General features: G+C 55.8%; 106 protein-coding genes, 2 tRNA genes and 2 pseudogenes (2 of these 110 running past the window's edge). 61 read left to right on the forward strand and 49 right to left on the reverse strand.

Annotated features, from left to right (window positions below):
* Window positions 1–1,096: the 3' portion of an aminotransferase family protein gene (locus tag AC2TAD_RS12895; protein ID WP_480868111.1), read on the forward strand. The gene continues 296 nt to the left of window position 1, outside the view; only the last 1,096 of its 1,392 coding nucleotides appear in the window; the start codon falls outside the window, past its left edge; it ends in the stop codon at window positions 1,094–1,096.
* Window positions 1,097–1,195: 99 nt separating this feature from the next.
* On the opposite strand, the gene AC2TAD_RS12900 is transcribed toward AC2TAD_RS12895, so the two are convergent.
* From AC2TAD_RS12900 to pyk, 6 genes are all read right to left on the reverse strand, one after another.
* Window positions 1,196–1,972 (reverse strand): methyltransferase domain-containing protein, encoded by a 777-nt coding sequence (locus tag AC2TAD_RS12900; protein WP_170754959.1) that lies wholly within the window; start codon window positions 1,970–1,972, stop codon window positions 1,196–1,198.
* A gap of 162 nt (window positions 1,973–2,134) precedes the next feature.
* A complete protein-coding gene (rplT, locus tag AC2TAD_RS12905) occupies window positions 2,135–2,500 on the reverse strand; it encodes a 50S ribosomal protein L20 (protein WP_008756009.1) in 366 nt (121 codons plus the stop codon).
* A 14-nt stretch (window positions 2,501–2,514) separates the two neighbouring features.
* Complete coding sequence (gene rpmI / locus AC2TAD_RS12910; RefSeq protein WP_010443552.1) at window positions 2,515–2,715, reverse strand: 50S ribosomal protein L35; 201 nt, start codon at window positions 2,713–2,715, stop codon at window positions 2,515–2,517.
* 180 nt (window positions 2,716–2,895) lie between these two features.
* The gene (locus tag AC2TAD_RS12915; protein ID WP_170754957.1) at window positions 2,896–4,446 is read right to left on the reverse strand and encodes an alanine/glycine:cation symporter family protein; all 1,551 of its coding nucleotides are present in this window, start codon (window positions 4,444–4,446) and stop codon (window positions 2,896–2,898) included.
* Window positions 4,447–4,460: 14 nt separating this feature from the next.
* On the reverse strand, window positions 4,461–4,898 hold the full coding sequence (locus AC2TAD_RS12920) for a universal stress protein (RefSeq protein WP_170356081.1): 438 nt from the start codon (window positions 4,896–4,898) through the stop codon (window positions 4,461–4,463).
* Between the two features lie 211 nt (window positions 4,899–5,109).
* Window positions 5,110–6,555, reverse strand: a complete 1,446-nt coding sequence (gene pyk, locus AC2TAD_RS12925; RefSeq protein WP_480868113.1) for a pyruvate kinase — start codon at window positions 6,553–6,555, stop codon at window positions 5,110–5,112.
* Between the two features lie 133 nt (window positions 6,556–6,688).
* Here pyk and AC2TAD_RS12930 point away from each other — a divergent pair, with 133 nt between their 5' ends.
* From AC2TAD_RS12930 to AC2TAD_RS12940, 3 genes are all read left to right on the forward strand, one after another.
* The gene (locus AC2TAD_RS12930) at window positions 6,689–7,426 is read left to right on the forward strand and encodes an N-formylglutamate amidohydrolase (protein ID WP_480868115.1); all 738 of its coding nucleotides are present in this window, start codon (window positions 6,689–6,691) and stop codon (window positions 7,424–7,426) included.
* A gap of 59 nt (window positions 7,427–7,485) precedes the next feature.
* The gene (locus tag AC2TAD_RS12935) at window positions 7,486–7,725 is read left to right on the forward strand and encodes a DUF6868 family protein (RefSeq protein WP_480868118.1); all 240 of its coding nucleotides are present in this window, start codon (window positions 7,486–7,488) and stop codon (window positions 7,723–7,725) included.
* A 73-nt stretch (window positions 7,726–7,798) separates the two neighbouring features.
* Window positions 7,799–8,113, forward strand: a complete 315-nt coding sequence (locus AC2TAD_RS12940; protein WP_170754950.1) for a DUF1244 domain-containing protein — start codon at window positions 7,799–7,801, stop codon at window positions 8,111–8,113.
* Window positions 8,114–8,156: 43 nt separating this feature from the next.
* Here the strand turns inward: AC2TAD_RS12940 and AC2TAD_RS12945 are convergent, their stop codons facing one another.
* From AC2TAD_RS12945 to dgcN, 3 genes are all read right to left on the reverse strand, one after another.
* Window positions 8,157–9,017, reverse strand: coding sequence for a D-amino-acid transaminase (locus AC2TAD_RS12945; RefSeq protein ID WP_480868120.1), 861 nt, complete (start codon window positions 9,015–9,017; stop codon window positions 8,157–8,159).
* A 10-nt stretch (window positions 9,018–9,027) separates the two neighbouring features.
* Window positions 9,028–9,993, reverse strand: coding sequence for an N-acetyl-D-Glu racemase DgcA (dgcA, locus tag AC2TAD_RS12950; protein ID WP_480868122.1), 966 nt, complete (start codon window positions 9,991–9,993; stop codon window positions 9,028–9,030).
* 62 nt (window positions 9,994–10,055) lie between these two features.
* A complete protein-coding gene (gene dgcN / locus AC2TAD_RS12955; protein ID WP_480868124.1) occupies window positions 10,056–11,057 on the reverse strand; it encodes an N-acetyltransferase DgcN in 1,002 nt (333 codons plus the stop codon).
* A 295-nt stretch (window positions 11,058–11,352) separates the two neighbouring features.
* Here dgcN and AC2TAD_RS12960 point away from each other — a divergent pair, with 295 nt between their 5' ends.
* Complete coding sequence (locus AC2TAD_RS12960) at window positions 11,353–12,315, forward strand: L-malyl-CoA/beta-methylmalyl-CoA lyase (RefSeq protein ID WP_480868126.1); 963 nt, start codon at window positions 11,353–11,355, stop codon at window positions 12,313–12,315.
* A gap of 33 nt (window positions 12,316–12,348) precedes the next feature.
* Here AC2TAD_RS12960 and AC2TAD_RS12965 read toward each other — a convergent pair whose 3' ends face one another.
* Together AC2TAD_RS12965 and AC2TAD_RS12970 are read right to left on the reverse strand one after the other, a co-directional pair.
* Window positions 12,349–12,927, reverse strand: coding sequence for a PA14 domain-containing protein (locus AC2TAD_RS12965; RefSeq protein ID WP_170754939.1), 579 nt, complete (start codon window positions 12,925–12,927; stop codon window positions 12,349–12,351).
* A gap of 116 nt (window positions 12,928–13,043) precedes the next feature.
* Window positions 13,044–13,496: an Lrp/AsnC family transcriptional regulator gene (locus AC2TAD_RS12970; protein ID WP_480868128.1), complete on the reverse strand. Its 453-nt coding sequence runs from the start codon at window positions 13,494–13,496 to the stop codon at window positions 13,044–13,046.
* 73 nt (window positions 13,497–13,569) lie between these two features.
* On the opposite strand from AC2TAD_RS12970, the gene AC2TAD_RS12975 reads away from it, so the two are divergent.
* Window positions 13,570–14,166 carry a LysE family translocator gene (locus AC2TAD_RS12975; protein ID WP_480868130.1) on the forward strand — a complete coding sequence of 199 codons (597 nt, stop codon included), beginning with the start codon at window positions 13,570–13,572 and terminating at the stop codon, window positions 14,164–14,166.
* Window position 14,167: 1 nt separating this feature from the next.
* On the opposite strand, the gene AC2TAD_RS12980 is transcribed toward AC2TAD_RS12975, so the two are convergent.
* The gene (locus AC2TAD_RS12980; RefSeq protein WP_170356070.1) at window positions 14,168–15,001 is read right to left on the reverse strand and encodes an AraC family transcriptional regulator; all 834 of its coding nucleotides are present in this window, start codon (window positions 14,999–15,001) and stop codon (window positions 14,168–14,170) included.
* Between the two features lie 122 nt (window positions 15,002–15,123).
* On the opposite strand from AC2TAD_RS12980, the gene AC2TAD_RS12985 reads away from it, so the two are divergent.
* Window positions 15,124–16,086, forward strand: a complete 963-nt coding sequence (locus tag AC2TAD_RS12985) for an acetyl-CoA carboxylase carboxyltransferase subunit alpha (RefSeq protein WP_480868132.1) — start codon at window positions 15,124–15,126, stop codon at window positions 16,084–16,086.
* Between the two features lie 5 nt (window positions 16,087–16,091).
* On the opposite strand, the gene AC2TAD_RS12990 is transcribed toward AC2TAD_RS12985, so the two are convergent.
* From AC2TAD_RS12990 to AC2TAD_RS13000, 3 genes are all read right to left on the reverse strand, one after another.
* The gene (locus AC2TAD_RS12990; protein WP_353391565.1) at window positions 16,092–17,219 is read right to left on the reverse strand and encodes a lytic murein transglycosylase; all 1,128 of its coding nucleotides are present in this window, start codon (window positions 17,217–17,219) and stop codon (window positions 16,092–16,094) included.
* 112 nt (window positions 17,220–17,331) lie between these two features.
* Window positions 17,332–17,979 carry a GntR family transcriptional regulator gene (locus tag AC2TAD_RS12995; RefSeq protein WP_170356067.1) on the reverse strand — a complete coding sequence of 216 codons (648 nt, stop codon included), beginning with the start codon at window positions 17,977–17,979 and terminating at the stop codon, window positions 17,332–17,334.
* A gap of 30 nt (window positions 17,980–18,009) precedes the next feature.
* On the reverse strand, window positions 18,010–18,705 hold the full coding sequence (locus AC2TAD_RS13000; protein WP_480868135.1) for a M48 family metallopeptidase: 696 nt from the start codon (window positions 18,703–18,705) through the stop codon (window positions 18,010–18,012).
* Window positions 18,706–18,805: 100 nt separating this feature from the next.
* On the opposite strand from AC2TAD_RS13000, the gene AC2TAD_RS13005 reads away from it, so the two are divergent.
* From AC2TAD_RS13005 to AC2TAD_RS13035, 7 genes are all read left to right on the forward strand, one after another.
* Complete coding sequence (locus AC2TAD_RS13005; RefSeq protein ID WP_170754928.1) at window positions 18,806–19,132, forward strand: TIGR02300 family protein; 327 nt, start codon at window positions 18,806–18,808, stop codon at window positions 19,130–19,132.
* 140 nt (window positions 19,133–19,272) lie between these two features.
* Window positions 19,273–19,348: transfer RNA gene (locus tag AC2TAD_RS13010), tRNA-Ala, on the forward strand.
* A 282-nt stretch (window positions 19,349–19,630) separates the two neighbouring features.
* Window positions 19,631–20,395, forward strand: coding sequence for a hypothetical protein (locus tag AC2TAD_RS13015; RefSeq protein ID WP_480868137.1), 765 nt, complete (start codon window positions 19,631–19,633; stop codon window positions 20,393–20,395).
* A gap of 160 nt (window positions 20,396–20,555) precedes the next feature.
* Window positions 20,556–21,269 (forward strand): DUF6629 family protein, encoded by a 714-nt coding sequence (locus tag AC2TAD_RS13020; protein WP_170356639.1) that lies wholly within the window; start codon window positions 20,556–20,558, stop codon window positions 21,267–21,269.
* Between the two features lie 131 nt (window positions 21,270–21,400).
* The gene (locus AC2TAD_RS13025; RefSeq protein ID WP_480846994.1) at window positions 21,401–21,742 is read left to right on the forward strand and encodes a copper resistance CopC family protein; all 342 of its coding nucleotides are present in this window, start codon (window positions 21,401–21,403) and stop codon (window positions 21,740–21,742) included.
* A 2-nt stretch (window positions 21,743–21,744) separates the two neighbouring features.
* On the forward strand, window positions 21,745–22,611 hold the full coding sequence (locus tag AC2TAD_RS13030; protein ID WP_480868140.1) for a copper resistance D family protein: 867 nt from the start codon (window positions 21,745–21,747) through the stop codon (window positions 22,609–22,611).
* A gap of 11 nt (window positions 22,612–22,622) precedes the next feature.
* A complete protein-coding gene (locus AC2TAD_RS13035) occupies window positions 22,623–23,057 on the forward strand; it encodes a c-type cytochrome (RefSeq protein ID WP_480868142.1) in 435 nt (144 codons plus the stop codon).
* 98 nt (window positions 23,058–23,155) lie between these two features.
* Here AC2TAD_RS13035 and AC2TAD_RS13040 read toward each other — a convergent pair whose 3' ends face one another.
* The 4 genes from AC2TAD_RS13040 to AC2TAD_RS13055 all read right to left on the reverse strand — a co-directional run bounded on the left by AC2TAD_RS13040 (window position 23,156) and on the right by AC2TAD_RS13055 (window position 26,414).
* Window positions 23,156–23,482, reverse strand: coding sequence for a potassium channel family protein (locus AC2TAD_RS13040; protein WP_170754865.1), 327 nt, complete (start codon window positions 23,480–23,482; stop codon window positions 23,156–23,158).
* 31 nt (window positions 23,483–23,513) lie between these two features.
* Window positions 23,514–24,740, reverse strand: coding sequence for an HlyD family secretion protein (locus AC2TAD_RS13045; RefSeq protein WP_480868143.1), 1,227 nt, complete (start codon window positions 24,738–24,740; stop codon window positions 23,514–23,516).
* Window positions 24,733–25,071: a hypothetical protein gene (locus AC2TAD_RS13050; protein WP_353391499.1), complete on the reverse strand. Its 339-nt coding sequence runs from the start codon at window positions 25,069–25,071 to the stop codon at window positions 24,733–24,735. Before AC2TAD_RS13050 ends, AC2TAD_RS13045 begins: the two co-directional genes overlap by 8 nt.
* Window positions 25,072–25,766: 695 nt before the next feature.
* Window positions 25,767–26,414, reverse strand: coding sequence for a glycine-rich domain-containing protein (locus AC2TAD_RS13055; RefSeq protein ID WP_480868146.1), 648 nt, complete (start codon window positions 26,412–26,414; stop codon window positions 25,767–25,769).
* Window positions 26,415–26,748: 334 nt separating this feature from the next.
* Here AC2TAD_RS13055 and AC2TAD_RS13060 point away from each other — a divergent pair.
* From AC2TAD_RS13060 to AC2TAD_RS13070, 3 genes and pseudogenes are all read left to right on the forward strand, one after another.
* A pseudogene (locus AC2TAD_RS13060) lies at window positions 26,749–27,024 on the forward strand (DDE-type integrase/transposase/recombinase); the annotation flags it as partial.
* A 221-nt stretch (window positions 27,025–27,245) separates the two neighbouring features.
* A pseudogene (locus AC2TAD_RS13065) lies at window positions 27,246–28,706 on the forward strand (catalase).
* Window positions 28,707–28,767: 61 nt separating this feature from the next.
* Complete coding sequence (locus AC2TAD_RS13070; RefSeq protein ID WP_480868148.1) at window positions 28,768–29,070, forward strand: hypothetical protein; 303 nt, start codon at window positions 28,768–28,770, stop codon at window positions 29,068–29,070.
* 498 nt (window positions 29,071–29,568) lie between these two features.
* Here the strand turns inward: AC2TAD_RS13070 and AC2TAD_RS13075 are convergent, their stop codons facing one another.
* Window positions 29,569–31,143 carry an arylsulfatase gene (locus AC2TAD_RS13075; RefSeq protein WP_480868150.1) on the reverse strand — a complete coding sequence of 525 codons (1,575 nt, stop codon included), beginning with the start codon at window positions 31,141–31,143 and terminating at the stop codon, window positions 29,569–29,571.
* Between the two features lie 157 nt (window positions 31,144–31,300).
* On the opposite strand from AC2TAD_RS13075, the gene AC2TAD_RS13080 reads away from it, so the two are divergent.
* Complete coding sequence (locus AC2TAD_RS13080; RefSeq protein ID WP_480868152.1) at window positions 31,301–32,200, forward strand: LysR family transcriptional regulator; 900 nt, start codon at window positions 31,301–31,303, stop codon at window positions 32,198–32,200.
* A 334-nt stretch (window positions 32,201–32,534) separates the two neighbouring features.
* Here the strand turns inward: AC2TAD_RS13080 and AC2TAD_RS13085 are convergent, their stop codons facing one another.
* Window positions 32,535–33,851: a SagB family peptide dehydrogenase gene (locus AC2TAD_RS13085; RefSeq protein ID WP_480868154.1), complete on the reverse strand. Its 1,317-nt coding sequence runs from the start codon at window positions 33,849–33,851 to the stop codon at window positions 32,535–32,537.
* 26 nt (window positions 33,852–33,877) lie between these two features.
* On the opposite strand from AC2TAD_RS13085, the gene AC2TAD_RS13090 reads away from it, so the two are divergent.
* The 7 genes from AC2TAD_RS13090 to AC2TAD_RS13120 all read left to right on the forward strand — a co-directional run bounded on the left by AC2TAD_RS13090 (window position 33,878) and on the right by AC2TAD_RS13120 (window position 46,538).
* On the forward strand, window positions 33,878–35,164 hold the full coding sequence (locus AC2TAD_RS13090) for a cytochrome P450 (protein ID WP_480868156.1): 1,287 nt from the start codon (window positions 33,878–33,880) through the stop codon (window positions 35,162–35,164).
* 150 nt (window positions 35,165–35,314) lie between these two features.
* Complete coding sequence (locus AC2TAD_RS13095) at window positions 35,315–35,545, forward strand: hypothetical protein (protein ID WP_170754847.1); 231 nt, start codon at window positions 35,315–35,317, stop codon at window positions 35,543–35,545.
* A 14-nt stretch (window positions 35,546–35,559) separates the two neighbouring features.
* Window positions 35,560–37,827, forward strand: coding sequence for a TOMM precursor leader peptide-binding protein (locus tag AC2TAD_RS13100; RefSeq protein ID WP_480868158.1), 2,268 nt, complete (start codon window positions 35,560–35,562; stop codon window positions 37,825–37,827).
* A gap of 24 nt (window positions 37,828–37,851) precedes the next feature.
* Window positions 37,852–38,373 carry a hypothetical protein gene (locus AC2TAD_RS13105; protein WP_170356624.1) on the forward strand — a complete coding sequence of 174 codons (522 nt, stop codon included), beginning with the start codon at window positions 37,852–37,854 and terminating at the stop codon, window positions 38,371–38,373.
* A 5-nt stretch (window positions 38,374–38,378) separates the two neighbouring features.
* The gene (locus AC2TAD_RS13110; protein WP_480868160.1) at window positions 38,379–39,701 is read left to right on the forward strand and encodes an FAD-dependent oxidoreductase; all 1,323 of its coding nucleotides are present in this window, start codon (window positions 38,379–38,381) and stop codon (window positions 39,699–39,701) included.
* Window positions 39,698–41,011: a tryptophan 7-halogenase gene (locus tag AC2TAD_RS13115; protein ID WP_480868161.1), complete on the forward strand. Its 1,314-nt coding sequence runs from the start codon at window positions 39,698–39,700 to the stop codon at window positions 41,009–41,011. Before AC2TAD_RS13110 ends, AC2TAD_RS13115 begins: the two co-directional genes overlap by 4 nt.
* Window positions 41,004–46,538, forward strand: a complete 5,535-nt coding sequence (locus AC2TAD_RS13120; protein WP_480868163.1) for a protein kinase domain-containing protein — start codon at window positions 41,004–41,006, stop codon at window positions 46,536–46,538. Before AC2TAD_RS13115 ends, AC2TAD_RS13120 begins: the two co-directional genes overlap by 8 nt.
* 619 nt (window positions 46,539–47,157) lie before the next feature.
* Here AC2TAD_RS13120 and AC2TAD_RS13125 read toward each other — a convergent pair.
* The gene (locus AC2TAD_RS13125; RefSeq protein ID WP_480868165.1) at window positions 47,158–48,009 is read right to left on the reverse strand and encodes a ComEC/Rec2 family competence protein; all 852 of its coding nucleotides are present in this window, start codon (window positions 48,007–48,009) and stop codon (window positions 47,158–47,160) included.
* Between the two features lie 618 nt (window positions 48,010–48,627).
* On the opposite strand from AC2TAD_RS13125, the gene AC2TAD_RS13130 reads away from it, so the two are divergent.
* Entirely contained in the window at window positions 48,628–49,770 is a 1,143-nt protein-coding gene (locus AC2TAD_RS13130) for a S8 family serine peptidase (protein ID WP_480868167.1), read from the forward strand.
* A 49-nt stretch (window positions 49,771–49,819) separates the two neighbouring features.
* Here the strand turns inward: AC2TAD_RS13130 and AC2TAD_RS13135 are convergent, their stop codons facing one another.
* The gene (locus AC2TAD_RS13135) at window positions 49,820–50,425 is read right to left on the reverse strand and encodes a hypothetical protein (protein ID WP_480868169.1); all 606 of its coding nucleotides are present in this window, start codon (window positions 50,423–50,425) and stop codon (window positions 49,820–49,822) included.
* A gap of 427 nt (window positions 50,426–50,852) precedes the next feature.
* Here AC2TAD_RS13135 and AC2TAD_RS13140 point away from each other — a divergent pair, with 427 nt between their 5' ends.
* Complete coding sequence (locus AC2TAD_RS13140) at window positions 50,853–52,895, forward strand: amidohydrolase (RefSeq protein WP_480868171.1); 2,043 nt, start codon at window positions 50,853–50,855, stop codon at window positions 52,893–52,895.
* A gap of 136 nt (window positions 52,896–53,031) precedes the next feature.
* Here AC2TAD_RS13140 and AC2TAD_RS13145 read toward each other — a convergent pair whose 3' ends face one another.
* The gene (locus AC2TAD_RS13145; RefSeq protein ID WP_480868173.1) at window positions 53,032–53,976 is read right to left on the reverse strand and encodes an aldo/keto reductase; all 945 of its coding nucleotides are present in this window, start codon (window positions 53,974–53,976) and stop codon (window positions 53,032–53,034) included.
* A gap of 257 nt (window positions 53,977–54,233) precedes the next feature.
* Between AC2TAD_RS13145 and AC2TAD_RS13150 the strand changes: the two genes are divergently transcribed.
* From AC2TAD_RS13150 to AC2TAD_RS13170, 5 genes are all read left to right on the forward strand, one after another.
* A complete protein-coding gene (locus tag AC2TAD_RS13150; RefSeq protein WP_170356195.1) occupies window positions 54,234–54,401 on the forward strand; it encodes a hypothetical protein in 168 nt (55 codons plus the stop codon).
* Entirely contained in the window at window positions 54,394–54,585 is a 192-nt protein-coding gene (locus AC2TAD_RS13155) for a hypothetical protein (protein WP_170644846.1), read from the forward strand. Before AC2TAD_RS13150 ends, AC2TAD_RS13155 begins: the two co-directional genes overlap by 8 nt.
* Window positions 54,586–54,621: 36 nt before the next feature.
* Window positions 54,622–54,744 carry a hypothetical protein gene (locus AC2TAD_RS13160; protein ID WP_480868175.1) on the forward strand — a complete coding sequence of 41 codons (123 nt, stop codon included), beginning with the start codon at window positions 54,622–54,624 and terminating at the stop codon, window positions 54,742–54,744.
* A gap of 158 nt (window positions 54,745–54,902) precedes the next feature.
* Window positions 54,903–55,148: a hypothetical protein gene (locus tag AC2TAD_RS13165; protein WP_170621163.1), complete on the forward strand. Its 246-nt coding sequence runs from the start codon at window positions 54,903–54,905 to the stop codon at window positions 55,146–55,148.
* Window positions 55,149–55,493: 345 nt separating this feature from the next.
* Window positions 55,494–55,697: a hypothetical protein gene (locus tag AC2TAD_RS13170; RefSeq protein ID WP_170389186.1), complete on the forward strand. Its 204-nt coding sequence runs from the start codon at window positions 55,494–55,496 to the stop codon at window positions 55,695–55,697.
* A 215-nt stretch (window positions 55,698–55,912) separates the two neighbouring features.
* On the opposite strand, the gene AC2TAD_RS13175 is transcribed toward AC2TAD_RS13170, so the two are convergent.
* The 6 genes from AC2TAD_RS13175 to AC2TAD_RS13200 all read right to left on the reverse strand — a co-directional run bounded on the left by AC2TAD_RS13175 (window position 55,913) and on the right by AC2TAD_RS13200 (window position 62,021).
* Window positions 55,913–57,046 (reverse strand): Gfo/Idh/MocA family protein, encoded by a 1,134-nt coding sequence (locus tag AC2TAD_RS13175; protein ID WP_480868177.1) that lies wholly within the window; start codon window positions 57,044–57,046, stop codon window positions 55,913–55,915.
* An 11-nt stretch (window positions 57,047–57,057) separates the two neighbouring features.
* Complete coding sequence (locus tag AC2TAD_RS13180) at window positions 57,058–57,798, reverse strand: sugar phosphate isomerase/epimerase family protein (protein WP_170387240.1); 741 nt, start codon at window positions 57,796–57,798, stop codon at window positions 57,058–57,060.
* Window positions 57,799–57,850: 52 nt separating this feature from the next.
* Window positions 57,851–58,927, reverse strand: coding sequence for an ABC transporter ATP-binding protein (locus AC2TAD_RS13185; RefSeq protein ID WP_170602464.1), 1,077 nt, complete (start codon window positions 58,925–58,927; stop codon window positions 57,851–57,853).
* Between the two features lie 6 nt (window positions 58,928–58,933).
* Entirely contained in the window at window positions 58,934–59,839 is a 906-nt protein-coding gene (locus AC2TAD_RS13190) for a carbohydrate ABC transporter permease (protein WP_170602463.1), read from the reverse strand.
* Complete coding sequence (locus AC2TAD_RS13195; protein ID WP_170498952.1) at window positions 59,832–60,725, reverse strand: carbohydrate ABC transporter permease; 894 nt, start codon at window positions 60,723–60,725, stop codon at window positions 59,832–59,834. The genes AC2TAD_RS13190 and AC2TAD_RS13195 overlap by 8 nt, the downstream gene beginning before the upstream one ends.
* Window positions 60,726–60,794: 69 nt before the next feature.
* Window positions 60,795–62,021 carry an ABC transporter substrate-binding protein gene (locus tag AC2TAD_RS13200; protein ID WP_170602462.1) on the reverse strand — a complete coding sequence of 409 codons (1,227 nt, stop codon included), beginning with the start codon at window positions 62,019–62,021 and terminating at the stop codon, window positions 60,795–60,797.
* Between the two features lie 170 nt (window positions 62,022–62,191).
* Between AC2TAD_RS13200 and AC2TAD_RS13205 the strand changes: the two genes are divergently transcribed.
* Window positions 62,192–63,253, forward strand: a complete 1,062-nt coding sequence (locus tag AC2TAD_RS13205; RefSeq protein ID WP_170602461.1) for a LacI family transcriptional regulator — start codon at window positions 62,192–62,194, stop codon at window positions 63,251–63,253.
* Between the two features lie 457 nt (window positions 63,254–63,710).
* Here AC2TAD_RS13205 and AC2TAD_RS13210 read toward each other — a convergent pair whose 3' ends face one another.
* Complete coding sequence (locus AC2TAD_RS13210; protein ID WP_170367315.1) at window positions 63,711–64,718, reverse strand: AraC family transcriptional regulator; 1,008 nt, start codon at window positions 64,716–64,718, stop codon at window positions 63,711–63,713.
* 133 nt (window positions 64,719–64,851) lie between these two features.
* Between AC2TAD_RS13210 and AC2TAD_RS13215 the strand changes: the two genes are divergently transcribed.
* From AC2TAD_RS13215 to AC2TAD_RS13230, 4 genes are read left to right on the forward strand one after another with little or no spacing between them, the layout of a single operon-like run.
* Window positions 64,852–66,249, forward strand: coding sequence for an amidohydrolase family protein (locus AC2TAD_RS13215; protein WP_170367314.1), 1,398 nt, complete (start codon window positions 64,852–64,854; stop codon window positions 66,247–66,249).
* Window positions 66,250–66,275: 26 nt separating this feature from the next.
* Entirely contained in the window at window positions 66,276–67,040 is a 765-nt protein-coding gene (locus AC2TAD_RS13220) for a DUF3299 domain-containing protein (RefSeq protein WP_480868180.1), read from the forward strand.
* Entirely contained in the window at window positions 67,037–68,215 is a 1,179-nt protein-coding gene (locus AC2TAD_RS13225) for a carbohydrate porin (RefSeq protein WP_480868182.1), read from the forward strand. Before AC2TAD_RS13220 ends, AC2TAD_RS13225 begins: the two co-directional genes overlap by 4 nt.
* A 47-nt stretch (window positions 68,216–68,262) precedes the next feature.
* Window positions 68,263–69,504 carry a membrane dipeptidase gene (locus tag AC2TAD_RS13230; RefSeq protein ID WP_480868184.1) on the forward strand — a complete coding sequence of 414 codons (1,242 nt, stop codon included), beginning with the start codon at window positions 68,263–68,265 and terminating at the stop codon, window positions 69,502–69,504.
* A 52-nt stretch (window positions 69,505–69,556) separates the two neighbouring features.
* Here AC2TAD_RS13230 and AC2TAD_RS13235 read toward each other — a convergent pair whose 3' ends face one another.
* Complete coding sequence (locus AC2TAD_RS13235) at window positions 69,557–69,706, reverse strand: HNH endonuclease (protein WP_480868185.1); 150 nt, start codon at window positions 69,704–69,706, stop codon at window positions 69,557–69,559.
* A 959-nt stretch (window positions 69,707–70,665) separates the two neighbouring features.
* Between AC2TAD_RS13235 and AC2TAD_RS13240 the strand changes: the two genes are divergently transcribed.
* A complete protein-coding gene (locus AC2TAD_RS13240; protein WP_480868187.1) occupies window positions 70,666–72,579 on the forward strand; it encodes an adenylate/guanylate cyclase domain-containing protein in 1,914 nt (637 codons plus the stop codon).
* A gap of 50 nt (window positions 72,580–72,629) precedes the next feature.
* On the opposite strand, the gene AC2TAD_RS13245 is transcribed toward AC2TAD_RS13240, so the two are convergent.
* Entirely contained in the window at window positions 72,630–74,264 is a 1,635-nt protein-coding gene (locus tag AC2TAD_RS13245) for a winged helix-turn-helix domain-containing tetratricopeptide repeat protein (protein ID WP_480868189.1), read from the reverse strand.
* A 167-nt stretch (window positions 74,265–74,431) separates the two neighbouring features.
* Here AC2TAD_RS13245 and AC2TAD_RS13250 point away from each other — a divergent pair, with 167 nt between their 5' ends.
* Window positions 74,432–74,848, forward strand: coding sequence for a hypothetical protein (locus AC2TAD_RS13250; protein ID WP_480868191.1), 417 nt, complete (start codon window positions 74,432–74,434; stop codon window positions 74,846–74,848).
* Between the two features lie 201 nt (window positions 74,849–75,049).
* On the opposite strand, the gene AC2TAD_RS13255 is transcribed toward AC2TAD_RS13250, so the two are convergent.
* Window positions 75,050–76,099, reverse strand: a complete 1,050-nt coding sequence (locus AC2TAD_RS13255; protein ID WP_480868193.1) for a LacI family DNA-binding transcriptional regulator — start codon at window positions 76,097–76,099, stop codon at window positions 75,050–75,052.
* Between the two features lie 100 nt (window positions 76,100–76,199).
* Between AC2TAD_RS13255 and AC2TAD_RS13260 the strand changes: the two genes are divergently transcribed.
* Window positions 76,200–77,732 (forward strand): sugar ABC transporter ATP-binding protein, encoded by a 1,533-nt coding sequence (locus AC2TAD_RS13260; protein ID WP_480868195.1) that lies wholly within the window; start codon window positions 76,200–76,202, stop codon window positions 77,730–77,732.
* Between the two features lie 116 nt (window positions 77,733–77,848).
* On the forward strand, window positions 77,849–78,370 hold the full coding sequence (locus tag AC2TAD_RS13265) for an ABC transporter permease (protein WP_480868197.1): 522 nt from the start codon (window positions 77,849–77,851) through the stop codon (window positions 78,368–78,370).
* 195 nt (window positions 78,371–78,565) lie between these two features.
* Here AC2TAD_RS13265 and AC2TAD_RS13270 read toward each other — a convergent pair.
* Together AC2TAD_RS13270 and AC2TAD_RS13275 are read right to left on the reverse strand one after the other, a co-directional pair.
* Window positions 78,566–78,642, reverse strand: a tRNA-Pro gene (locus AC2TAD_RS13270).
* A gap of 92 nt (window positions 78,643–78,734) precedes the next feature.
* On the reverse strand, window positions 78,735–79,850 hold the full coding sequence (locus AC2TAD_RS13275; protein WP_480868199.1) for a THUMP domain-containing class I SAM-dependent RNA methyltransferase: 1,116 nt from the start codon (window positions 79,848–79,850) through the stop codon (window positions 78,735–78,737).
* 278 nt (window positions 79,851–80,128) lie between these two features.
* Here AC2TAD_RS13275 and AC2TAD_RS13280 point away from each other — a divergent pair, with 278 nt between their 5' ends.
* The 6 genes from AC2TAD_RS13280 to nqrF are packed head-to-tail and all read left to right on the forward strand — an operon-like array spanning window position 80,129 to window position 85,989.
* The gene (locus AC2TAD_RS13280; protein ID WP_480868200.1) at window positions 80,129–81,472 is read left to right on the forward strand and encodes a Na(+)-translocating NADH-quinone reductase subunit A; all 1,344 of its coding nucleotides are present in this window, start codon (window positions 80,129–80,131) and stop codon (window positions 81,470–81,472) included.
* A gap of 5 nt (window positions 81,473–81,477) precedes the next feature.
* Complete coding sequence (locus AC2TAD_RS13285) at window positions 81,478–82,686, forward strand: NADH:ubiquinone reductase (Na(+)-transporting) subunit B (protein WP_170356560.1); 1,209 nt, start codon at window positions 81,478–81,480, stop codon at window positions 82,684–82,686.
* Window positions 82,679–83,494 (forward strand): Na(+)-translocating NADH-quinone reductase subunit C, encoded by an 816-nt coding sequence (locus AC2TAD_RS13290; RefSeq protein WP_480868202.1) that lies wholly within the window; start codon window positions 82,679–82,681, stop codon window positions 83,492–83,494. The genes AC2TAD_RS13285 and AC2TAD_RS13290 overlap by 8 nt, the downstream gene beginning before the upstream one ends.
* A complete protein-coding gene (locus AC2TAD_RS13295) occupies window positions 83,494–84,147 on the forward strand; it encodes an NADH:ubiquinone reductase (Na(+)-transporting) subunit D (RefSeq protein ID WP_117873115.1) in 654 nt (217 codons plus the stop codon). Before AC2TAD_RS13290 ends, AC2TAD_RS13295 begins: the two co-directional genes overlap by 1 nt.
* Window positions 84,147–84,755: an NADH:ubiquinone reductase (Na(+)-transporting) subunit E gene (nqrE, locus tag AC2TAD_RS13300; protein WP_480868203.1), complete on the forward strand. Its 609-nt coding sequence runs from the start codon at window positions 84,147–84,149 to the stop codon at window positions 84,753–84,755. The genes AC2TAD_RS13295 and nqrE overlap by 1 nt, the downstream gene beginning before the upstream one ends.
* A gap of 10 nt (window positions 84,756–84,765) precedes the next feature.
* The gene (nqrF, locus tag AC2TAD_RS13305) at window positions 84,766–85,989 is read left to right on the forward strand and encodes an NADH:ubiquinone reductase (Na(+)-transporting) subunit F (protein WP_170356557.1); all 1,224 of its coding nucleotides are present in this window, start codon (window positions 84,766–84,768) and stop codon (window positions 85,987–85,989) included.
* A gap of 36 nt (window positions 85,990–86,025) precedes the next feature.
* Here the strand turns inward: nqrF and tviB are convergent, their stop codons facing one another.
* The 3 genes from tviB to AC2TAD_RS13320 form a co-directional block, all read right to left on the reverse strand.
* Window positions 86,026–87,309, reverse strand: coding sequence for a Vi polysaccharide biosynthesis UDP-N-acetylglucosamine C-6 dehydrogenase TviB (gene tviB / locus AC2TAD_RS13310; RefSeq protein WP_480868272.1), 1,284 nt, complete (start codon window positions 87,307–87,309; stop codon window positions 86,026–86,028).
* Between the two features lie 5 nt (window positions 87,310–87,314).
* Window positions 87,315–88,328 (reverse strand): GDP-mannose 4,6-dehydratase, encoded by a 1,014-nt coding sequence (locus AC2TAD_RS13315; protein WP_480868206.1) that lies wholly within the window; start codon window positions 88,326–88,328, stop codon window positions 87,315–87,317.
* An 85-nt stretch (window positions 88,329–88,413) separates the two neighbouring features.
* Complete coding sequence (locus AC2TAD_RS13320) at window positions 88,414–88,938, reverse strand: CBS domain-containing protein (protein ID WP_480868207.1); 525 nt, start codon at window positions 88,936–88,938, stop codon at window positions 88,414–88,416.
* A gap of 110 nt (window positions 88,939–89,048) precedes the next feature.
* Here AC2TAD_RS13320 and AC2TAD_RS13325 point away from each other — a divergent pair, with 110 nt between their 5' ends.
* The 7 genes from AC2TAD_RS13325 (at window position 89,049) to AC2TAD_RS13355 (ending at window position 96,401) form a co-directional block, all read left to right on the forward strand.
* The gene (locus AC2TAD_RS13325) at window positions 89,049–89,234 is read left to right on the forward strand and encodes a hypothetical protein (protein WP_170755743.1); all 186 of its coding nucleotides are present in this window, start codon (window positions 89,049–89,051) and stop codon (window positions 89,232–89,234) included.
* A 66-nt stretch (window positions 89,235–89,300) separates the two neighbouring features.
* A complete protein-coding gene (locus AC2TAD_RS13330; protein WP_480868208.1) occupies window positions 89,301–90,326 on the forward strand; it encodes an FAD:protein FMN transferase in 1,026 nt (341 codons plus the stop codon).
* A gap of 12 nt (window positions 90,327–90,338) precedes the next feature.
* The gene (gene nqrM, locus AC2TAD_RS13335) at window positions 90,339–90,581 is read left to right on the forward strand and encodes a (Na+)-NQR maturation NqrM (RefSeq protein ID WP_480577330.1); all 243 of its coding nucleotides are present in this window, start codon (window positions 90,339–90,341) and stop codon (window positions 90,579–90,581) included.
* Between the two features lie 65 nt (window positions 90,582–90,646).
* Window positions 90,647–92,320 carry a sulfatase-like hydrolase/transferase gene (locus AC2TAD_RS13340; protein WP_480868210.1) on the forward strand — a complete coding sequence of 558 codons (1,674 nt, stop codon included), beginning with the start codon at window positions 90,647–90,649 and terminating at the stop codon, window positions 92,318–92,320.
* A gap of 89 nt (window positions 92,321–92,409) precedes the next feature.
* Window positions 92,410–93,927, forward strand: coding sequence for a 2,3-bisphosphoglycerate-independent phosphoglycerate mutase (gene gpmI, locus AC2TAD_RS13345; protein ID WP_480868212.1), 1,518 nt, complete (start codon window positions 92,410–92,412; stop codon window positions 93,925–93,927).
* Complete coding sequence (locus AC2TAD_RS13350; protein WP_480868214.1) at window positions 93,924–95,054, forward strand: murein hydrolase activator EnvC family protein; 1,131 nt, start codon at window positions 93,924–93,926, stop codon at window positions 95,052–95,054. The genes gpmI and AC2TAD_RS13350 overlap by 4 nt, the downstream gene beginning before the upstream one ends.
* Window positions 95,055–95,060: 6 nt before the next feature.
* Complete coding sequence (locus AC2TAD_RS13355) at window positions 95,061–96,401, forward strand: S41 family peptidase (protein WP_480868216.1); 1,341 nt, start codon at window positions 95,061–95,063, stop codon at window positions 96,399–96,401.
* 32 nt (window positions 96,402–96,433) lie between these two features.
* Here the strand turns inward: AC2TAD_RS13355 and AC2TAD_RS13360 are convergent, their stop codons facing one another.
* From AC2TAD_RS13360 to AC2TAD_RS13375, 4 genes are all read right to left on the reverse strand, one after another.
* A complete protein-coding gene (locus AC2TAD_RS13360; RefSeq protein WP_480868218.1) occupies window positions 96,434–97,960 on the reverse strand; it encodes an MFS transporter in 1,527 nt (508 codons plus the stop codon).
* 88 nt (window positions 97,961–98,048) lie between these two features.
* Window positions 98,049–98,408 carry a hypothetical protein gene (locus AC2TAD_RS13365; protein WP_170755750.1) on the reverse strand — a complete coding sequence of 120 codons (360 nt, stop codon included), beginning with the start codon at window positions 98,406–98,408 and terminating at the stop codon, window positions 98,049–98,051.
* A 10-nt stretch (window positions 98,409–98,418) separates the two neighbouring features.
* Entirely contained in the window at window positions 98,419–99,180 is a 762-nt protein-coding gene (locus AC2TAD_RS13370; RefSeq protein ID WP_480868220.1) for a DUF6478 family protein, read from the reverse strand.
* Between the two features lie 93 nt (window positions 99,181–99,273).
* Entirely contained in the window at window positions 99,274–99,423 is a 150-nt protein-coding gene (locus tag AC2TAD_RS13375) for a hypothetical protein (RefSeq protein WP_480868222.1), read from the reverse strand.
* Here AC2TAD_RS13375 and AC2TAD_RS13380 point away from each other — a divergent pair.
* The 4 genes from AC2TAD_RS13380 to AC2TAD_RS13395 are packed head-to-tail and all read left to right on the forward strand — an operon-like array spanning window position 99,422 to window position 105,661.
* Window positions 99,422–102,508, forward strand: a complete 3,087-nt coding sequence (locus tag AC2TAD_RS13380) for an ABC transporter transmembrane domain-containing protein (RefSeq protein WP_480868224.1) — start codon at window positions 99,422–99,424, stop codon at window positions 102,506–102,508. The genes AC2TAD_RS13375 and AC2TAD_RS13380 overlap by 2 nt on opposite strands.
* A 2-nt stretch (window positions 102,509–102,510) precedes the next feature.
* Window positions 102,511–103,407, forward strand: a complete 897-nt coding sequence (locus tag AC2TAD_RS13385; protein ID WP_480868225.1) for a CPBP family intramembrane glutamic endopeptidase — start codon at window positions 102,511–102,513, stop codon at window positions 103,405–103,407.
* 59 nt (window positions 103,408–103,466) lie between these two features.
* Window positions 103,467–104,390, forward strand: a complete 924-nt coding sequence (accD, locus tag AC2TAD_RS13390; RefSeq protein WP_480868227.1) for an acetyl-CoA carboxylase, carboxyltransferase subunit beta — start codon at window positions 103,467–103,469, stop codon at window positions 104,388–104,390.
* On the forward strand, window positions 104,387–105,661 hold the full coding sequence (locus tag AC2TAD_RS13395; RefSeq protein ID WP_480868229.1) for a bifunctional folylpolyglutamate synthase/dihydrofolate synthase: 1,275 nt from the start codon (window positions 104,387–104,389) through the stop codon (window positions 105,659–105,661). Before accD ends, AC2TAD_RS13395 begins: the two co-directional genes overlap by 4 nt.
* Window positions 105,662–105,735: 74 nt before the next feature.
* On the opposite strand, the gene zapE is transcribed toward AC2TAD_RS13395, so the two are convergent.
* On the reverse strand, window positions 105,736–106,794 hold the full coding sequence (zapE, locus tag AC2TAD_RS13400; protein ID WP_480868230.1) for a cell division protein ZapE: 1,059 nt from the start codon (window positions 106,792–106,794) through the stop codon (window positions 105,736–105,738).
* A gap of 148 nt (window positions 106,795–106,942) precedes the next feature.
* On the opposite strand from zapE, the gene AC2TAD_RS13405 reads away from it, so the two are divergent.
* The gene (locus AC2TAD_RS13405) at window positions 106,943–108,178 is read left to right on the forward strand and encodes an MFS transporter (protein ID WP_480868231.1); all 1,236 of its coding nucleotides are present in this window, start codon (window positions 106,943–106,945) and stop codon (window positions 108,176–108,178) included.
* Window position 108,179: 1 nt separating this feature from the next.
* Here the strand turns inward: AC2TAD_RS13405 and AC2TAD_RS13410 are convergent, their stop codons facing one another.
* The 5 genes from AC2TAD_RS13410 to AC2TAD_RS13430 form a co-directional block, all read right to left on the reverse strand.
* A complete protein-coding gene (locus tag AC2TAD_RS13410) occupies window positions 108,180–108,800 on the reverse strand; it encodes an HAD family hydrolase (protein ID WP_170755757.1) in 621 nt (206 codons plus the stop codon).
* 146 nt (window positions 108,801–108,946) lie between these two features.
* Window positions 108,947–109,402 (reverse strand): YaiI/YqxD family protein, encoded by a 456-nt coding sequence (locus tag AC2TAD_RS13415; RefSeq protein ID WP_480868233.1) that lies wholly within the window; start codon window positions 109,400–109,402, stop codon window positions 108,947–108,949.
* Window positions 109,399–110,847 carry a Si-specific NAD(P)(+) transhydrogenase gene (gene sthA, locus AC2TAD_RS13420; RefSeq protein ID WP_480868235.1) on the reverse strand — a complete coding sequence of 483 codons (1,449 nt, stop codon included), beginning with the start codon at window positions 110,845–110,847 and terminating at the stop codon, window positions 109,399–109,401. The genes AC2TAD_RS13415 and sthA overlap by 4 nt, the downstream gene beginning before the upstream one ends.
* Before the next feature lie 3 nt (window positions 110,848–110,850).
* Window positions 110,851–111,684, reverse strand: a complete 834-nt coding sequence (fghA, locus tag AC2TAD_RS13425; RefSeq protein WP_480868237.1) for an S-formylglutathione hydrolase — start codon at window positions 111,682–111,684, stop codon at window positions 110,851–110,853.
* A gap of 104 nt (window positions 111,685–111,788) precedes the next feature.
* Window positions 111,789–112,718 carry an AEC family transporter gene (locus AC2TAD_RS13430; protein WP_170755761.1) on the reverse strand — a complete coding sequence of 310 codons (930 nt, stop codon included), beginning with the start codon at window positions 112,716–112,718 and terminating at the stop codon, window positions 111,789–111,791.
* 177 nt (window positions 112,719–112,895) lie between these two features.
* Between AC2TAD_RS13430 and AC2TAD_RS13435 the strand changes: the two genes are divergently transcribed.
* Both AC2TAD_RS13435 and AC2TAD_RS13440 read left to right on the forward strand, forming a co-directional pair.
* A complete protein-coding gene (locus AC2TAD_RS13435) occupies window positions 112,896–113,531 on the forward strand; it encodes a TetR/AcrR family transcriptional regulator (protein ID WP_480868239.1) in 636 nt (211 codons plus the stop codon).
* Window positions 113,532–113,645: 114 nt separating this feature from the next.
* On the forward strand, window positions 113,646–113,817 hold the 5' portion of the coding sequence (locus AC2TAD_RS13440; RefSeq protein ID WP_480868240.1) for a sugar phosphorylase. The gene runs 1,574 nt beyond the window's last position; 172 of the gene's 1,746 nt are visible here — the first part of the coding sequence; it begins with the start codon at window positions 113,646–113,648; its stop codon lies off the right edge, out of view.

The raw sequence follows: 113,817 nt of genomic DNA on the forward strand, positions 1-113,817 counted from the left end.
GATCTTTGCGGAAAAGCTGATCAGCAAGATGCCGGGGATGAGCCGCGTTTACTATATGAACTCGGGCTCTGAGGCGAATGAGAAAGCCTTTAAGATGGTCCGCCAGATCGCCCACAAGAAATACGGCGGCAAGAAGACCAAGATTCTTTACCGCGATCGCGACTACCACGGCTCAACCCTCGCGGCGATGTCGGCGGGTGGTCAGGATGAGCGTAACGCTCAATACGGCCCCTTCGCGCCGGATTTCGTGCGCGTGCCGCACTGCATGGAATACCGCAAGCACGAGCTGGACGGCGCCCCCGAAGAGAATTTCGGCGAATGGGCTGCTGATCAGATCGAAGAGGTCATCCTCCGCGAAGGCCCCGATACTGTCGGCGCACTGTGCCTCGAACCCGTGACCGCTGGCGGTGGTGTGATTGAGGCCCCCGAAGGCTATTGGCAGCGCGTGCAGGAAATTTGCGACAAGTATGACATCCTGCTGCATATCGACGAAGTTGTCTGTGGCATTGGTCGTACCGGCACATGGTTTGGCTATCAGCAATATGGTGTGAAGCCTGACTTTGTGACCATGGCCAAGGGCGTCGCCTCGGGTTACGCCGCCATCGCTTGCGTGGTCACCACCGAGGAAATCTTTGACATGTTCAAAGACAATGCAGACGACCCGATGAACTATTTCCGCGACATCTCTACCTTCGGCGGCTGCACTGCAGGCCCGGCGGCGGCGATCGAGAACATGCGGATCATCGAAGATGAAAACCTGCTGCAAAACTGCACCGACATGGGCGCGCGCATGATGGGTAACCTGCAAGAGCTGATGGAAAAGCACAAAGTCATCGGCGACGTGCGCGGCAAGGGCCTGTTCCTTGGCGCAGAACTGGTTGCGGATCGTTCCACCCGCGAGCCGGTGAACGAAAAGATGGCACAAGCAGTTGTGGCCGACTGCATGGCGCAGGGGGTGATCATCGGTGTGACCAACCGTTCGGTGCCAGGCAAGAACAACACGCTGTGCTTCTCACCCGCGCTGATTGCCACTCCGGACGATATCGACCAGATCACCGACGCGGTGGACGGTGCGCTCGGGCGTGTGTTTGGGTAGACTACTAGTTGATTACAGCCCAGAAACCGGTGCCCATGGCGCCGGTCTTTTGGTCGTAACGAGAAACAACGAGCCAACTATAGCTCTACTGCTCCGTTGCTATAGCTTACGGCCGCTGACGACGAAATGAGTTAGAGAAAAGAAAAACTTTCCTTGCATAGCCAAGGCTCTCTGTTCATCTGCCCAGGCGGCCGCTTCCTCATCAGGTAAAAGCTGCTTGGACTTAGTGAACCTTTCCATCAGGACAATCAACATATTGGCCAGCCCATCTGGCCGGAGTTGAGTATCGCAAACGGTAACGGGAGCTACTCCCTCCACTTCAAAACCAGCATCCGTCAGGATTGGAGGCAAAAGAGCTGGCACTCCTCTCTCAACAAAATGCTCATCCCATGCCCTTACCATCCGCGCCATCCGAGCAGGATCTTCACTGAACCATATCAAACTGTCGAAATGGATATCGCCTATGACGAGCACCCCCCCTGGTTTTAAGCACCGATAGGCTTCGCCCACCGCGGCCGGAATATCGTCCAGGTACTCATACACCTGCACTGATACGGCCTTGTCAACCGAGGCGTCTTTGACGGGAAGGCGTCCGGCTTCGCCTTCAACGATCTTGACCCAATCATAAGTTTGACATCTATTTTCGGCCGAATGCCGCATAGCGTCACTAGGATCAATTCCTATGACATGGCCGGTTCCACCAACTGCCCGAGCTAGCTCTGCCGTTAATAGGCCGTTGCCGCATCCTATGTCCGCTATGGTATCACCGGGGGAAGGCTTTAGCGCATCAAAGGAACCGCGACGTCGACGCGTTACGTCGGCGCCTTCATAGACACTATCCAAAAGACGGGTTGTCTCCTCATCAAACTCAAGCATGTCGCCGACCCCGAAGAAATTAGTTTAACCAGTGGTTCGACATCTAACATTTCCTGACAAATAAGTCTGCCGGCAGAGCAAAGCCAACTTTCAGACAACCGCCGAACAAAAAAGCCGCCCCGAATGGGACGGCCTTTCATTCACTGTCTCTGTATCAGAGGATCAGGCAGCCAGAGCGGCCTGAGCTTTGGCGACGATCGCGCCGAACGCTTCCGGTTCGTGCACGGCCAGGTCGGCCAGAACTTTGCGGTCCACTTCGATACCGGCCAGGTTCAGGCCGTTGATGAAGCGGGAATAGGTCAGAGCCTCGTCATGCGAACGGACAGCAGCGTTGATACGCTGGATCCACAGCGCGCGGAAGTTGCGCTTGCGGTTCTTACGGTCGCGGGTTGCGTACTGGTTGGCCTTGTCGACGGCCTGACGGGCAACCTTGAAGGTGCTCTTGCGGCGGCCATAGTAACCTTTGGCGGCCTTGATGACCTTCTTGTGACGGGCGTGAGTTACGGTTCCACCTTTAACGCGGGACATGTTGGTATCTCCTCTTAGCGGTCGTAGGGCATGTAGCCCTTGACGATCTTGGCGTCGGGGGCGGACAGGGTGGTGTTGCCACGGGCGTCGCGGATGAACTTTTTGGTCCGCTTGATCATGCCGTGCCGTTTGCCGGCCTGGCCAGCAAGGACCTTACCGGTCGCAGTCACCTTAAAGCGCTTCTTGGCGCTCGACTTGGTCTTCATCTTAGGCATTTCCGTCTCCTTCCAGGGTTCGGTTTCAGACGCGACTCGGCATGCCATCTCGGCCGGTCACGCAACAGATGCGCCGTTTACGCAAGTTCGATCATACTGGCAAGGGGGTTTGGACCAGAATCTGCGGATTCTGCAACTGGTCAGGCACCGGGGCGACGCAAACCGCCCCGGTGAAATGATTTAGTGGCCAAATTTGCGGATTTCGCCGCTTTTCAGCCGGGCCGCATAGCTCGCCAGCTCTTCGCGCACGACCTTCATCAGGAAATACAGCGCAAAGACGTTCACAACCGCCATGGCAAAGATCGCCGCGTCCGAGAAATCGATGACCGGACCAAGGTTGGCCGCCGCACCGATCACCACGAAGACACAGAAGATGATCTTGAAGATCAGCTCTTTGGTATGACCCTCGCCAAACAGGTAGGTCCAGGCCTTGAGGCCGTAGTAGGACCAGCTGATCATGGTCGAGAAGGCGAACAGAACCACCGCGATGGCCAACACGAACGGGAACCAGCCAAAGGCGCTGCCAAAGGCCGCCGAGGTCAGACTGACGCCCGAATTGCCGTCAACGGTTGCGATACCGTTGCCCGCTTCGTTCAGCACGTACAGGCCAGTTGCCGGATCAACGATCAGCTGTTGGGTGATGATGATTACCAGCGCTGTCATGGTACAGATCACAACCGTGTCGATGAACGGCTCCAACAGGGACACGAACCCTTCGGTTATCGGCTCGCTGGTTTTCACCGCCGAGTGCGCGATCGCAGCCGAGCCCACGCCCGCTTCGTTCGAGAATGCCGCACGACGGAAGCCCTGAATCAGCGCACCGACCATACCGCCAGCAACGCCGAGGCCGGTGAAGGCGCCTGCGAAAATCTGACCAAAGGCCCACCCGATCTGATCCGCATGCATGATGATAATGACCAGAGCGGCCAGAACATACATGACACCCATAAACGGCACGACTTTTTCGGTCACACGCGCAATGGACTTCAGGCCACCCACGATCACAGCGAATACGATACCCGCAAAGACCAAACCGGTGATCCAGCCGGGATAATCTCCGACGATGCCCGCGATCTGCTGGTGCGCCTGGTTGGCCTGGAACATGTTGCCCCCGCCCAGCGCGCCAAGGATACAGAAGATCGAAAACAGAACCGCCAGGATCTTGCCACCTGGCAGGCCTAGTTCAGCAAAGCCCTTGGACATGTAATACATCGGGCCACCCGACACGGTGCCGTCGTCGTATTCATTTCGGTATTTCACGCCCAGCGTACATTCTGTGAATTTCGAGGCCATGCCCAGAAGGCCCGCCATGATCATCCAGAAAGTCGCGCCCGGCCCGCCGATCCCGATGGCCACGGCCACACCGGCAATGTTGCCCAGACCGACCGTACCTGAAAGCGCAGTCGCCAGCGCCTGAAAGTGGCTGACTTCGCCGGCGTCATTCGGGTCGGAATAATCGCCTTTGACTAGGCTGATCGCGTGCCCAAAGAAACGGAACTGCACAAAGGCGAAATACACTGAAAAGACCGTCGCGGCGACAACCAGCCACCCCACGATCCATGGGAAACCAGTGCCGGGAAACGGCGCGAAGATAAAGCTGACGAACGGGCCGGTAAAATCGGCAAAAGCCTGATTGATCCTGTCGTCCAGACCCGCGGCCTCTTGCGCCATTGCGGGGCTTGCGCCCAGCATCACGGCGGCGGCCAGCGCTGTTTTCTGATAGATACTCATTTTCATCGCTCTCCTCAGTTCACGACAGTGACCGGTACATCGGCATGCATGACCAGATTCTGGGTCGAACTGCCGAACAGCCGTTTCTTGAACCCATCTGCCGATGCTCGCCCGACGATGATCTGGGTGCCGCCATTTTCGACCGTGATCGCGTTCAGCGTTTCGGCCACGTCGCCGTGGCGCACGATGCCCTGGGCCGTGAACCCGCCCGAGGTCAAAGCATCAACCGCAGGCGTAACGATGCGCGAAGTCGCCAATGCAACTTCTTCTTCGCGCCGCTTGTGTCTCTGGGCGTTTTCTTCAGGTGTCTGAAAAGTAAAAGGGGACCATTCGATGACGTAAACCACAAGTAATTCACACGTTCCGATCCGCTCAGCCAAGTCTTTGGCAAAGGCGATCGCGCGCTCTCCGGTTTCTGTCCCGTCCAGTCCGATGACAATCTTGGTTGTCATGACGTTTCTCCAATATTGTTGATTATACCGGGGCCCGTGCCCCCGGGCGGGCAGCCGGAGTCTGGAACGAATTCAATAGACTACCCGTGAAAATCAGTATCCGAGAAAAACAGCGAAAAACAGAGGGGAAACTGCTGATTACCCTCAAATTTCATCTATATATATGTTTTTAAAGTGTATATTTTGCCTATTTATTGAGCAACACAGGGCCTCAACCCGGATCTGTGTTGTAAATCAAACGCTCATCACAGGGCGCGATACGTAGGATATTGGTGGTGCCCGGCACATTAAACGGCACACCAGCAGTCACCACGATCTGATCAGTTTCAGCGGCAAAGCCCCCAGCACGAGCTGCACGGGCTGCATTCACAACCGCGCCCTTGAAACGCTCCAGCTCGGGCGTCATCACACAATGGCACCCCCAGCTCAGGCATAGTCGCCGCGCAGTGCCGGTGGCCGGGGTCATGGCGATAATCGGCACTTCGGGCCTTTCTCGGGCAGTCAGCAAAGCAGTAGTCCCGCTTTGGGTGAAGCAGCAGATCGCCTTGATATCAGTCTTTTCTGCAATCTCGCGCGCAGCGGCAACGATCCCATCGGCGATCGTTGTCCCCTTGGCCGTACGAGACGAGGCAATAATCTGGCCATATGTCGGGTCCGCCTCGACCTCGATGGCGACCTTGTTCATTGTCTGCACGGCTTCGATCGGGTAGGAACCCGCAGCCGACTCGGCACTGAGCATGATAGCATCGGTGCCCTCATAGATCGCGGTTGCCACGTCCGAAACCTCGGCCCGCGTGGGCATTGGACTTTCAATCATGCTTTCCAGCATCTGCGTCGCGACAATCACCGGTTTGGCCGCGCCCCGGCACTTGCGCACCAGACGTTTCTGAATGGGCGGTACTGCTGAAACGGGCAGTTCAACCCCCAGATCGCCACGCGCCACCATAATCCCATCAGACGCATCCAGAATGTCGTCAAATGCCTCGACCGCGGCGGGCTTTTCAATCTTGGACAGGATCGCCGCCCGACCATCGGCCAGCGCGCGCGCCTCAAAAACGTCCTTGGCGCGCTGCACAAAGCTCAGCGCCAGCCAGTCGACACCCAATTGGCAAACAAATTCCAGATCGTCGCGGTCCTTGGCCGACAGGGCCGCCAACGGCAGCACCACATCAGGCACATTCACGCCTTTGCGGTTAGAGATCGTGCCACCCACCTCAACGGTACAATTGGCGAAATCCTGACCGCACTCCTGCACGATCAGGCGGATTTTACCGTCATTGACAAGCAGGCGTGCGCCGGGTTCCAACGCGGCGAAAATCTCGGGATGCGGCAGGCAAACGCGATTGATGTCCCCGGCCTCCGGGTCAAGGTCCAGCCGGAACGCCGCCCCCTCTTCCAAGTTCTCACAGTCGTTGGCAAAGACGCCGACACGCAGTTTCGGTCCCTGCAAATCGGCCAGAATGGCAATCGGGCTGTCCAGATCCTTTTCAACCTGACGGATAATCCGGTGCCGCTCGCGGATTTCATCATGGCTACCGTGGCTCATGTTCAAGCGGAACACATCGGCCCCGGCCTCGTGCAGGGCTCGGATCATGTCATAGTCATTCGACGCCGGACCCAGCGTCGCCACGATTTTCACATTTCTCAGGCGTCGCATTGATGGTGCTCTCCTCACGTATTCCCTGGGCGTCGCGCAAATGTTACCGCAAACATTGCTTCAAGCTGCTTATTGCGCAATTCCCTTTTATTAGCAACTGCCCTACACCTGCGACGAACCAGATGACAGGCTTATGACGTATTCTCCGTTTTTTATCCACGGCGCAGATCGCCCTTCGCGTTGGCTGATCACATGTGACCACGCCACCAACACCGTCCCGCATGACATCAACGGCGGAGACCTCGGCCTGCCGCTCGAGGATATGGAGCGTCACATCGCCTATGACGTGGGGGCGTACGAGGTCTCGAAACATCTTGGGGAAATCCTGAACGCGCCTGTAGTGGCGGCCAATTTCTCGCGTCTGGTGATCGACCCGAACCGGGGCGAGGATGACCCGACCCTGCTGATGAAGCTGTATGATGGGTCGATCATCCCCGGCAATCGTCACGCCGACGCGACCGAGCGGGAACGGCGACTGAACATGTGTTATCGCCCCTATCACAATGCTTTGGCCGAGCTGGCGGCCTTACCCCATGCGGTGATCGTGTCCATGCACTCCTTTACCCGACAGCTGCGGGGGCGCGACCCCCGCCCGTGGCATGTGGGCGTTTTGCACACCCCGGACGAGCGTTTTGCGCGCCCGCTGATCACCCGGTTGCAGGCAGAAGACGACCTGTGCGTCGGCGTAAACGAACCCTATACCGGTGTCCTGCCCGGAGATGCCATCGACAAGCACTGCACCGCCTTTGGTCGCCCCAATGCCCTGATCGAGCTGCGCAATGATCTGATCGCCGATCACGCTGGACAACGGGCTTGGGCGGAACGTTTGGCAGTTGTGCTGCAGGACGCACTGGATACCAGCGACCTTTGACCACACCTCATTGTGAGGATACCACCTGATCCCCATATATTCGTCGAAAGGGGATCGCCATGACCCAGGAATTCGCAACCTCTGTGTTTGGTTGGATGGCCGCGCTGAACATCGCAGTGCTGTTGTTCACAACATTAATGGTCCTACTGCTGCAGGAGCAGATTGCGGGCATTCACAGCAAGTTATTCCAGATGGAGCGGTCGGAAGTGAAACGAGCGTATTTCCGGTATCTGGCCAACTACAAGATCCTTACATTGATCTTTTTCATCGTACCTTGGCTGGCCTTGAAACTGGCCTGACATCCTGTTTGTTGAAACATCGCCTCCGGACCGCTAGGTCAAGGACAACGATACTGTCATCCGGAGTCAGCGCATGGACAAGCAAACCGAAATCGAACTTCAGGCCGCAGCCTTCCGCCGGTTGCAAAAGCACCTGATGGAAGACCGCACCGACGTGCAGAACATCGACATGATGAATCTGGCCGGGTTCTGCCGCAACTGCTTGTCGCGCTGGTATCAGGAAGCGGCGAATGAAAAGGGCATCGAGATGGGCAAGGACGAAGCCCGTCAAATTTTCTACGGCATGACCATGGATGAGTGGAAAGCCAATTATCAGACCGAAGCCAGCCCCGAAAAACAGGCCGCCTTCGAGGTCGCCTTTGACGAAAACGTCACCAAAAAAGGTTGAACGCTGAAATCAAAAAGGCCCGCCGGTTTGGCGAGCCTTTTGCTTAGATCGCCGCCTTGCGGCTTTCATCCAGATAAATCTCACGCAGACGCTTGGCAATCGGCCCTGGCGTGCCATCGCCTAGTGCGACGCCGTCAATCTCGACTACCGGCATGACAAAGGCGCTGGCCGAGGTGGTGAACGCTTCATCCGCCTCTTTCGCCTCATCGATCGTAAACAGGCGTTCTTCGACTTCCATCTGCGCCTCGGCAGCCATACGCAACACGGCCTTGCGGGTGATCCCATGCAAGATGTCGTTGGACAGCGGGCGGGTCACGATCTTGCCGTCCTTTACGAAATAGGCGTTGTTACTGGTGCCTTCGGTGACATAGCCATCCTCAATCATCCACGCATCATCGCATCCGGCGGCCTTGGCCATCATCTTGCCCATCGACGGGTACAGCAACTGCACTGTCTTGATATCACGGCGGCCCCAGCGAATGTCATCAATCGAGATGATCTTAGCGCCCTTCTGCGCGGCCGGGCTGTCGGCCAATCCCGGCTTGTTCTGGGAGAACAGAACCAGCGTCGGCTTGGTATCGGCCGCAGGGAACACGAAATCCCGGTCCCCGTCGCTGCCACGCGAGACCTGCAGGTAGATCAGACCTTCTTCGATCCCGTTCAGCTCGACCAGTTTGCGGTGAATAGCCAGGAGTTCATCCTTACTGCATGGCTCGGCCATCTGCAGCTCGTCCAGAGAGCGTTTCAGGCGCACGGCGTGGCCTTCGAAATCGATCAGCTTGCCGTCCAGCACGCTGGTCACCTCATAAACGGCGTCGGCCATCAGGAAACCACGGTCAAAGATCGAGACCTTGGCCTCGGTCTCGGGCAGGTACTCTCCGTTCACGTAAACGGTGCGGGTCATGTCACTCTCCTCAGCCCCAGAGCGCCGCTTTTGGCGGATGCACTCCGGCGTCATCAAAAATAAGCGGGTTGGTGCGGTCTTCGGCCAGAAGAAGCGGGCCGTCAAGGTCCGTTACCATCGCACCCTGCGCCAACAAGGTCGCAGGGGCCATCGCAAGCGAGCTGCCAACCATGCAACCGACCATGACCTTATAGCCCTCGGCCAGCGCCTGCTGCCGCAGCGCCAGAGCCTCGGTCAGACCGCCGGTTTTGTCGAGCTTAATGTTGACCACATCATATTTGCCCTTGAGGCCGGGCAAGCTGCTGCGATCATGACAGGACTCGTCGGCGCACACGGGCACCGGACGCTCCATTCCGATCAGCGCGTCATCTTCACCGGCAGGCAAGGGTTGCTCGACCAGAGCCACACCCAAACGCACCAGATGCGGGGCAAGGTCGGCATAAACAGCGGCCGACCAACCCTCATTCGCGTCGACGATGATCCGCGCGTTCGGCGCGCCCGCGCGAACGGCTTCAAGCCGGGGCATGTCATCCGGTGTGCCCAGCTTGATCTTGAGAAGCGGACGATGCGCGTTGGCGGCTGCTTGCGCCTGCATCGCCTCGGGCGTGTCCAGCGACAGAGTATATGCGGTGATCTCGGGGCCAGGCACTGGCAAACCGGCCAAGTCCCACGCCCGTTTGCCCGCACGCTTGCATTCCAGATCCCACAGCGCGCAGTCCACAGCGTTTCGAGCCGCCCCAGCGGGCAGCAGGTCCATAAGCGATTGCCGGGTGAAATCCGCAGGCAATCCCGCGATCTCGGCCTCGACCGACTCGAGCGTTTCATCATAGCGCGCATAGGGCACACATTCGCCCCAGCCCTGATGCACCCCGTCCGAGATCCGAACGGTCAGCACCTTGGCCTCGGTCCGCGACCCGCGCGAGATGGTGAACACCTGCGCCAACCGAAACACATCCCGCGAAACGTCTATCCGCATCACAAATCTTTCCCCTGCAGAGTGACCAAGATTTTTCGACGAAAAATTTTTGTCCGACCGTGTTACAGCGCCGCCAGCGCGTCAACCAGCTTACCCGCACCAAAGCGGTACGGGTCGGTTGCGGGCAAGCCCATCTCGGCCTCGACCTCGGCGATATAGGCATGCGCCTCGTCTTCGCTCAGGTTCTGGGTGTTAATCGACACACCGACAACCTGACAGGCCGGGTTGGCGATCCGCGCCAGCGGCAGCGCCGCGTCACGCAGATCCGGCAGCGACGGCAGGGAATATTCGGGCAGGCCGCGCATATGCGTCCGTGTGGGTTCGTGACACAGGATCAGCGCATCGGGCTGACCGCCGTGGATCAGCGCCATGGTCACACCGGAATAGGACACATGATACAGTGACCCCTGCCCTTCGATGTGATCCCAGTGATCGGCGTCATTTTCGGGCGTCAGGTATTCGACCGCCCCGGCCATGAAATCGGCCACGACCGCGTCGAGCGGAACCCCTTGCCCGGTGATCAGAATGCCCGTCTGCCCCGTGGCGCGGAAAGTGGATTTCATGCCCCGCTTGCGCATCTCGGCGTCCATCGACATGGCGGTATACATCTTACCCGCCGAACAATCGGTCCCCACGGCCAGACACCGCTTGCCGCTGCGCTTTTTACCATTGGCAATCGGATAGCCAACAGTCGGCACACGCACGTCGTGCAACGTGCAGCCATGGGTTTGCGCCGCGGCCACCAGATCGCCCTCATCGCGCAACAGGTTATGTAGGCCAGAGGCCAGATCAAACCCCATCTCGAGCGCCTCGATCAGCACTTTCTTCCACGCCGCACTGATCACGCCGCCCCGGTTGGCAACGCCAATGACCAGCGTTTTCGCCCCAGCAGCTTTGGCCTCGGCCAGAGTCAGGTCGGTCATGCCCAAATCGGCCTTGCAACCCTCCATCCGGTACTGGCCCACGGCGTTCTCGGGACGCCAGTCCCGGATGCCGATGGCGACTTTTGCGGCCAACTGGTCGGGCGCATCGCCCAAAAACAACAGATACGGTGTCTCGATCATTGCGGTGCACTCCTTTGATTCCGACGCAGGCTAGTGGAGCCGGCAGGCGAGAGTTTCGCGAATTCCTTGGGCAACATGAGGCCGGTTGGGAAATTTTTGCACAACTACCCAAAATTCCGCAAAAATCTTTCATGTTCTCAAACCGATTAAACTTTAACCACCGGAGACGCAGCGTATTTTGGTGAATGCTGCGAATGCAATGCCGCATCTGCACAAAGGCGCTTGCGCAGGCTTGCGCAATTTAATACCCAATGAGGCAAGAAAATCGTAATTTCCTTACTCGCACGAGGTCCAGATGAGCTTTCGCCTTCAACCCGCCGCCCCTGCCCGCCCTAACCGCTGTCAGCTGTTTGGCCCCGGATCGAAAACCAAGCTGTTCCCGAAAATGGCGGCCGCGGCGGCCGATGTGATCAATCTGGACCTTGAGGATTCCGTCGCCCCCACCGACAAGGACGTGGCCCGTGCCAATGTGATCGAGGCGCTGAACACAATCGACTGGGGCGGCAAATACATGTCCGTCCGCATCAACAGCCTCGACACGCCCTACTGGTATCGCGACGTGGTTGATCTGCTGGAACAGGCCGGCGACCGTCTGGACCAAATCATGATACCCAAGGTGGGTTGTGCGGAGGACGTCTATGCCGTTGACGCGCTGGTCACGGCGATCGAGCGCGCCAAGGGCCGCACCAAGCCGATCAGCTTTGAAGTCATCATCGAATCCGCCGCTGGTATCGCCCATGTCGAAGCCATCGCGGCCTCCTCCCCGCGTCTGCAGGCCATGAGCCTTGGGGCAGCAGACTTTGCGGCCTCGATGGGGATGCAAACCACCGGCATCGGTGGCACGCAGGAAAACTATTACATGCTGCGCGAGGGCGAAAAGCACTGGTCCGATCCGTGGCATTGGGCGCAAGCCGCCATCGTCGCCGCCTGCCGCACCCATGGCGTGCTGCCGGTTGACGGCCCGTTCGGCGATTTCTCGGATGATGAGGGGTATATCGCACAGGCCAAGCGCTCGGCCACGCTGGGTATGGTGGGCAAATGGGCGATTCACCCCAAGCAGATCGCGCTGGCCAATCAGGTCTTCACCCCGTCGGACGAAGCGGTGTCCGAGGCGCGCGAGATCCTGGCGGCAATGGAACAGGCCAAGGCCAATGGCGAAGGCGCAACCGTCTACAAAGGGCGTTTGGTCGATATCGCCTCGATCAAACAGGCCGAGGTGATCGTGGCACAGGCCGAACTGATCGCCGCCAACGGTTAACGAAGCAAGGCGCCCCCCGGGGCGCCTTTTTCTTTACCGACCGAAGACGTCGTTGGGCGTCCATGTAAAACGCTCGCCCTTTTTGCCCGATTTCATCATCAGGCAGGATGTGCCATATTTCTGAAAATATGTGATCTTCAGCGGATACCACCCGGCTTGTGGCACTTCGACCTCGGTTCTCTGATTGGCTTCGCAGCCTTGCCGCCCATTGACATAGCCGATCTGCTGCCCCCCGACCCAAGCGTCGATACCGTCATTCGACCAAGTCTCAAGCTCATAGACACCGGGTGAGTCGAACTTGATATACCCAGTGACTTCGGCTGCGACGTTGAACGCCTCGTTGAATGTCAAAACCGGATCGCCTTCGGTCGTATCACGATAATCCAAGCCACGCAGTGGTTTACCTGACTTGGCTTTCTTCAGAAGAAAACCAACTTTGGCCAAGTTTTGAATTTTGCGAGGAGGGTTCCCTTCCCATGCGTATTTCACATCCAATCCGGGTTTGGGATTGGGTTGCGGGTTTGCCGGTTGCAGTTTCAAGGGTGCAGCCAACGCACCCCCGGCGAAAATCGCCAAGGCAGCGGCAAGTGCTCCGGTTCGAACGAGGTTCATGGTCTTCTCCCTGATACGGTCCCTTTGAGGTTATTCCCCATTTCGGTGGGACATTTGTTCAACACTAGGACGTCGGAAATTACCCGGCAAGAGAGTTAACAATCACATTTTCGCAGTCATCCGCGCATATCTTTGGGAGAACCCATCACCACGTATGACGTGATCGAGGTGACATGCGGCAGTGTTCCCAAAACGTCGGTGTGGAATGTTTTGTAGGCGGGCAGATCTTGGCACTCTACGCGCAACAGGTACTCGATCGTTCCGGTGATGTTGTGGCATTCAACCACCTCGGGCGCGTTTTGCAATGCGCGTTCGAACCCTTCCTGCGCCGCTTTTGTATGCTCGCCAAGCCCCACACCGATATAGGCCACAAAGCCCACCCCTAACGCCGCAGGGTTCAATACTGCGCGGTAACCTGAAATTACGCCTGAGCGCTCCAGCTCCTGCACCCGGCGCAAACAAGCCGAGGGGGACAGACCCACACGGTCGGCCAATTCCAGGTTGCTGATACGGCCATCTCGGGTCAATTCACGCAATATATGTTGGTTTTTTTGATCTACCCTCGACATTTGTTGCTAAAAATAAAGACACACGCACAATTTTGCAATTTCATTTGCCGTTTTCTGGGCAATGCTGCGCGCCATGACCTATGACTTGCTTCTGGCCCTGATCGCCTTTGCCTTTGTCTCTTCAATTACACCGGGACCGAACAACCTGATGCTGATGGCCTCGGGCGCAAATTTCGGGTTCCGCCGGTCAATCCCTCATATGCTTGGCATCGGGCTGGGTTTCACCTTCATGGTTGTTTTAGTTGGACTGGGTCTGGCGGCTGTCTTCGACCAATACCCAACCAGTTACACGGTGCTGAAAATCGCATCCGTAATCTATCTGCTATTCCTGGCCTGGAAAATCGCCAATGCCGCACCTTCAGGTCAAGCGGCCGAGGCTGGAACGCCCATGACGTTTCTGCAAGCTGCCGCATTTCAATGGGTCAATCCAAAAGCGTGGGCCATGGCCCTGACAGCGACCACGGCCTATTCACCGGGCCGTACGCCCGAGGCCATTTTGATCGTGGCGCTGATCTTTGGCGCCGTCAATCTGCCATCGGTCAGCACATGGACGGTACTTGGGCAGCAAATGGCGCGAGTCCTCACGAACCCGCGCCGTTTGTTGGTTTTCAATTGGACCATGGCCACGCTGCTGGTTGCGTCGCTCTATCCGGTCCTTTGGCCTGCTTGATTTACTTGAGCGGCAGGCAGATTTCCGTCAGCAGTTCATCGGGCGGCGTATCGCGTGGGTCGTTGAGGTAAATCTCATAGCAGGGTTGATCCGCAGGCTCTTCGCCTGAGTCCGGCAGCCAATTGCCGAACAGGCTGTGATAGGCGGCATGAATACCGGAATACGGACCTTTGTAGCGCAAGACAGCGGTCTTACCGCCGGGGATACTGAGGTCTTCCATCCCGTCCGGGGCCGCGTCTCCACGATATTCCGCGCCTGCGTAGCTGCGCAGGTCCTGCTCGGGCACCTCGTCGGGGCTGTCAAGGTAAAGACCAATGACCGGGCCTAATTGAGGCCAAAGCTTGCGGGATTCGCACAACGCGCCGAAAGTTTCAAAACTCCTGCCGATCTCGGCATAGTTGCCGCGGTGCTTCAACGCGACAATCCGGCGGGCAGGTTCAGTACGGGTTTCAACGGGGTGCATCGGGTAGTCTCCTGTTTTGAAATGTGGATGTGCTGGCAGGAACAGACCGGCCTTGCGAAAGGCGGCAGGGCTGGTGCCATAGGCGTCAGAGAACGCCCGCGCGAAGGAGTTCAGGTTCGGATAGCCCACGTCGTTGGCCACTTGCGCAACCGGCACGTCGGTCTGCACCAACCGGCTGGCGGCACGGTGCAAACGGATCCGGCGCACTGCCTGCGCACAGGTTTCGCCCGTTATTGCCCGAAACACACGGTGCCAGTGAAATCTCGACATCGCCGCCACATCCGCAAGTGCATCCAATGACAGATCCCCTGCGGGGTTGTCGTGGATATATTCAAGCACACGCAGGATGCGGGTTTCATAGCTGTTTGCCATCCGGTTTCGTCCTTCTTCCTTGCCCCCTCACACAAACATATTGCCGATCCACAAATCTTGCTGAGTTGCATCCCAGGCGACGTCAGGTCATATAGCAGGGAACTTCCGCGTTGAGAGGCGTCATGACCCAGTATCTGGATTTCGAAAAACCGCTGGCCGAGATCGAAGGCAAGGCCGAGGAACTGCGCGCGCTGGCCCGCGCCAACGAAGAAATGGACGTGGCCGAAGAAGCCGCCGCGCTGGATGCCAAGGCCGCCAAGCTGCTGGATGAGTTGTATGGCGATCTGACCCCGTGGCGCAAATGCCAGGTGGCGCGGCACCCCATGCGCCCTCATTGTCAGGACTATGTCAAAGAGCTGTTTACCGAATTCACCCCTCTGGCCGGCGACCGCAATTTTGCCGACGATCTCGCGGTGATCGGCGGGTTGGCGCGGTTCAACGATCAGCCCGTGATGGTGATCGGCCACGAAAAAGGATCAGACACCAAATCGCGGATCGAACGCAATTTCGGCATGGCCCGCCCAGAAGGCTATCGCAAAGCCGTTCGCCTGATGGAAATGGCGGGGCGTTTTGGCCTGCCGGTGATCACCCTGATCGACACGGCCGGGGCCTATCCCGGCAAAGGGGCCGAGGAACGCGGCCAGTCCGAAGCCATCGCGCGGTCAACCGAGATGTGCCTAAAGATCGGTGTGCCGCTGGTTTCCGTGATCATCGGAGAAGGAGGTTCGGGCGGTGCGGTTGCGTTCGCGACGGCTAACCGTGTCGCGATGCTGGAACATTCGGTCTACTCGGTGATCTCGCCCGAGGGCTGTGCCTCGATCCTGTGGAAAGATGCCGAAAAGATGCGCGAGGCCGCCGAGGCGTTGCGCCTGACCGCCCAAGACCTATACAAACTTGGCGTCTGCGACCGGATCATTACCGAGCCCAAGGGCGGGGCCCATCGCGATCCCTCGGCCACTGTTGATTCGGTGCGTGCAGCGATTGCCTCGATGCTGCAAGAGCTCGACGGCAAAGACCCGGCAGCCCTGATACGCGACCGCCGCCAGAAATTCCTGGATATCGGCTCGAAAGGTCTGGCAGCCTAAAGCGCCTAGCCGCCCAACCTGCGCAACAGCGCGACCGAGGGCTCTCCGGTCACCGGAAGGCCATTGGCGCTCTGATAGCCGCTGATGGCGGATTTAGTGTTGTTACCAATCACCCCATCCGCGCCTTGCGTGTCGTAACCCGCAGCGGTCAGACGGCGCTGAAGCTCTTTGCGGTCCTCCAGCGTCAGCCCGGTCGCATCCGGCCCGAACGAGGCCTGAAACGGCGCGCCCCCCGCGATCCGGTCTGACAGGTGTCCGACGCCAATCGCGTAGCTATCCGAGTTGTTGTACCGCTTGATCACCTGAAAATTGCGGAACACGGCAATGCGCGGCCCCGGCACCTGCGGCTGCAGCACCGCGACGGGTGTACCGGAAACCGTGCCGACCTCGCCCCCCCAGGGCTGCCCACGCTTCCATCCCGAACGGGCCAGATAGGCCGCTGTCGACGCGAGCGAATCTGAGGGGTCCTCGGACCAGATGTCACGCCTGCCGTCGCCGGTATGATCCACTGCAAAGGCCAGATACGAGGTCGGGATGAACTGAGTATGCCCCATTGCACCGGCCCAACTGCCGGTCATCTTGTCCGGCGTCGTATCCCCCGCCTGAATGATCTGAAGCGCCGCGATCAGCTGTTTTTCAAAAAACGCACCGCGTCGCCCGTCATAGGCCAATGTGGATGTTGCCGAAACCACCGGCACATCCCCGCGCCGCGCGCCATATCGGCTCTCTAACCCCCAGACAGCGACGACAACCTCTTTGTCGACACCATATTGCGCCTCGATCTGCGACAGAGTTGCGGCGTGCCGAACCATCATCTGCTGGCCTGTCTCGATCCGCTCATCCGAGGCTGCGATAGCCAGATAATCCTCGAGCGAACGCTTGAACTCGACCTGATTGCGGTCACGTTCGATAACTCCGGGCAAATAGCCTGCCCCCTGGAACGCACGGTTTAGGGTTGTTTGCGAAATCCCCTGCGATGCGGCGCGTGTTTTGAAACCGGCTACCCAGGCGTCCCACCCGGCATTCGGAACCGGCCGCATCCGCGATGCAGGAGCTGTGGTTTGCGTGCCACCTGAACAGGCGGCCAAGAGGGTCGATCCAAGACCGACAGAAAATACCCGACGATTGATCATGATTGAAATCTGCTCTTGTTGTGGTTTGGGATCAGAGTAACCCAGACCACCCGTCCAAGCCAGAACTGCTGTAGCGAAACAAACGTACGCGGCAATGTCGGCAAATCGCCGCTTAAGTTACCAGCATCCGCAGACCCTGCGTCACGTCCGAACGCACCGCCAGACGCAAACCGGGTTCATCCCCGGCCTTGAGCGCGGCGATGATCAGTTTGTGATAATGCGGGGGTTCTGTACGCCGCAGCCGCCCATAAAGCGCCCGCATGGTCGGCCCAAGTTGCAGCCACACAGTCTCGGCCATCGCCAGCATCGCTGGAGCCTGCGCCCTTAGGTACAAAGTGCGGTGAAATTCGAGATTTGTGCGGATATAGCCGACGGCATCGCGCTTGGTAACCATCTCGGCAACGGTCATGTTGATGCTCTGCAATCGGTCGATCAGGGCCATGTGCGCGCGCGGCAGGGCCCGGCTGGCAAGCTCGACCTCTAGCAGCGCGCGCAGAGCAGCAAGTTCCTCGATACGGTCATTGGTCAACTCTGGTGTCGACACCCGTCCGGATGAGGACAGGAACAAGGCACCTTCGGCCGCAAGACGCCGCACAGCTTCGCGTGCGGGCGTCATGGACACCCCGAATTCTTTACCGATCCCACGCAGGGTCAACGCATGACCCGGAGCGATTTCCCCATGCATGATCCGCGCACGCAGGGTCCGATACACCCTGTCATGCGTAGCTGTCTGCGAGTCGGAAGAACGCGTGTTTAACATTTGACCATGTGATCACAAATTGATTTGGGGTCAACTCACAGGAGCGTCAAATCTGTACTGATGCAACTGCGCCCCGTTGTCGCGCAACCAACGCCGCTGTTCACGGTAGTCACCAAATATCCGCTCAACCTGATCCCAGAACGCTCGGGAATGGTTCATCTCGACCAGATGGGCCACTTCATGTGCAGCGACATAGTGCAGAATTTCAGACGGCGCGAAGATCAGCCGCCATGAAAACATCAAACCACCAGCCGAGCTGCATGACCCCCAGCGCGACCGCGTATCGCGAATAGTCAGGCCAGAGTAACTGCGCCCCAACATCGCCGCGTAGTCATCGCAGGCACCGGTCAACCGGTCGCGAGCGAGCTCTTTCAGAAACCGGGCCAAACGCTTTGCCTCGGCACCCTCGGGCACGGCGATTTCGTCGCCTCTGAGAAGCACGCGCCGACCTTCTGCTGGGACGATTCGCCGTTCGGTTCCTTCGATTGGTAACATCTGACCAAATTGCACCACCGCAGGATCCGGACGATCTTGCAGATGTTGGCGTATCCAGTCTGCCTTGAGATGCGCAAAATTCAACGCCTCAGACTCGGGCACACCATCGGGGTAAGTTAGTGTAACACGTCCATCCAATTGGGAAATCCGCAGGCTGATCCGCCTGGCACGCGCTGATTTGCGCAGTGTCAGCCGCACACGGGGTGTGCCGGGCAGTGCGTGCTCTCCCATTGGTTATGTTCTCCTGTGCAAAGGCTTTGACAGTGCCCGCTGCATGTGGCACGTGACCTGAATCGTTATTACGACTCACCTGATATCAAGGGGATTTCACATGCCCAAGGAAGAATGGGGCGTTAAGCGCGTTTGCCCAACAACCGGCAAGCGGTTTTACGACCTGAACAAGGACCCGATCGTCAGCCCCTATACCGGCGAGATCGTTGAGCTGGACACCGGCAAAAGCCGGATGATTGCGGCTGACGCGGAAGATGCGGCCTCGGCCAAAGCGCGCGAGAATGCGTCGAACGAGGATATTGTTCTGGACGATGACGACAATGTCGACGTCGATCTGGACGATGACCTGCTGGATGATGATGACGACAACAATGATGACGTCTCTCTGGACGACATCAAAGACATGTCGTCTGAAGACGAAAACTAATACCGTTCAGAGGCGGCCCAGAGCCGCCTCGAACCTTCCCAGACGATGAGCGGAAAGATTTTGCCAGAATTCATTTTTGGACTTGCACTCGCTGCCGCCGTCTCATAAACGTCCGTCCACTGCTTCGGCAGTCCCTAGATGGGGCCTTAGCTCAGTTGGGAGAGCGCTTGCATGGCATGCAAGAGGTCAGGGGTTCGACTCCCCTAGGCTCCACCAAAACCTAGCAGAACAACTAGATAGCAAGCATTAGAGTGGTGTGACACACAGGTGTGACACAAAATGAAGCTGTATGCGTATCTTTCACTGTCCAGACACGGCATCTATTACTTTCGTTGGCCCCTACCCGACACGACACCAAAACCACACACTAGTCCAAACATCGCACGCAGAACCCTACGTTTGTCGTTGCGTACGAGATGCCCTAAAGAGGCTGGTACTCTGGCACGGCGTCTTGCAGTGTGCGGCGATACAATAACAAAGCACATAGAAGCAGCGGGCATGAACCACGGCGAACTGCGTACAAAGGTACATGAGCACTTCACGGAAGTACTGAAGAAGGCAAAGGCACGTAGGGATGAACTCGGGCCCTACACCGAGTTGGAAAAGGAACGCATCGCTGACACCATCCGTCTTCATCAGGCGGACAACGAAGACTTCTGGGACATTATGAAGAAGGACTATGCCACCCAGCAGTACCAGTCCTTTTGTGACGCATCCGGCATTCCTCAGAAGCAACCAGTCAATACCCAATGGGCAATTCTTGATGAAATTCGGAAGGCTTGGATTGGTTTTCACGAAGCAATGCTGGAACACGATAAGGCCTTCGAGACATACGATTTCAGCAGGCCGCCCAACGCGCCTGTGAGCGTCACAGAAAGCCCAAAGCCTACTTTCGGCAGTAGCGCCACCAAAGTCTCAAAGAAGCCCTCAGAGAAGCCTTCTAGCCCACTCCTGTCCGCCCTATTTTCCGAAAGAAAAGCTGAGGCGGAACAGACAGGTCAATGGTCGGCCAAGCTGCTGAACGACTATCAGGCTTGGACAGACCTCTTCATAGAATTGCAAGGCGACCGTCCGGTTCTAGACTACAAAAAACCGGACGCACGCGACTTCAAAAATGCCCTGATTGAGCTTCCAAGCAACAGGAATAAACTACCGCAAACACCAAGACCCAGAGAGTTCAGGAACTGGAGAGTGCAATCCCTTTCCTGCCGAGTATCCGACAGGTTTGTGCCCGCATTTCGCAACCCGGATTGCAGGGTTTGAACCGACATTCCCAATGCTGCCGCTGTTTCCGGAATACCAAATTCGTAATCTGCAAAGTCAAAAGGCCGCTAAAAGCCGACCTTGTGTCCCTATAGTGAGATGAAAAGCTTGGCTGCTACAATCACCGACATATGATGCTGGCTAAAGATATATGTACTGAATGGAGTTAAAGATGTGCTTTTCAGCTACGGCAAGTTTTGTCGCGGGGGGAATATTGTCCGTTGCCGGTGCAGCTACCATGATTTCTGCGTGCAGACAGAAGTTGGGGTGTGGCCTAATATTCCTGTCATCTTTTCCGTTAGTTTTCGGTTTACAACAAAGTCTTGAGGGTTTGGTCTGGCTCGGGATATCCGACCAATTGTCTTTGAGACTTTTAACGATAGTAAACTATGGCTTCATTTTTTTCGCGTTTTTCTATTGGCCTGTTGCTGGCCCAACTGCAGGTTTTCTGATCGAAAAGCGAAAGTGGCGTAAACACTTATTCGGTGGACTTATCATTGGTGGTTTGGCTGTGGGAACTTACCTTATGTTGAACGCAATCAATCACCCCGTACTTCCCACCTCTAGCGATGAATGGGGAGGGCATATTTTGTACCTACAAGGTATGACCCTTATCCCAAACATCCAATACATTTACTTCTTTACTGCATGTACTGCGCTAGCAGCCTCATCGAACCCCACCGCTTTCAAGTTTGGCCTAGCGCTTACAGCGTCGTTTTTGGTCACGCTCTTCGGTTATGAATTGTTTGTTCTACCTTCGGTGTGGTGTTTCTTCGCTGCGCTTTGCAGCATCGTCATTTCCTATGACGTTCTTCGAGGTAAGACTGTACAATACTTAGAGGAGCAGAGTGATGATCTCCGGGCCATTGTCTGACGGACGTATTGCGGGTGCTGTCAGACCAATTCGAACCAGTCTCAGTTTGCTGCGGAAACTACGAACCTATCCGGTGATCGCGTATATTCGTGAAATTCAACGTGCCAACGGGATAAATTGAGGACTGGACCGTGAAAAAGATCATAACGCTCGCACTCATGGTTGCTCTTCCCAGCGGCGTGCTGGCGCATTCCAAGGTCGAAGAAACAACCCCTGCCGACGGAGCCACAATAACCACTGTGCCCGCTGAAATTGGCCTCAACTTCTCTAAGGACATCCGGCTGACACGGATAGAGCTGGCCCATGAAGAACACTCGACCGTAAGCCTAGATTTGGGCGAGCAGACAAGTTTTGGTCAGGAGTTCACGATCCCACTGCCGAGCAATGGAACGGGCACCTATGTCATTGAATGGCGAGGCTTAGGTGAAGACGGCCATGCGATGCAGGGCGAGTTTTCCTTTACCGTGGAATGAGCATGCCAGATATTTGGGGTATTGCCGCAGTCTTCGCAAAGCTGGGGCTCTACATCGGCTTTGCGGGGTCCACCGGGCTTGTAATTGTTAGTTGCCTCTATTCCGGCGTTGTCGCACCGATAAACCTCGGGATAAAGCGCCAAGCTAGGGCCTTAGGGTGGCTCGCTCTCGCCGCAACGGTTGTTGGTTTCATGCTTCGTGGAGCCGCCTTAACAGGCGGAGTTGACGGCATGGTCGATCCAGAGATGCTTGGTCTGCTTTGGCAGACATCCGTGGGCGACGCCCTTGTCTACCGCCTTATCGGCGCAGTGATCATCCTTGTGGGGCTGTCTGTTCCTCGCTTTGGTCAATGGATCGCACTGTTGGGTGGCACAGCGGCTTTGTGGTCCTTTGCACAGATAGGGCACGTACCCGAACTCGAGAGTGTTGGCGTCCAAATCTTACTCCTGTTGCACCTGCTTTGTGTAGCCTTCTGGGCGGGCATCTTTAGCCCGCTACGGAGTATGGCTCTCATGCCTGAACACCTCACGGATGCTGCTGAACTAGGTCATAGGTTTGGGCAAACTGCCGCATTGGTTGTACCGGCCTTGATTGGTGTTGGCCTATGGATGGCTTGGCTACTTGTGGGCAATCTCCAAGGGCTCTTGTTCACTGGCTACGGGCAGGCACTGTTGTTCAAAGTGTTCCTTGCAGGGCTGTTGTTGATCCTCGCCGCTGCCAACAAGCTTCGATTTGTTCCCGCCATGCAAAGTGGAGAAGCAAAGGCAGCGCGTCACCTCGCCCGATCTATCGAGGTTGAGACAATAGTCGTATTAGCGGTTCTGGCGACAACGGCAACACTCACGAGCGTACTAACGCTTCCGAGTTAAGGTAGGTAGAGATGAACAAACACCTTTGCGCACTCGCAATATGCAGTATTGGAACTAGCGTCGCTGCAGATCATGAGTTGTTAGATAGAGACCAAGCTAGTGGGCAGGAACTCTACGCGGAGCACTGTGCCTCATGCCATGGAGCTAATCTGGAAGGCCAACCCAACTGGCAGACACCCGACGATGACGGAGTGTTACCTGCTCCACCACATGACGTGACAGGGCACACATGGCACCATGATAACCAGCTACTGTTCGAGTATACTAAACTAGGTGGGGCAGACGCATTGGCAGCACGCGGTATCAAAGACTTTAACAGTGGCATGCCCAGCTTTGAAAGCACCATGACTGACGAAGACATATGGGACGTGCTGGCCTACATACGCTCCACTTGGCCCGACGATGTTCAGCAAATTCAGGCCAGCCGTAACCTTCCGCACCAGTAGAAGACTGTAGGCCCAGTTTACCGACAGTACACTCGCTACCTTACGCCAGCGGCAATGTGCGGATGCGCAATCTCAACCGACTAGTTCAGCCTGCAAAATTAGAACTCAGCTGTCATCGCGGTCTCGACGGCATGGACGCCTATACCGACAATAATTCCGACAAAGATCAGCCCAACAAATGCGTTGATAACGGCCAAAGCCCGGCTCGCAGGTTTCTCAGGTTTAATGTCGCCGTAACCTACCGTGGTAGCGTTTATAAACGCGTGGTAGAGGCTCGATCCAGTTGACCAGCCTTCGATCTTGCCAATCGATATCCCCAGTGTGCTAACCAGAACCAATAAAAACACAATTATGGGTGACAGGTAGATTAGGTCGTAAAAGAAAACCGATAGAAACGTGCAAATGTAGCTGGCGTCGCAACCCATAGCGAAACTCTACCTCTCTGCCGGTTGGGGCCTAGTTGAATACCAATGTCTTCACCGGAAGCAGGATGGCTTGCGCACGCAAGACAATTGCATTTGCTATACCCATGCCATCCACAATTCTTGCAATGAAGGCGGACAGGCCTGTGATCTCACCAGCGTCGATTTCCTTTGCTCGGCTCGTATAAGCAACGCCAACGCACGCACTACCGGGCGGGATGCTATCAAGATGCTCTGGAAAAATAGGTGCTAGGAACGCTGTAACTGTACCGGGTCGCGCTCGATCCTGCTGATCCAGCAGCGCATCACCCGGTCGGAACTGCCCCGCAGCAATCGCCCCTTGCACGTCATCCACAACCATCGGGACGATGGTCAACGGTTTAGACGCGCAGGTAATTTCCACCAGCATACCCGGCTTTAGTACACTGGCAGAAATCTGACCAAAAGCCGCGATAAAACGCCCCTGCCCCGTCACCTCAGGCACTAAAATCCCGGCAGGGCGTAGAATTGGGTTAACGATATCGCCCGGCTTAAGGAGGAACTGAGTTACGGTCCCATCCACCTCGGCAAACACAGTGGATTTTGATATCTCGTTCTCCGACTCGCTCAAAACCGCACGTGCAGTTTCAAGCTGGGCAGGTAGAAGAGTGGTTTGGCGCAATTTGGCACCATCCAGCGTGGCCGTAGCGGCAGCACGCTGACTTTCCGCGCCGGACACTGCTGTTTGCAAGCGTTCCAGTTCCTGCTCACTAACAACGGAGTTGTTTCGCTCCGCCAGCTCCAGACGTCGCTCCAAATCGCTCGTAGCCTGTGCAAGGTCAGCTTCCGTCGCCTCCACCCGAGCGGTGGCGCTCGCGACTTCCGTTGCGGTCAGGCCCAAGGCCGCCTCAATCTCTTCGATACGACGCTGAGCAGTTTGCGCTGCTGCCTCCTGCCGTGTGGTGTCCAGTCGGAAAATGGCCTCGCCAGCTAAAACGTCTTCATTATTGGCAACATAGACTTCCGCAACCCGCCCCGCGCGATCCGACAGAATAGTAATTGTGCGAAACGCCGCAGAGACATTCCGCGTTGAGGGGTGGAAATAGAAGATCACCGTGATCAGCGTCACAGCCAATATTGCACAGGCGGTCAAACCCCACCGCAATTCATACCAGACATTGAACAGGGTTATTTCGTGCCCCCAACGCTTGCCTTGCTTATAGCGGCGATACAGATAGTCCGGGACGATTGTGATCAGTGCAGAGAAGACCAACTCAAGCATCGTCGCTCTCCGAGACGTCTACTTCGGTCTTGAGTGGAAAGATTTCATGCAACGGCACGGCGGCGATCAAAATAGCCGCGATCCAGAAAGCGTTGTTCAGGGTGAAGAGAGAGATCAACCCAAGCACACCGACCAACTGCATTTGGACCTTATGAGCACCTGCTGCCATGCGGTCTGGAATGGCCTGTACGGTGAAGTAGAGTGCACCAAAACCCAGCAGCACTATGACTAGAACCAATCCGACAACGATCAGAAACCCGTCTGTCTCCCCCGGAGGTGTGACCCAGAATGGGAGCCTCGCCATCGCCTCATCAGAAATAGAACCGTTCACCTGTACCCCCAAAAATCCAAGTGATCACATTCGAATATAACTGATTGAAATCAAAAAGACCAATCTCGCTGCAGATAGCGAAGTGGCTTTGATACGACTTAGTACGCCGTGAGTAAGGTAGTTGCCGAGCAGACCTGCACACAACCGCTCCACATCGTTCGCAACACTTCAAAATGGAAAAAGCAGTAGGTCTGAACAGTAGACCAAGCAGGGCAGTAAAGAGGTTTGCACGCTTTGATGTGCACAGTTTGCCGGAAGAGGTTGTGCATATTGGAGTGTGACAATAAGGTGAGACACACTGCAAACCAACACACTGCAATAGTGTTTACTATCAGCGCATTAGGCGTTTGGCGGCGTTTCCCCTAGACTCCACCAAAACCTAACTGGAAAATCCTCCTTAGTTCTTCCATAAATCTGCGTGTTTCTTCCATTTTCAGGCTGACGCGGCGTGTCGCACCTGGCACACGATTTTCATCACCCGCTATCGGCCCGGCTGTATCAATTGGCTGGGATCGCATCGTTGCAGGTTTGCTATTTGAGATTTTTTGTCAATCTTGCGCTGGTCGTTCTGCGCATGATTTGCGGCCTCGCGGATCGGATTGGGATTTTAGGTTAAACCGATCAAGGGCGAGTTTGTCATTCTTTGAGCGTGCTACGACCCTGAGCAACCGTAACCAGCATGCACGACTTACGGCTCAATCGCCGCAACCACCCCCATCGCCCGAACCACAATCACCTGCATCGTCGTCGGCAAACGGGTCGCCGCTTTCAAATATCAGCGTGAGTTCACTTGTCGACGTCAGGCTGTTGAGGGCGATCACAAAACAAACGACCGGTACAGTCAGCCAAAGAACTCCAAATAGTAGATTGTCACTTTGCACGATGGAGCTACCGCCGATGCCAATGAACACCGCCAAGAAGATCAACATCAGAAAAGTTCCAAGCCTGCCTTTTTGTCTCCAGATCCCTTTTGGGGGCGCTCCGAACAGGGCCGAATAGGCTTTGACGGTGGCCTTGTAGTCATCCAGATGTTGCGCGCCCAGGCTACCAGGATTGTGGTGCACGGGCTTGCCCAGCTTCTTGCAAAAGACATCCCAATAGTCGCGACTGTGCTGCATATGCAAATGCCACACCAAATCCACCGCCTTCGAGGGCACATTACGCTCGTGCCGTGTAGCACAAAGATACATGAATTTTTGATATTCGGCGATTGCTACTTTGGCGGTATCGAGAGAGATGCGGTATTCGTCCATCAGTTGTTCAATGAACGGTTTGCCTGCAGCATCATCAGGCATCTTGTGCGTCTTAATCAGCTCCCATAGCTGAATATTGAGAGAGGTCATCGGAGCCTCCTGTGTTTTCTCTTTTTCAGTTTTTGGCTATCGCACAAATATGACAAGTATGTGACACGCTGGTTCTCTCGGGCTGCGCGGACATTGCCGCTACCAGAAGCCCGGAAGACCCCGCCGTGTAAACTCCAGTTGCCCTTGAGGGAACGGTGTCCTTCTCAGGGTTTTTTACTAGCATCGCAACCCGTCAGTTCAGCTCCGATCGTAGGTGTGTGAGCGGCAGACGAAACAGATGACTCGCTTAACATGGGAACGTTTGTCCCGCTGAAATCATAACCATCCAAAGCGTCAGGACAGCCTCACGCGGCTTTGTCCACACCAAGGTGGAAAGTATCGGCGTGTCGTTCGCGAAATCAATCATCGTTATGATCCGCATTTTGACGGCATTCGGCACATCGACCGAAAGTGGCGAAACAATCTGATCGAGAGTTATCATGCCGCCATGAAAAGACTGTTTGGATACCGCCAAAGCTTTCGCTCATTGCGAACGGCCAAAGCGACCCTAAGCGGCCTGGAGACCCTCAAACAAGGCCACATTCGTCACAAACGATCAGGCATTCTTGGAGAGCTCCAGTTCATCGCAAAGCTATTCGAAGCCGCGTAGTTCATCGACGCTCGCCCGCGCAAATCCAGACCAAATAGATTAATGCAACAGTCCCCTTCGTCAGCTTGTAAGTAAGCTACATTTTGGACTTTTATTCAAAAATATTTTTACACAATTTGATCCCTAACACGTGTTCAAAATGCGACCATAAGTTGAATTTAGCCCGGTTCACAAAATTTCCCCTGACGATAGCTTCGACTCACAAATAGAGGAGAAAGTGAATGGCTAAGAAACCTAAGTTAACCACCGCATTCGGGGCCCCGGTCCCTGACAACCAAAACATCATCACAGCAGGTCGTCGCGGCCCCGCGTTGCTGCAGGATGTATGGTTCCTTGAAAAAATGGCGCATTTTGACCGCGAAGTGATTCCGGAACGCCGCATGCACGCCAAAGGTTCCGGAGCGTACGGAACGTTCAAGGTAACCCATGACATCACTAAATTCACTCGCGCCAACATCTTTTCCAAAATCGGAAAGGAGACAGAGATGTTCGTTCGATTTTCAACCTTAGCGGGTTAGCGCGGAGCGGCAGATGCTGAACGAGACATTCGTGGCTTTGCCATGAAATTCTATACTGACGAAGGCAATTGGGATCTCGTCGGCAACAACACCCCGGTCTTCTTTTTGCGCGATCCGCTGAAATTTCCCGACCTTAACCACGCGGTCAAACGAGACCCGCGCACAAACATGCGTAGTGCAGACAACAACTGGGATTTTTGGACTAACCTACCTGAAGCCCTGCATCAGGTCACCATTGTGATGTCGGATCGTGGCCTACCCGCAACCTATCGGCACATGGACGGTTTTGGTAGCCACACATTCAGCCTGATCAATGCAGACAACGAACGCTTCTGGGTCAAGTTCCACTTCAAAAGCGCGCAAGGGATTAAGAACCTGACCGATGCCGATGCAGCTGAAATCGTCGCTGCAGACCGTGAAAGCCATCAGCGTGACTTGTATGACAACATCGAGCAGGGCAATTTTCCGAAGTGGACAATGTTTGTGCAAATCATGCCCGAGAAAGAAGCGGGCAGCTATCACATCAACCCGTTCGATCTGACCAAAATCTGGCCCAAGGCGGACTATCCTCTGATCGAAGTTGGTGAGTTCGAGCTGAACCGGAACCCCGAAAACTATTATGCGGAGGTTGAGCAGGCCTCATTCGCGCCCTCCAGCGTAGTACCAGGCATCGGTTTCTCACCGGATAAAATGTTGCAGGGGAGGCTGTTTTCCTATGGTGACGCAGCTCGCTACCGGCTGGGCGTGAACCATTCGCAAATTCCGGTCAACGCGCCGCGTTGTCCTTTCCATTCTTATCACCGCGATGGCGCGATGCGGGTCGACGGCAACTATGGGTCTACTCTGGGTTATGAACCGAACATGTTCGGAGAGTGGCAAGAACAGCCCGATTTTTCCGAACCGCCCTTGTCGCTTGAGGGTCAGGCCGATCACTGGAACCATCGCGAGGATGAAGACTACTACTCGCAACCCCGTGCCTTGTTTCAATTGATGACTGCAGATCAGAAACAACAGCTGTTTGACAACACAGCGCGAGCCATCGCTCCGGCTCGTATCGAGATCAAGCACCGTCACATCCGTAACTGTCATAGGGCCGATCCGGCCTATGCGCAGGGCATCGCGGACGCGTTGGGGATCAATCTCGGCGATGTTGCAGACCTGTAACGACACCCGGCCCGGCGTGCGCTACGCGGTCGGGCTTTTTCACAATTTCAGGACTTTCTCTATGACAAACTCTCACGACCGTCTTTCAATAAACCGCCGCACCCTTTTGGCAGCGGGGTCCGGAATGACCGTAACCGCAGCTGTCCCGGCAGCCGCGCTAGCGTTTGATACGCCGCAGGATGACTTGTACCATCAAGTTGCAACTCTGATTGAGGAGCTTGAAAGCGATCATGGCTCGGGACTTGCTGCCGTCAACTGGTCGCGACGCCATATTGCCAACAAATTGCGCGCGGCTTTGAATCTACCAGTTGAGAAACCCGTGTTCGATGCTGACTACACTGAATTCTATAAGAAAACCTTGTAGGCGTGACTGGAGGGCAGAGCTAATTGTGTCCGTCAGCTAGTCTTTCTAGTTGCTGCGGACCGCTCTGCTGACATGCTCCTCGGGCTTTCGTCCGAGACTTGACACACATTGTGCACACAAATTCTTGCTTACCGCATCGCAGAACTGTGAGCTTCCCCCCAATTACTGGACAGTCTGCGGCGTAGATTAAGCTACTTTTTTGCTCCTGCTGATCGGTTTGTTTTTTCTTTTCGCAGCCAATAGACCACGGCTGGTGGCTTACCGCCAAGAGCGGGATGAGGACGCTTTCGCTTGTGGAACACGATCCATTTCTTAACGCCCGCTTTTGCATCTGATCCGGTCTCTCAGACGTGCAGGTAGACGCATTCGCATTTCAACGACCACCAGAGCCGCTCGACAAAGATGTTATCGAGGAAGCGGACCTCCGTCAGCAGGTGTTTCCCGCGAGTTCTATTAAGGATCGGGAGACAACGACTGGTGCCTCCCGAGAATTGATTTCTACTGTGACATCCCGCCTTCGGTCGAAATCTGTTCTTCAACGTGAGACTGATTGGTTATGTCCGAACCCCGCGGAGGATAGTCCTTGAACGTAGATAGGTGGTTTTGGACGATTTTGGCAGCAGGACCAAAGGCCCACATTTTGTTGCCCATCCACCGTGTATACATCCCCGACTCTTCGGCCGCTTTTTCGTAGGGATCGCGACGCAGGTTGAACAGCAAAGGAGCGTTCAGCTCTTCTTTTGGCCCTGCCCAACCTTCGGTCTGGATCGTAAAATGTGCTTTCCAATCGCCATGGCGCACGGCTTGCAGATCGGGGCCCTCATAGTAGATGATCTCTTCCCGGTTACTCTCCCCCTCACCAGTTAGGAACGACAGTTGGTTGTACCCATCCAGGTGCACCTGATAGCCCTCGTAACCCTCCAGCAATGAACCGGTCAGATCATCGGGCCCGCCAGCAGCGGCAACAAGGGTGGGCATCCAGTCAAGACCGGCAAAAATACCGTTGCTCACAGTTCCGGCAGGAACTTTACCGGGCCAGCGAATGATGGCGGGGACGCGGAAGCCGCCTTCCCAGGTAGTGCCCTTTTCGCCATGGAACGGCGTTGTTCCACCGTCCGGCCAGGTCATGGTTTCCGGTCCGTTGTCAGACGTAAAGACAACAATAGTGTTGTCCGAGACCCCCAATTCTTCCAGTCGCGCCATGACTTTGCCCACGTTGTCGTCCAGCTCTTTCATCACGACGTCCTGCAGGCCGCGCCCGTCACCCAGCATGGCCTCGTATTCGGGGCTCAGATGCGTCCAGACGTGCGCGCGCGCCGGGGCCATCCAGACAAAGAACGGCGTTTCGCTGTCGACTGCGCGGTTGATGAAGTCCAGCGTGTGGGCTGTCACTTCGTCGTCCAGCGTCTTTTGCCGCTCGGGCGGGGCTGGGCCATCGTCGATGATGCGTTGTTTGCCAACCAAACCCCAACGCGGATCTACCGTTTCATCGACTGTATCCGTGGCATAGGCATGAATGATGTTCCGAGGGCCAAATGTATCGTTGAAGTTCTGGTCCTTAGGCCAGTCTGGATCGGATGTGTATTCCATCGCGTTCAGATGATAGAGCCAGCCCCAATATTCATCGAAACCTTTCACCGTCGGCAGGAATTTGTTCATATCCCCCAGATGGTTCTTGCCGAACTGCCCGGTCGTGTAACCCAGAGATTTCAGCATATTGGCCAGGGTTGGATCATCCTCGCTCAGACCTTTTTCAGGGTCTCCGGGCAGGCCGACCGTGTGCATTCCGGTACGTACCGGCAACTGTCCGGTGATGAAGGCGGATCGACCGGCAGTGCAGCTTGGTTGCGCATAATAGTCCGTCAGCCGCATACCGTCGGCGGCCAGTTGATCAAGATTGGGGGTTTGGATGCTTTTCACACCCTGATGATAGCTGCCAAGACTGGCCCAGCCGACATCGTCGGCCATGATGACAAGAATATTGGGCTGGTCGGTTTCGGCCAATACCGGCAGGGCACAAACCGTCGCCGTGGCCAGCGTGGCGGATACCGCAATAGATCGAAGAGCGAACATTGTTACCTCTGTGGACTTAGAAAAAGATCTCGATGGTGGAAATATCGAAGGGTCCATCAGGGATAGCGATTGAGACTTTCTTGTCGCAACAGAGCTTTACCATGATTTCATATTGTGAAATCTAAAACACGAAACTTGAAATGAAATTGGCCGCACGATGAACGAAAACGCATTGACCGCCTTTCTGGTATTGGCGGAAACCGGCAGCTTTCAAAATGCGGCTCGTGTGATGGGTGTCTCGAACGCGTCCTTGTCCCGCTATGTCGGGCAGGCTGAGGATCAAACGGGCCTTGTCTTGTTCCATCGCAGCCGCAACAGCAGCACATTGACACGCGCGGGGCAAGAATTTCTGCCAATTGCGCAGGCGCTTCGTGAAGATTTGAACCGCTATGCAACTCGCGTGGCTGGATTGCGTGAATCCGGGCCGGGCACTTTGCTAATTGGGTGCGGGCCGCTCACCACAAAAACTTTGATCCTGCCTGTCTTACGCGTCGTGCGACGGGCGATACCTGACCTGCGTTTCCGAATTCTGGTAAGTGCCTACGCGCGTCCACTAAACTTATTGCAGGCGGGCGAATTCGACGTGTTCCTCGGCGATCTGACTTACACACCCGAAGCCGAAGACGTCGAGATCATGGTGATGGAGAAGCAAACTATCCAATTCGTCGCTCATCGAGATCATGAGATTCACCAGCGCGGTCCGCAAACCATGGCAGGTATTTTCGACTTTCCCTTTGCGTCACCGCATCTGCATAAACACTGGAAAGCTGCCTTGACGAAGGCACTTGGTGGCGGTGTTGAGGCCGTCGAAAAGGTCAATTCACAGCCGCATATCGAATGCGACGACTACAACCTCCTGACCGGGCTGTTGGCGGAGCCTGACTTCGTGGTGGGAGGGATGCCGGACACGTTCGCGGAACTGATCCGCACAAAGACTGTCAGACCCGTGTCGATGAAACAGAATTTGACTTGGAACATCTGTGCGGCGCGCAAGTCGCAGAACACATCTGCCGCAGTTGAATTGTTTTGGAATGAGCTTGTTAGTTATAGGGCATGATCGGAGCGCCTGCCGTGCTCTCACCGCAACGCCCAGACCGTAAATCTCTTCAGCTAACGGAAGTGGTACAGCGCCTCGAGTGTTCTCAATCAGCCGGAACATGTAACGCAACTGCATGTGCTCTTCTGGCAGCGCCAGTGGCCCCTAAGGGTCAAATTTTCTGACACGCAGCAGTGCCGGTGTTTCACTGGATAATTTCATTGCGCAAACCGTTTTTTCAAAGGGGCGGGCCACATCGATTGCATCGGCTCATCAGTATTGTTTCGGTTAAAGGAACTGATAGGTGGTTTGAAACAGACGTGGCCAGCCAAATTCTGCGGGGGTCGTCGGCCGCTTAGTCGATCGATCCAATCATCATTTCCCCAACCAAAGGCATATTGTGTAGGTCACGGCCGCTAACAGCCGCGAACGCAACCGAGTTTGCCGTTCCCAGAGGACAGGTCGCCAGTTTCATCGCCGTACCCACAAGTTGGATGTTCTGATAAACCGCGCCAACCTCTTTCAACACCAACGCGTAGGCCAAATCGCCATAGGCCGCTCGGACGGCAGTCATATCCGCAGAGAGCAGTAGCAGAACTTGCGTATATTCAGAGCGGTTTGCCGACGCGGCGGCGTCCTTCAGCATGCTACACAACAGGGCGTTAACTTCTGCGATCATGTTAAGGCCATGCTCAGCACTGTCATAGACGTACAGACCGGCTTCTAGACCTTCGCAACGATTGACCAAAAGATACGCGGTCAACGCGTAAAGGCCGCCTCCGCTCGGATAAGAATGGTGTTGACCCAACGGATGGAAACACCGGAACAACAACTCGCTCAATTGATCCTTCGCAATTGGTGTGCGCCCTTGTTCACGGCGGCTCTGGCGATTGCGGGACACCACGGCGAACGGAGGATCACCTGCGGCAAGGGCGTCTACATCATGTTTCGGCAGGACTATTTCCGGGTCATTGCCCGGGGCTTGGGTTGGGCGCTGTGCTGCTCCGGTTTTGCCAATATGCGCGCGGGTGAACCCTAGGCGGGTGCGCTCGACAAATAGGGTTTCGTGAACCGGCGCAGCGGGTTTTTCGTCGCACTCCAGCAAACCGCACCAAGCAAACAGGCAGATAACAGCCTCGAAAACTTCCTGCTCAATCTCGGGCACACTGTTTGCTGCATTTGCGGAATCTGATCCGGCAGAGAGCTCGAAAATCAGCGGTGACAGTTTGGCGTCCAAAAGTTGCATCGAAGCCCAGCTTCCTGGTACCCGCGCCTGCAACCCTTGCTTTTGCGGAGACAACAGTGTTTCACGAGACAGCCTAAGACCGTTTTTAGGCGTGAAATTCGGAAGGCCCGAGACAGGGGAGCGTTGCGGAACACAAACCGCGATAGGCTTGTCATCCTGCATAACGAACCGACAGAGAAACCCGCGTTGATCCAGACGAAACAAAAACGATGCACAGACATCCTCTGCCTCCGGGTTTCCGGATACGAAATTCGTGAGGTCTGTTTCACTCATAAAGCCCAGCGCAAGCTTCTGGGCAAGCGTCACATGGGCATCGTCTGTCAGGTTGATCGACCCCATCGGACTATTGAGCCTCGTTTCCCCCGCTATCGTTTCCAGCAGAACATCAGGCGCCAGCCCATAGGCCCAGATAGTCGGTCGCTCCATCATATTCCTCCTGCCAGGCTATCGCCGTGACTTTGCCGCCCGGCCCGGTTGGGGCTCAACACGCGCGTCTGAACGCACAGTTCTTCCAACGCAGCCCGCTGACGTTTCTGGAATACCTGTTCGACACCTTCGGTAGCGTGTCGCAATTTGACCTGGGTGCTGGCCCGATCGTCTTTGTGCACGACGCCAATATGGTGCGAGCGTTGCTTCGATTTCACGAGGCCGACCTGCGTAAGCCCGACTTTTTGCGAGATTCGAATACAGGCTATTGGGGCGACGGCCTGACAACACTGAATGACCCCGAGACTTGGCGGGCTCGACGACAGGTTTTGCTGCCGTTGTTTCGCAGCAGTCTGCGCGCACCTCGACTGGCTTTGGTAGCTGAGCTTGCACATGAAACCATAGCGCGCTGGAAAGGCGGTGAACAGATTGACCTGCCCCACGAGGTTCGGTTGTTGATCAGTCGCCTCGCAATGCGCAGCGTGTTGGATGCCGACGTTCAGGGCTTTGGTTCGGACCACAGGCGCAGTGGACTTGTGACCATACAAGAAGCCTATGGCGAGGATTTCACCGCAACCCTGAGACATGTCACTGGAGCACTGCAGATGACGCGTCCTCGTGCGCCCGCGCGCATGGACAATGTGGTTGCCCTTATCCATGCGCGGTTTGACGAGTTTGTCGATCGCGGTGACATTCTGTCGGCATTGGTTGCGGCCCAGCGCAACGCGCCTGAAACTCTGTCTAGGCAAGATGTTATTGGCGAGATTGTTCAGATGCTGTTTGCCGGGCATCTCACGATTCCATTTGCCTTGACCCAGTTTTGGCGCGATGTCGCCAGCCACAAGTTGCATGAAGGGCTGCATGCCGAGGCGACGGCTTTTGATGAAGAGAAACGCCTGAACGTTGCGACCCTTGGCGCAAGCGATACGGTGGCAATCCTTCGCGAGTCGATGCGCCTGTCGCCCCCTGCGCCTATTCTCTACCGAGAAATCGCCAAAAGCCTTACGCTGCATGACTATCAACTGCCTGAAGGTCTTGGGGTTTGGATCAGCCCGGAATTGCTGCATCGGGATCCTCGTTACTTTGCTCAGCCATCCCAGTTTCAACCCGACCGCTTTGCCGCGGGCCGCGTAAAGCCCAACTCAGCCAAAGCTTATATTCCTTTCGGGGCAGGTCCAAGAGTTTGCGTCGCGGCCGCTCAGTCACTTTTGCAGATGGCCGTTATAATTCAAGTAATTGCGCAACAATACAGCCTTCGCCCGATAGCGGGGACAGAAGGTCAGTTTGAAGTTCTAAGCAGAAACCAAACCTGAATTTAGACATGTAGATGAACCGGTTGTGAACAAGACAACAGAAACCCAACTCGCACCTTGATCGACTCCTTAGCCTGTGAAAAGGTTAACAAAACGCTAAGGCCTAATGCAGTTTAGCAGGAGGCGACCTAAAATAGGGAGGGATGTTCCATGACAGCACCAACAAATGAAGACTGGGGCAAAATGCACGCCAAGGCTTGGAAAGACCCAGAGTTCCGGACGCTGCTAGAGCAGGACCCGACCTCAGCGGTCAAGGCGTATGGCGAAGAGATCGGCAAAACCTTCACTCAGATCGTAAACGTCGGCGACCGGCCAGACGGTGTGCATGACGATGATTTGCATGAGCATAACACCGCAGTCGCTCCGCCAGCGTGCTGCTAAGGGCATGGGCCCCAATGTATGCCAGTGCCATTGCGGCACCGCGGTTTAAATCAAGCCTAGAGGCGATCGTTGTCCCGGAAGAGGGCTTGTACCTTTTCAGCCACAAGGGCCATGTTTGCCTGACCAGCCCAATTTTCTCGGATCTGGCACCATTGCTGGACGGGTCTTTTCTGGTTGACGACATATTTGACCAACTGTGCCGGCGCTATCTCAGTGCCGACATATTCTCAGCGTTGGACATTCTGAAACAGCGCGGCTTTCTAGCTGAAGATACGGCCTCCATCCCCCGCGAGCAGCAAGCCTTCTGGGAATGCGCTGGGGCATTGCCGTCGCAAGCGGCGGAACGTCTAGCAAACGCGACGGTCGATGTAATCTGCGACGATGGAACTGCCGAAGATCTGCGCATGTTGCTTGAAAGGAACGGGCTTTGTGTCGCGGATCGCGGTGAGCTGAGTGTCGTTGTTGCAGACGATTACCTAAACCGGGACTTGGCCGAGTGGAACAAAAAGGCCGTCGCAGAACAAAGACCATGGATATTGGTTAGCCCTGGCGGAATGGAAAGTTGGCTGGGCCCGGCGTTTGTTCCCGGCGAAACCGCATGTCTTGAATGTTTGACGCAGCGCCTTCGGTGGCACCGCAGGGTCGATACCCACATTGGTCGCTTAAATGGCTTGGACAAAGCGCTGCTGGCCCCGCAAGGTAGTCTCGCCGCGTCAAAATTTGCGGCCTTGGCCGAAATCGCGACGGAAGTAGCGCGCTGGATCGGAACGGGCCGACCAGAGATGTTGGCCGACCGAGTGATCAGTACAGATCATCTGTCAATGCAACGAAAGGCCCATGTTCTGACGCGTCGCCCTCAATGCCCAGTATGTGGCGATCCCGCACAGACGCAAACGACACCCGATAGACCAGTTCTGCGATCCCGCCCCAAGCTGCAAGGAACAGATGGCGGGCACAGATCGCGCCGCCCCGCCGATATTCAGGCTGCTCTGGACAGGCATGTCAGTCCGATCACCGGGATTGTCGGCGCGCTGGAACCAGGTATCCGCAGCGGGCCAGACGGCAGCCCCGAGTGGATCACACCGACTTATTCCGCCGATCACAACTTCTCGGATTTGCACGACAGCAAGTTCTTCCTGCGCGAGGGTCTGCGGCGACGGTCTGGCGGCAAGGGGCGCAACCCCGAACAGGCTCGCATCAGCGCGATAGCTGAGTCATTGGAACGGTACTGCGGAGTGTTCGACGGCTCGGAACCTCGGCATCTTGCCCGGTACCGGGACCTAGACACGGCGATCCTGCCAAACGCGTGTCAGGGCTATAGCGCCCAGCAGTTTGCGGATCGGGCCGAGCTTAATCGCAAGACGCACAAGGCCTATTGGGTGCCTGAACCTTTCGACCCTGAGGCACAAATCGAATGGACACCGCTCTGGTCATTGGGAGAAGCGCGCATACGCCATCTGCCGACCTCCATGTGCTATTTTGGCTATCGAGGACCCGGCCCAAGTTTCGGCCGCGCCGACTCTAACGGCTGTGCCGCCGGCGGAACACTGGAAGAAGCTATTCTGCAGGGGCTATTGGAGCTGATCGAACGCGACGCTGTCGCGATCTGGTGGTACAACCGGCTGAACCGGCCAGGCGTCGACCTGGCCGCTGCGCGCGACTCTTACGGTCGTGACCTGTCTGCGCACTATGCCCAACTGCATCGAACCCTCACGGTGATAGACGTTACAAGCGATATCGGCATCCCAACATTCGCAGCGATCTCGGCCCGAACAGACAAACAAGAAGAAGACATCATCTACGGCTTTGGTTGTCACCTCGACCCAGAGGTTGCCCTGTCGCGAGCTTTGACGGAAATAAACCAATCCCTTGAAGCCGTTCCTAAAACGTGTGGCACAACCATGCAGCAAAGCTATCTTGGCAATTCGGATGCAGTAGATTGGTGGCGCACAACGCGGCTGCAAGAGGCGCGCTACCTTGTGCCCGACGAAACGCAGCCCATGCTTGCGCTGGACAGAACGCGCAGCCTCGCAGCTGACGACGTGCTTGTGGATATCCAGACCTGCCTCTCACGTCTGAAAGCAAAGAACATCGACGTTCTGGTACTGGATCAGACCCGACCGGACGTGAATTTCCCGGTTGTGCGGGTCGTTGCACCGGGCTTGCGCCACTTCTGGGCCCGGTTCGGCCCCGGACGGCTTTATGACGTTCCCGTAGAGAAGGGTTGGCTTGCTGAGCGGACGCAAGAGAATGACCTGAACCCGCATGTGATACAGTTTTGACCGCAACCAAATAGGATTTCAGATATGATCAGCCCTACCCCTTTTGACTATGCCCGCCCTTTCGACATTATGATCGGGATGTGGACCGGTCATTCGATCGTCTACGATAACAAGGGTGAATACCTGTACACTGGCCCAAGCATCCTGACCATCGACTGGAAAGAGCCCGGGAAGGTCATGCACTACCGGCAGGAAGACCTTGGGAGCCTTGACCAACTGATCCAGGAACACGAACACGGAAAAGCCCTAGAAGACCTTTTTGTGCTGCGAGAATTTGAACTGCAGGTTGATGGCAAATCGTGCCAATCGATTACTGGCGCGGTCAAGGTCCACGGTGTCGAAAGCTCACCGGGGACGTATCTGTTCCACCTCAATTTTCCGACCGGGGACTACTACAACAACCAGTATTTCCTGAATCCCAACCAACGGCGCATTATTGGACCTTTTGTCCCGCGGGATGAGGAAGGCAAAACCAATGGTTTTCAGTTTGTCGTGTCGCAGACGTTCGAACGCATCTCTTATGATGTCCCCAAGGACGCATTCTGACAGGCATGGTCACGCCAGCAGCCTCTCAGCCCTTTACGCCAGCCAAGGAAAGCGCACATGCGCTGGTCATTGGTGGCGGCATAGCAGGGCTGCTGTGCGCCCATATGCTGAAAGACCGGTTTACGCGCGTCACGGTGCTTGAACGGTCTGAATATGCCCAACCAAACAGCAGCGCCCCAGCGGCCCGCTCAGCCGTGCCGCAAAGCCATTGCCTGCACATGCTTATGGGTGCCGGGGCCCGCGCGTTTGACGATCTGGTGCCCGGTTGGCGCGCGGAATTGATCGCGCTGGGTGCAGTACCATACGATGCGGGCGCGGATGTCGCGATGCGGGTATCTTCGGGATGGCTCCCGCGGGTTGAAACCGGCATAACCCTGTACGGCGCTTCGCGGTGCCTGATTGAAACGGCGCTGACCCGATTACTGAGCCGCGCCGGAAATATACGCATCCGCCAAGGCGATCGCGTCATGGGTCTGACGCTCACGCCAGACGCATCGCGCGTCTCTGGTGTCCGGGTTCAGACGACCACGGGCGTTGTTCAGGTCTTGGACAATGCCGACCTTGTCATCGATGCCAGCGGCGCGGCCTCGCGTCTGCCGCGGTGGCTAGCCCAGCACTTCGGAGACACGTATCGCATCACCCGAACCGAGATCGCGCCCGGTCGGCAATACGTTTCACTTTGGGTTCGCCTGCCTGCGGATAAAGCCCCTGACTGGCACGGGCTTGCGCTGGCCCCTACCCGCCAATCGAGCGGACGTGCGGGAATGATAATGCGTGCTGAAAATGACCTTTGGGGCGTGGTATTGCAAACGCCCGAAACTGAACCTCTGCCCACTGATGGGCCGGGTGTACTGAAGCTGGCGGCTGGTTTGTCCGACCCCACCTTGAGTGACATATTGGAACACGCCGAAACAGTCGCGCCGCCGCATTTGTTTGGACGCACGGCAAACCGTCGACGTCGGTATGAGGACTATCCCTCGTGGCCCAAAAACCTGTTTGCTCTTGGCGATAGTGTTTGCGCGCTGGATCCCTATGCCGGGCTAGGAATGACTGCGGCCGCGCGGGGGGTCCAACTGCTTTCGCGATGGTTGGATCAGCCAGAACCACACGCGCGGTCTTTCCAGTCTCAATTGGCCCGGCACAATGAATGGCCGTGGCGCATTGCCACCGGAACATGGACAGACCCTGAAGCAAATACCAACCTGACACCTCAGGTCGAAAGTCTTGTTCAAGCCGCGCCATTTGACCCAGCGTTGGCCATAGTTTTGCTGGAGATTCAGCATATGCTACGCGCACCCGAATCCTTTTTGAACGAGGCCGTAGCATGAAAGTTGCTGTATTGGGCGGAGGCACCGCCGGATTCATCGCTGCGGCCCATATGACCCGCTATTTCCCAAAGGCGCAACTTTGGCATATCTACGATTCCCGCATTCCGACGATCGGCGTTGGTGAGGGAACCACACCGCGGTTCCCGTTGTGGCTAAACGAAGTCACCGGCATCGGCCCGGATGAGATCGCGGAACGGTGCGGCGCGACAGTCAAATCGGGGTCCTATTATGAAGGCTGGGGATCGCGGGACATGGATTTCGTGAACCGATTCCAGCCACCGCGCCTGTTCGGATACCACTTTGACGCCGGTCGCGTGACTGGCATTATCCGAGACCATGTGCGCGCGACCCAGATGGATGCGAGGGTGGTTTCGTTGGACAGCTTGCCCGGCGGCGTGAACATTGGTTTTGAGGATGGCAGCCATCTGCACTGCGACTATGTTCTGGACGCGCGCGGTTTTCCTCCGGGGGCGTGGGATCAAGCACCGGCAGACCCTGACATCATCCGAATGGATTGGATCCCGACAGGCCGCGCGATGGTGCGCCGCCTTCCGCCCAGCCAGGACACCAGCATGTCCCGCATCGTTGCCCGGCCACACGGGTGGATCTTCCAGATACCGCTCAGGGAATGGACATCGTGCGGATATGTTTTCAATCCCTCGCTAAACAGCGATGAGGACGTATTGGCGGATTTCGACAGCTTCCTCAAAGAAGAAGGTGCGGAACTGGCCGAGATTCGCGTTCGGGTCAGTTTTCCGAATTTCATGCGGCGCACGTGGTTTGATGGGCGCGTCTTTACTATCGGCAACGCGGCCTCGTTCGTTGAACCGCTTGAGGCCACCGCCATTGGCGCAACGATCATGCAGGTCCGTATTGCGCAGCGCTGGATGACGGACCATCACCCCCAAAGCACAACAGATATCCAAGCCGTCGATCATGCCAACAGAACAATGCGGGCTTATGTCTTGCGCAACTCGTTGTTTATCGCCTGGCACTATGTGCGTGGTTCACGCTGGAACAGCCCGTTCTGGGATTTGGCTGCGCGCAGTCTTGAGTACGCTGGAAAACACGCGTACCTGAGGGGGCATATCGGTGCCATGAGTGATTTTCTGGATGTCGGACGCGACTTACCGGGCACGGAAATCGGCGCTTGCACGAAACAGGATATTTGGGAGCAGGACATCTTGCCCAAGCTGACTAAATTCATCCCGTTCGGAAACTTCTCGGAACTAAATTTTGCACAAGTTGGCCATGGTATAGGCTATTATAACGCAAACAATACGTCGGCGGGTAACGGCACACATGTCTAATATCAATATGTCCTTCGTCCCGGGCTTCCAATTGTCCGAACGTCTCTATGAAGGCACCAACTCCTTTGTGTTTCGCGCAACACGGGACTCGGACGGGGAACATGTGGTCATCAAGATCCTCAAGAACGACTTCCCCAGCGCCAGCCGACTTGCGCGATACCGCAGCGAGTTTGAGATTACCAACAGCCTGAACCTGCCGGGCGTGATCCGTGCTCTTCAACTCAATCGTCACGACAAATCGCTGATGATGGTGCTGGAAGACTTCGATGGCATTTCAGTCGGTGAACTGCTCTCCAGCCGGGCGCTGTCACATGATGAATTCCTTGAGACCGCCCTGCAGATCACCCGCGCCATAGAGGGCATCCACCAAGCCAACGTCATTCACAAGGATATCTCGCCTCAGAACGTATTGATCAATCCCGGCACGGGAGAGGTCAAACTGATCGACTTTGGGATTGCGACGCAGTTTTCGACCGAACATCCTGTTCTGAAAAGCCCCGAAGTTCTGGAGGGTACGCTTCCCTATATCTCGCCGGAACAGACCGGACGCATGAACCGGACCCTTGATCATCGCACCGACTTTTATTCCATGGGTGCGACTTTCTACGAAATGCTGACCGGCGTGCCCCCGTTTGAGGCCGAAGACAAGCTGGAACTGGTGCATTGCCACGTAGCGCGTGAACCGGTTCCGGCGCATCGCCGCAATCCAGATGTATCGCTGCCCCTGTCGAAGATTGTCGGGCGTATGATGGCCAAAAAGGCTGAAGACCGATACCAGAGCGCCGCAGGAATTATTGCCGATCTCGAAGCCGTTCGCCTTGGCGTGAATCTGGACCGGTTTGAACCGGGACGTCGGGACCAGACAGAACGCTTCACTGTGCCCCAGCGGCTATACGGTCGCGACCGCGAAGTGCGCACCTTGCTAGAGGCCTTTGAACGCGTTCGGCAGGGCCCGGCTGAAATGATGCTGGTTTCAGGGTATTCAGGCGTTGGTAAAACCGCGCTGGTCAACGAAGTCCACAAACCGATCACCCGTGAACGCGGCTATTTCATCAAAGGCAAATTTGAACAGTTCAAGAAGAACGACCCGTATTCGGGGCTGACAGTCGCGCTGAAAGACCTCGTGCGGCAGCTCTTGACCGAAAGCCAGACACGCCACGCGACCTGGAACAAAGAACTGAACGAAGCCCTGGCGCCCAACGCCTCGGTTCTGTTGGACGTTGTACCCGAACTTGAACTGATCATCGGCCCGCAGCCGGAAGCTCCGGAACTGGACGCCGCCGAGTCGATGAACCGTTTCAATCAAACAGTTCGGCGGTTCTTGCGTGCTTTGTGTGCACATGACCGGGTTGTGGTGCTTTTCCTGGACGACCTGCAATGGGCCGACAGCGCAACGCTTGGCCTGTTGTCCGTGATTTTGACCGATGAAGAAATCGGGCGCCTTCTGCTGATCGGAGCGTACCGCAGCAACGAAGTGGACGCGATGCATCCGATGACCCGTGCTCTGGATGCTGTAAAAGAAGCCGGGGGACGTCTGTCCAGCCTGTCCCTTGCCCCATTGGGTATGTCGGATATCGCCAGCCTGATTGCAGATACGCTACACGCCGACGCATCACGACTGATCGACCTAGCGCAACTTGTGGTACAAAAAACGCAGGGTAATCCTCTATTCGTGCGTCAGTTCCTTACGGATCTGCACCATGAAAAACTGATCACCCAGCAATCCGAGTCAAACGGTGAACCCGCGAAATGGGTTTGGGACATCCAGGCGATCCGCGCTGCCAAAATAACCGACAACGTGGTTGATCTGTTGCTTGAAAAACTGCGGCGCCTTCAACAGGATACGCAGAACGTACTGCAAATTGCGGCCTGTATTGGCAACCGTTTCGATATTGAAACACTGGCACTGATCCTCAAGATCGAACCTCAACAAGCATTTGAATGTCTGTTGCCCGCAATTAGGGAAGAGATGATTCAGCCATTGTCCGATCTTGTGGTGACGGAAATGGACAACGCGCTGTCGCCGCTTGTCGTGCGGGATTTCGCATTTCAGCACGACAGAGTTCAACAGGCGGCGTACGGCCTAATCGAAACAGACGGCCACAGCAGCGTGCACCTTGCAATCGGACGCCAACTGAGAGCCCGGCTTGCGGAAGATGAAATAAACGACCGTATCTTCGAGGTGGTCGATCAGTTGAATATCGGCCGGGACGATATGGAGGACCGAGCAGAACAGCTTGATCTTGCCCATCTTGACCTGATAGCCGCCCGCAAGGCCTTTGACTCGGCCGCGTACGGTGCCGCGCTGTCTTTCGTGAACACCGCCTCAGAGCTTTTGGGGTCGGACGGCTGGAACCAGAATTACGAGCTGATGTTCGAGGCCCAAAACCTGTCAGCATCTCTGGAATATCTAACTGGTAATTTCGAACGTTGCACCGAAATCGTTAACGCAACCCTTGAACATGCGCGCACCGACCTAGAGAAAGCCGAGATCTACTTTACACGGATCGCCCAGCACACCCTTTTGATGGAGTTCGACGAAGCCATCAACGCAGGGATAAAAGCGCTGGAGCTTGTCGGGGTTCAGATGAGCCTCGAGAACCTCGAAGAGGCTGGGCAAAACGCTATCGGTCAGGCAGCCGGTATGCTGGGTGAGGGCAACCCTGCGGATCTTTTCGGAAACCCGGACGTGGACAGCCCAGAAATCGCGCTGGCCCAACGTTGTTTGCGGCATTTGACCATTGCGGCCTTCCTGAACAGGCAGGAACTTTTCCCACAGATCGTCGGCACCTCTGTTCAACTGTCGCTCAAGCATGGCAACGCACCGGAATCCGCGTTGTTCTTTGCCAATTTTGGCCTGATCATCGGTGCATTCATGGGCAAGTACCGCGAAGGTCTGGCCTTTGGGGAATTGGCCCTGCGGTTGTGTGACAAGTTCGGAGCGCGCGCGCCGACTGCAACCGTTTGCCTGGTCACAGGTGTCGAGTTGATCCCGTGGGTCCAACATGTTCGCAATGCGATTCCGGTGATCGAACGAGGCTATCGCGAGGGAATGAACTCGGGCGATATCTTGTGGGCTGGATATCTGGTCATGTATCGGGTCGTGATAGACAGTTTTGCCGGCAAACCGCTGGACCAGGTTCTGGATGCGATGCCGGCGCAACTGGACGCTCTGCACAAAGCCCAGAACCATGGGGCAGCCGCAGGTATCAACGCCTATCGTCTGGGGCTTTCGACCCTGGCCGGGCGAACGCAATCCAGTGCCGATTTCTCCACTGACGACCTGGACGAAGCCGCGTTTCTGTCAGCGTGCGAGCAGAACCAGATGTCCATGGCCATCTGTTTCTATCGGATTTTGAAAGCGCAGGCTCTGTATGTCTTTGGACGCCCACATGACGCATTGCTCGAGACAAAACTCGTTGAGCCCCTTCTGAGCTTTGTGATCAACCATCCTTGTCTTGCCGATCACCTGCTTTATCAGTCCCTGTCCATTGCGGCTATTCTGCAGCACGGTGACCCCGACCCGGATCTCAGAGCCCAGCTTGATGCAAATCTTGAAAGGCTGGGCCAATGGGCGGAGTCCGGCCCAGATAACTTTGAAGCCAAACGCCTAATGGTCGCTGCTGAAGTCGCACGTCTGGATGGCAAAGATGTCGAAGTCCTCGATCTGTTTGACGGGGCTATTGAGGCGGCTCAAAAAGGTCGGTTCCTTCAGGACGAAGCGTTGGCCTGCGAACTGGCCGCGCGGTACATCATGACCCCACGACCGAATGCCCGGATCGGGATGATGTATCTGCGGGATGCACGACATGCCTACCGCCTTTGGGGGGCTCAACGCAAAGTCGAAGAGCTTGAGCTGGAGTTCCCGCAACTGCTTGCCGAACATCGCGAGCGTCGCGCCACCAGCCAGCCTGTGACAGAAAGCATTTCTGCGAGTACGCAAGTCGCGACCAATCACTTGCTTGGGCAAGATCTTGACCTGAACACCTTACTTAAGGCCGCGCAAACCATTTCAGCCGAAGTGGTTGTGGGGCGCCTATTGGATCGGCTGCTTGGAATTTTGATCGAGAACGCCGGTGCGCAGCGCGGCGTTCTATTACTGGCGCGCGGGGACGATCTGGTGATCGAAACCGAGGTTAGCGTCATATCCGACGGAACTGGCGTTCAGGAACCCGTTCGGCTCGACTCGGCTGAAGGCGCACGTTTGGTCCCGGCCAGCGTGATCAACTATACGGCGCGTACGCATGATGTTGTCCTTGTGGACGACGCTCAGATTGATGAGCGGTTCATGGTGGACGCCTATGTCCAGGAAAACGAAACACGTTCGGTTCTGTGTCAGCCGATCCTGCACCAGAACGAACTGATCGGCCTTGTATTTCTGGAAAACAATCTGGTCAGTGCAGCGTTTAAACCTGAACGCGCTCATTTGCTTTCACTGCTTTCGGGTCAGATTGCGGTATCTATGCGCAATGCCGAGATCGTTGAACATCTCGAAGACAAAGTCCGCGAGCGCACCGAACAACTTGAGGTTCACGCCAAGTTCCTAGAACAGACCTTTGGCCAGTTTCTGGCCAGCGAAGTCGTCGATCAACTGTTGAAATCTGCGGACGGGATCGACTTTAGCGGTAAGAAGACGACGGTCACGGTGTTGATGTCAGACCTGCGGGGTTTCTCGACCTTGTCCGACACACTGCCGCCAGAAAACATCGTGGCTATGCTGAACAGCTATCTCAGTGAGATGACAAACGTCATTCAGAAATACAACGGCACGATTGATGCCTTTATCGGTGATGCAATCCTTGTGGTGTTTGGCGCCCCCCTGCAAAGACCCGACGACACTGAACGCGCCCTGGCCTGTGCTTTGGAAATGCAGCAGCGGATGGTGCGGGTGAACGAGTGGAACACCGCGAATGGTTTCCCTGAAATCGAGATGGGAATCGGGGTGAACACAGGTGAAGTTGTGGTCGGAAACATCGGCTCGGACAAGCGCGCAAAATACAGTGTTGTCGGTAGCACGACCAATCTGGCGGCGCGGATCGAAAGCTATACTGTCGGTGGGCAAATTCTGATTGCAGATGAGACACTCAAGTCGTCAAGAGCGCCCCTGGAACTTGGCAGCAAGCGCACAGTCGAACCCAAGGGTGCTGGCAAGCCGCTGGTGCTGCACGAACTTTTTGGCGTGGGTGGAACTTATGACATCAGCCTGTCCGCTCAACCGGTCGAATTGGTCGAGATAAATCCACCTCTACCCGTTCACTTTAGGACCGTCGTTGGCAAGCAAGTCGTTGGCGACGCCCAAGAGGGCAAGCTTTTTAAACTTTCCCCGTCGGAAGCCTGTATTATGACGACAGAGGCACCCAGCCCCCTTACGGATCTGCAAATTCAAATCACGCAAGCAAACGGTTCTACCGAACCCCTGACGGTGTTTGCGAAAGTACTGGATCAAAACGATCAGGACGGATGCTTTACCGTTCGCTTTACAGCCGTACCCCCTGACGTTCGAGCGTCGCTTCAGAAGTTCGCTTAGGAGATCTAAACCACAACGCTTCGCTTTCAATTGTGTTGGCGCGACAAAACAAGTCGTCACTGGCAAAGGACTCGTTGAGTTTCCACCCAGACGAATGCGAGGCATTGTTTTGTGTGTGATCCAGCCCCCGTTTCACCGGACAACTAAGCGGTATTGGTTTTGGCTCTTGTGAACTTGCGCGGCGGTTTCCATTGCAGGTCGCTGTGCGGGTGGTTTCCGCTTTGATCTTGGGATCCAATTTCCCATCAATTAGAGTACTTTTGAAGCACCGGGGCCTACTCATCACTAAGGGGGTCAAAATTGGATGCCGATACGGGGTCAGTTTTGAATGCCGATTGACAGGAAGCCATCGACAAGCCGTTCGAGACCATATCCAACATCCAGTGAGGTAAAACTGCGCCCAACTATTCCACGCTCCAAGATATCACCAAAGCGCTAGGACTGCCCGTGCGGAAGTTCTTCGAGCTCGAAGATGTGGATGTATCAGTTGCTCGCCATAAACTGCTTGTGAAGTTGAACATCGTGATCTCACAGATGGATGATCGACAGCTCAATTTGCTGCTGAAGTTGGGGAAGGTTCAGCACGAAGACAAGAATTGATCGCTTTGGACGTAGGCCGTTAAGCTTCGGATGCCTCGATCTCTCCAGCAAACTTTCCTGGATACGGCACTGTGAATGAATCCCAGATATCAGCTTTTTTGCGTTGCTCTTTCATTTGAGCCATCACAAGCGTGGAGCCATTGCTTCTGAGATTTATCAAACCGTAGTGGGTACCAGAACTTGAAACTGCTCGTGCCAATTCGGTTGAGAACAGCAGAGGATGCGAGCCCCTTGTATGTCTTGCCACAGCCCCCACAGCATCGGCCATCGGATGGTCAAACGACTTATTGTCCCCCGATGAGAAAACGTTGGCTCGCGGCTTCACCTTTTTCAGGAATTCGACGTGGAAATCTGATGAACCGTGATGGCAGGCTTTGGCAACATCGACGCGAAACGGATTTTCGTTTCCATAGTGCTCCATGAGGTGTTGCTGCGCTGGTATGTTGAGGTCTCCACCCAGCAGGATTGTGTGATCTCCAAATTTCAACTTCAAAACAATCGAGTGGCCATTTCTAGTATGAGAAGAACTCATCGTTGGATTAGGCTTCGCGATGTCATGTGCATCTGGGAAAGCCACATATTCAACTTTGCCCGATGTTTTCGTTGGTACTGGCCCTAGGACCGAAACCGAGAGCCTGTCTTCACCTTCGTCAGAATACCCTGGAAGGGTCTCGTCGCGAACAGTGATGCGATTGGCTCTTCCCAGTCTTCCATCTTCCTTTGCGTCTAACGCAGCTTTCCAGAAGCTTCGAAAAGCAGGAGCGAGATGACCTTGAGAAATGAGGTTTTCGGCCTGTGTCAAACTGTCAAAGGTCTCGGTCAACACCTTCCTTGTCTTGCCACCAACAGATTTGGCGACGAGTTTACCCAAATCGAATTCTGTTCCGGAGGGCAAATTGTCGTCGTCATAGCGGATTATGCCATTGTGGTAGATGTTCTCGACTTCAAAACGACGATCTTTGAGAAGTGATTTGAAGCCGTTGTAGTGATCATAATCTGAGTGGCTAACGACCGATTTCAGGTCCGTTTGCGCCTAGTTTACGTGTTTTCATTTTCTTCCTTCGACAAGCCACAACGGCAGCTGACCATGAACCAAACGGCGATCCAAATAGCAACGCGCTGGCATTCTAGTTTTTTAGTTAATAGCCTAACACCGAAGTTCGTTAATATGCTACGTAGGCGTCCGGCTGCTCTGTCCGCATAGCGGTCCCTTAGTCAGATCGTAGCGAAAGACCGCACCGAGCCCTGAGCAGCCGTTGCCACGAGAACCGGATGCTGCAAGGGCATTCGACAGCTCCGAGACCAATCCGCTCACAAACGTATCGCTGCGACTGTTATCAAATCGTTATTAGAACCAGTATTGTGAGGGCCCACAAACTGTTTCTAAAAAGCTAGTTAATTCGCCGCATTTACGCCCGAATATTTACCCAATTTTTGCCCGAATTCACGACTATGTTAGGCTCCCATCCCTCTTTTAGGAGGAACGAATATGACGATCTTTAAAACGTTTATCGTTTCAACGTTCGCGCTTTCACTGCTTACGTTGACCCCCAGCGTAGCGGACGCGTGTAACCCCAAAAGTCCGCGGTGCAACCCGACACCAGATCCTGAGCCGGAACCCGAACCAGAAATCGGTCTACAATATTATCGGTGGATGCATCCTGAGGTGGATTGGGCATTCTCGAACAATATTACCGGCGTTGGTTCGCACTTGGTAATTTTGGACAACTTTTCAAGCAATGCTTTCTCAGGAAATCTAGTCGGACAGACACAGACATTGACCCATGGAGAGTGGACTTCCCTTCAGTCACGCTTGGTCGCTCCCGGCGCGTCGTACAGGAACGTCGACCAACCGACATCGGTCAGAGGTCGAGACAGGACCGGCGTAATCAGCAATCATTATGCTTCCGGCGCGGCTGTTCAGGTTGTCAACATGAGTTTTGGCCTATTTGATCCGGAAGGAACCGTTGTCGACGCAGACTACTCCTTTGGCAATACTCTTTGGGACTCTTTGGCTGACGAGGCCTGGAATGGAGGGAATGATATATTTGTCAAAGCCGCCGGGAACACGAACGGCCAGCACGTCGACACGGGCACGATTGAATTGGGTTTAATTCCAGCTAACTATGTGGATACTCTAAATATCTCGCTTATCGGGGCGCCGAATGCGCTGTTCGTTGGGGCTCTAGATTGGGCTCCTACGAACTACGAAGCCGGCGACGCTTATAACGAAAATGGTAATCTCGTCGAAGCGAACCTAGAGTTGGCTCCTACAACCATTGCCGACTACTCTACAATCGCCGGTAGCAATACGATGGTTCAGGACATGTTCCTGGTCGCTCGCGTAAACAGCGCAGAGATGGGCTTCGCAGGTACTTCTTTTGCGGCGCCTTATGTTTCCGGTATCGCCGCAATGGTTGGTGGTAAGCACCAGAACTATCTGTCTAATCAAAGCAATGCCGGTGAACTTGTCGTCGACCGCCTGTTGCAAACGGCAAGGACGGATACAATCAGCAATTTTAGTGACTCGTGCACTCTGTCAGTAGATAATGCGTGCAAGCGCAGCTCCGTGTACGGCGTTGGAGAAGTCTCCTTGCGCAGGGCGGTCTCACCGGATTTCGTCCCGGATTGAAGAGTATTCTTCAGTTTATGGCGGCTGGGGTAATACCCAGCCGTTTTATTTAGAATCTGAGCTGATAGCGCAGGGATAAAGTAAACTGATCTTCCGGGGCACGATCCTCAAGGTATTCAAGTGTTTCAGAAGGCGCCATGAGGCTGTCTGCCATCCGACAATTGACAGTTTGTATGCCGCCAACGGCGCCGTAATTTGCCGTACAGGACTTCTCACTAAAGTAACCCCAAAGGCGTGTGGTGACCGAAAGCGACAACCATTCATTGTCGCGTAGTGGCTCTATGTACAAGAATCCAACTTGGAGGCTTGGGTCAATTCGGTACTTGTCGCCACTTTCGCCTGTGCCAAAACCCCAAATAATTCCAAAGTCGGAAGTGATCGGCGAGAGCATTGTGAAACGCAGATCTGGTATAGGTATGTCGCTTCTGTAGTAGCGATCAAACGAATACCTCGATCCGTTCGACAGCCCACCGGATCCATTCTGCATGCTTCGAGCGATAGATGAAAGACCACCTACTTCAATATTGACCAGCTGCATTTCCTCAAAAAACGTCTGCGCCGCCAATTGCTCAGCGGACCACGAAAGTCCGCTTAAGCACGTCAGCCAAAGGCCGGCGCACTTACCAAGGTGAGTACGGCGCAGCCTGTTTGCCATTTCCAAGTAACCTTAAGTCGGTGCAAAAACCTTTTTAAAAGTAGAATCGAACAAAATTTTGTCGATTTCTGGGAGAATCAGGAAACCACAAGGTTAAAATGGAAGAAACATCCGAAACTCGAGCGCCGTCTTCATTCGTCATTTTGGAAGTGCTCGATCAATAATAAGAGTTCTTCTCGGTTTCGTTGCGCATGTTGTAAGTCAACTTTCAACGACGGCTGCTTTGTCCGCAGAGCAGACGTTGAATGAATTCTGCTGAACGGCCGCATCGAGCCCAAAGCGGTCAAGTGTGGTAGCAAATTGCGAGCACCATTTTGATTGGGAAACTTGGCGCGCGATCCAAGGCTGGTAGAAATTTTCCTTTCTGCCTTAGATCATCTCGATGCTAGGCTCGGGCAAAATTCGACTTGCTGAGAATTGAAAAACTATGACCAAACTTAATGTCACCCGTCGTACAGCAATAACCGGTCTTGGTTGCGCATCGATGATCGCGATTGCCAATGCCACATCCACCTATGCGGCCTCGTCATTGCAGGATTTTGGAAGCCAGCTCCAAACACTGCCCGAGATCACTGTCTACACAGCGCGGCGCGTCATCACCATGGAGGACAACGACCCGGCTATTAACGCAGTTGCCGTGGTCGGAGACCGTATTCTGGCCGCCGGTCCGCGCGACACACTCGTTGACCGGATTGGTTCGCAGCCGTTTCGGCTGGACGATCAGTTCTCCGAAAAAGTTATTATCACGGGTTTGATCGACCAGCACGTGCATCCTTTCCTCGCGGGATTAACCCTGACCTCGGAGATAATATCGATCGAGGATTGGAACATTCCGACTGGCATTTCGAAGGCCGCCGTCGATGAAGCGGATTATAAGTCTCGTTTGCAAGCCGCCGAAGCGGCTATGGATGATCCCGACGCCTTGCTGCTGACATGGGGGTACCATCACTTCTTTCATGGCGAGATAAGGCGTGTGCAACTCGACGAGATCAGTAGCACGCGTCCAATCATCATAATCCACCGATCTGCGCACGAGTTTGTCCTTAACACTCCAGCATTGAAATTTCTGGGCATCACCGAGGATTTAGTTAATGGCTTTGAGGGGCTCGCTCTTGAGCAATCGAGTTTCGAGGACGGGTATTTCTTCGAGGCAGGCATGTTCGCCGTTCTTCCCGCAGTCGCTCCGGTGCTTGCTACACCAGAGCGCCTGGGCGCGGGTTTGAGGCTGGCGCGCGAGTATATGCACCGTGCAGGCGTCACAGTTGCTGCGGAACCGGGTGGCGTGCTGTCCCGGCCTCTTCAAGAAGCAACCAACGCGGTCTTTTCAGGACCCGATACCCAACTTAGGACCTATTTCATACCTGACGGGAAATCCCTGGCTGCCTTGCACTTTCAAAATGGTTCGATGATTGAGGAGACCGAAAAACTGCTGGACTGGGGTGAAGGTAAGACGGCGTTCATGCCGAAGCAGGTGAAACTCTTCGCCGATGGCGCTGTTTACAGTTTGGCCATGCAGGTATCGGAGCCTTATGTGGGCGGCGATTTCCACGGCGAGTGGATCATGCAGCCGGACGAGTTTAATCCCGTATTCGATGCATATTGGGATGCAGGTTACCAAATACATGTTCATCAGACCGGCGACCTTGCCGTGGACTTGATCTTGGACGCTGTTGAGCGAAACATGCGCCGGAAGCCGCGGGCAGGTCACCGTACGACATTGGTTCACTTCGGTTATGCGAGAGAAGATCAAGCAAAGCGGATCGCTGAGCTGGACTGCATCGTCAGCGGCAATCCATACTACGTAACTGCGCTGTCAGATCGATACAGCGAGCTTGGACTGGGCCCGGAACGTGCGGATGACATCGTTCCCCTTGGGCCAATTAAGGCCAACGGCATTCCGATTTCATTCCATTCCGACGTACCGATGGCTCCCGGTGAACCGCTGTTCCTAGTATGGGCTGGCGTAAACCGAACGACCTTCTCCGGCCGTGTCGCAGGCCCAGAACACCGCCTGTCGGTCGAAGACGCTTTGCGGGCTGTGACTATCGATGCGGCCCAATCCTTGCGATTGGAGGATGAGGTTGGCTCTATCGCTCCCGGCAAGTTGGCGAACTTCACCATCCTTGAAGAGGACCCATTCGAGGTGGAAGCCGACAAGATTAAAGACATCGGTATCTGGGGGACCGTACTTGAGGGTGACATTTTTCCAGTGTCAGACGACTTCGATATCGACCGCGCGTCATTATCGCCAAACCGGGATACAATAAATCCGCCAACAAAGCCGCTGTATGCGCTTGCTGATGTATCGGGCATAGCCCAGAAAGGCATGCTTGCCGGATGTTCGTGTTGCGCTTCACCCGTATCTCAGTCGTGCACGACATCTGCGGCGGGGCAAATCTCTGCAGTTAGCTGTTGCGGGACCAATGCTTTGGGATGGGCCGTCGTGTCCGAATGGGCCTCCAAAGTTTAGATTGGAGCCAAGCCAACGAAAGGTTTCGGTCGTCGGCATTGTCCGCGTAGTAGTCGTTCACGCCGGGTGCAGCGAACGTCCGCTGCGATCCCAAAGCAGTCAGTTGGCAATACAGTATCCTATCCGAAAATCGACTCTAAGCTTCTGGGTCGCTCGAAGTCTTTTCGAGCTCAGCGAGATCCTCCCAAACGCCATCAGGGATGGACCACTCTGCCCATTCCATCGCCTGTTGAACATGCTGAGGCCATGTCACTCCGCAAATCGTCGAAGTGATGTCGTCATTTTTCAAAGAGTGTTGCAACGCGACCGCCCCGACTGGGACATCGTAGTGCCCGCATACCTCTTCAACAGCACGTATTGGCGCAATTACTTCATCATCTGCCGGTCGATAGACATAAAAGCGATGGATCGCGCTTCCTCGGGCAAGTGCACCTCCGGAATAAGGTGCTGCGTTCAATATCGAAACGCCTCGTGATTTCGCGAGTTCTATCAGAGGTGCCGCGTTGTCGTTTACCAGCGTATGCCTGTTGTGTGTCAGGACCACGTCAAAATCCCAACTCTCTAAAATTGGCATCATCAAGTCGATACGTCCCGCCGCGATTCCGACCGCCTTGGCCAGGCCTTCCTCCTTGATACGGAACAACTCTTCAATCGCGCCACCTCGCCCTTTGACCTCTGATAGGTCATTTGCGTATTCGATATCATGGACGTGGAGTATATCAACGCTGTCGACGCTAAGGGCCGCAAGACTTTCCTCGAATGATCTACGTGCCTGAGAAGCATCAAAAGCACCAGTTTCCATATCCCGGTCGATTTTGGTGGAAAGCACCCGCCCGTCCGGCCACCCACCAAGCTCATGAATGACTTTTCCTATGCGCTCTTCACTTCGACCCATGGCATAGCAACGGGATGTGTCCAGGAACGCATATGGCTGCGAAAGAATTGCCCGAATTGTATCAATCGCGCGGTCCTCCTCAACTTCATACCCATAGATTTCCGGAATACTCCCCAACCCCGTCGATCCAAACCCGATACGAGGGACTTGTATCCCGGTCTTACCAATTTCGCGTAGCTCCGCCATGCCAACCTCCCAATTGGTTCCGGACTTTCACAGATGTTGCGCGAGTAATTTATTGAAAACAAGTCAGGCTTGTCGCTGGGGTTGCTCTCTGGCCTCAACGCAATCGTTCAAGCCGAAAATTCACCAGGCGTTTTAGCGAATGGCAGAAATGTCCGCAAACCCGCCATCCGCGGAGAAAACCTGAACGTCCGCTACCCCCGTCCAAACCGAGGACCTTCCTGCATCTAAATAAAGAAGCAACTGCAGGAGTTTGATCCATGAAGTACCTGTCTGCCCTCGGCGTTCTCGTCGGGGGTTTTCTTTTGCACCCACCGCCCAAGGCCGTCCTGACGACGATGCTCTGGGTGGTCTCTCGGTCTCATCCCGCTGTCTCGGCGCTGGTTCTGCTGGCGGTTCTCTGGACGTGGAGGTCCGACGATGGCTGAGCTGGAGCTAAACCCCGGTGACGTCGTGGTTGTCCGCGCCTTCGATGACGTCCCTGAACATCTGTTCCGCGTGGAAGAGGTGTTTGAAGACTGCGTGACCGGCTTTGCTGTCACCGGCCCTCTGGCTGGGTCCTACGGCGAACCGGCCCTCGAGATGATCCTGCGGGTTGTCTCAACCAACTGACCCCATCCCAATCCAAAACCTGAAAGGAGGAGATTGATGTCTGCTCACATTCGCTATGCCTATCTGAAGGGCCATACGTGGCTCTATAGACGTAACTATCCCGTTGACGTGGCTCTCGCGCTGGGCGCTCAGGGGAAGCGGTTGGTGGCATCTTATTGAATCTATTCGCTTTATGATCTGAGTGCCCGGAAATCTGCATCGCGGTTGCGTTCGTTGTTGATATTTGGAAACAGTTTGTGTCATTCATATTTTTTTCAAATTTGATCCAGTCAAGTACGGCCAGCGTAAACCCTGTATCGAAACACAAGGGGGCTAAAATGAAAAAGCTTGTCGTACTTTCCACCACCGCGCTAATCGCGCTCGCTGCACCTGTCATGGCTAACGGTAATTCCGGCGCCGCGAAAAATATGGCGGACACTCTTTCCGGTACGCCGGGAATTGGAGCAGCCGCGCCGACGGTCAGCGGTAAAAACGCAATCGATGGTAACAAGAGTGATAGCGGTTGGGGCAATGCTGGCAGTCGCGTAGTCGCTGGCCAGCAAGTCTCTCGCGGAAAAAAATAGTCAAGACAATCTTCTGTTCGGGACTAACATGAACATAGGTTGTCATTTTGGAGGGCGCCCGTCTAACGATCGGCGCCCCTACTTTGTTTTTGTGTCGCTTCTCAATTGAAATAATCCACAAAGCAGTGCCGAAATATTGCACGTCCGCTTTGGGCTCGAAGCAGCCATTCGCTGCAACTTGCTTGAACGTCCGAGTTACGGACAGAACCGACGTTGGTGTTTCGGTTTGTTTCAAGTTTTAGTGTTAGTAAGTTTGCTTAGTCTAGGGTGCACTCACAACTTCCACTGAGGCGTCACCAATAAGATCCCTAAGTTCAGCTGTTGATCGTCTGCCGGATCGCCTACTTGCCCGTATTGCTTCACCGGAAATACGAACGATTTCTGCACGAATGGGTGTTGGACAATCCGAACTTCAAGAACTTCGATGATAGCCTGTCCCATGAGCAACAACTTATATTGCTTAAAATGGGTGCCACCCTCAATCACTACCATCCCGGGCAGTTTACGGCATTTCTGGGCATCGAAGATTCTGACGAAGACGTCGGCTAAACGGACAAAAGCGGCTGTTAAGGCGCAGAGCAGCGAATGGCGGTAAAGAGCCCGAAGCAGCCCGTTCAAAGTGTCGCGAGAAGCGCACTACGGACAAAGGGCCAAACAAGTAAATCAACACTCAGCAGAAAGCTTCCACAATCGTAGGGACTAGCACCTGATGGTCGGCGCGCGAGAAGCTGCTGACTTTGCGTCTATCGCGCAAATTGTGGTTTTCACCGCATTAGTTTGACTGCTTGTTCGGGGCCAAGCCAAGATGGTTGGTCGCAGGTCGTCGTCATGGATGCCCAGCCGCGATCCTGCGCTGAGGCCAAAATGCTGGTCATGACTTCAACAACATGGGTCGCCATCTCAAGGCTGCACCGGTGTGGACGGTTATCCTGAATAGCCTGAGCCATTTCCGCGAGGCCTGCGCAACGATAGTTGGCACGGTGCACCCCGGATCCATCCGAACCATTTGCTACAGATAATGGATGATTGTTGTCTGGTACCTGTGTGATTTCGCCCTGCGCCTTTGACATCAACACCTCGCCACCAAAAAAATTTGGGTCCGGCATGAACAAAGAGCCGCTGGTGCCGTATAACTCCATATTGTCGTGGCGATGCGCCCAGACGTCCCAACTTGCCCCAAATGTGATCAAAGCGCCGTTTTCGAACTCCAGGAGCGCGTGAACGTTTGTTGGGATCTCGACCGGAACCATTTCACCCAATCGTGGTCCATTGCCGATCTCGCGTTCAGCAAAGCTTGCCGAAGCCATGGCCGTCACGGCTTTAACCGGGCCAATCAACTGCACAAGATTGGAGATGTAGTAAGGGCCGAGGTCGAGGATTGGGCCGCCGCCTGGTTGAAAAAAGAAGTCTGGGTTCGGGTGCCAGGACTCCATTCCATGCGACATGACATGGCATGTGCCGCCGATGATCTCGCCCACCTCGCCGCTGTCGATTGCCGCACGGGCCGCCTGATGGGCACCGCCCAGGAAAGTGTCCGGCGCTGATCCGATCCGCAGATTTCGTTCTTGCGCCATTTTCCGCAGTGTTTCAGCTTCCTCAAGGGTCAACACAAACGGTTTTTCCGAATAGGCGTGCTTGCCATTTTCGAGGATCGACGTTGTGACACTGAAATGCGCGGCTGGGATCGTGAGATTGAGGATGATGTCGATATCGTCGGCTGCCAGCAGACCTTCGACCGTATCCGCGCGGACGCCGAACTCTTGAGCCCGGTCCTGCGCGGTTTCCATGTTCAGGTCCGCGACTGCCCGGATTTCAATATAGTTGAACAAAGGCGCAAGATTCAGATAGGCGGTCGAGATATTGCCGCACCCGATTATTCCGACACCATATACCTGCATCGCGTTCTTCCTCAGAATGATTGAACAGTTGCGAGTGACCGTTGAGCCATCCGCTTGTGATCATTGGGATTATCGTGCTCGATCACGTAACGTCGCACGAGAGCTGCATCCATCGCCCGCTTGATCGCAGGCCAGTCCATCGTGCCATAGCCGACATCTGCCCAGCCGTCTTCGTCCGCGTTTTCTCCTACTGGAGCAATGTCCTTCACGTGCACTGCGACCAGTCGTCCGGAGTATTTTTCAATCCATTGGACCGGGTCCTCGCCGCTGAATTTTACCCAAGCGAGATCAAGTTCGATCTGGATATCCTCGGAGGCCGCGGCAATCAGATCTAGAGGTGTCTGACCGTCGACGGGCACCATTTCGAAGTCGTGGTTGTGCCAGGCAAAGCCAAGACCTGCGTTCAAGACAGGTTTGCTAGCAGAAACAAGACGCTCGCCAAATTCCTTCCATCCCTGCGCCGAGGACGGACGATTTTCGGGTGCCACAAACGGGATGACAATTGTTTGAATGCCGATTTTTTTTGCAACGTCGATCACCCGATCAGGGTCGGTTTCGACCAAATCCAACGCAAAATGTGCCGTCGGCATGGTTAGGCCATAGGCGTCGAGCAGGGATTTTGTCTTTTCAACATCATCAAAGTATGGACCGAAACCTTCGACCTCATTGATCCCCAGATCCGCGAGCATGGCAAAGGTTTCCTCCACGTCCCAGTTGCGCGAAGAATAAAGCTGATAGGAGATGGCAGGCATAACTCAATCCTTTGATTGTCTGACTGTTTCAATGATGGCAGACGCTTTTGGCTCACAGCCGCAGTTCGGATTTGGTGTCGAAGAGCGAGGCCTTTGATAGATCGAGCCCGAGCTGCAGTTTTTCGCCCACCGCGATCTTGGCCTGCCCATCCATACGGACGCGGAACGGGCTACCGGCAATTTCGCAGTCGACGAGTGTATCTGATCCTGTAGGCTCGATAAGGCTGACCGAAACATCTGTCTGGAAAGGGGCTTTGCCGACCAGTTCGCCGGTGATGACGTGTTCGGGACGGACCCCCAAAGTCGCAGGACCTGTCGCCGGGCCAGCGGAGAATTCGTACCCCGATAGTGGGATCGAAAGGTCGCCCGTTTCAAAAGCGCCGTTTTTGATGTGGCCTTCCAGAAAGTTCATTGACGGTGATCCAATGAAGTCAGCCACGTATTTGTTTACAGGGCGACTATAGATTTCTTCCGGCGATGCCAGTTGCATGATCTGACCGCCGCGCATAATCGCAATACGATCCGCAAGCGTCATGGCTTCGATTTGGTCGTGGGTTACGTAGATCATCGTATTTCCGAGGTTCTGGTGCAAACGCTTGATCTCGACACGCAGGTCCGCGCGCAGTTTGGCATCCAGATTCGACAGCGGCTCATCGAACAAAAAAACGTCGACGTCCCGCACCAATGCGCGTCCTATGGCAACTCTTTGACGCTGGCCTCCCGACAGAGCGGCCGGTTTGCGTTTAAGCAAGGATTCGATTTGCAGGATCTCTGCGGCACGTTTGATGCGGGCTGCTATTTCGGCTTTAGGCAGTTTGGCGTTTTTCAGACCAAATGACAGGTTTCCCTCGACAGTCATTTGAGGATAGAGCGCGTAGGATTGAAAAACCATGCCGATACCGCGCTCGGAAGGCTCCGCCCACGTCACGTTCTCGTCGTTGATAAACAGCTGACCTGCGGTTACGTCAAGCAGGCCGGCGATACAGTTTAACAGCGTGGATTTTCCGCAACCGGACGAGCCGAGAAGTACTAGAAACTCGCCTTTGCCGATTTCCAGATTGAGGTTTTGCAGCACTTTGACCGAGCCGAACGCCAGATCAAGATTTTTGATTTCAACTGAGTTGCTCATGAGGGTTTACCCTTTGACAGCGCCGGCCGCGATTCCGCGGACGAAGAGTTTGCCGGAGACAAAATAGATGGTCAGCGGAACAAGACCTGTAATTATGGTCGCTGCCATATTGACGTTGTATTCCTTCACGCCTTGCGTGGAATTGACGATGTTATTGAGTTGTACCGTCATCGGGTAAGTATCCGGGCCGGTGTAGACTACGCCAAACAGGAAGTCATTCCAGATGCCTGTGACCTGCAGGATCACGGCGACGGTGAAAATGGGCACGGACATCGGCAGCATGATGCGGAAGTAGATGCGCCAGAACCCAGCGCCATCGACGCGAGCGGCTTTGAACAACTCTTCCGGCAACGAGGTAAAGTAGTTGCGGAACAGCAGGGTCAGAATGGGCATGCCAAAGATCGTGTGGACAATGACCAACCCGGTGAGTGATCCATAAAGACCGACTTCTCGCAACATGATGACGATCGGATAGAGCATCACCTGATAGGGAATGAAGGCGCCAAATATCAGGATGGTGAAGAATGCGTTTGCACCTTTGAAACGCCAGTTCGCCAAGGCATACCCGTTCACCGATGCAACGACGATCGAAATTAGGACTGAAGGGATTGTTATTCTGACTGAATTCCAGAAGCCGACCTTCAAGCCTTCACAGTTCAAGCCCGTACAGGCTTCGGACCAAGCCTTGACCCAGGGCTCGAATGTGACTTCGAGCGGCGGGGCAAAAATGTTCCCGACGCGTATTTCCGGCATTCCCTTCAGTGACGTGACGACCATGATGTAGAGGGGCAGCGCGTAGTAGACTGCAGCGACGAGCAAGGTGCCATAGAGTAAGATGTTTCTCCGCGAAAGCATCTTGGTGGGTTTGGGCCCCTGCGGCCCCTCGAGCGTCGTAGACATGACATCAACCATGTTTCTTCCCTCCTCCGAACTCGAGGATGGCCCAAGGGATGACGACAAGGGCCACTGTGAGCAGCATCATGGTCGAGGCGGCGAAGCCCTGACCAAGGTTGCTTGCGCCAAACATCATGTCGTAGACGTATTTGGCGGGAACTTCGGTGGCGATACCGGGGCCGCCGCTGGTTTGCGCGACGATCAAGTCATATAGCTTGACGATGCCGGTTACTGTCAGAACCAATGTCGTTATAAACACCGGGCGCATCATGGGAATGACGATGAACAGATAAGTTTTCCATGCGGGAATGCCGTCCACGCGTGCGGCTTTCCAGACATCCTGATCTATCCCGCGCAATCCGGCGAGCATGAGGACCATAACCAGCCCGCTGCCTTGCCAGAGCCCGGCAATCAGGACACCGAATATGGCGATTTCCGGGTTGTAAAGCGGGTCGAATTCGAAGCTTTGCCACCCCATTCCCCTGACGATGGCTTCGATGCCGAATTCAGGGTTCAGTATCCATTGCCAAACCAACCCTGTGACGACAAAACTCAGGGCATAGGGGTAAAGGATGACGGTGCGGATGGTGTTTTCAAAACGTATTTTCTGATCGATCAGCGCCGCGAGGATGAACCCGATCACGAACACCAGAGCGAGCATACAAAAGCCATAAATTGCAAGATTCTCGATCGCAACCAGCCACTTTTTCGTACCCCAGAGGCGGTCGTATTGATCAAGGCCAACCCACTTCAGCCGCGGCAGCAATCCCGAACTGGTGAAGCTGTAAACCACTGTCCAGGCTGTCCCACCAACGAACACAAACAGAGCAGTAACGATCATGGGGATCGAGGCTATTTTTGCGTTCAGGTTGCGGAACAGTTGGTTTGGGCGTTGCGAAGCCATCTGCTCCCCCTCCCTTCAACTGTTGGTGTCGGATTGCGGGCAAGTGAGCCCGCAATCCACTGTCAGTATTTATTCAGCCCGACCGATGATCTTGACGAATTCTTTCTGCGCATCTTCGGGTGTCATCGACGCATCCGCAAAGAACTCTGTGAACAACGTTTTCAGCTGATCGTTGGTGTCTGGCGTGATCAACTGGTTCACGTCGGGCAGCAGCGCGCCCGCCTTGAGCAAATCGAGGCCTTTCGCCATGCAGTCATTGGCTGCGTCTAGGTTTACGTCACCGCGCACAGGGAGCGACCCCTTCTTGAGGTTGAAGGCCACTTGCGTTTCGGGATCGAGCATCAGTTTGGCTAGCTCGGTTTGCGCGGCGATCTGGGCTTCATCCGAGAGAACAGGGAAATAGAACGCATCTCCGCCTGTTGAAAGACGCGGATTCATGCCCAGCCCAGGAAGGCAACTGTAATCTTCGCCAGCGGTAACGTTTGCGACTGCCATTTCACCCTGCGCCCAGTCCCCCATGATCTGGCCACCGGCTTCGCCTTTGATGACCAGCGCGGTCGCGTCGTTCCAATTCTGAACCGTTGAGTTGGCGGCCATTGAACGCGCATCGGCAGCAGCTTTGAAGACGCTGGCGACTTCGGCACCACCAGCAACATCCGTATTCTTGTCACCGTATACGCTGTTATAAACTTCACTTGGCAAGAGGCTTGCGATCAGAACACTGAACGCACCAGCCTGCTGCCAGCCCTGCTGACCCATGGCCATGGGGATCTTGCCCGCGGCTTCGAGCGCGGAGGCCGAGCTTACGAATTCAGTCCAATTTGTCGGGATGGGAACACCTGCATCTTCGTATGCCTTGTGGCTGACCCAGAGCCACTGCCAGGAGTGAATGTTGACAGGCGCGCAGTAGATGCGGCCATCAACAGTGCAGGAAGCCAGTAGAGAAGGTGGGTTTACCAGATCGGTCCAGCCTTCTGCTTCGGCAATGTCGGTGATGTCACGGAGCAGGCCCGCTTCGATCAGCTCTTCAGCCTGCCTGCCATGATTGAACTGAAACGCGCCCATCGGATCTCCGCCAACAATACGGCTTATCATGACCGGCCTTGCGTTGTCGCCGCCCGCGATGGCTGCATCGACCCAGGTGTTGCCTGTTGCGTTGAACGCGTTCGCGATTTCCTTGACCGCCTCGGCCTCACCGCCCGACGTCCACCAGTGCATCACTTCCAATTCAGTTGCCGACGCGCTTGTCGCCACAACAAGCGCTGTTGCCGAGAGCAGATATTTTATCCGTTTCATGCCATCCTCCCTTACTATAACGTTATAGTAAAAATCTATATCGTTACAGAAATGCCTTGCAAGCAATTTTTTTGACTCGCTATAAATCCATCTGAGTACTGCCGAAGCCGGTCGCGATGGAAGTACACATCTTGCGCAAGTTGCCAACTATTGGTGAACGGAGAGGGTCGATGAAGAAAACGGTGGCCGAAGTCAGTCAATTAAGTACTGAAGAGTTGGTCTCTCAAGTTCTGCCGGGAGAGCGACCGACGCAGAAAACCATTTCGCGCATCAGTGGCTTAGCGGTGGCCACAGTTTCGCGCGCGTTGGGCGATGCACCGGACATAGGACAAGAGACAAAACAGCTTGTTCGCCACGTTGCGGATGCCATCGGCTACGTTCCGAACCGCGCTGGAGTGCGTCTAAGAACCGGACGTACAAATGTTATTTCACTTGTTGTTCCCGCCGAGGGCGACGTCATCAACAACACATCAAGATTGACCAGTTCGATTGCGCAGGAACTGCGTGGCACAAGGTTTCATCTCAACGTGCTGCCTTGGTTCCCCGACGAAGATTCGCTGCGGCCCATCGAGTATATCGTCAAGACACGCTCTGCTGATGCCGTCATCTTCAACATGACCGAACCCGAAGACCGGCGCGTCGAATACCTGCTTAAGCACAACTTCCCTTTTGCAACGCATGGACGGACAAAATGGTGCGAGCGGCACGCCTACTACGACTATGACAACAGCGCTTTCATGCGTGTGGCGATCAATCGTTTGGCTGCAAGAGGTCGGGAAAATATCCATGCGATCCTGCCACCGCTAAATCAGAACTATTCGCAAGATATGAAGCGCGGGCTGGAAGAAGCTTGCAGCAGGTTGGGCTTGAGCTACCGCATCGCTCAAAACGTTGACAGCGATCAGTCCTCGGACCAGCTCCGGCACTGGATAAAACACAGGCTACAGAACTCGCCGGAAGTTGATGCAATCGTCAGTTCGTCGTCTAAAACAGCGATTGCGGCAATCGTTGCGATTGAACAGATGGGGCGCAAGCTCGGCGAGGATATCGACGTGTATTCAAAAGAAGTAATCCCCGTCCTGAAAATGTTCCGTGAGAATATTGTTGTCGAGTTCGAGGATGTCAGTGACGCTGGCCGGTTTCTGGCCAAAGCCGTTTTGCAGTTGTTACTGGAACCCGAGAAAAAGCCCATGCAGCACCTCGAAATTCCCGTTGACCGAATGCGACATTGAGTGAAACCCTCTGTTGCCGCGACGCAGAGCTCCAGAGAAGCACCGCAGTCGCCAAGCGACTGCTTTGTCCGCAACTCGGACCTAGAGCCTATTTTTCTGAACGTCCGGTCTCGCTGAAAGCAGACAACACGTAGCGTCGCCCCAATTTCAGCGGCTTGAATGTCTGCTTCTTCCGAAAGCGGGCATTTTTGAAAACTAACTGGAGTTCCGCTCTGCGGACAATACTGTCACTCGCCTGTTGAGGGTGGATGACCACAGGCAGCCCAAACCGGACCTTCGCAACCAAGCTTTGCTAACTCCGAAATACACAACGAAACGGCCAGTTGCAGAGGTTGTATCGGCGGTGGCAACCAACCATTCGTGTCGTCGACTAACCTGTTCAACGTCGCACTACAACTTCTCCGAACTGATCCCACGAGGACCTAATCTTCGAAGCGTTCATTTGGCTCGACCACATTTACTTGCTTCGGAACTTGGTCGGTGTCATTCCGGTCTGACTTCGGAAAAAGCGAGTGAAATGGGACTTGTCAGAATAGCCGAGCATCAGACCAATCTCCGCAATTGTCATCTGGTCATCTTTGAGGTGCTCCTTGGCGACATCGATACGCAGCCGTTTGATTTCGCGCGGTAACGTTGTGCCTTGTTGTTGAAGCGCTTTCAGGAACCGTTCCGGCTGTATTCCCAGCAACTCGGCCACCATCTCCGGCCCCAAATCGGTTTCATCCAGTTTGCCGCGCAAGACAGAGCGCAAAGCAGCCACCACAGTTACTTCCTCATCTTGTCGCGGTGAGACCATCGGCTTGGCAGAGCCGTCAGAGACATGGTGCAAAAACAACCATTCCACAGGAAAACTAATTTGCATACCGGGATCGGTTCCAAGGCCAACCTCGATCCCTTTGTAGTTGACAGGCAAACCATTGATGTATCTGCTTTCCCATCGCACACGCGAAGAGTCCCAGGAATCGCCGACGACGGTCTGCAACAGGCGTACATAGATTGCAGCACCAAAACCGGTTACCTGAATGGGCGGGACTGTTGGTTCCTGTTGCCTATCGATACGATAAGTCGCTTTGTCCGCTTCAATGATAAGGCTGTGCCGCACAGAATTGGACTCCTGCGGTACAAGCCCAACAAAGCGGGTAAAAAACTCGAACAGCGTTTTTGTAGTTTGCAGGGCTTGAGCGAATGGAGGCCACTCTTGCAGGTCAAACGTCTCCCCTACATTCAGTCCAAGGTATCGATCCCCTGACACTTCTGAGAAAGCATTTACCAAGCCGTAAACCAACTCTGAGTGAACGAACACGGATGGGTTAGTCAACAGTTCGGCTTTCAAGCCGACCTGATCCAATGCTGGTTGCGGATTGATCTTACGTTCGGTGAGATATTGCAGAAACGGAGCAGCTAAAGATAGGCGAATAAAGCCCTCGCTATGCTCTCGGGAGGTGGAGTTGAAAGGCAAGCTCATAACCCTTGTCTGGATTAGCTTTAAGAAGTGGCCATTTTTGCAGTCACATTCGCACATCCTAATTCAAAAGGGGCAACCGAGCCAATGAATTCCAGACTATAGTTGGCAAAACATGAATATGAAGGGAGTACTTATGTCCGGCTTACGAATGTCTCTTTGCTCGACGGCAATTGTCGCGGCAGTTCTTTCTTTTTCGACGACCGCGCAGGCTCAGGATCAAGAAGAACCCCAAACGCTGTTTACCAACGTGCATGTCTTCGACGGTGTGAATGAGCAACGCATTGAGAATGCCAGTGTTCTGGTCGAGGGCAATCTGATCAAGTCCGTCTCAACCGATGCCATTGATGCGCCGAGTGCGAAGGTTATCGACGGTGGCGGACGCACTCTGACACCGGGCTTTATCGAGAATCACGCGCACCTGATGCTCATGGGGCCATCGATTGCCGAGATGGAAACCAACTCGACCTGGGAGGATTTCGCCATCCACGGGACACGGATGGCCGAAATGTACCTGATGCAGGGCTTCACGACCGTTCGCGATGCCGGGGGCGCTGGTGGCGGGCTGCGGCGTGCCATAGACGCAGGCCAGATCGTCGGCCCCCGCTTTTATCCTTCCGGCGCATTTCTCGGGACGCGCGGCGGCCATGCCGACTTCGCATCTTTCACATCTCCGCCGGGCGGGGTGACCAACTTTGGCACTCTGAATATGGCCCAACAGGTCAACGGTGTTGACGAAATTTACATGTATGGCCGCAACAACTTGCGCATGGGTGCCACGCAACTGAAGTTCATGCAATCAGGTGGGGTGATTTCGGCATTCGATCCATGGCAGTTGCTCGCCGGTTCGAAGGAAGAGATCGAGGCTGCTGTTCAGGTTGCCAACGAGTACGGCACCTATGTCATGGCACATTCCTACCGCAAAGAAGCGATCATCAATGCCCTGAATGCAGGGGTTAGAACCATTGAACACGGATTTCACTTTGACTGCGAAATTTCTGCTTTGATGAAAGAAAAAGGAGCGTACATCACGACGAACATCACGGCATTTGATCCGGGCCTTCTTGACGTTCCGTCCGTGAAAAACAACCCTAACAGTTTGAGGAAAGCCAAATCGGCCTCGGCGACCTTCGAAGCCTATATTCCCAGCATGAAGGAATGCCCGGCGCCGCGCGGGTTCCAAACCGATTGCGTGGGCTCAGTCGAGGCGTGCAACATTCAGATCGCCTACGAGAAGCATCTGAACAACCATTTCTTCGGCCCCTATGCGTCGATGGTAACCTTGACTTCGGTAGGCGGCGAGATCGCGGCACTTAGCGGTGATTTCATGAACCCCTATCCAGAAGGCAAACTGGGTGTGATCGAAGAAGGCGCCTATGCCGACATCCTACTGATAGACGGCAACCCCCTCGAAGACTTCTCGGTCGTTGGAACAGGTGATCAGTGGTTTGGTGCGGACCCGAGGCCGGACAGCCCGGAAACAATCCGCCTGATCATGAAGGACGGTGTGATCTACAAAAACACACTGGATTGACCAGATAAAGCAGCCGGAGAGCATTCATGCGAAATTGGTTTTGCTCCGCAGTATTCGCAGGGTTGGTTTTGTGCGGTTATGATGCTGCGGCGACGCCTGGAACCGCGTTGGACTGGGCGGACCTGCCAGATCCGTCTGCGCAGGTCTTTGAAGACCCCTATCGCGAACTTAGCGCCGAACAATTCGACGATGTCCTTTACGTCGTACGGCTGCGCGGCAGGTTACAGCAGGATAGTGGCAGCGAAGAAGAGAGGCAGAAATGGCAAGAGCTTCTGACCGAGACTGAGGATGCCTTGGCGGCTGATGGGATTGATGTCGACTGGCTACTCGATCAGCGAGAGGTCGTGACGGAGCGTCGGAGAAAGGCTGGGACCAACGGAAATCCACAGTTCGACGGTCAAAAAATCACGCTTGCGGGCTTTGCCATTCCTGCTCCGAGTGATCCGGACGGGCGGCCTGTCGCGTATTTGGTGCCCGAACGAGGGATGTGCAGTCATATGCCTCCGCCTCCGCCGAACCAGATGATCCGCGTGCGGCTGAACGGGGACTGGACGCCCAGCTATGTCCACGAACCCGTTCGGCTGACCGGTAAGCTGACTATCGATCCTTCCGTACATAATATGATGGTTGTGGATGGCCTCATGCCGATGAACGCGACTTTCCAGTTGGAAACGGAACGTGTCGAAACTCTGGAAACCGAGGCAGACAGGCTGGAATGGAAGCAGCGTGCAGCTGATCGCATCCGCGCGGCAGGCAACCGCAAGACCGGCGGGGCAAGGGCGTCTGAATGATAAGACTTTTGGTTGCCGCATTGAGCATTGCCTTTGCTGGCGCAGCGTCGGCTCAGGGATTATCCGGTCCATCTTCGGTCGAAGCTGATCTAGAGACCGGAGATGGGCTGACCGACCCACAATACCGTTCCGATTTTCCGCGCAACATCGCACCGGGTTGGTTTCAGTGGAAAGACCGGCTGGCTGAGGGTGGGTTTCGGTTCAACATAGACTACTTGGCATTGGGCCAATCCACGAACGCTGATCTGGGAACCGGCGAAGCGGCCAGCGGCATCGCTCGTTTCTACGGGAGTTGGCAGGCAACTGAACGGGGTTCCCTGACATTCAAGATCGAAGACCGGCACAGTTATTCGGACATTGCTCCGCAGTTTCTCGGGCTGGATGGCGGAGCCCTTTCAATCACGGGAACAGCCTTCAACGACAATGGTCTGCTATTGACTAACCTGTTCTGGACCCAAAGGGCCGAGAACGGTTCGTGGACGCTGCAAGTCGGGCAGATTGATGTAACAGACTTTGTGGATATCTACGGGTTGGTAAGCCCCTATAGCGGTTTTCAAAACCTGTCTTTCAATACCAATCCGACAATTAACACGCCCAACCAAGGCCTTGGTATTGCCGGTGGGGTAAAGCTGAGCGAGAACCTCTACGCCGTTGCCAGCGTATCAGACGCAAACGCCGACCCGTCCGATCCAAACTTTGATGTGTTTAGCGATGGCAACCTCTTCAAATCACTCGAACTTGGGTACACCTCCGGCTTTGATCGCATCTACTTCGACAACATCCATTTGACCCTTTGGCATGCGGATGCGGCTGACGATGGCAGTCGAGCGGAAGATTACGGCGCAGCGTTCTCTGCCGCATGGTTCGTTGACAATAAGTGGATGCCGTTCTTTCGGGCTGGGGCCTCAAAGGGGACCGCAGCGCTTTATGACCGGTCTATCTCTGCAGGTCTGGGCTACTATGGTCGCAATACCGATTTGGCCGGCCTGGGCCTGAATTGGGCCGAGGCAAGAGGCATAGACGGTGACCAATTCACGGTCGAAGCATTCTACCGGTTTTCAATCTCGCCCGGGCTGCAGATCACGCCATCACTGCAGTTCATTTCCAACCCGCTGCTGAACCCCACTCAGGACAACATCACACTGTTCGGCCTCAGAACCCGGATCGTTTTCTGAGGGGGTCTCATGCGGTGGCAAAACAAAACAGCTGAGGAGGCTCTGTTATGAGGACCCTGTTGGCCGTGAGCGCCATAGCGATCACTTTTGCTTGCGCATTACACGCGAGCGAGGAAAGCAAGACGTGGGAGGCGTCAGAAGAGGCGAAGCAGTTTGTGCAGGACACAATTGTCCTCGGCATGTTGGCCAGCCCGTATGGCACCGGTTGGACCGAAGACGAGCAGCTTCACACTTACTTCGCACGTGCCCGGGACAACGGCATTACGGGACACGAGATGACGCTGGCCGCTGCGGATATGTCTTTCGATACCTTTCTTGATCAGCATTACCACTTTCGCGCTGCCATGGCCCAGCAACCGGAAAACTACCTCATCGTGAATGAAACCCGCGATATTGAGGCTGCCCATATACAGGGAAAAACGGCGGTCATTTGGAACAGCCAAACTGCCACGATTCTGGACGGCGATCTAAGGAAAATGGCAGTGCTCAAGGATATGGGGATCAAAAGCATGATCCTTGCTTACAATGACATTTTCCGCACTGGTTCTGGGCAGTTGGCGGCCTATAACGGCCGCGACATTGGTCTGACGCCTTGGGGGAAGTCAGTCATCGATGAAATGGTACGGTTCTGCATCCTGCTCGACCTAAGCCACACGGGTTCAAAAACGGCCAACGACGCCATGGACTACATGGATGAAAACTATCCCGGCGTGCCATATGTCTATACGCACACTGTCCCAGCTGGGCTTTATGCGAATGAACCTAACGCCACGCCACGCGGTTGTTATCGGGCCATTCCCGACGACGAAGCATTACGTGCGGCCAAATCAGGTGGTTACATTTCTCCGACCTTCACCGAATGGATGATGGACGGTGTTTGGCCTGAGGATATCTCGCCCGAGCAAGCTGCTGATATGATCGACTACTATGTCCAGCTTGTCGGGGTCGACCATGTTGGGATCGCAACCGATGATATGTTCTCGCTCGAACTGGTCGTACAGTTCGCAACTGCAAACGCGAGCATGTACGATGATGGCGGCTACATGATCGATGCGTTCAACAAAGGGGCCACTGGCAACGGTGAACTTGCCAAAATTCTTGCGGCGATTACCGATGACCTTTGGGCCAGGGGTTATTCCAATGAGGACCTTGCGAAGATTTATGGCGGTAACAAGATGCGAGTTTATGCGCAAGTTTGGGAGGGCAAACCACCCGAACTATTCCTGAAAGAATACCCCGAGCGTCTGCGCTTAAGGCAAGAACTACGTGACGGGTTTTATTCGCGTTAGATTATTGCGAGCTTACCGAAAGAAAACAGATGACATCCCGCACGGGCGAGGTTTACATCCCGCCCTTTGCTAGGTTGTCCCGCATCCAATGTGGTTGAAGATTGCAGTCGTGGCAGAGTTCGATGAGGTGTTCCAAAGACCGGGCAGACGAAAGAGGTATAATGTGGTCCACCTCCCATTGACCATACCGATACCATGACATGCCGTCCGAGTACTGGACCTCAAGGTGTTGTTTTAAGGTTTCCAGAGATCAACCGACCACCTCGGATGGGCAGGCCGCCGCTTTAGTGCTTGGCGAGACCGGTTCTGCACAGACCGAAACATACGACATGATGGATCGGCTGCTCGTCTTTTCCGATCTCGCTCCGCCGCTTTCTCTGCATCACACACATTGGCGGTTGCTGACGTACCGCTCAGCCATGTGCCCAAACTTACAAGGACGCCCTGTCCAGAAATGCGAAAGGCCGCGCAGGGCGGCCTCTCTACGAGTTGGGAACGTCTGTTCCGAAGTCATGCCAAGGACAGCCCGGTCCTACGGCTGGCGACAGACACTCGTTAAGGGAAACCGTTGAAATACGGTGCTTATTGCAACAGCCGTGTGGTGCCGGACTGGAGTCTTGAGATCGATGAGATACTGGATGCGGACCAGGAACGAAAAAATTTTCAGAAGTTTAAGTATGGCTACGCGTTGACAGTTCATAAAGCCCAAGGCAGCCTGTGAGGCCACGTGATTACAAAGGACGAAAGTCACATCTTCGACAAGTATGCTAGGAATTGGCTCCATACCGCTGTTACACGGGCTTCTGAATGCGTGACCTTGGTTACACGCCTCTAGAAGCATTTCCACATTGAAGGAAACATTGGGCAAACACTTTCTGCCCAAAGAAGATGTTCCCTGACGCTATATCCATAGGAGCATTGAACCTCAAAATCTCGTTGGAGCTAGAACGCATCCCCTTCGCATCCAAAGGCCGTTTCCAGGACTTCGCTTATACCAGAGAGGCGGAAAGCTGACTTTCTTTGCGGGCGCAAATAGTAGGAGCCGTCGAGGTGAAGCTGACATTTAGTCTATGCCGTGACAACCAAATTAGTTGGATTACCTGAAGGGCGTGCATTGTCGAGATTTCGTGACATCCGTTAGAATGCGATCAGGAGGGTCCTATGCAGCGCCGACTCGCCGCGATCATGGTTGCCGATGTCGTTGGGTATTCGTCGTTGATGGGAAGCGACGAGGCAGGGGTATTGTCCGCCCTCAAAACTCTGCGTTCAGAGATTTTTGATCCCGCAATTACAAAAAGCCACGGGCGCCTCGTCAAGTTAATGGGGGATGGTGCTCTTGTGGAATTCACTTCGGTGGTCGATGCCGTAGCTTGTGGCGTCGAGATACAGCGGGCAATGACTGAGGCTGCTCCGACACTTGCCAACGGGTCGCGGTTGCAGCTTCGGATCGGGATAAACCTCGGTGATGTCATGATCGCTGATGGGGACCTCTATGGTGACGGGGTGAATGTTGCCTCCCGCATTGAAAGTCTGGCTGACCCAGGCGGTGTCGCAGTTTCTGAGAGTGTCGCACAGCAGGCAGCCGGCAAGGTAGATGCCGGATTTGAGGATCTGGGTCTGAAAAACCTGAAAAACATCGCCAAACCGGTTCGGGTTTTCCGTGTCATAACCGACAGTGCGCCCATACCCAAATGGCGATCAAACAAACTTCCATTGATGGCCGGTGCATCGGTTTTAGTAGGTCTGGGCGTTATGAGCTTGTTAACGTGGTGGATCGGCTTTGATCACGAGCCGCTTGATGCCATGACCTTTGATGAAGCTGCTTTGTTGACAGAGCCTACAGGTCCGACCGTTGCGGTTCTGCCGTTTCAAAACCTCAGCAATACGGACGCCCGCGATTTATTGGCTATTGGCATTGGCGAAGACATCATTGTTGAGCTGGGGAGCTACCAGGACCTCAACGTACTGTCCCGCCAATCCACCCATTCCGTCGGACCGGACGAAAGTGATCTGCGCAGTATCCGACAGAAGTTCGGCGCGGACTATGTGCTGGAAGGTTCTGTACGGCAGGTTGCAGATCGTCTGCGCGTAACAGCGCGACTGATAGACACAAGCTCGGGGCTTCAGGTCTGGTCCGGGGCGTATGACGAAAGTCTCACGGCTTCAAATATTCTGGACGTTCAACTGAGCATTACAGAAAAAGTAGCCTCGGCTGTGGGTGACGCGGGCGGGGCGATCAAGCGCATTCACGCAGGTCATGCGCGTGCGAAACCTCCGGAATATCTCTCGTCTTATGAATGCTCCCTGCTGCGCGTTGGTTTTCTGAACCGACGAGATATGCACGAGCGCGTCCGCGGCTGTATCCTGCGGGTTGTCGAAGACGAACCTGAGTATTGGCGCGGGTGGGCGCAATTGGCCGAGGCACTGCTGACAGATGTGAAGCTGTTTACCGGGCTGTATCCAGGAACACAGGATGAGAAAATCCAACGCGCGGAAGAGGCAGCGCGGAACGCGGTGTCGCTCAACCCGTATTCTGCGCGCGCTCATTTTCTTCTGGCGCTTGTGTTACAGATACAGCGCGATCTTGACGGGTTCTTTTCGTCCGCCGAAACAGCGCTGGCATTGGGGACAGATCGGTATCTTCAAGGGCAGATCGGCTATGAATTCATTTGGTCCGGGCGTCTGGAATTGGGCGCCGCTCTTGTTGAGAATGCAATTGCGCTTGATCCAAATGCAGCAGACCCGAACTGGTATCAGGCGCTGGCCGAGTATCATTTCCTGAACGGAAATTATGAAACAGCGCTGAGAACCTATCGCAAGGGAGCTCAGCCGGATATTTGGTGGTCGGTGTCCATCGAGGTTGCGATTCTGGCTGAACTGGGTCCGCGCGACGCCGCCATTTCCGCGCGGGACAGGCTAAACAAAATTCGTCCGGGTATAAAAATTGCTGACATTGTCTGGATGTATCGGCGCTTTGCGCGCCCCGACGAACACATCCAGCCTTTCGTGGAAGCCTACAGAGCTGTTGACATGCCCGAAGGTCAGTTTGCCCCGCTTCAAGATAGTGCAGGCTAACCGATAGGGCGCGGTAAGGCATAGGGTAGCGCCAAGTCTGGCACCGATTCTTATTCGGGCACGCCCGCCTTTTGCAAACTAGCCAACCAGATCCGTCGGTTTTCGGGGTGGTTTTTTGATCCAGCGAATTGCCTGCGCATCGCTGAGATGGACAGTTTTGGGTTGATCTCAAGCGCATCGTTAACGGCCTCTTGGGCATCGTCTTGTTTGTCCATCTCGGCAAGAGTTGCCGCGCTTAACAGGTGAGGAAACAGTCGCCAAGTATTGCTTGTTGCCACCTCGCCCAACTGCCGGGCTGCGTCCAGCGCTTCTTCGTAGCGTCCCAGATGAAACAAGATGTGACCCTGGTAAAAGTACATGTTTTGCAACATCGGATCGCGCGGGCTTAACCGGATTGCCATCTCTATCTCGGGCAGGGCGCGGTCCTGCATGCGGAACCAGTCATAGGTATGCGCCAATTCCAGCCGTATACGCGCATCATTGGGGTTGAGCGCGACAGCGCGTTCGAGATTTGCGATGGCTGGATCGGCCTCTCCTGTAAAGCGGTAGATATAGCCAAGAGCCGCATGTGCCTGTGCGTCCTGATCGTCCAGTTCAATTGCTCTCTTGGCCGCCTCAGTAGCGGCAATCAACGTGTCCTGAGGAGTATCTGACCACTGAAAGAAGAATATCGTTCCCAGCGCGCGGGCCAACAGGCTGTGTGCTGCCGCGAATTCCGGATCCGCTGCGATGGAAGACTGTGCAAACGTCACTGCGTCGTGCTGAGCCTCTTGCGAAAACACTGCCTGCCGCGCCCGACCGCGCAAATACAGATCCCATGCACCCATGTCTTCGGTCGGTTTTTCCTGCGACCGTGCTTCGCCGGACTGATATATCTCAGGCAACAACTGGCCCACGATGGCCCGGCTGATCTCGTCTTGAACCTCAAAGACATCCGTTACCTGACGATCAAAAACCTCGGCCCAGATGGTTTGGGCACTGTCGACATCAATAAGTTCTCCGCTGACGCGCATCTGACCATCGGCGCGGCGGACGCTGCCGCGGACCACATAGCTAACCCCGAGGTCGCGCGCGATTTCGATCGGGGTTGCGTGATCCTTCGCGTAAGAGAACATCGTTGCGCTGGACACAACGAACAACTCCCGGTTGCGCGACAGATGCGCGATCAGGTCGTCGGTGAGACCATCGACGAAATACTGACCCGTTCTTTCGTCCCCGATATTGTCAAACTGCACAATGGCCAAAGAGGGTTTTCCGGTGTCCGGCAATCGCTGCCGGTCGGCAAATATGGAGAGCGACAGCATAGCGACTGCCAAAGCGAACAGCACACCCGCAACAAAAACGCCACGTTTGGGCGCCTGGGCAATACGCTCAGGCGGGTCGTCCGATGCAACCGGAGCCACAAATTGGAACCCGCGCTTTGGAAAGGTCTTGATGTAGTCTGAGCTTGCCGCAGAATCGCCCAAGGCTTTGCGCACGGACCGAATGCGCGTGTTCAGCGCCGCGTCCGTGATCGCTGCGCCAGCCCAAATCTCGTCAATGATCTCTTGCTTGCTAACAATCCTGTCTCGGTTCCTGACGAGAAATTCCAGCAATTGAAGGGCCTGAGGTTCCAGAGCAACCGGTTCGCCACCGCGTTTCAATCCCTGTGTCGGATCAAGTTGGAACTCTAAAAAACGGTACATACTGAAACCTACACTCCGCCATGTCTTTGGCTCAACGAAGTTTGCGGATTGTCAGATGAATGTCAGAAAAAATCAGCATCCGATCAAGCCCGGCGTGTTCGCCGGGGCGTAGCGTTTTCGGGGGTTAGCGCTCCGTAACGTTATCTGAAGCAAAAAGGAGACACGATATGGCACAACTAAAAACACTTTGCATGGCTGCCGCCTTCGCTCTGGCGGGAAGCATGGCATTCGCTGAAACGGATCTTGATGCTGCATTGAACAACGGTGCCGAGCGCCTCAATGCCGATCAGATCGCAGAGCTACTGATCGGAAATACTGTGACAGCCACGTCGGGAGAGAAGCGATTTCGCTTTTTCTATTACCCGAACAATGTCGTGAGCGGAGAGCTTGTGAACGGTGGATGGAGCGGTGCCGGCGCATTTGCCATCACCGATACAGACAAGGTTTGCGTTTCCATGGCCGCCGACAAGGGGCGTTATCGCTGCATGACAGTGCTGCGTGTCGGGGACTCAGTCCAGAAGTTCAGCGCCGATGGAAAGAGTACTTTCGAGCTGCACAGCTTTGAACCGTCTACTGGTCTCTGAGTTTCGGTTTCGAACTGGTTCTAACTCTGGACCTGCCATTTTTCTGGTTAAGGAGAAATAGCAGGCGCGAACCCAGTTGCCCTGTTCTCCATATGCGGTGAATGGTCGATTTTTTGGGCTGCCTCGCAGCATCATTGGCCATGCCTAACGGCAGCAAAGGGCCGGGGTTACCGGCATGCGTTCCTCGTATCGTTGCTGTGTTTACTCAGTCGGCCGCGACTTCCTTACTGTACTCCCGGGAATTAGTCGAAACCCGACATCAGTCGTGGACTTGGCTGGTTCGCCGTTGATTTGGGCCAGAACCATTTCCGCTGCAATCTGGCCAATTTTCAGATGGGGCACCGCAATTGACGTCAGCCGATAAGGTTGTATCGCTGAAATCGGTAAATCGCCCCATCCGGCGATGCCGATGTCATCCGGAACACGTAATCCGATTTTCTGGGCGTAATGCAGTCCACCAATCGCCATGTTGTCGTTCTGATAGAAAATGACCTTGATATCGCGGTGGGACGCAAGCAGCTGCTCGGTGCCGTAAAATCCGGTATAAAAGCCTGGCGTGTCCTTCAGCAGCAGTTGTTTTTCGAGACGCCCGTTTGCATCTTCGATGGCTTTGGAGAAGCCGTTTAGACGTGCGGTTGCCGCGTTTGCCACGTCATGAGAGGTGCCGACATAGCCGAATTTCTGGTAGTTCATCCCGGCCAAATAGCGACCCATACTATAACCGCTGTCGAAATGGTTAAGTCCGACGCACATATCCAAAGGGCTGGAATTGAAGTCCCAGATTTCTACCAACGGGATACCCGCGCCGCGTAGCATTTGGATCGCCTTCTGACTATGCGAGCGGCCCGTGATAATCAGCCCGGCAGGTTGCCAGGACAGCACGGTCTCGATCCATTTTTCTTCGTGATCGATTTCATGCTCGGTGAGGCCCAGTACAGTCTGGTGTCCGAACGCGCCGAGTTTACGGTCGATGCCCTCCAGAACCTGCGCGAAGATTTCGTTGCCCAGTTCAGGGATGCTGACCCCGACAAAAGTGGACTTCTTGTCACCCGCGAAAACCGTCGCTAGCCGATTCGGCAAGTAGCCCAACCTATCCACTTCAGCCATAACCTTGGCGCGTGTTTTTTCCGAAAACCCACCCTCGTCGCGCAAGACTCGGCTGGCCGTCATCTTGGACACACCCGCAGCTTTCGCTACCTCGGCAAGGCTTACTTTATTGTTTTTATTTGATTTATCAGTGTCGCTGCTCATTTACGTTACGGGTAACTCTTTTTTATTGACAATGGGCGGGTCTGTGCGAATGCTAGCGTAACGTTACGGGTAACTCAATACGATGTTGAGGAGCATCAGGGTGACCCAGGTCCAGGAGGAGACAGCCGTGCCCGGCACTGCACAAAACAATCTGTTCTTTGACGGGATAAAGAAGCATTTCGGAGGCACCTATGCGCTGCGCGACGTGTCACTGAATGTCGAACGCGGCGAGATTGTTGCCCTGCTGGGAGAAAACGGAGCCGGGAAATCGACCCTCATCAAAATCCTCGGCGGAATTCACAAAGCGGATGAGGGACGCGTTCTGATCAACGGTGAGCCCTATGAACATCGTCCAGGTGGGTTCGGCGAGCGTCAGTCCGTGGCGTTTATCCATCAGGATCTCGGCATGATCGAATGGATGACCGTGGCCGAGAACATTGCGCTTGCTCTGGGCTATTCGCGAAAGGGCGGTTTGATCAATTGGAAATCCGTGGAGAGCTTTGCACAGAACGCGCTGGACAAGGTGGGATGTGAATTCGATCCGACCACGCGGGTTCAGGACTTGTCGCGGACCGAGAAGTCTCTGGTCGCGATAGCCCGCGCTTTGGCCGTAGATTGTGACTATCTGGTGCTGGATGAACCAACAGCATCCCTACCTGCGGACGAGGTCGAACGACTGTTCGAAGCCTTGCGCCCACTGAAGGAACAAGGCGTCGGAATGATCTATGTGTCGCATCGGCTGGATGAGATTTTTCAGATTGCTGATCGGGTTGCCGTGCTACGAGACGGAGAGATGGTCGGACTGCGCAGCATTGACCACACTACACCCGAAGAGTTGGTTTATATGATCGTCGGCCGCAAGACTCGGCAGGTGATGAAACCAGACATGCCGCCGGGTGCAACGTTGCTTGAGGTGTCTGGCCTGAACATGGAAGCAGCGCACAACGTCAGTTTCCAGTTGCAGACAAATGAAATCGTCGGGCTGGTTGGGCTGCGCGGGGCGGGTCATGAAAACGTCTCGCGCGCGCTGTTCGGGTCGGAAGGGTTTAGCGGACAGATAACTCTGCATGGTGAAACGCCTGACCTGAGCGCGCCGCAAACAGCGATGGCATCAGGGATCGGGTTGGTTGCGCGGGACAGAACTGAAGAGTCCGTCGCCATGTCACTGACCATCCGAGAGAACACGTTCCTGAACCCTGCCGCGATCGGGCGGTCGCTGTTGTCGTTCATGAGCCACAAAGCTGAAACAGAGAGCGCCACCCGGATCGGTGCGGACGTCGCCTTGTCTCCCAATGATCAAAGCATGGCGATTGAAAGCTTGTCGGGCGGAAACCAGCAAAAGGTGGTCATCGGACGTTGGCTGGAAACCAAACGCAAGCTGTTGATCTGCGAAGACCCGACCGCGGGGGTTGATGTTGGTGCGAAAGCAGAAATTTACGCGCTGTTGAACCGTGCAATGGAAGAAGGCGTCGGCATCATCGTCGTTTCCACCGATTTCGAGGAAGTTGCAGCCATCTGCCATCGCGCCATTGTCTTCAGTCAGGGTCAGATCGTGCGCGAATTGACCGGAACCGAACTGACCACTGAAAACCTGATACAAGCTGCTTCGGCCTCGAACGCCGTCGCGAGTTAAGGAATACGAGTATCCAATCGCTTGAATCCAATGCGCTGGAACCAACCAAGGCTGAGCTGAAAGATGTTTCGTTAAAGACGAGGATCCTCAGGTTCTTACCGGTCTATGGCCTAGTTTTGCTGACAGGTTTTCTGATCATCCTTTTCTCGATCCTTCTGCCCAACACCTTCCCAACGCTTCTGAACCTGCGGGCGATTATCTCGGACAAAGCGATTATCGCGCTTCTGTCGCTGGGGGCGATGATTCCGATGGCGGCGGGTCGTATCGATCTAACCGTGGGATACGGGATCGTGCTGTGGCATATCCTTGCTATCTCGTTGCAAACCACGTTTGGAATTCCATGGCCGATTGCTGTGGCAATCGTCCTATCGCTGGGTTTGCTAACCGGATTCCTGAACGGACTGCTGGTCGAGGTAGCCAAGATCGACAGCTTCATTGCGACCTTGGGCACGGGCACGGTTCTTTACGCTCTGGCGCTGTGGCATACCGGCGGGCGTCAGATGGTCGGCGCATTGCCGGATAGTTTCTACGCGATCAACGGCACCACAGGAGTGTTGCGAGCCTCAGAAGCAACGATCAAATCTGGCTCGAATCTTATTCGAGCGGTTTTGGAACAGATTATGTCACACGCCCATTGAAAGGCCTCCGCGTCATTGAAGATGCGCTTAAGAACGCAGCGGGAATTATGGACTGGAAGATATGAAGTGCTAATTCGGCAGTTGGTGGATGCCCGTAGTGAACGAACTGAGCACATCTATCGAACGAAACGTTGCGGATATCGTTGTGGCCATTCCTCTAAAAACAAAAAGGCGCCCTAGGGCGCCTTGTTTTATTGGTCGGAGTGAGAGGATTCGAACCTCCGACCCCTGCCTCCCGAAGACAGTGCTCTACCAGGCTGAGCTACACTCCGACCGTGGCGCGTGATCTATACCTCGGCTTTTGGATGTGCAAGAGGTATTCGAACACACGGATCATATAGTACCAGTCCCCGAGCCAAGGCTCTCAGCGCAACGTCTCTGTTCTATATAAACGGATTTTGGTACCGCCATGATCGACAACAGGCCCTGCAGGCAGCAAGGGCAGGCGGGTCGCGCGTGCGAGGGACGGAGAGCTGGTGATGATCCCTGCACGCCACCCCCTGAATCTGGACATCATGACCTTGCCAAATGAACCATAGAGCGACCTGAGACGTTTCTCGTCCCCGATTCGAGCGCCATAGGGCGGATTAACGATCACCAATCCACCTGTTTCGTGACCTGGTTTGATATCGCCCACAGCCCGAGCTTGGAAATCCGTAACGGTCGACACACCGGCACGGTCCGCATTGGTGCTGGCCGCTTGAACCGCGCCGCTGTTGCGGTCCGAGCCTCGGAACACCACTTGGGTCTCTTTGACGGAAGTGACGTTCCGCATCTCGTTCCAGCTATCTTGATCAAAGTTTTTCAAGTCTTCGAAAGCGAACTTTCGCGAGCGACCCGGGTGAAGGCCCAAAGCGATCTCAGCTGCTTCGATGACGAATGTTCCGGAACCGCACATCGGGTCCAAAACAGGCTCGGACCCATCAAATCCACATTCACGCAAGAACATTGCGGCCATCGTTTCCCGCATTGGCGCCTTGGCAACGGCAGGTTTGTGGCCGCGTTTGTGCAAAGGATCACCGGAGGTGTCTACAGACAAAGTGCAGATGTCCTTTTCAATACGCAACAGCACACGCAAACCAGCATCCGCCGAGATCTCGACACCCAAGGTTTCCGCAATCGCGCGTTCGATCCTCTGCCGAGCAGCACCTGCGTGGTAAATCCGGGACTTCCGGCTGGTCGCCTCGACTTTGACGGCAACATCGGGCCGCAGAACTTCGGACCACGGAAATTTTCGCGCACGCTTGTCCAGTTGCGCCAGATGCACAGCTGGGAAACTGCCCAGACGAACCAGAACCTTATTCGCGCCGCGCAAACACAGATTGGCGCGCCAGACTTCGGACCATGACCCAAGGCAGCTCACACCGCCGGGAACGATTTTGGAGTTTTGAAACCGATTTTCAACAGCCTCAGCATGCAGGGGTGCTTCTAGGCCGGGTGTTGCGACCAGAAAAATCTCAAGATCATTTGTGTGTTCCATAAAGCGTGCTTACAACGGTCACGCACAGGGTGCGATATGCATTTTATTAGGCTCTCTCAAACGAAAGTGACATTCTCGGGTCACTTTGGGCGGTAACGGGTTTGCGTTTGATCGTTTCCCCGCGTAAAGGGACCGTGATTATGACATAGTCACGCATCATAGGCAGTCTTAGCTTATGTATTGCCGGGTGCTGGCGTTTATCTCTGCAGTGATTTTTGGCGGACACCCGGCAAAAAGACACGGCAGAACGGGAAAGAGGCTTGGAAGACCGTAGCGACATGCAAACTTTCAAACTGAAAAAAGGGTTCGAGCTGCCGGTGCAGGGTGCGCCGGATCAGACGATTCATCCGGGGCCTGAATTTTCGACCGTCGGGGTTCTGGGCGGCGACTATATTGGCCTGAAACCCAAGATGCTGGTGCAAGAGGGTGACGATGTTCAGCGCGGCACGCCGCTGTTTAGTCACAAGGACGCGCCCGAGGCGATGATGGTCGCACCGATGACCGGCAAGGTCGTCGCGGTCAATCGCGGTGCGCGGCGTGTGCTGCAAAGCGTCGTGATCGAGGTGTCAGACCCTAATAACTCCGGCGTTGATTTCTCGGACACCGGGAATGCCGATAGTGCCGAGGGCGTGACGGCCAAGCTATGTGCTGCGGGTCTTTGGACGGCTTTCCGCACGCGGCCGTATTCCAAAATGCCGACACCCGGCACCACACCAGCCGCGATTTTCGTGACTGCGATGGACAGTGAGCCTCTGGCGGGTGATGCAGCAGTGATCATCGCTGATGCAGGGGATGCGTTCGCTGCGGGTCTGGCGGCGATCGCGTACCTGACCGAAGGTAAGACCTATCTGTGCCACAAAGAGGGTGACTCGATACCGGGTGCCGATGTGCCGGGAGTTGAAGCCGCCGCATTTGCAGGTCCGCACCCGTCGGGGCTGGCGGGGACGCATATCCATTTCCTCGAGCCGCTGGCGGAGGACAAGCAGGTTTGGACCATCGGGTATCAGGACGTCATCGCCATTGGTCGCCTGATGCAGACTGGCCATCTGGACCCCAATATCGTGATCGCTCTGACCGGTCCGGGCGCGCGTCAACCGCGCTTGATCCGCACGGTCATGGGCGCATCGACCGACGATCTAACCCGTGACGAGGTCGATGTGGACGGGACGCCCCGGATTATCTCGGGCTCGATCCTGTCGGGCGCGCAGGCCGAAGGTCCAACCGCCTATCTGGGGCGCTTTGCGCGGCAGATTTCGATCATCCGTGAAGATCACGATCAACACACGATGGGTTGGATTCTTCCAATGCCATCGAAATTCGCCGTACAGCCGGTGTTGGGCTCGGCCTTTGCGAAAAAGCTGTATGCGTTCACTTCAAACCTGAACGGCGGGCGTCGTGCGATGGTGCCGACGGGCGTGTTCGAAGAGCTGATGCCGCAGGACTACCTGCCGACGCAATTGCTGCGCGCTTTGTTGGTTATGGACACGGACACTGCCCAGGCATTGGGCGCGCTGGAGCTGGACGAAGAAGATCTGGGCCTTGTGGGCTTTGCCTGTCCGGCAAAATATGAATACGGGCTGGCGCTGCGCGACTGCCTGACCAAGATTGAAAAGGAGGGCTGATCCACATGGGTTTGCGCAGCTTCTTCGATCGGATTGAGCCGAACTTTACCAAGGGCGGCAAGTACGAGAAGTATTTCCCTATCTACGAGATGGTCGAAAGCTTCATCTACACTCCGAAAACCGTCACCACCGTAGCCCCACACGCACGGTCCTACGTGGATATGAAGCGGATCATGACCTATGTCGTGATCGCCACGATCCCGTGCATCCTGTGGGGGATGTGGAATACGGGTTATCAGGCGAATTCAGCTATTGCGACGCTTGGTCCGGATGCGGCTACCGGCTGGCGGATTGCTTTGCTGCAGATGTTCGGTATCTCGCTGGATCCGTCCAGCCTGTTTGCCAATGTGTTGCACGGGTTGCTTTATTTCCTGCCGATCTACATCACGACGCTGGTCGCGGGTGGTATTTTCGAGGTGATCTTTGCCACCGTGCGCGGGCATGAGGTGAACGAGGGCTTCCTTGTCACATCTATGCTCTACACGCTGATCTTGCCCGCATCGACACCGCTGTGGCAGGTCGCTTTGGGCATAATCTTCGGTGTTGTCATCGGCAAAGAGGTGTTTGGCGGCACCGGTAAGAACTTTCTCAACCCCGCACTGGTCGGGCGGGCGTTCTTGTATTTCGCTTATCCTGCGCAAATGTCGGGGGATTCGGTTTGGACTCCGGTGGATGGTTTCTCGGGCGCGACCGCGTTGGGGATCACCGCAGCCGAGGGCGTTCAGGCGCTGGCGGCTGACGGGATCACCTGGGCCAATGCGTTCTTCGGCACCATTCAGGGCAGTTTCGGTGAGACATCGACGCTGGCCTGTATGATCGGCCTGGCCTTCCTGCTGACAACAAAAATCGCCAACTATCGCCTGATCCTCGGCTGTTTGGCGGGAACCATCGGCTTCTCGCTCTTGCTGAACCTGATCGGGTCAGACACCAACCCGATGTTTGCGATGCCTTGGTACTGGCACATCGTTCTGGGCGGCTACGCCTTTGGTCTGGCTTTCATGGTGACCGAGCCGGTTTCGGCCAGCCACACCAACATGGGCCGCTATATCTACGGTGCGCTGATTGGTGTCATGGTTGTGATGATCCGCGTCATTAACCCTGCTTTCCCCGAAGGCATGATGCTGGCTATCCTCTTCGGAAACGTCTTTGCGCCGCTGATCGACTATTTCGTCGTGCAGGCCAACATTAAACGGAGGGCGCGTCGCCATGTCTGATACGCAGTCCCAAGAACCCAAGGGCGCGATTGCCAAATTTCTGGCCGCCTCGCCGGATTCTGTGAGCAAGACGATCATCGTTGCGGTCGCTGTCTGCCTTGTGGCCTCGATGGTCGTGTCCGCCGCAGCGGTCAGCCTGCGCCCGGTGCAAGAAGCCAACGCGCTGAAGGACAAGCAGGTCAACGTTCTGCAAGTCGCCGGTGTCTATGAGCCGGGCGTCGATGTCTCCGAAGCGTTCGCTGCGTTCGAACCGCATGTACTTGAACTGTCGACGGGCGCTTTCGTCGACGATCAGTTCGACGCTGCCACGTTTGATGACATCGCTGCGGCCAGCGATCCCGACCTAAGCGTTGCGCTGGACAATGACCCAGCAGGTATTGGGCGTCAGTCTAAGTACCGTGTCATCTACCTGTTGCGCGATGATGCGGGCGAGTTAGACAAGGTGATCCTACCGCTGCATGGCTATGGCCTGTGGTCCACGCTCTATGGCTTTATCGCGCTGGAGAACAACGGCAACGATATCTTCGGCCTGCAATTCTATCAGCATGGTGAGACGCCGGGCCTTGGGGCCGAGGTGGACAACCCGCGCTGGAAGGCACTGTGGAATGGCAAACGTCTGCGCGATGACGCGGGTGAGTTGCAGATCACCGTTGCCAAATCGCAGCCCGCCGCTGGCCCCGACTTTTACGTCGACGCGCTGGCCGGGGCGACGCTGACCTCGGTGGGTGTCGATAACCTTGTACGGTTCTGGATGGGGGATGCGGGCTACGCTCCGTTTCTGGCCAAACTGCAAGCAGGAGAATTCTGATGTCTCAGACTAAGAAAGAGATGCTGGTCGACCCGCTTGTCGACAATAACCCGATCACTCTGCAGGTGCTGGGCATCTGTTCGGCGCTGGCGGTGACCTCGTCGCTGCAAGTGTCGATGGTGATGGCGCTGGCGGTGATCTTCGTGACCTCGTTCTCGTCCTTCTTCATCTCATGCCTGCGCAACCAGATTCCCGGCTCGATCCGGATCATCGTGCAGATGGTGATCATCGCCTCGCTAGTGATCCTGGTGGACCAGATCCTTAAGGCCTATGCGTTTGAGATCTCGAAAACCCTGTCGGTTTTTGTCGGCCTGATCATCACCAACTGTATCGTGATGGGCCGGGCTGAGGCGTTTGCGATGAAGAACCCGCCCGTCGCGTCGTTCATCGACGGCATGGGCAACGGTATGGGCTACGGCCTGATCCTGCTGCTGGTGGGCTTCATCCGCGAGCTGTTCGGGGCCGGGTCGCTGTTTGGCATCACCATTCTGGAGACCGTCAACAACGGTGGCTGGTACGTGCCCAACGGGATGCTGCTGCTACCTCCGTCAGCGTTCTTCATCATCGGTCTGATCATCTGGGCCTTCCGCACATGGAAGCCGAACCAGGTGGAAGAGCGTGAATACAAAATTCAGCAGGTAGAGGCCCACTGATGGAAGGTCTGATTTCACTGGCCGTAAAGGCCATCTTTGTCGAAAACCTTGCGCTCAGCTTCTTTCTGGGGATGTGTACCTTCATCGCCGTGTCCAAGAAGATTTCGACCGCGCTGGGACTGGGCATCTCGGTCATGGTGGTGCAGGCCATCACTGTGCCTGCCAACAACCTGTTGCTGAACTATCTTCTGAAACCGGGCGCGCTGACTTGGGCGGGCTTCCCGGATGTGGACCTGACCTTCCTTGGCCTGATCTCATATATTGGTGTGATTGCAGCCATGGTTCAGATCCTCGAGATGGTGTTGGATAAGTATTTCCCGCCGCTTTACAACGCGCTGGGGATATTCCTACCGCTGATCACGGTGAACTGCGCCATTCTGGGTGGCTCGCTGTTCATGGTGGAACGCGACTATAACTTTGTCGAGGCGACGACTTATGGTCTGTCTTCGGGCTTCGGCTGGGCGCTGGCGATCACTGCGATGGCGGGTGTGCGCGAAAAGCTGAAATACTCGGACATTCCCGACGGCCTGCAAGGGCTTGGGATCACCTTCATCACCGCGGGTCTGATGGCGATGGCCTTCATGTCCTTCTCGGGCGTGAAACTGTAAGGAGGGACGCATGGAAACCTTTAGCTTAGGCGTCGTTCTTTTCACCCTGATCGTGTTGGGGCTGGTGGCCATCATCATGGCTGCGCGGTCCAAGCTGGTGTCGACCGGGAACGTGAACATCACCATCAACGGTGAGAAAACCATCTCGGTCCCTGCCGGGGGCAAGCTGCTGCAAACCCTGGCGGCCGAGAAGCTGTTCGTACCTTCTGCCTGTGGCGGCGGTGGCACCTGTGCGCAGTGTCGGGTGCGGGTGCATTCTGGCGGCGGCTCGATCCTGCCGACCGAGGAAAGCCACATCACCAAGCGTGAGGCTTCGTGCGGTGACCGTCTGTCCTGTCAGGTCGCAGTCAAGCAGGACATGGACATCGAAGTCCCCGAAGAGGTCTTTGGCGTCAAGAAATGGGAATGTACCGTTCGCTCGAATGAAAACGTGGCGACCTTCATCAAGGCCCTGACGCTGGACCTGCCGGAAGGCGAGGATGTGAACTTCCGCGCCGGTGGTTACATCCAGATTGAAGCCCCTGCGCACCAGTTGAAATACACCGATTTCGACGTGGAAGAGGAATATCGCGAAGATTGGGACAAGTTCAATCTGTGGCAATACGAATCCGTCGTGGCCGAACCGATTGAGCGGGCTTATTCCATGGCCAACTATCCGGATGAAAAGGGCATGATCATGCTGAACGTCCGCGTGGCCTCGCCGCCTCCGGGGTCGGAAGGTATCCCAGCGGGTCAGATGTCGTCGTATATCTTCAACCTGAAACCAGGTGACAAGGTCACCATCTCGGGTCCGTTTGGTGAATTCTTCGCCCGCGATACCCAAAAAGAGATGGTATTCATCGGCGGTGGCGCAGGCATGGCCCCTATGCGCAGCCATATCTTCGATCAGCTCAAGCGGTTGCAGAACCGCGATCGCAAGATCAGCTTCTGGTATGGTGCCCGGTCGAAGAAAGAGATGTTCTTTGTCGAGGATTTCGACCAACTGGCCGAAGAGTTTGACAATTTCGAATGGCATGTCGCTCTGTCGGATGCGCAGCCCGAGGACGATTGGAAAGGCTATACCGGCTTCATCCACAACGTTCTGTTCGAGGAATACCTCAAGAACCACCCTGCGCCCGAGGATTGCGAGTTCTACATGTGTGGACCGCCCATCATGAACCAGTCGGTCATCAACATGCTGCTGGATCTGGGCGTGGACCGCGAAGACATCATGCTTGACGATTTCGGCGGATAAGACAGGAAAAACCGGCGCAGGACAGCGCCGGTTTTTTTATAGCCGCAGGTCGCTGGCCTCCGGCGGCAGGCAGGATTTGACGTCGAACAACACGTTTTGATCCTTGCCAAGGGCGCGTATCTCGGCTGGGTCGAGCGCCAGAAATTCCTGATGCGCAACTGCCAGAACGATACCGTCATAGGCACCGGTTTCAGGCTGCGAAGTCAATGAAATCCCGTATTCCTTCTGCGCGGCAACTGCATCCGCATGGGGGTCGTGGACATCGACTGTGACGCCATAGTCTTGCAACTCGTCAATGATATCGACAACGCGCGTGTTACGCAGGTCGGGACAGTTTTCCTTGAAGGTCAGCCCCATTACCAGCACGCGGGCGGCGGCCACATTGATCCCCTCGCGCATCATCCGCTTGACCAGTTGCGAGACCACATAGCCTCCCATACTGTCATTCAACCGACGCCCGGCGAGAATGATCTGCGGGTGATGGCCCACGGCTTCAGCCTTATGGGTCAGGTAATAGGGGTCTACGCCGATGCAATGCCCGCCCACCAGACCGGGGCGGAAGGGTAGAAAGTTCCACTTGGTTCCCGCCGCGCGCAAAACCGCGTCGGTGTCGATATCCATCCGGCCAAAGATCATCGCCAGCTCGTTCACCAATGCGATGTTCAGGTCGCGTTGGGTGTTCTCGATCACCTTTGCGGCCTCGGCCACACGGATGCTTTCCGCCTTGTGGGTGCCTACCGTGATGATCCGCGCGTAAAGCGCATCCACCAGATCGGCCACCTCGGGGGTGGAGCCAGACGTAACCTTGCAGATATCCGCGATCCGATGCGTCTTGTCACCGGGGTTGATCCGCTCGGGGCTGTAGCCTGCAAAGAAATCGCGGTTGAACACCAGGCCCGAGGCGCGTTCCAACACTGGCACACAGTCTTCCTCGGTCGCGCCGGGGTAGACGGTGGATTCGTAAATAACCAGATCACCAGGTTTCAGCACGCGTCCAACCGTTTCAGACGCGCTGAGCAGCGGTTTTAAGTCAGGCTGCTTGCCCGCTGTGATCGGGGTGGGGACGGTGACAATATAGGTGTCGCATCCGGCGATATCTGCCGGATCGGAGGTGAAGGACAGGCCGGTTGCGGCGCGCAGATCCTCGGGCTCGACCTCATGGGTTGCGTCCTGACCGGCGCGCAGGGCGGTTATCCGGGCTGTGTTGATGTCAAAGCCGATCACAGGGCCTATTTTGCCGAAGGCAACAGCCAGCGGCAGGCCGACATAGCCCAGTCCGATCACGGCGATCTTGCGCGCGTTGGGGTCTGTTTCAAACATCGTCGTCATTTACCATGATAGTCGCGGAACCACGCGACGAACCGGGCAATGCCCTCTTTGAAATCGGTTTGCGGGCGGTACCCTGTCAGGGATTGGAGCAGATCATTATCGGCCCATGTCGCAGGCACATCGCCCATCTGCATAGGCATGTAGTTTCGGATAGCCTTTTTGCCCAAGGCATCCTCAATGGCCTCGATGAAGTCCATCAGCCGCACCTTGTCGCCATTGCCGATATTCACCACCCGCCAAGGCGCTGCCGGAGACAGGCTGTCGCCCTCGGCAATCTGGTCCGCACTGTCCGGGCGCTCGGGCGGCACGTCGATCAGCAGGCGGATACCCCGCACCAGATCCTCGACATAGGTGAAGTCGCGGTACATGTCGCCGTGGTTGTAGATGTCGATCGGGCGGTCATCCAGAATGGCGTCCACAAATTTATAAAGCGCCAGATCGGGACGGCCCCAACTGCCATAAACAGTGAAAAAACGGAACATCGTCGTCGGCAGGTTCCACAGATGAGCGTAGGAATGTCCCATCGCCTCATTCGCTTTCTTGGTAGCTGCGTAGATGGTCAGGGGGGTGTCGGCTTTTTCGACCTCGGTAAAGGGCATCTCTTCATTGGCACCGTAAACGGATGAGGTCGAGGCCATCAGCAGATGCGCAACTTTGTGTTCGCGGGCGACCTCCATGACGTTGAACGTGCCCACGACGTTCGAGTTGATATAGCTACGCGGGTCTTCCAGGCTGTAGCGAACCCCGGCTTGTGCGGCGAGGTGGACGATGACCTCGGGCTTGAAGTTATCGGCGATCTGTTTCAGGCGGTCGTGATTTTCCAGCAGGTCCTCGGTTGCAGAAAAGCCCGGATTTTGCAGAAGCATCTGGTGGCGGCGCTGTTTGAGTGTGACGTCGTAATAGTCGGTCATCCCGTCATAGCCGTGCACACGAAAGCCTTCGGCCAGCAAGAGCTTGGCCAGATGGAACCCGATGAACCCGGCCGTTCCGGTGACAAGAACCCGTTTCATGCAACCCTCTGTTTCATCGCCGTTTGATGCTGCATCAGGGATACTGTCACGGGGCCGAGGTCAAGGGGATTTTCGCCGCATTCGATCAGCCAACAATCATCTGTTTCATGCGAAGGGCTTCGTATTCTAGCTCTTTCAGGCGGAAATGAACGACGTCGCCAATGGTAATCACGCCGCGCAGGGCACCACCGGCGAGAACCGGCATATGGCGGAACCGCCCCTCGGTCATGGTTTTAAGAACTTGGTTCAGCGGGTCATCAGGTGCGCAGGTTTTGACCTCACGCGTCATCAGGTCCTCGACCGATTGAGGAAGCGTCTGACCGGGGGTGTCGGCCATGCGGCGCACGATATCGCGTTCCGACAGAATGCCTTGTAGTGCGCCGTTTTGGTCTGTCACCAGAACCGCCCCGATCTTCTTTTCCTTCAGCGTGTTCACCACCGAGTGAATCGTATCGTTCGGACGCACCGAGAAGACCGCGTCGCCCTTGCCCTCAAGCAGTTTCGCCACGGTCGTCTGCGAGTGTGACAGGTTCGAGTCGACCGACTGGCTGCGAGTGCTGGTATCGGCTTTATCGCCGCGGGTCGGTGGCTGGTAAGAGCTTGGGGCCATGGGCAATCTCCTTCTGCTTTGTTATTTACCTTAGCGCAGCCGAGCGACCTGTATAGGGTGCAATTGCCCTATCCGGGGAAAACTGCCAAAAACCAAGGATATCTGATCTTTTGTCCGACCTCTATTTGACACCGCCCATCGCGGCATTGATCTTTTTTGCAGTGGTGGTCTGCGGGCACAACTTTCGCATGACATGGAAACAGCAAGCGCCGGGTTGGCAGAAGAAAGCCTGGCTGTTCGGTTTGCCTGCCGGCATTGGCCTTTTGGTTTTAGGCTTCATGCCGCTTAAACTCTGACGTTGGTTTGACTCTGATCAGAGGCGCTGGCATATGCCGGGCACGTTTTCTTAAAAGGGTGCTGTGATGCGTCTTGTCCCCGTTTTGGCTGTTGCTGCGCTGGTGTCTGGCTGTTTGTTCGACAAAGAACCAGAGGTCGTGCGCCTGTCTGGCGAAACCATGGGAACGACCTTCAACATCACCGCCATCGGCGTGGACGTGGACGAAGAAGCCTTGGCAGACGCGGTCGATGAGACTCTGGCCGAGGTCAACGCCAAGATGTCCAACTGGGATCCGACTTCCGAGGTGTCCACCTTTTCTGCGTCGGAAAGCACCGATGCCGTGGCAGTATCTGACGAATTTGCGTTGGTGATTGATGCGGCAAATGACGTGCACGAGAAATCGGGCGGCACGTTTGACGTCACCCTTGGCCCGCTGATCGAGCTGTGGGGCTTTGGCCCGCGCAAACCCGAAGATCCAGTGCCATCGGATGTCGAAATTCAGGCCGCGTTAGACAGCGTCGGTCAGTCCCGCCTGTTGACGCTGGACCGCGAGGCTGGGACGCTGGCCAAATCGGATGCGGGTGTAGGCATCAACTTGTCGGCCATCGCCAAAGGCTATGGCATTGATGCGGTGGCCGAAACGCTGCGCGACGCCGGGATCGAGAATTACATGGTCGAGATCGGCGGCGATCTGGTTACTATGGGTCAGAATGACAAGAACGAGGCCTGGCGGATCGGGATCGAAAAACCTGAAACCAGCGTGCAGGCCATTCAGTTGATCGTTCAGCTTGACGATCTGGGGATGGCGACCTCGGGCGATTACAAGAACTTCTTCGAACAGGGCGGCGTGCGCTATTCGCATATCATCGATCCAGTGACAGGCCGCCCGATCACGCACCGGACCACCTCGGTCACGGTGCTGGCGCAAAACGCGATGATGGCCGATGCCTGGGCCACGGCCATGTTGGCGCTGGGGCAGGAAAAAGGGCTGGAACTGGCCGAAAAGCATAAACTTGCCGTGTATTTCATCTCGCGGGATGTGACAGGGGGCGAAGATGCCTATATCACGGTCCATAGCAGCGCGTTCAAAGACGCGTTGGGCAGCAACTGACGGATACGGATCATGAGCACCTTTATTCTGGCTTTCATACTGTTGGCTCTTGTGATGGTCGGCATGTCGCTGGGTGTGATGCTGATGGGCAAGACCATCAAGGGCAGCTGCGGCGGTCTGAACGCGATCTCGGGTGCGGATAAATGCGTGGTCTGTCAGAAAGATGTCGACCCAAACAGCCCGCTGCGTGATCAGTTGCAGTGCAAGCGCGCCAAGAAGATGCTGGAACAGATGGAACGCGAAGCGCAGGCGTAAATTCCGCTTCGCCGCTGACGCGGAATTGGTTAGCCTCAGCCCCGGACGATCAAAGGGGCGCATCCGTGGCCAAAGCCAAAAACATCCTGTTCATCATGTTCGACCAGCTGCGCTGGGATTACCTGAGCTGCTACGGCCACCCGCACCTGCATACTCCGAATATCGACCGGTTGGCCGCGAAGGGTGTGCGATTTGACGGGGCTTATATCCAATCACCCATTTGCGGCAGCTCACGCATGTCGACCTATACCGGGCGCTATGTGCATTCGCACGGTGCCTCGTGGAACGGCATCCCGCTAAAGGTCGGCGAAATGACGATGGGCGATCATCTGCGCAAGGCCGGAATGGAGTGCTGGCTGGTCGGCAAAACCCATATGCGCGCGGATGCCGAGGGGATGGCCCGGCTGGGTCTGGAGCCTGACAGCCTGATCGGGGCCCGTGTGGCGGAATGCGGTTTTGACGTGTTCGAACGCGATGACGGGATGTTGCCCGAGGGGCCGGATGGCTATTATGATCCGGACGGCGCGAAAGAGTACAACAAGTACCTCACTGCCAAAGGGTATGAGAGTGACAACCCGTGGCACGACTTTGCCAATTCCGGTCTGGACGCAGATGGCAACGTACTGTCTGGCTGGTTCCTGAAGCACTCGACCGAGGCGGCAAATATCGCCGAGGAAGACAGCGAAACCCCATACCTGACCGGGCGCGGGATCGAGTTCATGGATACTCATGACGGCCCCTGGTGTTGCCATCTGAGCTTCATCAAGCCCCATTGGCCTTATATCGTGCCCGAACCCTATGCCTCGATATACGGCCCCGATGACGTGCTGCCGGTGAACCGGTCCAAGGCTGAGCGTGACAACGCACATCCCGTTCTGCGCGCTTTCATGGACACAAAGATTGGCCAGACATTCTCGCGGCAGGATGTGCGCGAGGCGGTGATCCCCGCCTACATGGGTCTGATCAAACAGGCCGACGATCAGATGGGCCGCCTGTTCGACTGGATGGAAAAAACCGGCCAGATGGAGGACACGATGATCGTACTGACCTCGGATCACGGCGATTTTCTGGGCGATCACTGGATGGGGGAGAAGACATTCTTCCACGACGCTTCGACCAAAGTGCCGCTGATCATCTATGATCCATCGTCCGCCGCTGACGCCACGCGCGGCACGGCCAGCGATGCGCTGGTGGAATCCATCGATCTGGCCCCGACCTTTCTGGATGTGGCCGGTGGCGCAGATGCCTCGCATATCCTCGAAGGACATTCCCTGTTGCCGATCCTGCATGGGACACAGGCGGAAACTCCGCGGGATGTGGTGATTTGCGAATATGATTATTCGGCCTCGCCACTGGCGGAGAAACTGAATGCCTCGGTCCGCGATGCGGTGATGTTCATGGTCGCCGACAGGAAGTGGAAGCTGATCCATTGCGAGGGTGGCCATCGTCCTTTGCTGTTTGATCTGGAAAACGATCCACAGGAATTGACCGATCTGGGCGACAGCGCCGACCACGCCGACATCATCGCGCAAATGTATGAGCATCTGTTTGCGTGGACCCGCAGGCAGTCTCAGCGCACCACGCGGTCCGAGGCGCAATTGATCGAGATGCGGACCAAAAGCCGGGGCCGGGGGGTTGTTGTCGGCATCTATGATGAAAACGACATGCCGTTGGAGTTGACGGTGAAATACCGAGGCCGCAAAGCGCGCCCGTATCGGGAGATTGTCGGCAAGGATTAAATTCACCGCGTCTACGCCAAAAGGCGGTTCACCCGGCGTCGGCCAAGGGGTAAAAGGTCAGGCAAGAGCAGCAATCCCGGAGAGTCCGAATGACCGCCCCCAAACCTGTCGTCCTGTGCATTCTTGATGGTTGGGGTCTGTCCGAGGACACCAAGGCCAACGCCCCCTATCTGGCGCACACTCCAACATTTGATGCGATCATGGCGCGGGGGCCGCACGCGCGGCTGATTACACACGGCCCTGACGTGGGTCTTCCCAGCGGTCAGATGGGCAATTCCGAGGTTGGCCATACCAATATTGGCGCAGGCCGCGTGGTGGCGATGGATCTGGGCCAGATTGATCTGGCAATCGAGGATGGGTCATTTTTTGAAAACGCGGCCCTTCAGGATTTCATCGCCAACGTTAAGGCGGTGGGCGGCACGGCGCATCTGATGGGTCTGGTCTCGGACGGGGGGGTGCATGGGCACCTAAACCACATCGTCGCGGCGGCCAAGGCGATCACAGATGCGGGCGTGCCCGTGGCGCTTCACGCGGTGACCGATGGCAGGGACGTGGCGCCCAAATCGGCTTTCACATATATCGCCGAGCTGGAAGAGCGTCTACCCAAAGGCGCACGCATCGTCACCGTCAGCGGGCGCTATTTTGCGATGGACCGCGACAATCGATGGGAGCGTGTCAGCGAAGCCTATGCTGCCATGATCAACGGGCAGGGGCGGGCGGCGAGCACGGCGCATGGGGCCATCGACCACGCCTACAATCAGTCGGAAACCGATGAATTCATCGTTCCCACGGTGCTGGACGGGTTCGACAGGGTGAGGGATGGCGACGGTTTCTTCTGCCTGAACTTCCGCGCCGACCGCGCCCGCGAAATTCTGCGCGCGATTGGCGAGCCGGGTTTTGCCGATTTCGACACCGGGCCGCGTCCGCATCTGTCGGCCTTGCTGGGGATGGTGGAATATTCAGACGGCCACAACGCCTATATGACCACTGTATTCCCCAAGCGAGACATCGTGAACACCCTCGGTGAATGGGTGGCCAAACAAGGTCTGCGTCAGTTCCGTTTGGCCGAGACCGAGAAATACCCCCATGTCACCTTCTTCCTGAACGGCGGCAAAGAAACCCCTGAAGTGGGCGAGGACCGCTTCATGCCTAAATCGCCCAAAGTCGCTACTTATGATTTGCAGCCCGAGATGTCCTCGGCCGAGGTGACAGCGAAATTTGTTGAGGCGATTGAGGCCGGGTATGACCTGATCGTCACCAACTATGCCAACCCGGATATGGTCGGCCATACCGGCGATCTGCAGGCGGCGATCAAGGCGTGTGAGGCGGTGGATCAGGGGCTGGCACAGGTGATTGAGGCGCTGAACAAGGCAGGGGGTGCGATGATCGTGACCGCCGACCACGGCAACTGTGAAATGATGTTCGACCCCGAAACCGGCGGACCGCACACGGCGCATACGCTGAATCCGGTGCCAGTGGCCCTGGTTGGCGGCCCTGAGGCCGCAACTTTGCGCGACGGACGCCTGTCCGATTTGGCCCCCACTTTACTAGACCTGATGGGGTTGGACCAACCGCCGGAAATGACTGGGCAGAGCCTGCTGTCATGAGGCTACGTGCGGCTCTTGCTTTTGTTATTCTTGGATCACCCGTTTACGCGCAGACAGATCCTGCTACGGCGGCATTGAATGCAGCCCGGCAACTGGAGCAAGCGTCAATCACCCTGACCGAGGCAGACAGCGCCCGCGACAGGGTTCGCGCCCTGACAGCAACTATTCAGGCCTATGAGGCTGGATTGACGGCCATGCGCGACGGGCTTCGACAAGCGGCCACACGCGAAGCGCAACTGTCCGCCGAGCTGCGGGCACGCGAAAAGGACGTCGCGCAGCTGCTTGGTGTTTTACAAACCATAGAAACAACAAGCCCGCCTGTTTTGATGCTGCACCCGTCCGGCCCGCTCGGGTCGGCGCGCGCCGGGATGATGCTGTCCGAGGTCACACCCGGCCTGAACGCCCGCGCGCAGTCGCTTGCGAGAGACCTGCAAGAAGTACAAACACTACGTTTGCTGCAGCAAAATGCATCCGAGACACTGGTCGAGGGGTTGGCTGGAGTACAAACCGCGCGCACCCGTTTAAGCGAAGCCATCGCCGACCGCACCGACTTGCCTCGCCGCTTTGTCGAAGATCCGATCCGCACAGCGATCCTGATCTCGTCCACCGAAACTCTGGACGGGTTCGCCAGCGGGTTGTCTCAGATTTCCGAGGGTGAGATTGCAGCCACAAACGCGGATGTCTCTGGTAAGAAAGGGCAGATACAGCTGCCAACTCAGGGTGTCATTCTGCATCACGCGGACGAAACAGATGCTGCGGGCGTAACACGTCCCGGTATTGTGCTTGCAACGCGGCCTCGGGCAATTGTTACATCCCCGACTGCGGCAACGATCCGATACCGCGGACCACTGCTGGATTTAGGGAATCTGGTAATTCTCGAACCTCAACCTGGGCTTTTGTTCGTGTTTTCGGGCCTGCAGGAGGTTTACGGTGAGACCGGACAGGTCATCCCCGAAGGCTCTCCGGTTGGCTTGATGCCCGGTGAGACACCCGAAATAGGCGCTATTTTGTCAACAAGCGGTGATGGCACTGGAACTGACCGGTCAGAAACGCTCTATATAGAGGTAAGACAGGATAATAGCCCCGTGGACCCGGAATCTTGGTTTCGGACCGACAAGGATGGATAAACGAGTATGAAGAAATTTGTGATGGCCGGTCTGGCCGGAACCCTGGCAGGCGTAATTGCAACAACTCAGATTGCTGGGCCGTTGCTGGCGCAAGAGGCCGAAAGCAAGGCCAGTGTCTACGAACAGCTCGATCTGTTTGGCGACATTTTTGAACGCATTCGCGCACAGTACGTGGAAGAGGTCGACTCGGAAGATTTGATCGAAGCTGCAATTGACGGGATGCTGACATCGTTGGACCCGCATTCCAGTTACCTGTCCCCGAATGACGCGGAACAGATGCGCGTGCAGACCCGAGGCGAATTTGGCGGGTTGGGAATCGAAGTCACACAAGAAGAAGGGTTTGTGAAAGTCGTCTCGCCTATAGATGGCACTCCGGCGGACGAAGCTGGAATCGAAGCGGGCGATTTCATCACGCATGTCGATGGTGAAAGCATTCTGGGTCTAACGCTAGACAAGGCCGTTGATCTGATGCGTGGCCCGGTTGGGTCCGAGATCGTGATCACCGTGGTGCGCGAAGGCGAGCAGGAACCATTCGACGTTACAATTGTTCGCGATACTATCAAACTGACCGCCGTACGCGCGCGGACTGAGGGCACCAGCGTTGTATTGCGAGTGACCACGTTTAATGATCAGACCTTCCCGAACCTGCAGGCCGGTCTGGACGAACAGATCAAAGAAATCGGTGGAATCGACAAAGTTAACGGCGTCGTACTGGACCTTCGAAACAACCCTGGTGGATTGCTGACACAAGCCATCAAGGTTTCGGACGCCTTCCTGAACGAAGGCGAAATCGTCTCGACCCGTGGTCGCGATCCGGGTGAGGGCGAACGGTTCAACGCTACCGCCGGCGATCTGGCTGAAGGCAAGCCGATCGTGGTTCTGATCAACGGCGGTTCTGCCTCGGCCTCCGAGATTGTGGCCGGCGCACTGCAGGATCACCGCCGCGCTATCGTTGTCGGCACCAAGAGCTTTGGCAAAGGCTCGGTCCAAACGGTCATGCCGTTGCGTGGCGATGGAGCGATGCGTCTGACCACATCGCGCTACTACACTCCTTCAGGACGTTCGATTCAGGCACTTGGGGTCAGCCCGGATATCATCGTGGAACAGCCACGCCCTGCGCCAGCGACCGAAGAAGAGGAAGACAACCGTCCCTCACGCTCCGAAGCTGACCTGCGTGGAAGCCTCAACAATGACAGCCTCAGCGAAGATGAAATCCGGCAAATCGAAGAAGATCGCGCGAAAGCCGAAGCAACAGCGGAGTTGCGCGAAGAGGATTATCAGTTGGCTTACGCAATAGATATCCTCAAGGGTTTGTCAGCCTTCAACCCGAACGGCCCATCCCAATAACAAGAAAGGGCCGCTCAAAAGGCGGCCCTTTTCTACTCCTCGATCTTTCGTAATTTTTCTTCGTTCAACCGTAGGGCAAGGATTACTCCGACCGAGACGGAGAGAGCGGCAAAAACAAACGCCATATTCATTCCAGCATCAAACGCCGAAGCGATCGCGGCTTCAACCTTTTCACCTTCGGCCGAGCTGAGTTTAGCCATGACAGCTTTTGCAGAGTCCGTGGTGAGCGTGCCACCGTTTATGGCCCTCTGATCGGTCTCAGACATCTGAATTCCGTCCGCGCCGAGCTGTCTGGCAAGGCTGGACAAGCTAGTGACGTACATAATGGCCGTGGCAATCGCGACCGAGATCGCCCCGTACACGAGATGGGTCATAAAGCTCAACCCGCCTACAAGTCCGGCGCGTTCAGGCTTGACTGCGCTGACGGCGGCTGTACCCGAAGGCCCGACCGTTAATGTTGCACCAAGCCCGATCATGGCCATGCCTGGCAATATCTGGAAATATCCAAGCCCAGTTGGCATCGCCACGATGCTGATTGCTCCAAACGTGGCGAACAGATACCCCCATAGCAACAGGCGTTTGGGACCGAAGTCGTTGTACAGAGTACCGGAAACAATGGATCCGACTGCCAGCAACATGGTGAGGGGCGCCAATCCCAGCGCCGAGTGAAAGACGGACCAGCCCAGAACCTTTTGCATGTATTGAGGGAAATAAAGTAACCCTACAAAAACCGCCGACACATTGAACATATTCAGGCCCAACGTGATCCGAAACTCGCGATTTTGCATCATTTGAGGCAACAGCAACGGTTCTTTCACGCGCTTTTCGACCTTTGGAAAGGCAACGAACAAAGCAGCGCTAACGAAGAACAGCATCAGAAGCGGCGGCGACACCCATCCCCAATCCGCACCAACGTCCAGCCCGTAAAGTAAAAGCAAAACGGCAAAAGACAAAACGGCCATCCCGGCAAAATCCAAATGTTCGCCCTGTTTGTGTTGGGTTTCCCGCTCCATCAGCACCAGCGCGGTGACCATTGAAATGGTTGAGAACACCACGTTAGCCAGGAAAAACAAACGCCAGTCACCAAAACTGACCGCCGCGCCACTGATCAGCGGTCCGATGACGTTCCCGGTCGTGACGCCAGCGAGGATCATCCCCATAATCATCGCGCGATGTTCAGGCTTCGATATTTTGGTCGCACCAAAGGCCAATGTACACGGCCAGACACAGCCCGCACCGATGCCCTGTAACGCCCGAGACACGATCAGAAAATCCAAACTGGGCGCAAAAAAGCACATAAGGGACGCGAACAGAAAAATAACAAGGCCGTTCAGCATCATACGACGATGGCCAAACATATCTCCCATCCGCCCGCCGGCGACCATCGTCATCGCAAAGAACAGAGCATAGATGTTCAAAACCCATTGAGTACTGGTGATATCCGCGTCAAAGCTGTTTTCGATCGCCGATACCAGGATCAATGCACCGGTAAAATCTATTCCGATGCCAAACCCAGTCACCATCAACGCGATGACTTTGATTATGCTGGTGCGATCCATGTAAACATCCTGAGTCTAAAAAATGGAACCAGTGATGCATGAAATTGGTTTTTAAGATAGAAAAAAGAGGGAACGTATTCGCAGAAGGTTAGTCCGAAGCGCTGTGTGACCTGCGGAACGCTTGCTTCAACATATCCAACTCGGCACGCAACAGCTCAACCTCGACCCGCAGATCATTTTCAACCGGTGAGCCTGCAATGATCGAGAAATCGCCTAGCTTTTCCGAGGTCGCTTCATCGACAACTAAAAATGTGTGCACCCCATCCGATAAAGCTGAATTGGGGACCGGCACAGTTAAACGCCATCCGTCATCCATCTCTGTCAGTTCGGTGTCCACGATTTCCTGATCACGGTATCTGACCTTGACGCAAGGTTCTTCGTCTGCGGTCAGATGAGCTTGCCAAATGCCGTTTTCAAGAAATAGAGGCGTGAGAGAAAGCTGTTTCATTGACGGGGCCTCACAAATCGGCTCGGTGGTGTCGGCAGAAAGTCAGATCGTGCAGCACAACGCTGTTCATAGAAGGACGGTCAAAAATCACGTCCAACCAGACCTTCTGAATCCGCTGTTCATTCAAAGGCAGATGCGCCAGGTCAAAATCGATCACGTGGGACATATCACATCGCTCTAACCCGCGCAGCACCTGATCTGTGTTCGGTCCGTGCTGTATGTTCAGCCGGGCCATGGCGCTTATCTCGCGTTCCGTCTGCAAACCGAGATCGACCCGGAAAAAATGCTCTTTGGTCAGATTCCGGGTCGCTTCAGATGGAAGTTCCACTGATACCGATAGGAACGACCCGCTGAACGCAAATACCTCTGTGCTTAGGCCGAACGGAGCGAGGTCTTTATCCCTGGTATTCCTGATTTGTCGCGCGGCTATCTCACACAGGGCGCAGTCATGGAACAATGTCACCTGGCCGTCCAACTCTGCTTTGCGCGGGGCCGACGCAACACCTCGGCGGGGCAAGGGCCGACGCCACAAATCCGGACGCCAGGACCAATCCGTTCCAAGAGGTTTGGGAAACTGCTCGGACCCGACCGACGGCCACCTTAACCTACTGTCGGCTTGAGAAATCAAACTGTCCAGATGAGAGCGCAGTTTGCGGGCTTCATCACGTTGTTTTCTCAACTCCAGCGTTTTTGTAGCCGACGCATCCTGCGCAGCTTGGCGCCAACGGGCAAGAACCCGTTGGTGTATATAGCGATCCAGAAGTTTGCCCATGGTCCCATCGCCTGAAATTGCCCTTCTTTAATCAAAGACCGGGTCAAAGATAAGGCTCAAACGGTGTAGCGGGGATTAAATTTTGATTTTTAGCTAACGCTTTCTAGTGGGCAGGCGGTTTGTTGTCTGATAGGCGGTCCACCGTTCTTGCAATCGGTCGGGCCAATGCGTACCGTCCGGCACCTGATTGCCGTGGATCATCCGAACACTACGTACCACAACCTTGAGGCAGGGCCGGGGCATGGAACCCACTCTTTTTTCATTCATTTGGAAATATTCCAAGAAACAGCAGCTAATTCTGTTGGTTCTCACCGTCTTGTCTTTTCCGTTTCTCTACGCCTCATTGGAGTTGCCGAAACAGATCATCAATGACGCGATTGGCGCGCCGGCAGATACCGTCACAGTGTTCGGAATAACGGTCACACAAGTTCAGTACCTGCTGATCTTGTGTGTGGCATTTCTAGCCACGGTCATCGCCAGCGGGTTGATGAAGATGCGCATCAACACCATGAAGGGCGTGCTGGCCGAGCGGATGCTGCGGCGTCTGCGGTTCACCTTGATCCACCGCACCATGCGGTTCCCCAAATCGTACTTTGCCACCACCAGTCAGGGTGAGTTGGTGTCGATGATCACGTCTGAGGCCGAACCGATGGGCGGGCTGATGGGTGACGCCATCGCACAGCCAGTGTTCCAATTCGGCCAGATGATGACCATCGTGACCTTTTTGTTCATGCAAAGTGTGTGGTTCGGCCTTGCCAGTATCGCCCTGATCCCATTGCAGGCGTGGCTGATCCCAAAACTGCAGCGCCAGATTAACCTGTTGAACAAGGATCGTATTCAGCAGGTGCGACAGCTGAGCTCGGAGATTGGCGAAAGTGCAGCTGGCATCAGTGATCTGCGCGCGAACGGTGGATGGCGTTATCGCCTGGCGCAGTTCAGTTACCGACTTGGGACTTTGTTCGAGATTCGCTTCAAGATTTACAACAAAAAGTTCTTCATGAAGTTCCTCAACAATCTAATCACTCAGATGACGCCCTTTCTGTTTTATTCGGTCGGCGGTTATCTTGCGATCACCGGAGAGGTCACGGTCGGCGCGCTTGTTGCGGCTCTGGGCGCGTATAAAGATCTGAGTGGCCCTTGGAAGGATCTTCTGACCTACTACAATCAGGTTCAGGACATGTCATTGCGCTGGGAAATCGTGACCGAGCGTTTTGCGCCGGACAACATGATCCCGGAAGAGCTGTTCGTAGGTGAGCCTGAAACGATCCCGCGCCTTACAGGCGACATCGAGTTGCACAATGTGACTGTCCGCGACGATGACGGCAAAACGATCCTCGAAGACATCGACCTGACGATACCAAGTGGCGCTCGGGTCGCCATCAAGTCGTCGAGCGCAGCAGAACGAAGTGCTCTGGCACAGGTGCTGACACGCGAGTTGTTACCAGTTCAGGGCGATATCAAGATCGCAGGCCATAACCTTGCGAGCCTGCATCAAGCCGTCATTGCCGCCCGTATCGGATACGCCTATTCGCGCCCGTACTTGTTTGACGGGACATTGGGCGACAACCTCTTAATGCCGCTGCGCACCCATCCGCAACAATCAGATGAAGAAGCGAATACCCAAACACGGTGGAAGATAGAAGCCGAGCGATCCGGGAACCCAACCGACTCACTTTCCGCGGAATGGATTGATCCGGGCCTTGCGGGGCTGGAAAACGCTGACCAGATTCGCGACTGGTGGTTCGAGCTGGTCGAAGCGATGGGGATCGACGAGTTCATGTTCCGCCGCACTTTGCGTACACAGTTTGATCCAGCGCAACATCCGGCGCTGGCGCGCGACGTTGTAGCGCTTCGCGAGAGCGTCGCGCAGCGGCTGCGCGAAAAGAACCTGGACCGATATGTGTACCGGTTCGATCCCGACCGGTTTAACCCGGCTGTGCCGTTGGGCGGCAACCTGCTGTACGCAGCCCCGTCCCGCGATATTTCTCCGGACATTCTGGCCGGTGACGGGCGGTTTCTGGCAATGCTGCGGGCACATGATCTGGATGACGAAGCAATGGCTATAGCCCGGGCCGTTCTGCACACGCTGAACCAGACTTTCGGGCGCGATGGAACAGATCACCCTCTGTTTCTGCGGCTGGGCATGACAAAGGACATGTACTACCGTCTGCTGGACATCGAAGATCGCCGTAAGGCCAAAGGCGACGATGCCATCAACGAACGTGAGCGTGCATTGCTGCTAACCGTTCCGTTTTTGTTGACTGCCGAGCAAATTGGCCCCGACTTTCCCGATGAATATAAGGAAAAGATTCTTTCCATCCGCAGCGGTCAGGCCGAAAGGTTGCGCGCCTCAATGAATGGCATGTTCATTCCTGTCGCCCCAGACACCTATATCGACCGCATGACCGTTATGGAAAACGCACTGTTCGGACGGATTTCTCTTACAGCGGGTGCCCACGCCGAAGACATCGAAGATGTAGTCGCCGAAGCGATGAACGAAGCGGGTCTGCGCCGCCGCGCAGCGGCCATCATCTATGACCTACCATCGGGTCTGGGCGGGAACAATCTCCCGACAGTATTCCAGGAACGTGCGGCCTTTTCCCGTGCAGGGATCAAGCGGCCCGACGTTCTGATTCTGGACACAGCGTTGGCAAGCCACGATTCGGAAAGCCGTTTGCGTACACGTCTTAAGCTGCGTGAATTGCTGCCCGACTCAATCATGATTTTCATGGAAAACCGGTTTGACCATCCCGAAGCCTATGACCTTTTTGTGGAAATCAAGGACGGTCGGATTGACGGCGTATCTAAAGCTCGCGTTGAAGACGAGCCGGATGCCACGGCCGATTTGAGCCGCAAGCTCAAGATCATTTCCTCGACCGAGCTGTTTTCGGGCGTCGATGGACGCAACCAAAGACTGCTGGCCTTTTCTGCCCAATGGTATGACGCAACCGCCGGTCAGGTGATCTTTTCACGCGGACAGGCTCCAGATGCCGCCTATTTGTGTATTTCTGGTCAAGCGAGGCTGGAATGGCCCGAAGAAGGCGGAGAAGCGCGGCCGATCTCGGATGTCGAACCTGGTCGACTGATTGGGGATCTGTCCGTCATCACAGGCGATCCGCGCCAATTGGACCTCGTGGCTGTTAGCGATTGTTCTTTTTTACGGATAGGAGCCGAAGAACTACGCGCTGTTGTTGATAGCGACGCAAAAGTCGCAACGCAGCTGTTGCAAACAGTGGCCGGGTACCTGACATCACTCGCCGTCCGTGTAAACGAAAAGGACTCGACCATCTTCTTTGAAGGCACCGACGCTGCAGGTCCGGAAACTTGAACATGGGCAAGCGAACACGTCCGACTTATGCGGCCCATGAAGTGCTGGTGGCACAGGCCAGATCAAACCCTGAATTGTGGAGGCTTTTTGCGGGTCTAGGATTGATCGTCGCGGTCGTTATCGCATTGAACCTTGCGATTTTCGCTTTCGCGGCTTGGGTGGGATCCTCCGCTTGGGCCGCTGGGCTTTTGACCGGATCGACACCATTCGCGCTGCTTGTGTTGCTGGCCAGCTTTGCATTCGTGACGGTCGGAGTAAGATTGGCCGTACGGCAAGTACACCACAGAAACTTGCGATCGGTCTTGGGCCCGTTTCCGGAAACCCTTGTCCAATTCTGGCGCGTTTTCAGAACATTGCTCTTGCTTGGAGCGGTCGTTGCCGTTTTGCCACCTTACGACATGGGCACCGAGTTGATCTCCAATACACCACTTGCGACATGGCTGATGTTTTTACCTTTGTCGCTTGCAGCTGTCCTGATTCAAACAAGCGCCGAAGAGATCCTGTTCCGCGGCTATATACAACAGTCTTTGGCGGCGCGATTCCGGTCGCCATTTATTTGGATCGGTGTGCCGTCCATTTTATTTGCAGCTGGTCACTACGCACCCGGAACCGCCGGTTCCAATGCTGGTCTTATTGCGCTGTGGTCCTGCATGTTTGGCGTTTTGGCTGCGGACCTAACGGCCCGAGCAGGCACATTGGGACCCGCAATCGCGCTACACTTCTTTAATAACATCATTGCGTTATTGTTTATCTCGCTGCCTGATAGCCTCAGCAGCCTTGCGCTTTACGTGCTACCATACGACATGTCGGATACCGATGTTCTGCGGCAGTGGCTACTTGTCGATTTCGCTGTGATGATTGTCGGATGGCTCGCTGCACGACTTGCACTCAGGCGTTGATTGCATTTCTTTCCGTAGCGTCTTATTTGACGTCAAAGCCGCATCAGCAAGGTTCCGATATGAACTGGATCACAAACTACGTCCGCCCCCGGATCAACTCGATTTTCTCTCGCCGGGAAGTGCCAGAAAATCTCTGGCACAAGTGCGACGAATGCGGAACCATGTTGTTTCACCGCGAATTGGCAGAAAACCAGAATGTCTGCACCCAGTGCGACCATCACATGGCAATCACCCCGCGCGACCGCTTTGCGCATCTCTTTGATGGCGGCATTTTCACCGAAGTCGACGTACCCGCCCCCCAGGATGATCCGCTGCAGTTCCGCGATCAGAAAAAATACCCCGACCGCATGAAGGCGGCGCAGAAAAAGACCGGCGAAAAAGAGGCGATGCTGGTCGCCGCTGGCGAAATTGGCCGCACCCCGATCATTGCCGCTGCTCAGGACTTCTCGTTCATGGGCGGTTCGATGGGCATGTACGTAGGCAATGCCATCATCGCTGCCGCGCAAGAGGCGGTAAAGCTGAAACGCCCGCTAATCCTGTTTTCTGCTGCCGGTGGAGCGCGGATGCAGGAAGGCATCCTGAGCCTGATGCAGATGCCCCGCACCACGGTCGCGGTTGAGATGCTAAAAGAAGCGAACCTGCCTTATATCGTCGTCCTTACCCACCCGACTACCGGGGGTGTGACCGCGTCTTATGCGATGCTGGGCGACGTGCATATTTCCGAGCCCAACGCACTGATCTGTTTCGCCGGCCCCCGCGTGATCGAGCAGACTATTCGTGAAAAACTGCCCGAAGGGTTCCAGCGGGCCGAATACCTTCTGGATCACGGAATGCTGGACCGTGTGACCAAACGGACCGAAATGCGCGACGAACTGATCACCATCACCCGTATGCTGATGAACCAGCCGCCCGCGGTCAAAGGCGATCTGCCTGCACCCACACCCCAAGAGGCCGAAGCGGCCGCACCCTCGGCTGAAAAATGATATCCTCCTCTTCTGACGTCATCCTTGACCGGATGATGGCGCTGCACCCCAAGATCATTGACATGACCTTGGACCGCGTCTGGCGTTTGCTGGCCGCACTGGACAATCCGCAGACCAAACTGCCACCGGTGATCCATGTCGCGGGCACCAATGGCAAGGGCTCCACACAGGCCATGATCCGAGCCGGTCTTGAAGGGGCAGGGCTATCGGCTCATGCCTATACCTCACCGCATTTGGCTCGTTTTCATGAACGCATCCGTCTTGCCGGACAGTTGATTTCGGAACCCGCTCTGACCGAGGTACTGGACGAATGCTACGCCTCAAATAATGGCGAAAACATCACCTATTTCGAAATCACGACCTGCGCTGCCCTGCTGGCTTTTGCCAGAACGCAAGCGGACTACACATTGCTCGAGGTGGGCTTGGGTGGCCGTCTGGACGCCACCAACGTGATACATGAGCCCGCTGTGACGGTGATCACGCCCGTGTCCATTGACCACGAACAGTTCCTTGGCAACACGCTTGGCAAGATTGCCGCAGAAAAGGCAGGCATCATCAAACCCGGCGTGCCCTGTATCGTCGGGCCGCAGCAGGATGAGGCGCTCGAGGTTATCGAATACACCGCCGCTCGTCTGGGCGCTCCGCTGTTGATCCACGGCCAACACTGGCATGTCCATGAGGAAAACGGACGCCTGATCTATCAGGACGAAACCGGGTTGCGCGACTTGCCGCTGCCGAACCTGTTGGGCGCACACCAGATTCAGAATGCAGGCGCTGCAGTCGCAGTTCTGCGCCACCTGAATATGGGCGATGACGCCTATGAGGCTGCCGTGACCCGTGCCGAATGGCCCGCACGAATGCAGCGCCTGAAAACAGGTCCGCTGGTCGAGGCCGCCGCCCAGGCCGAACTGTGGTTGGACGGAGGGCACAACGCCGCCGCCGGGATTGCTCTGGCCGATGTGCTGGCGAAACTGCCGCAACGCCCCACGCATATGATCTGCGGGATGCTCAACACCAAAGACGTCACCGGCTATCTGGCCCCGCTGGCGAAACAGGCCCAAAGCCTAACCGCCGTGTCTATTCCCGGCGAGGCCGCAACGCTCAGCGCCGAAGACACCGCAGCCGCGGCCGCCAAAGTCAACCTGCCGGCCAGCACGGCACACAGCGTCGCTGACGCCCTCAACGCCATCACCACCAAAGACCCGCAGGCCCGCGTCCTGATCTGTGGCTCACTCTATCTGGCCGGTCACATCCTGCGCGAAAACGGATGAAACAAATCCGCGTAGCTTCATCTGGCTAAAAATACCTCGGGGGAGGCGCGCAACGCGACGGGGGCAGAGCCCCCTTATTTCCCCCAGTCCCGATCTTGCATCTCCCGCAGGCGTGACGCGGTGCGTTCAAATTCAAACGTCCCTTCGCCTTCGACATACAGCATCTCGGGCTCTGCGGCAGCCGAGCAAATCAACCGGACCTTTGCCTCGTACAGCGCGTCGATCAACGTCACAAACCGCTTGGCCTCGTTGAAATTGTTGCGCGACAGGCGGGGGATATCCTCCAGCACCAACACCTTCAACTCTTCGGCAATGGCCAGATAATCCGCTGGACCCAGCATCCGCCCGCACAGATCATAAAACGAAGCCCGCGCCACGCCGTTGCGGAAGGCCGGTAACTCAACCGCACGCCCTTTGACCTGCAGCACAAGCGGTTCTGCCGTCCCACCCGACAGGTCATTCCACACGCTGCGCACGCTCTGCCGCGCCTCGGGGCCAATCGGTGTGAAATAGACCGGAACGCCCTCCAGCCGGTTCTGGCGATAATCGGTGGGCGAGACCAGCTCCCACACCTGCAACTGCTCTTTGATATGCGCGACGAAGGGCAGAAACAGCTGCCGGTTCAAGCCGTTCTTATATAGTTCATCCGGGTGCCGGTTCGACGTGGTGACGACCACAACGCCTCCAGCATGCAGCAGGTCGAACAACCGCCCCACGATCATCGCATCGGTGATATCGGTGATCTGCATCTCATCAAAAGCCAGCAGGCGCACCGATTTGATCACCTCCTGCGCGACCGGAGCCAGCGCATCCTCGACGCCCTCCTGCCGCGCCCTATGCATCCCGGCGTGGATTTCCTGCATGAAGGCGTGAAAATGCACCCGCCGCGCCGGGATATCGTCCAGCGCGTCCACGAACATATCCATCAGCATCGACTTACCGCGCCCGACACCACCCCACAGATAAAGCCCCTGCGGCGCGGGCGGGGCCTTGCGGAAAAACCCCCGCTTGACCGGCACGGACAGGGCCGCGCGGATGCGTTCGAAATGGGGCAGCACAGCCTCTTGCGCGTCATCTCGCGTCAAAGTGCCATCGGCGACGCGGGCCTCGTACAGCGAAATCAAATCCGTCATAGGCCCGAGCCTTACCCGCCGGGTTGCCGCTTGAAAAGCGGGCATTTTCCTGACGCATCAAATTTCCTTAACTGAAGCGGCAAATCTGCTGATTTGACCAATAGCCAAAAACCTCTAGCGTTCTGGCAAAAGGAAATTCGAGGTCTGAATGCCCCACTCTGCGCGTCTTTTTAATCCGATCCTGATCGTGGGCTGCATCATCATAACAGTCAGCTTTGCCGTGCGCGCCTCTTTCGGCGTGTTTCAGATCCCCATTGCCGAGGAGTTCGGCTGGTTACGTACCGATTTCTCGATGGCCATTGCCATCCAGAACCTGGCCTGGGGTATCGGCCAACCGATTTTTGGTGCGATTGCCGAAAAAGTGGGTGACAGACGCGCGATCATACTGGGTGCGCTGACTTATGCGGCTGGGATGGTCTTGTCTGCCTGGTCCGTGACCCCGTTTGAACATCAGACCTATGCGTGGCTGGTGGGGTTTGGCATCGCAGGCACCGGATTTGGCGTGGTTCTGGCCGTCGTAGGCAGGGCCTCGTCAGACGAAAACCGTTCGATGTCGCTGGCCATCGTCACGGCAGCGGGCAGTTTCGGACAGGTACTGGGCGCGCCCGCTGCCGAGTGGATGCTGAGCTTTCTGCCCTGGCAACAGGTATTCATCGTTTTTGCCGTGGCGATTCTGGCGCTTGTGCTGACCCTGCCTTTCATGCGTGCGCCGCATCCCGCCACACGCGCGCAGCTGGAAGAGAGCATGGGCCAGATCGTCGGTCGCGCCTTCCGTGATCCGTCTTATGCGCTGATATTTCTGGGTTTTTTCAGCTGCGGTTATCAATTGGGCTTTGTCACTGCCCATTTCCCCGCCTTTGTGACCGAGATGTGTGGCCCCATTCAGCCTGGCGGCGTCCTCCATTCGGTCGGCATCACCTCGACATCCGCACTGGGGGCCATCTCGATCTCATTGATCGGTCTGGCCAATATCGGCGGCACCTTGCTGGCCGGTTGGGCGGGCAACCACTTTCCCAAGAAATACCTGCTGGCAGGGGTCTACACCGCGCGCACACTTGCGGCGGCAGCGTTTATCGTCTTTCCGATCACGCCAATCTCGGTCATCGTCTTTTCGCTGGTGATGGGATCGCTGTGGCTGGCAACGGTGCCCCTGACCTCGGGGTTGGTCGCGCATCTTTATGGGCTGCGTTACATGGGCACGCTTTATGGCATCATCTTCTTCAGCCATCAGCTTGGTAGCTTTCTGGGTGTCTGGCTGGGCGGGCGCATGTACGACGTTTACGGAGATTACACGATGGTGTGGTGGATCGGCGTCGCCATCGGCGCGTTCAGCGCCATCGTCCACCTACCGATCCGCGAAAACCGCAGTGCAGTCGCCGCCTGAGCTAGAGCGCCTCTTCCGAGTCAAGTAATCCTTCAGCCACCAGCCGGTCGGCCCAACCCTGCGGACCATCGAAATGATGCGTCTGCCAGCCGCGCGCGCGTGCTGTTTCGAGATTTTCCAGCCGGTCATCAGCGAACAGCAGCGATGCAGGCGATAACCCGCAATCATCCTCGACCATTTCATAGATCGGCGCATGAGGTTTGACCGCCTTCATCCGCCCTGAGACATACTGCCGGTCAAATTCATTCAGAAACGGATAAACCGTGGTGGCATAGTCAAAATTCTGCACCCCAAAATTGGTCAGCGCAAAGACCGGAACACCTTTGGTCCGCAACGCCCGCTGCAGCCGGACCGAGTGCGGAATTTCAGGGGCCGCCAGTTCGATCCATTTGTCATGCCACATACGGATCTCATCGCGCCATTCCGGGTATTTCTCGGCCCAGTCATAGATGGTGTCGGTAAAATGATGCCCCTGATCGACCAGATCGTTCATGCCGTGCAGGTCCACTTCGGCAAACATGGCGCGACGGCGATCCTCGCCGATGGTCTTGTCGTAATATCGCTCGGGTTGCCATTCGATCAGCACATTCCCGATGTCAAAAATCACCGCTTCAATCGGCATGCTGCGCCCCTGTCAAATCAATCTGTGATTGCGCCAACTGAACCAATCCCCAACGCAATTTACAAGGCGAAACCGCAGCGCGGAACGCGCTGCCTGGCCCAACGGGAGGACGCGCATCTTTGAAGCGCAGACAACCGGCGGGAGGGTTACGCCCGCAGCGCCGCCCTCAGTTCCCGCTCCAGCGCATCCAGAAACCGCGACCGGTCAGCCTTGCCAAAGGGTTTACCGCCGCCGCCCGCACCCAAGGGGTTGGCTGCGCGCAGATCAGCCATCAGATCGCGCATCGCCAGTTGCTGCCCTATATTGGCCGCCGTGAATGCCTCGCCATTTGGGCGTAGCACCCGCGCGCCTGCCTCGACGCATTTCGCGGCCAAGGGGATGTCGGACGTCACCACCACATCCCCAACCCCACAGCGTTCGGCGATCCATTTATCCGCCTCATCCGCGCCCTCAGAGACGATCACGACCTGCACCAACGGGTTGGCTGACGGCCGCAGCCCGCCATTGGAAACCAGCGCCATAGGTACTTTGTGGCGGGTGGCGACCCGCTCTGCCTCTGTTTTCACCGGGCAGGCGTCGCCGTCGATATAGAGCGTCGTCACGACTTCTTAGCCTGTTTCTCAGCGGGCTTTTTCTTAACCTTGAACTCCTCGGGGATCGGCATCCGGTTGAATGCATCCAATCCGGCGATCTTGTAGGCTTCGGCCAGCGTCGGATAGTTGAACGTGTTCTGCACGAAATAGTCCACGGTGCCCTTCAGGTTCAGCACGGCCTGCGCAATGTGGATCAACTCGGTCGCGCCTTCGCCAACGATCTGCACCCCAAGAACACGGCGGGTTTTCAGCGAGAACAGCATCTTTAGCATCCCGTGTTCCAGCCCCATGATATGCCCGCGCGAGGTTTCGCGGAACCGCGCCACGCCGACCTCATATGGGATGCCGCGTTCCTGCAATTCTTCCTCGGACATGCCGCAAGTGGAAATCTCGGGCACCGAATAGATACCATAAGGATACCACGGGCTTTCCGGCAGGGTCGGGGTCTCCAACGCGTGGCACGCGGCGACGCGACCTTGTTGCAAAGACGTTGACGCCAGCGAGGGGTGCCCAATCACATCTCCTGTGGCATAGATATGCGGCACGGCGGTTTGATAGGTCTTGCGATCTACGTTGATCCGGTTGCGGTGGTCGGTCTCCAGCCCCACAGCCGACAGGTTCAGGGCCGAGGTCGCGCCCATGCGACCGGCGGCGAACAACAGCATCTCTGCCCGCACGTGGCGTCCGTTGTCCAGCGTGACTTCCACATGACCTCCGGCATCCTCAATCTTTTCGACGGCCGAGCCCAGACGTAAATCCACACCGTTTTCGCGGATTTGATGGGTGAAATCATGGATCAACCGGCTGTCGATAAAGTCCAGAAAAGTCTCGCGCGGTTCGATCAGCGTGACCCGCACGTCCAGCGCCGAGAACATGGTGGCGTATTCCACACCAATCACCCCGGCCCCGATCACAACCAGCGAGCGGGGAATTTCGGCCATCTCAAGGAAATCGTCGCCATCGACCACGGTCTTGCCATTGAAGGGCACGTAATCGGGCCGATAGGTCTTGGTTCCGGTGGCAATCAGGAATTTCGCGGCGGTCAGGCGGGTAGTCTCGCCCGCGTCCGTCGCAACTTCAACTTCATGCGGGCCGATGAATTTGGCCAGACCGTTCAGCGTTTCCACGTGGTTGCGGTTGAACTGATGTTCCAGCACGTCCACCTCATGATCCAGCGTCATATGCAGACGCGCCTTGAGGTCTTCGGCCCGGATCTGATCTTTTACCCTGTAGGAACGGCCGTAAAAGCTGCGCTCGCGCCAGCCTGACAGGTTCAGAACTGTTTCCCGCAGGGTCTTTGACGGGATGGTGCCAGTATGTACCGATACTCCGCCCAGCCTATCCTTGCGGTCGATCACCAAGACGCGTCTTTGCAGTTTGCCTGCCTGAATCGCGGCCGCCCGCCCCGAGGGGCCAGACCCGATGATGATCAGGTCGTAATCGTAATCGCTCATGCGTTAGTCCCCGTACAGCGCCTCGGCGTGGAAGGTGATGTGGTCTTCCATGAAGGTCGACACAAAGAAATACGAATGGTCATAGCCCGGCTGTAGGCGATAGGTTGCCTGTTGGCGACGCTCTGCAATCGCCTGCGCCAGCGCCTCGGGGCGCAACAGGTCGATGAACTGATCGCTAGCGCCGGTGTCAATCAGGACGGGACCGTCAAAGCCCTTTTCCTTCATCATAAGCGAGGCGTCATGTTTGGCCCATGCGGCCTCATCCTCACCCAGATAGGCGCTCAGCTGCTTACGGCCCCAATCGGCCCCCGTTGGGTTCGAGATCGGCGCAAAGGCCGAGACCGAGCGATAGCGCCCCGGCAGGTTCATTGCCAGCGTCAGCGCACCGTGGCCGCCCATCGAATGGCCGGTGATGGCCTGACGGTCCATGTCGATGGCAAAGTTTTCGGCCAGCAGGGCAGGTAACTCCTCGGCCACGTAATCCCACATGTTGAAATGTGGTGCCCAGGGGGTCTGGATCGCGTTCACGTAAAAGCCCGCACCTTGACCCAGATCGTAGTCGTCGTGATCAGCCACGCCTGCACCACGGGGCGAGGTATCAGGGAACACCACCGCGATGCCTTGTTCCGCCGCCCAGGCTTGCGCGCCCGCTTTGGTCATGGCGTTTTCATGGGTGCAGGTCAGGCCCGAAAGATACCAGAGGACCGGGACGGGGCCGTCCTTGGCCTCGGCCGGCAGAAACAGGCCAAAGGTCATGTCACATTGGCAGGCAGTCGAGGCATGGCGGTAGACGCCCTGAACGCCTCCGAAGCAGGTGTTTTCCGAAACGGTTTCCATCTGACTTTTGTCCTTACGTTAGGGTTGCGCCATGGCTAACGTTCCCAACACGGCTCGTAAAGTGCGGTGGTCAATACTGCTGGCATTTTTAAAAAAGGTGAAGATCAGGGCGTTCCGACCCAAGCGATCACCAATGGCACAGTCAAGATGCTGGCTGCAGTTGACAGCAAGATCGCGGCCGACGCCCGATGTGGCGCAACGTTGTAATGCGCCGCAAGCATATAGACGTTCCCAGCGACCGGCAGCGCGGCCGCCGCAATCGCGACAGCAGCGGGGAAGGGCGCGATGGGAAAGATCCAAAGCAACGCAATGGCCACACATGCCGGATGGATGACAAGTTTGCAGAAACTCAGCCAACCGGCCACATGCACGCGCTCAGCCGACTTGCTGGCCAGCGAGGCTCCGATAGCGAACAGAGCGCCGGGCGTAGCAGCCCCCCCAAGGATCGTGAGAAAATCATTAAGCGGCGCGGGAACAGGCATCTGAAACGCGGACCAAAGCATCCCCGCCGAAATCGAGACGATCATCGGGTTTTTTACCAGACCCAACCCAATCAGTTTGAAAGTGGCTGGGGTGAGCCGTCCGTCTCTGCCCCCGTTGATCAGGATCACGATCAATGACGAAAACACCACCAGATCAACCGTCAGAACCAGCATCACGGGGCCAATTGCAGCTTCTGTGAAAAGAAGGGCCAGCATAGGCAAACCGAGGAAGCCGACATTGCCGATGGCTGCGCACTGTGCTTCTACCGCTGCGGTCGGCACGTCCAGCCCTCGGAACCAGGCGACAAGCGTTGCCAGCAGATAAACCACTACTGTTCCCGCTAGATACCCGATAACAAGCCTGGGGTTGAAGATCTCGGCAAAGGGCAGGGTCGCGGCAAAGCGGAACAACATGGCCGACAAGGCAAAATAGAACACGAATTTGGTCAGATAAGCCGTCGCTTCCTCGGTGAAGAACCGGGTACGACCCGCCCAATATCCAAGGCCGATGATCGCAAAGAAAGGAAGCGTGCGCAGAAAGATATCGACCATGCCGGAAGTGTTAGCACAGATTGATCGCGCGGCAAGCTCCATCGCAAGGTCCGATATTCGACAGCCTGACTGGCGAAATTACAATATTTGATTGCGCGTTCAGAATTGCTTTGGTGCGAATCGTTGTATCTGAACTGACCGGTTTATAAACTCCTACATATACTGTTGGGAGAGAGCATGTCTGAAACCGCAGCCATTCTGCGCACAGGTCGCAAATTCGATCAGGTTCTGAAAGGCGCGCGAGAAGTCTTCATGGCCGATGGTTTCGAAGGTGCAAGCGTTGATGACATCGCCCGCGTTGCCGGCGTCTCGAAGGCAACACTTTATAGTTACTTCCCCGACAAACGCCTTTTGTTCATGGAAGTTGCCCAAACCGAATGCACACGTATGGCCGAGCATGTGGTGTCCCTGGTCGATGACTCACTTCCGGCACGCGAAGTCATGATGATCACGGCCAAACAACTGACGGCCTTCTTGGTCTCAGATTTTGCGCAGCAGGTTTTTCGCATTTGCGTGGCCGAACGCGACAGGTTCCCAGAACTGGGCGAAGCATTCTACGAGGCCGGACCAAAACACGGCACCGGCCACATCGCCGAGTATCTGCAAAAAGCGGTAAACAAAGGGGAACTGCTTATTGACGATGTTCAACTTGCTGCTGAACAATTCTCGGAATTGTGCAAGGTGCGGATTTGGACATTGTCGGCCTTTGGTATTCAGACAAGCTTCTCACAAAACGAAATTGATGAAATAGCTTCGCAAGCAGTCGACATGTTCATGGCGCGGTACGGTGCATTACGACCGGGCACAACCTGAACTGACCAAAATTTAAGCACTTGTTTCAACATCCTGCACAGCGCCGTCCTTAAATTTGACAGGTTGCGCGTTCTGAAGAACCCTTGATCACAGCAAGCTAAGGGTATTCGACCATTGACCAGTGACTCCAACAGTTTTTCGCGCCGGTTGGGCGAGTTGCTCGACCGGATTTATCCGGATCACGATCAGGTCGCACTCGCCGAGCAGATCACACACGCATTTTGGCCGCCGCAAACGCACAGACGCAGACAAGGTCGCAAGCCAGGAAACAAGTTGTGGTCGGAAA

It is taken from the genome of Ruegeria sp. HKCCD7628, assembly GCF_057221005.1.

Excerpts from the sequence above, each read along its gene's own strand:
- AC2TAD_RS13045 (WP_480868143.1), bottom strand. The coding sequence starts at position 24,740 with ATGCTTGAGTTGGTCTTCTCTGCACTGATCACAATCGTCCCGGACTAT.
- AC2TAD_RS13120 (WP_480868163.1), top strand. The coding sequence starts at position 41,004 with ATGTCTAATATCAATATGTCCTTCGTCCCGGGCTTCCAATTGTCCGAA.
- AC2TAD_RS13075 (WP_480868150.1), bottom strand. The coding sequence starts at position 31,143 with ATGTTCGCTCTTCGATCTATTGCGGTATCCGCCACGCTGGCCACGGCG.
- AC2TAD_RS12960 (WP_480868126.1), top strand. The coding sequence starts at position 11,353 with ATGAGCTTTCGCCTTCAACCCGCCGCCCCTGCCCGCCCTAACCGCTGT.
- AC2TAD_RS12965 (WP_170754939.1), bottom strand. The coding sequence starts at position 12,927 with ATGAACCTCGTTCGAACCGGAGCACTTGCCGCTGCCTTGGCGATTTTC.
- AC2TAD_RS13005 (WP_170754928.1), top strand. The coding sequence starts at position 18,806 with ATGCCCAAGGAAGAATGGGGCGTTAAGCGCGTTTGCCCAACAACCGGC.
- AC2TAD_RS12940 (WP_170754950.1), top strand. The coding sequence starts at position 7,799 with ATGGACAAGCAAACCGAAATCGAACTTCAGGCCGCAGCCTTCCGCCGG.
- AC2TAD_RS13280 (WP_480868200.1), top strand. The coding sequence starts at position 80,129 with ATGCAAACTTTCAAACTGAAAAAAGGGTTCGAGCTGCCGGTGCAGGGT.
- AC2TAD_RS13250 (WP_480868191.1), top strand. The coding sequence starts at position 74,432 with ATGGCACAACTAAAAACACTTTGCATGGCTGCCGCCTTCGCTCTGGCG.
- zapE (WP_480868230.1), bottom strand. The coding sequence starts at position 106,794 with ATGACGGATTTGATTTCGCTGTACGAGGCCCGCGTCGCCGATGGCACT.
- AC2TAD_RS13035 (WP_480868142.1), top strand. The coding sequence starts at position 22,623 with ATGAACAAACACCTTTGCGCACTCGCAATATGCAGTATTGGAACTAGC.
- accD (WP_480868227.1), top strand. The coding sequence starts at position 103,467 with ATGAACTGGATCACAAACTACGTCCGCCCCCGGATCAACTCGATTTTC.
- AC2TAD_RS13015 (WP_480868137.1), top strand. The coding sequence starts at position 19,631 with ATGAACCACGGCGAACTGCGTACAAAGGTACATGAGCACTTCACGGAA.
- AC2TAD_RS13320 (WP_480868207.1), bottom strand. The coding sequence starts at position 88,938 with ATGGCCCCAAGCTCTTACCAGCCACCGACCCGCGGCGATAAAGCCGAT.
- AC2TAD_RS13230 (WP_480868184.1), top strand. The coding sequence starts at position 68,263 with ATGAGGACCCTGTTGGCCGTGAGCGCCATAGCGATCACTTTTGCTTGC.
- AC2TAD_RS12985 (WP_480868132.1), top strand. The coding sequence starts at position 15,124 with ATGACCCAGTATCTGGATTTCGAAAAACCGCTGGCCGAGATCGAAGGC.
- AC2TAD_RS13100 (WP_480868158.1), top strand. The coding sequence starts at position 35,560 with ATGTATGCCAGTGCCATTGCGGCACCGCGGTTTAAATCAAGCCTAGAG.
- AC2TAD_RS13115 (WP_480868161.1), top strand. The coding sequence starts at position 39,698 with ATGAAAGTTGCTGTATTGGGCGGAGGCACCGCCGGATTCATCGCTGCG.
- AC2TAD_RS13220 (WP_480868180.1), top strand. The coding sequence starts at position 66,276 with ATGCGAAATTGGTTTTGCTCCGCAGTATTCGCAGGGTTGGTTTTGTGC.
- AC2TAD_RS13200 (WP_170602462.1), bottom strand. The coding sequence starts at position 62,021 with ATGAAACGGATAAAATATCTGCTCTCGGCAACAGCGCTTGTTGTGGCG.
- AC2TAD_RS13145 (WP_480868173.1), bottom strand. The coding sequence starts at position 53,976 with ATGGCGGAGCTACGCGAAATTGGTAAGACCGGGATACAAGTCCCTCGT.
- AC2TAD_RS13215 (WP_170367314.1), top strand. The coding sequence starts at position 64,852 with ATGTCCGGCTTACGAATGTCTCTTTGCTCGACGGCAATTGTCGCGGCA.
- nqrF (WP_170356557.1), top strand. The coding sequence starts at position 84,766 with ATGGAAACCTTTAGCTTAGGCGTCGTTCTTTTCACCCTGATCGTGTTG.
- AC2TAD_RS13225 (WP_480868182.1), top strand. The coding sequence starts at position 67,037 with ATGATAAGACTTTTGGTTGCCGCATTGAGCATTGCCTTTGCTGGCGCA.
- AC2TAD_RS12970 (WP_480868128.1), bottom strand. The coding sequence starts at position 13,496 with ATGTCGAGGGTAGATCAAAAAAACCAACATATATTGCGTGAATTGACC.
- AC2TAD_RS13330 (WP_480868208.1), top strand. The coding sequence starts at position 89,301 with ATGCGTCTTGTCCCCGTTTTGGCTGTTGCTGCGCTGGTGTCTGGCTGT.
- AC2TAD_RS13140 (WP_480868171.1), top strand. The coding sequence starts at position 50,853 with ATGACCAAACTTAATGTCACCCGTCGTACAGCAATAACCGGTCTTGGT.
- AC2TAD_RS13355 (WP_480868216.1), top strand. The coding sequence starts at position 95,061 with ATGAAGAAATTTGTGATGGCCGGTCTGGCCGGAACCCTGGCAGGCGTA.
- nqrM (WP_480577330.1), top strand. The coding sequence starts at position 90,339 with ATGAGCACCTTTATTCTGGCTTTCATACTGTTGGCTCTTGTGATGGTC.
- tviB (WP_480868272.1), bottom strand. The coding sequence starts at position 87,309 with ATGTTTGAAACAGACCCCAACGCGCGCAAGATCGCCGTGATCGGACTG.
- AC2TAD_RS13295 (WP_117873115.1), top strand. The coding sequence starts at position 83,494 with ATGTCTCAGACTAAGAAAGAGATGCTGGTCGACCCGCTTGTCGACAAT.
- sthA (WP_480868235.1), bottom strand. The coding sequence starts at position 110,847 with ATGAGCGATTACGATTACGACCTGATCATCATCGGGTCTGGCCCCTCG.
- AC2TAD_RS13110 (WP_480868160.1), top strand. The coding sequence starts at position 38,379 with ATGGTCACGCCAGCAGCCTCTCAGCCCTTTACGCCAGCCAAGGAAAGC.
- AC2TAD_RS12980 (WP_170356070.1), bottom strand. The coding sequence starts at position 15,001 with ATGGCAAACAGCTATGAAACCCGCATCCTGCGTGTGCTTGAATATATC.
- AC2TAD_RS13020 (WP_170356639.1), top strand. The coding sequence starts at position 20,556 with ATGGAGTTAAAGATGTGCTTTTCAGCTACGGCAAGTTTTGTCGCGGGG.
- AC2TAD_RS13130 (WP_480868167.1), top strand. The coding sequence starts at position 48,628 with ATGACGATCTTTAAAACGTTTATCGTTTCAACGTTCGCGCTTTCACTG.
- AC2TAD_RS13370 (WP_480868220.1), bottom strand. The coding sequence starts at position 99,180 with ATGGGCAAACTTCTGGATCGCTATATACACCAACGGGTTCTTGCCCGT.
- AC2TAD_RS12995 (WP_170356067.1), bottom strand. The coding sequence starts at position 17,979 with ATGTTAAACACGCGTTCTTCCGACTCGCAGACAGCTACGCATGACAGG.
- AC2TAD_RS12945 (WP_480868120.1), bottom strand. The coding sequence starts at position 9,017 with ATGACCCGCACCGTTTACGTGAACGGAGAGTACCTGCCCGAGACCGAG.
- AC2TAD_RS13360 (WP_480868218.1), bottom strand. The coding sequence starts at position 97,960 with ATGGATCGCACCAGCATAATCAAAGTCATCGCGTTGATGGTGACTGGG.
- AC2TAD_RS13165 (WP_170621163.1), top strand. The coding sequence starts at position 54,903 with ATGAAAAAGCTTGTCGTACTTTCCACCACCGCGCTAATCGCGCTCGCT.
- AC2TAD_RS13040 (WP_170754865.1), bottom strand. The coding sequence starts at position 23,482 with ATGGGTTGCGACGCCAGCTACATTTGCACGTTTCTATCGGTTTTCTTT.
- AC2TAD_RS13365 (WP_170755750.1), bottom strand. The coding sequence starts at position 98,408 with ATGAAACAGCTTTCTCTCACGCCTCTATTTCTTGAAAACGGCATTTGG.
- AC2TAD_RS13180 (WP_170387240.1), bottom strand. The coding sequence starts at position 57,798 with ATGCCTGCCATCTCCTATCAGCTTTATTCTTCGCGCAACTGGGACGTG.
- AC2TAD_RS12920 (WP_170356081.1), bottom strand. The coding sequence starts at position 4,898 with ATGACAACCAAGATTGTCATCGGACTGGACGGGACAGAAACCGGAGAG.
- AC2TAD_RS13410 (WP_170755757.1), bottom strand. The coding sequence starts at position 108,800 with ATGCCGATTGAAGCGGTGATTTTTGACATCGGGAATGTGCTGATCGAA.
- AC2TAD_RS13290 (WP_480868202.1), top strand. The coding sequence starts at position 82,679 with ATGTCTGATACGCAGTCCCAAGAACCCAAGGGCGCGATTGCCAAATTT.
- AC2TAD_RS13105 (WP_170356624.1), top strand. The coding sequence starts at position 37,852 with ATGATCAGCCCTACCCCTTTTGACTATGCCCGCCCTTTCGACATTATG.
- AC2TAD_RS13430 (WP_170755761.1), bottom strand. The coding sequence starts at position 112,718 with ATGGTCGATATCTTTCTGCGCACGCTTCCTTTCTTTGCGATCATCGGC.
- AC2TAD_RS12935 (WP_480868118.1), top strand. The coding sequence starts at position 7,486 with ATGACCCAGGAATTCGCAACCTCTGTGTTTGGTTGGATGGCCGCGCTG.
- AC2TAD_RS13235 (WP_480868185.1), bottom strand. The coding sequence starts at position 69,706 with ATGTCATGGTATCGGTATGGTCAATGGGAGGTGGACCACATTATACCT.
- AC2TAD_RS13255 (WP_480868193.1), bottom strand. The coding sequence starts at position 76,099 with ATGAGCAGCGACACTGATAAATCAAATAAAAACAATAAAGTAAGCCTT.
- AC2TAD_RS13350 (WP_480868214.1), top strand. The coding sequence starts at position 93,924 with ATGAGGCTACGTGCGGCTCTTGCTTTTGTTATTCTTGGATCACCCGTT.
- AC2TAD_RS13160 (WP_480868175.1), top strand. The coding sequence starts at position 54,622 with ATGTCTGCTCACATTCGCTATGCCTATCTGAAGGGCCATACGTGGCTC.
- dgcA (WP_480868122.1), bottom strand. The coding sequence starts at position 9,993 with ATGCGGATAGACGTTTCGCGGGATGTGTTTCGGTTGGCGCAGGTGTTC.
- AC2TAD_RS13285 (WP_170356560.1), top strand. The coding sequence starts at position 81,478 with ATGGGTTTGCGCAGCTTCTTCGATCGGATTGAGCCGAACTTTACCAAG.
- AC2TAD_RS13030 (WP_480868140.1), top strand. The coding sequence starts at position 21,745 with ATGCCAGATATTTGGGGTATTGCCGCAGTCTTCGCAAAGCTGGGGCTC.
- AC2TAD_RS13000 (WP_480868135.1), bottom strand. The coding sequence starts at position 18,705 with ATGGGAGAGCACGCACTGCCCGGCACACCCCGTGTGCGGCTGACACTG.
- rplT (WP_008756009.1), bottom strand. The coding sequence starts at position 2,500 with ATGTCCCGCGTTAAAGGTGGAACCGTAACTCACGCCCGTCACAAGAAG.
- fghA (WP_480868237.1), bottom strand. The coding sequence starts at position 111,684 with ATGGAAACCGTTTCGGAAAACACCTGCTTCGGAGGCGTTCAGGGCGTC.
- AC2TAD_RS13375 (WP_480868222.1), bottom strand. The coding sequence starts at position 99,423 with ATGCCCCGGCCCTGCCTCAAGGTTGTGGTACGTAGTGTTCGGATGATC.
- AC2TAD_RS12915 (WP_170754957.1), bottom strand. The coding sequence starts at position 4,446 with ATGAGTATCTATCAGAAAACAGCGCTGGCCGCCGCCGTGATGCTGGGC.
- dgcN (WP_480868124.1), bottom strand. The coding sequence starts at position 11,057 with ATGATCGAGACACCGTATCTGTTGTTTTTGGGCGATGCGCCCGACCAG.
- AC2TAD_RS12900 (WP_170754959.1), bottom strand. The coding sequence starts at position 1,972 with ATGCTTGAGTTTGATGAGGAGACAACCCGTCTTTTGGATAGTGTCTAT.
- AC2TAD_RS13315 (WP_480868206.1), bottom strand. The coding sequence starts at position 88,328 with ATGAAACGGGTTCTTGTCACCGGAACGGCCGGGTTCATCGGGTTCCAT.
- rpmI (WP_010443552.1), bottom strand. The coding sequence starts at position 2,715 with ATGCCTAAGATGAAGACCAAGTCGAGCGCCAAGAAGCGCTTTAAGGTG.
- AC2TAD_RS13405 (WP_480868231.1), top strand. The coding sequence starts at position 106,943 with ATGCCCCACTCTGCGCGTCTTTTTAATCCGATCCTGATCGTGGGCTGC.
- AC2TAD_RS13155 (WP_170644846.1), top strand. The coding sequence starts at position 54,394 with ATGGCTGAGCTGGAGCTAAACCCCGGTGACGTCGTGGTTGTCCGCGCC.
- AC2TAD_RS13175 (WP_480868177.1), bottom strand. The coding sequence starts at position 57,046 with ATGCAGGTATATGGTGTCGGAATAATCGGGTGCGGCAATATCTCGACC.
- AC2TAD_RS13085 (WP_480868154.1), bottom strand. The coding sequence starts at position 33,851 with ATGGAGCGACCGACTATCTGGGCCTATGGGCTGGCGCCTGATGTTCTG.
- nqrE (WP_480868203.1), top strand. The coding sequence starts at position 84,147 with ATGGAAGGTCTGATTTCACTGGCCGTAAAGGCCATCTTTGTCGAAAAC.
- AC2TAD_RS12975 (WP_480868130.1), top strand. The coding sequence starts at position 13,570 with ATGACCTATGACTTGCTTCTGGCCCTGATCGCCTTTGCCTTTGTCTCT.
- AC2TAD_RS13055 (WP_480868146.1), bottom strand. The coding sequence starts at position 26,414 with ATGACCTCTCTCAATATTCAGCTATGGGAGCTGATTAAGACGCACAAG.
- AC2TAD_RS13185 (WP_170602464.1), bottom strand. The coding sequence starts at position 58,927 with ATGAGCAACTCAGTTGAAATCAAAAATCTTGATCTGGCGTTCGGCTCG.
- AC2TAD_RS12990 (WP_353391565.1), bottom strand. The coding sequence starts at position 17,219 with ATGATCAATCGTCGGGTATTTTCTGTCGGTCTTGGATCGACCCTCTTG.
- AC2TAD_RS13275 (WP_480868199.1), bottom strand. The coding sequence starts at position 79,850 with ATGGAACACACAAATGATCTTGAGATTTTTCTGGTCGCAACACCCGGC.
- AC2TAD_RS13135 (WP_480868169.1), bottom strand. The coding sequence starts at position 50,425 with ATGGCAAACAGGCTGCGCCGTACTCACCTTGGTAAGTGCGCCGGCCTT.
- AC2TAD_RS13150 (WP_170356195.1), top strand. The coding sequence starts at position 54,234 with ATGAAGTACCTGTCTGCCCTCGGCGTTCTCGTCGGGGGTTTTCTTTTG.
- AC2TAD_RS13190 (WP_170602463.1), bottom strand. The coding sequence starts at position 59,839 with ATGGTTGATGTCATGTCTACGACGCTCGAGGGGCCGCAGGGGCCCAAA.
- AC2TAD_RS13205 (WP_170602461.1), top strand. The coding sequence starts at position 62,192 with ATGAAGAAAACGGTGGCCGAAGTCAGTCAATTAAGTACTGAAGAGTTG.
- AC2TAD_RS13435 (WP_480868239.1), top strand. The coding sequence starts at position 112,896 with ATGTCTGAAACCGCAGCCATTCTGCGCACAGGTCGCAAATTCGATCAG.
- AC2TAD_RS13195 (WP_170498952.1), bottom strand. The coding sequence starts at position 60,725 with ATGGCTTCGCAACGCCCAAACCAACTGTTCCGCAACCTGAACGCAAAA.
- AC2TAD_RS13095 (WP_170754847.1), top strand. The coding sequence starts at position 35,315 with ATGACAGCACCAACAAATGAAGACTGGGGCAAAATGCACGCCAAGGCT.
- AC2TAD_RS13070 (WP_480868148.1), top strand. The coding sequence starts at position 28,768 with ATGACAAACTCTCACGACCGTCTTTCAATAAACCGCCGCACCCTTTTG.
- AC2TAD_RS13240 (WP_480868187.1), top strand. The coding sequence starts at position 70,666 with ATGCAGCGCCGACTCGCCGCGATCATGGTTGCCGATGTCGTTGGGTAT.
- AC2TAD_RS12930 (WP_480868115.1), top strand. The coding sequence starts at position 6,689 with ATGACGTATTCTCCGTTTTTTATCCACGGCGCAGATCGCCCTTCGCGT.
- AC2TAD_RS13210 (WP_170367315.1), bottom strand. The coding sequence starts at position 64,718 with ATGAGCTTGCCTTTCAACTCCACCTCCCGAGAGCATAGCGAGGGCTTT.
- AC2TAD_RS13395 (WP_480868229.1), top strand. The coding sequence starts at position 104,387 with ATGATATCCTCCTCTTCTGACGTCATCCTTGACCGGATGATGGCGCTG.
- AC2TAD_RS13385 (WP_480868225.1), top strand. The coding sequence starts at position 102,511 with ATGGGCAAGCGAACACGTCCGACTTATGCGGCCCATGAAGTGCTGGTG.
- AC2TAD_RS13380 (WP_480868224.1), top strand. The coding sequence starts at position 99,422 with ATGGAACCCACTCTTTTTTCATTCATTTGGAAATATTCCAAGAAACAG.
- AC2TAD_RS13080 (WP_480868152.1), top strand. The coding sequence starts at position 31,301 with ATGAACGAAAACGCATTGACCGCCTTTCTGGTATTGGCGGAAACCGGC.
- pyk (WP_480868113.1), bottom strand. The coding sequence starts at position 6,555 with ATGCGACGCCTGAGAAATGTGAAAATCGTGGCGACGCTGGGTCCGGCG.
- AC2TAD_RS13245 (WP_480868189.1), bottom strand. The coding sequence starts at position 74,264 with ATGTACCGTTTTTTAGAGTTCCAACTTGATCCGACACAGGGATTGAAA.
- gpmI (WP_480868212.1), top strand. The coding sequence starts at position 92,410 with ATGACCGCCCCCAAACCTGTCGTCCTGTGCATTCTTGATGGTTGGGGT.